The sequence below is a fragment of the Brevibacterium sp. LAARM2_SD2 genome (assembly GCF_057364785.1).
In genome coordinates, this window is sequence record NZ_JBNFOM010000001.1 from 56,849 (window position 1) to 172,191 (window position 115,343).

At 68.1% G+C, this 115,343-nt stretch carries 92 protein-coding genes, 1 tRNA gene and 7 pseudogenes (2 of these 100 running past the window's edge); 52 read left to right on the forward strand and 48 right to left on the reverse strand.

From position 1 onward, the window contains the following. The 3 genes from recF to dnaA form a co-directional block, all read right to left on the reverse strand. Positions 1–238 carry the beginning of a DNA replication/repair protein RecF gene (recF, locus tag AC2W7K_RS00270; RefSeq protein ID WP_198500090.1) on the reverse strand. It extends 917 nt beyond the left edge of the window, so the window shows 238 of its 1,155 coding nt (coding positions 1–238); its start codon is at positions 236–238; its stop codon lies off the left edge, out of view. After that, positions 239–1,378, reverse strand: a complete 1,140-nt coding sequence (dnaN, locus tag AC2W7K_RS00275) for a DNA polymerase III subunit beta (RefSeq protein WP_171006973.1) — start codon at positions 1,376–1,378, stop codon at positions 239–241. It lies immediately after the preceding gene. Between the two features lie 527 nt (positions 1,379–1,905). After that, positions 1,906–3,564 (reverse strand): chromosomal replication initiator protein DnaA, encoded by a 1,659-nt coding sequence (gene dnaA, locus AC2W7K_RS00280; RefSeq protein ID WP_198500089.1) that lies wholly within the window; start codon positions 3,562–3,564, stop codon positions 1,906–1,908. A gap of 405 nt (positions 3,565–3,969) precedes the next feature. Here dnaA and rpmH point away from each other — a divergent pair, with 405 nt between their 5' ends. The 9 genes from rpmH (at position 3,970) to AC2W7K_RS00325 (ending at position 11,150) form a co-directional block, all read left to right on the forward strand. Further along, on the forward strand, positions 3,970–4,107 hold the full coding sequence (rpmH, locus tag AC2W7K_RS00285; RefSeq protein ID WP_009376895.1) for a 50S ribosomal protein L34: 138 nt from the start codon (positions 3,970–3,972) through the stop codon (positions 4,105–4,107). A gap of 3 nt (positions 4,108–4,110) precedes the next feature. Beyond that, positions 4,111–4,488 (forward strand): ribonuclease P protein component, encoded by a 378-nt coding sequence (gene rnpA, locus AC2W7K_RS00290; protein ID WP_198500088.1) that lies wholly within the window; start codon positions 4,111–4,113, stop codon positions 4,486–4,488. Continuing rightward, a complete protein-coding gene (gene yidD / locus AC2W7K_RS00295; RefSeq protein WP_332839536.1) occupies positions 4,460–4,831 on the forward strand; it encodes a membrane protein insertion efficiency factor YidD in 372 nt (123 codons plus the stop codon). The genes rnpA and yidD overlap by 29 nt, the downstream gene beginning before the upstream one ends. A gap of 105 nt (positions 4,832–4,936) precedes the next feature. Beyond that, entirely contained in the window at positions 4,937–5,893 is a 957-nt protein-coding gene (gene yidC, locus AC2W7K_RS00300) for a membrane protein insertase YidC (RefSeq protein WP_198500087.1), read from the forward strand. An 8-nt stretch (positions 5,894–5,901) separates the two neighbouring features. After that, positions 5,902–6,423: a Jag family protein gene (locus AC2W7K_RS00305; RefSeq protein ID WP_198500086.1), complete on the forward strand. Its 522-nt coding sequence runs from the start codon at positions 5,902–5,904 to the stop codon at positions 6,421–6,423. Continuing rightward, entirely contained in the window at positions 6,416–7,054 is a 639-nt protein-coding gene (gene rsmG, locus AC2W7K_RS00310) for a 16S rRNA (guanine(527)-N(7))-methyltransferase RsmG (protein WP_198500085.1), read from the forward strand. The genes AC2W7K_RS00305 and rsmG overlap by 8 nt, the downstream gene beginning before the upstream one ends. 66 nt (positions 7,055–7,120) lie before the next feature. Beyond that, positions 7,121–8,017: a ParA family protein gene (locus AC2W7K_RS00315; protein ID WP_140955427.1), complete on the forward strand. Its 897-nt coding sequence runs from the start codon at positions 7,121–7,123 to the stop codon at positions 8,015–8,017. Further along, positions 8,010–9,788 (forward strand): ParB/RepB/Spo0J family partition protein, encoded by a 1,779-nt coding sequence (locus tag AC2W7K_RS00320; protein WP_332839535.1) that lies wholly within the window; start codon positions 8,010–8,012, stop codon positions 9,786–9,788. The genes AC2W7K_RS00315 and AC2W7K_RS00320 overlap by 8 nt, the downstream gene beginning before the upstream one ends. Before the next feature lie 363 nt (positions 9,789–10,151). After that, positions 10,152–11,150 (forward strand): IS481 family transposase, encoded by a 999-nt coding sequence (locus AC2W7K_RS00325; protein ID WP_344250248.1) that lies wholly within the window; start codon positions 10,152–10,154, stop codon positions 11,148–11,150. A 2,699-nt stretch (positions 11,151–13,849) separates the two neighbouring features. Here the strand turns inward: AC2W7K_RS00325 and AC2W7K_RS00330 are convergent. The 8 genes from AC2W7K_RS00330 to AC2W7K_RS00365 all read right to left on the reverse strand — a co-directional run bounded on the left by AC2W7K_RS00330 (position 13,850) and on the right by AC2W7K_RS00365 (position 23,649). Beyond that, a complete protein-coding gene (locus AC2W7K_RS00330) occupies positions 13,850–14,986 on the reverse strand; it encodes an N-acetylmuramoyl-L-alanine amidase (RefSeq protein WP_211978519.1) in 1,137 nt (378 codons plus the stop codon). Between the two features lie 93 nt (positions 14,987–15,079). Continuing rightward, positions 15,080–15,424 carry a thioredoxin gene (gene trxA, locus AC2W7K_RS00335; RefSeq protein ID WP_486005645.1) on the reverse strand — a complete coding sequence of 115 codons (345 nt, stop codon included), beginning with the start codon at positions 15,422–15,424 and terminating at the stop codon, positions 15,080–15,082. Between the two features lie 137 nt (positions 15,425–15,561). After that, positions 15,562–16,551 carry a thioredoxin-disulfide reductase gene (gene trxB, locus AC2W7K_RS00340; protein ID WP_211978520.1) on the reverse strand — a complete coding sequence of 330 codons (990 nt, stop codon included), beginning with the start codon at positions 16,549–16,551 and terminating at the stop codon, positions 15,562–15,564. A gap of 161 nt (positions 16,552–16,712) precedes the next feature. Continuing rightward, entirely contained in the window at positions 16,713–17,402 is a 690-nt protein-coding gene (locus AC2W7K_RS00345; RefSeq protein ID WP_486005646.1) for a hypothetical protein, read from the reverse strand. After that, the gene (locus tag AC2W7K_RS00350; RefSeq protein WP_486005647.1) at positions 17,338–19,170 is read right to left on the reverse strand and encodes a protein kinase family protein; all 1,833 of its coding nucleotides are present in this window, start codon (positions 19,168–19,170) and stop codon (positions 17,338–17,340) included. Before AC2W7K_RS00350 ends, AC2W7K_RS00345 begins: the two co-directional genes overlap by 65 nt. A 24-nt stretch (positions 19,171–19,194) precedes the next feature. Next, positions 19,195–20,808: a murein biosynthesis integral membrane protein MurJ gene (gene murJ, locus AC2W7K_RS00355; protein ID WP_211978521.1), complete on the reverse strand. Its 1,614-nt coding sequence runs from the start codon at positions 20,806–20,808 to the stop codon at positions 19,195–19,197. Beyond that, positions 20,809–23,118, reverse strand: a complete 2,310-nt coding sequence (locus tag AC2W7K_RS00360; protein ID WP_211978522.1) for a DUF6049 family protein — start codon at positions 23,116–23,118, stop codon at positions 20,809–20,811. 42 nt (positions 23,119–23,160) lie between these two features. Then, positions 23,161–23,649 (reverse strand): NUDIX domain-containing protein, encoded by a 489-nt coding sequence (locus AC2W7K_RS00365; protein ID WP_198500078.1) that lies wholly within the window; start codon positions 23,647–23,649, stop codon positions 23,161–23,163. A gap of 105 nt (positions 23,650–23,754) precedes the next feature. On the opposite strand from AC2W7K_RS00365, the gene AC2W7K_RS00370 reads away from it, so the two are divergent. From AC2W7K_RS00370 to AC2W7K_RS00410, 9 genes and pseudogenes are all read left to right on the forward strand, one after another. Next, entirely contained in the window at positions 23,755–25,236 is a 1,482-nt protein-coding gene (locus AC2W7K_RS00370; RefSeq protein WP_211978523.1) for a CCA tRNA nucleotidyltransferase, read from the forward strand. 119 nt (positions 25,237–25,355) lie between these two features. Continuing rightward, positions 25,356–27,061: pseudogene (locus AC2W7K_RS00375) on the forward strand (AMP-binding protein). 305 nt (positions 27,062–27,366) lie between these two features. Next, a complete protein-coding gene (locus AC2W7K_RS00380) occupies positions 27,367–29,808 on the forward strand; it encodes a transglycosylase domain-containing protein (RefSeq protein ID WP_249120968.1) in 2,442 nt (813 codons plus the stop codon). A 116-nt stretch (positions 29,809–29,924) separates the two neighbouring features. Then, positions 29,925–31,223, forward strand: a complete 1,299-nt coding sequence (locus AC2W7K_RS00385) for a hypothetical protein (RefSeq protein ID WP_486005648.1) — start codon at positions 29,925–29,927, stop codon at positions 31,221–31,223. A 137-nt stretch (positions 31,224–31,360) separates the two neighbouring features. Next, positions 31,361–31,651, forward strand: a complete 291-nt coding sequence (gene rpsF, locus AC2W7K_RS00390) for a 30S ribosomal protein S6 (RefSeq protein WP_137825555.1) — start codon at positions 31,361–31,363, stop codon at positions 31,649–31,651. Between the two features lie 32 nt (positions 31,652–31,683). Further along, positions 31,684–32,304, forward strand: a complete 621-nt coding sequence (locus tag AC2W7K_RS00395; protein ID WP_137825554.1) for a single-stranded DNA-binding protein — start codon at positions 31,684–31,686, stop codon at positions 32,302–32,304. A 35-nt stretch (positions 32,305–32,339) separates the two neighbouring features. Then, entirely contained in the window at positions 32,340–32,579 is a 240-nt protein-coding gene (gene rpsR, locus AC2W7K_RS00400; protein ID WP_009376853.1) for a 30S ribosomal protein S18, read from the forward strand. Positions 32,580–32,595: 16 nt separating this feature from the next. Continuing rightward, complete coding sequence (rplI, locus tag AC2W7K_RS00405; protein ID WP_137825553.1) at positions 32,596–33,054, forward strand: 50S ribosomal protein L9; 459 nt, start codon at positions 32,596–32,598, stop codon at positions 33,052–33,054. A gap of 233 nt (positions 33,055–33,287) precedes the next feature. Further along, positions 33,288–33,971, forward strand: a complete 684-nt coding sequence (locus AC2W7K_RS00410) for a hydrolase (RefSeq protein ID WP_211978526.1) — start codon at positions 33,288–33,290, stop codon at positions 33,969–33,971. Positions 33,972–34,135: 164 nt separating this feature from the next. Here AC2W7K_RS00410 and AC2W7K_RS00415 read toward each other — a convergent pair whose 3' ends face one another. Next, positions 34,136–34,471 carry a winged helix-turn-helix transcriptional regulator gene (locus AC2W7K_RS00415; protein ID WP_198500072.1) on the reverse strand — a complete coding sequence of 112 codons (336 nt, stop codon included), beginning with the start codon at positions 34,469–34,471 and terminating at the stop codon, positions 34,136–34,138. 212 nt (positions 34,472–34,683) lie between these two features. Between AC2W7K_RS00415 and AC2W7K_RS00420 the strand changes: the two genes are divergently transcribed. Next, positions 34,684–35,319: a DUF1345 domain-containing protein gene (locus AC2W7K_RS00420; protein WP_486005649.1), complete on the forward strand. Its 636-nt coding sequence runs from the start codon at positions 34,684–34,686 to the stop codon at positions 35,317–35,319. Between the two features lie 249 nt (positions 35,320–35,568). On the opposite strand, the gene AC2W7K_RS00425 is transcribed toward AC2W7K_RS00420, so the two are convergent. From AC2W7K_RS00425 to AC2W7K_RS00440, 4 genes are all read right to left on the reverse strand, one after another. Next, on the reverse strand, positions 35,569–36,330 hold the full coding sequence (locus tag AC2W7K_RS00425) for a class I SAM-dependent methyltransferase (RefSeq protein ID WP_211978528.1): 762 nt from the start codon (positions 36,328–36,330) through the stop codon (positions 35,569–35,571). 170 nt (positions 36,331–36,500) lie between these two features. After that, on the reverse strand, positions 36,501–37,148 hold the full coding sequence (locus AC2W7K_RS00430; protein ID WP_211978529.1) for a DUF488 domain-containing protein: 648 nt from the start codon (positions 37,146–37,148) through the stop codon (positions 36,501–36,503). Next, a complete protein-coding gene (locus tag AC2W7K_RS00435) occupies positions 37,145–37,363 on the reverse strand; it encodes a hypervirulence associated TUDOR domain-containing protein (protein WP_211978530.1) in 219 nt (72 codons plus the stop codon). The genes AC2W7K_RS00430 and AC2W7K_RS00435 overlap by 4 nt, the downstream gene beginning before the upstream one ends. A gap of 11 nt (positions 37,364–37,374) precedes the next feature. Further along, positions 37,375–37,521 (reverse strand): hypothetical protein, encoded by a 147-nt coding sequence (locus AC2W7K_RS00440; protein WP_211978531.1) that lies wholly within the window; start codon positions 37,519–37,521, stop codon positions 37,375–37,377. A 134-nt stretch (positions 37,522–37,655) separates the two neighbouring features. Here AC2W7K_RS00440 and AC2W7K_RS00445 point away from each other — a divergent pair, with 134 nt between their 5' ends. Beyond that, positions 37,656–38,954, forward strand: a complete 1,299-nt coding sequence (locus tag AC2W7K_RS00445; RefSeq protein WP_211978532.1) for a DUF445 domain-containing protein — start codon at positions 37,656–37,658, stop codon at positions 38,952–38,954. Between the two features lie 9 nt (positions 38,955–38,963). Here AC2W7K_RS00445 and AC2W7K_RS00450 read toward each other — a convergent pair whose 3' ends face one another. From AC2W7K_RS00450 to AC2W7K_RS00460, 3 genes are all read right to left on the reverse strand, one after another. Then, positions 38,964–40,025 carry an FUSC family protein gene (locus tag AC2W7K_RS00450; RefSeq protein WP_211978533.1) on the reverse strand — a complete coding sequence of 354 codons (1,062 nt, stop codon included), beginning with the start codon at positions 40,023–40,025 and terminating at the stop codon, positions 38,964–38,966. 74 nt (positions 40,026–40,099) lie between these two features. Beyond that, positions 40,100–40,489 (reverse strand): VOC family protein, encoded by a 390-nt coding sequence (locus AC2W7K_RS00455; protein WP_211978534.1) that lies wholly within the window; start codon positions 40,487–40,489, stop codon positions 40,100–40,102. Positions 40,490–40,501: 12 nt separating this feature from the next. After that, positions 40,502–40,831, reverse strand: coding sequence for an ArsR/SmtB family transcription factor (locus tag AC2W7K_RS00460; RefSeq protein ID WP_211978535.1), 330 nt, complete (start codon positions 40,829–40,831; stop codon positions 40,502–40,504). Positions 40,832–40,980: 149 nt separating this feature from the next. On the opposite strand from AC2W7K_RS00460, the gene AC2W7K_RS00465 reads away from it, so the two are divergent. The 5 genes and pseudogenes from AC2W7K_RS00465 to AC2W7K_RS00485 all read left to right on the forward strand — a co-directional run bounded on the left by AC2W7K_RS00465 (position 40,981) and on the right by AC2W7K_RS00485 (position 46,937). Next, a complete protein-coding gene (locus AC2W7K_RS00465) occupies positions 40,981–41,709 on the forward strand; it encodes an ABC transporter ATP-binding protein (protein ID WP_211978536.1) in 729 nt (242 codons plus the stop codon). Positions 41,710–41,717: 8 nt separating this feature from the next. Beyond that, positions 41,718–43,073 (forward strand): FtsX-like permease family protein, encoded by a 1,356-nt coding sequence (locus tag AC2W7K_RS00470; protein ID WP_486005650.1) that lies wholly within the window; start codon positions 41,718–41,720, stop codon positions 43,071–43,073. Positions 43,074–43,099: 26 nt separating this feature from the next. After that, positions 43,100–44,482, forward strand: a complete 1,383-nt coding sequence (locus AC2W7K_RS00475; protein WP_211978538.1) for an FtsX-like permease family protein — start codon at positions 43,100–43,102, stop codon at positions 44,480–44,482. Positions 44,483–44,628: 146 nt separating this feature from the next. Continuing rightward, on the forward strand, positions 44,629–45,966 hold the full coding sequence (gene dnaB, locus AC2W7K_RS00480; RefSeq protein ID WP_198500060.1) for a replicative DNA helicase: 1,338 nt from the start codon (positions 44,629–44,631) through the stop codon (positions 45,964–45,966). Positions 45,967–46,032: 66 nt separating this feature from the next. Then, positions 46,033–46,937, forward strand: a pseudogene (locus AC2W7K_RS00485) (LysR family transcriptional regulator). A 45-nt stretch (positions 46,938–46,982) separates the two neighbouring features. On the opposite strand, the gene AC2W7K_RS00490 reads toward AC2W7K_RS00485, so the two are convergent. From AC2W7K_RS00490 to AC2W7K_RS00505, 4 genes are all read right to left on the reverse strand, one after another. Further along, a complete protein-coding gene (locus AC2W7K_RS00490) occupies positions 46,983–47,903 on the reverse strand; it encodes an NAD-dependent epimerase/dehydratase family protein (RefSeq protein WP_198500058.1) in 921 nt (306 codons plus the stop codon). 26 nt (positions 47,904–47,929) lie between these two features. Then, positions 47,930–49,510: a succinic semialdehyde dehydrogenase gene (locus AC2W7K_RS00495; RefSeq protein WP_198500057.1), complete on the reverse strand. Its 1,581-nt coding sequence runs from the start codon at positions 49,508–49,510 to the stop codon at positions 47,930–47,932. 77 nt (positions 49,511–49,587) lie between these two features. After that, positions 49,588–50,499, reverse strand: coding sequence for an acetoacetate decarboxylase family protein (locus AC2W7K_RS00500; RefSeq protein WP_486005651.1), 912 nt, complete (start codon positions 50,497–50,499; stop codon positions 49,588–49,590). A gap of 136 nt (positions 50,500–50,635) precedes the next feature. Next, positions 50,636–51,211 (reverse strand): TetR/AcrR family transcriptional regulator, encoded by a 576-nt coding sequence (locus AC2W7K_RS00505; RefSeq protein ID WP_232623778.1) that lies wholly within the window; start codon positions 51,209–51,211, stop codon positions 50,636–50,638. Positions 51,212–51,312: 101 nt separating this feature from the next. Here AC2W7K_RS00505 and AC2W7K_RS00510 point away from each other — a divergent pair, with 101 nt between their 5' ends. The 3 genes from AC2W7K_RS00510 to AC2W7K_RS00520 are packed head-to-tail and all read left to right on the forward strand — an operon-like array spanning position 51,313 to position 53,280. Further along, on the forward strand, positions 51,313–52,041 hold the full coding sequence (locus AC2W7K_RS00510) for a type 1 glutamine amidotransferase domain-containing protein (protein WP_198500055.1): 729 nt from the start codon (positions 51,313–51,315) through the stop codon (positions 52,039–52,041). Beyond that, positions 52,038–52,817, forward strand: coding sequence for an SDR family NAD(P)-dependent oxidoreductase (locus tag AC2W7K_RS00515; protein ID WP_198500054.1), 780 nt, complete (start codon positions 52,038–52,040; stop codon positions 52,815–52,817). Before AC2W7K_RS00510 ends, AC2W7K_RS00515 begins: the two co-directional genes overlap by 4 nt. 28 nt (positions 52,818–52,845) lie before the next feature. After that, the gene (locus AC2W7K_RS00520; RefSeq protein ID WP_486005652.1) at positions 52,846–53,280 is read left to right on the forward strand and encodes a hypothetical protein; all 435 of its coding nucleotides are present in this window, start codon (positions 52,846–52,848) and stop codon (positions 53,278–53,280) included. Between the two features lie 9 nt (positions 53,281–53,289). Here AC2W7K_RS00520 and AC2W7K_RS00525 read toward each other — a convergent pair whose 3' ends face one another. From AC2W7K_RS00525 to AC2W7K_RS00555, 7 genes and pseudogenes are all read right to left on the reverse strand, one after another. Next, positions 53,290–53,964 (reverse strand): HAD family hydrolase, encoded by a 675-nt coding sequence (locus tag AC2W7K_RS00525; RefSeq protein ID WP_198500052.1) that lies wholly within the window; start codon positions 53,962–53,964, stop codon positions 53,290–53,292. Between the two features lie 47 nt (positions 53,965–54,011). Beyond that, positions 54,012–54,638: a nucleotidyltransferase family protein gene (locus tag AC2W7K_RS00530; protein WP_486005653.1), complete on the reverse strand. Its 627-nt coding sequence runs from the start codon at positions 54,636–54,638 to the stop codon at positions 54,012–54,014. 56 nt (positions 54,639–54,694) lie between these two features. Continuing rightward, complete coding sequence (locus AC2W7K_RS00535) at positions 54,695–57,565, reverse strand: molybdopterin-dependent oxidoreductase (protein ID WP_486005654.1); 2,871 nt, start codon at positions 57,563–57,565, stop codon at positions 54,695–54,697. Further along, positions 57,562–58,503, reverse strand: coding sequence for an FAD binding domain-containing protein (locus AC2W7K_RS00540; protein WP_211978539.1), 942 nt, complete (start codon positions 58,501–58,503; stop codon positions 57,562–57,564). The genes AC2W7K_RS00535 and AC2W7K_RS00540 overlap by 4 nt, the downstream gene beginning before the upstream one ends. Further along, positions 58,494–59,294 (reverse strand): XdhC family protein, encoded by an 801-nt coding sequence (locus AC2W7K_RS00545; RefSeq protein WP_486005655.1) that lies wholly within the window; start codon positions 59,292–59,294, stop codon positions 58,494–58,496. The genes AC2W7K_RS00540 and AC2W7K_RS00545 overlap by 10 nt, the downstream gene beginning before the upstream one ends. A gap of 367 nt (positions 59,295–59,661) precedes the next feature. Continuing rightward, a pseudogene (locus AC2W7K_RS00550) lies at positions 59,662–59,895 on the reverse strand (XdhC family protein); the annotation flags it as partial. A 209-nt stretch (positions 59,896–60,104) separates the two neighbouring features. Beyond that, positions 60,105–60,308 carry a cold-shock protein gene (locus tag AC2W7K_RS00555; RefSeq protein ID WP_137825906.1) on the reverse strand — a complete coding sequence of 68 codons (204 nt, stop codon included), beginning with the start codon at positions 60,306–60,308 and terminating at the stop codon, positions 60,105–60,107. A gap of 347 nt (positions 60,309–60,655) precedes the next feature. Between AC2W7K_RS00555 and AC2W7K_RS00560 the strand changes: the two genes are divergently transcribed. The 6 genes and pseudogenes from AC2W7K_RS00560 to nrfD all read left to right on the forward strand — a co-directional run bounded on the left by AC2W7K_RS00560 (position 60,656) and on the right by nrfD (position 68,833). Beyond that, a complete protein-coding gene (locus tag AC2W7K_RS00560) occupies positions 60,656–61,405 on the forward strand; it encodes an ABC transporter permease (protein ID WP_198500047.1) in 750 nt (249 codons plus the stop codon). Positions 61,406–61,502: 97 nt separating this feature from the next. After that, positions 61,503–61,913, forward strand: a complete 411-nt coding sequence (trxA, locus tag AC2W7K_RS00565; RefSeq protein ID WP_198500046.1) for a thioredoxin — start codon at positions 61,503–61,505, stop codon at positions 61,911–61,913. Further along, complete coding sequence (locus AC2W7K_RS00570) at positions 61,910–62,704, forward strand: class I SAM-dependent methyltransferase (protein ID WP_232623776.1); 795 nt, start codon at positions 61,910–61,912, stop codon at positions 62,702–62,704. Before trxA (AC2W7K_RS00565) ends, AC2W7K_RS00570 begins: the two co-directional genes overlap by 4 nt. 47 nt (positions 62,705–62,751) lie before the next feature. Then, positions 62,752–65,916, forward strand: a pseudogene (gene fdnG, locus AC2W7K_RS00575) (formate dehydrogenase-N subunit alpha); the annotation flags it as partial. A 446-nt stretch (positions 65,917–66,362) separates the two neighbouring features. After that, positions 66,363–67,460: a 4Fe-4S dicluster domain-containing protein gene (locus AC2W7K_RS00580; RefSeq protein ID WP_198500044.1), complete on the forward strand. Its 1,098-nt coding sequence runs from the start codon at positions 66,363–66,365 to the stop codon at positions 67,458–67,460. Beyond that, entirely contained in the window at positions 67,457–68,833 is a 1,377-nt protein-coding gene (nrfD, locus tag AC2W7K_RS00585; protein ID WP_211978541.1) for an NrfD/PsrC family molybdoenzyme membrane anchor subunit, read from the forward strand. The genes AC2W7K_RS00580 and nrfD overlap by 4 nt, the downstream gene beginning before the upstream one ends. A 531-nt stretch (positions 68,834–69,364) precedes the next feature. On the opposite strand, the gene AC2W7K_RS00590 is transcribed toward nrfD, so the two are convergent. Continuing rightward, positions 69,365–71,008 carry an amidohydrolase gene (locus AC2W7K_RS00590; RefSeq protein WP_211978542.1) on the reverse strand — a complete coding sequence of 548 codons (1,644 nt, stop codon included), beginning with the start codon at positions 71,006–71,008 and terminating at the stop codon, positions 69,365–69,367. Beyond that, the gene (locus AC2W7K_RS00595; protein WP_249120972.1) at positions 71,005–72,393 is read right to left on the reverse strand and encodes an MFS transporter; all 1,389 of its coding nucleotides are present in this window, start codon (positions 72,391–72,393) and stop codon (positions 71,005–71,007) included. Before AC2W7K_RS00595 ends, AC2W7K_RS00590 begins: the two co-directional genes overlap by 4 nt. Positions 72,394–72,572: 179 nt before the next feature. Between AC2W7K_RS00595 and AC2W7K_RS00600 the strand changes: the two genes are divergently transcribed. Beyond that, positions 72,573–73,175, forward strand: a complete 603-nt coding sequence (locus AC2W7K_RS00600) for a TetR/AcrR family transcriptional regulator (RefSeq protein ID WP_211978543.1) — start codon at positions 72,573–72,575, stop codon at positions 73,173–73,175. 6 nt (positions 73,176–73,181) lie between these two features. Here AC2W7K_RS00600 and selD read toward each other — a convergent pair whose 3' ends face one another. From selD to AC2W7K_RS00620, 4 genes and pseudogenes are all read right to left on the reverse strand, one after another. Beyond that, on the reverse strand, positions 73,182–74,186 hold the full coding sequence (gene selD, locus AC2W7K_RS00605; RefSeq protein WP_211978544.1) for a selenide, water dikinase SelD: 1,005 nt from the start codon (positions 74,184–74,186) through the stop codon (positions 73,182–73,184). A 22-nt stretch (positions 74,187–74,208) separates the two neighbouring features. Then, positions 74,209–76,008, reverse strand: coding sequence for an FAD-binding oxidoreductase (locus AC2W7K_RS00610; protein WP_211978545.1), 1,800 nt, complete (start codon positions 76,006–76,008; stop codon positions 74,209–74,211). 4 nt (positions 76,009–76,012) lie between these two features. Beyond that, positions 76,013–76,891, reverse strand: a complete 879-nt coding sequence (locus AC2W7K_RS00615) for a lysophospholipid acyltransferase family protein (protein ID WP_486005656.1) — start codon at positions 76,889–76,891, stop codon at positions 76,013–76,015. A gap of 142 nt (positions 76,892–77,033) precedes the next feature. After that, positions 77,034–77,817, reverse strand: a pseudogene (locus AC2W7K_RS00620) (SDR family NAD(P)-dependent oxidoreductase). A 134-nt stretch (positions 77,818–77,951) separates the two neighbouring features. Here AC2W7K_RS00620 and AC2W7K_RS00625 point away from each other — a divergent pair. The 3 genes from AC2W7K_RS00625 (at position 77,952) to AC2W7K_RS00635 (ending at position 81,877) form a co-directional block, all read left to right on the forward strand. Then, positions 77,952–80,189, forward strand: a complete 2,238-nt coding sequence (locus tag AC2W7K_RS00625; protein WP_211978548.1) for an HAD-IB family hydrolase — start codon at positions 77,952–77,954, stop codon at positions 80,187–80,189. Positions 80,190–80,406: 217 nt separating this feature from the next. After that, positions 80,407–81,102, forward strand: coding sequence for a hypothetical protein (locus tag AC2W7K_RS00630; protein WP_486005657.1), 696 nt, complete (start codon positions 80,407–80,409; stop codon positions 81,100–81,102). Then, complete coding sequence (locus tag AC2W7K_RS00635) at positions 81,092–81,877, forward strand: ferritin-like domain-containing protein (RefSeq protein WP_137825888.1); 786 nt, start codon at positions 81,092–81,094, stop codon at positions 81,875–81,877. Before AC2W7K_RS00630 ends, AC2W7K_RS00635 begins: the two co-directional genes overlap by 11 nt. A 103-nt stretch (positions 81,878–81,980) precedes the next feature. Here the strand turns inward: AC2W7K_RS00635 and AC2W7K_RS00640 are convergent, their stop codons facing one another. From AC2W7K_RS00640 to AC2W7K_RS00650, 3 genes are all read right to left on the reverse strand, one after another. Then, positions 81,981–82,703: a YczE/YyaS/YitT family protein gene (locus AC2W7K_RS00640; protein WP_211978550.1), complete on the reverse strand. Its 723-nt coding sequence runs from the start codon at positions 82,701–82,703 to the stop codon at positions 81,981–81,983. An 88-nt stretch (positions 82,704–82,791) separates the two neighbouring features. Continuing rightward, the gene (locus tag AC2W7K_RS00645; protein WP_211978551.1) at positions 82,792–83,844 is read right to left on the reverse strand and encodes a glucose 1-dehydrogenase; all 1,053 of its coding nucleotides are present in this window, start codon (positions 83,842–83,844) and stop codon (positions 82,792–82,794) included. A gap of 107 nt (positions 83,845–83,951) precedes the next feature. Next, entirely contained in the window at positions 83,952–84,923 is a 972-nt protein-coding gene (locus AC2W7K_RS00650) for an SMP-30/gluconolactonase/LRE family protein (protein ID WP_211978552.1), read from the reverse strand. A 210-nt stretch (positions 84,924–85,133) separates the two neighbouring features. Here AC2W7K_RS00650 and AC2W7K_RS00655 point away from each other — a divergent pair. From AC2W7K_RS00655 to selB, 3 genes and pseudogenes are all read left to right on the forward strand, one after another. Beyond that, positions 85,134–85,229, forward strand: a tRNA-Sec gene (locus AC2W7K_RS00655). Between the two features lie 53 nt (positions 85,230–85,282). After that, positions 85,283–86,673: pseudogene (selA, locus tag AC2W7K_RS00660) on the forward strand (L-seryl-tRNA(Sec) selenium transferase). Then, complete coding sequence (gene selB / locus AC2W7K_RS00665) at positions 86,673–88,547, forward strand: selenocysteine-specific translation elongation factor (protein WP_211978554.1); 1,875 nt, start codon at positions 86,673–86,675, stop codon at positions 88,545–88,547. Before selA ends, selB begins: the two are co-directional and overlap by 1 nt. Before the next feature lie 19 nt (positions 88,548–88,566). On the opposite strand, the gene AC2W7K_RS00670 is transcribed toward selB, so the two are convergent. The 3 genes from AC2W7K_RS00670 to AC2W7K_RS00680 all read right to left on the reverse strand — a co-directional run bounded on the left by AC2W7K_RS00670 (position 88,567) and on the right by AC2W7K_RS00680 (position 92,349). Continuing rightward, complete coding sequence (locus AC2W7K_RS00670) at positions 88,567–89,550, reverse strand: aldo/keto reductase (RefSeq protein ID WP_198500030.1); 984 nt, start codon at positions 89,548–89,550, stop codon at positions 88,567–88,569. Between the two features lie 149 nt (positions 89,551–89,699). Continuing rightward, entirely contained in the window at positions 89,700–90,986 is a 1,287-nt protein-coding gene (locus tag AC2W7K_RS00675) for a M20 family metallo-hydrolase (RefSeq protein ID WP_198500029.1), read from the reverse strand. 31 nt (positions 90,987–91,017) lie between these two features. After that, positions 91,018–92,349, reverse strand: a complete 1,332-nt coding sequence (locus AC2W7K_RS00680; RefSeq protein ID WP_211978555.1) for an MFS transporter — start codon at positions 92,347–92,349, stop codon at positions 91,018–91,020. A 190-nt stretch (positions 92,350–92,539) separates the two neighbouring features. Between AC2W7K_RS00680 and AC2W7K_RS00685 the strand changes: the two genes are divergently transcribed. Together AC2W7K_RS00685 and AC2W7K_RS00690 are read left to right on the forward strand one after the other, a co-directional pair. Further along, positions 92,540–93,802, forward strand: a complete 1,263-nt coding sequence (locus AC2W7K_RS00685; RefSeq protein WP_198500027.1) for an RsbRD N-terminal domain-containing protein — start codon at positions 92,540–92,542, stop codon at positions 93,800–93,802. A gap of 179 nt (positions 93,803–93,981) precedes the next feature. After that, positions 93,982–94,404, forward strand: coding sequence for a VOC family protein (locus AC2W7K_RS00690; RefSeq protein WP_198500026.1), 423 nt, complete (start codon positions 93,982–93,984; stop codon positions 94,402–94,404). On the opposite strand, the gene AC2W7K_RS00695 is transcribed toward AC2W7K_RS00690, so the two are convergent. Next, on the reverse strand, positions 94,380–95,525 hold the full coding sequence (locus tag AC2W7K_RS00695; RefSeq protein ID WP_232623773.1) for a DUF2332 domain-containing protein: 1,146 nt from the start codon (positions 95,523–95,525) through the stop codon (positions 94,380–94,382). The two genes, AC2W7K_RS00690 and AC2W7K_RS00695, sit on opposite strands and share 25 nt — an antisense overlap. A 386-nt stretch (positions 95,526–95,911) precedes the next feature. Between AC2W7K_RS00695 and AC2W7K_RS00700 the strand changes: the two genes are divergently transcribed. From AC2W7K_RS00700 to AC2W7K_RS00715, 4 genes and pseudogenes are all read left to right on the forward strand, one after another. Further along, complete coding sequence (locus AC2W7K_RS00700; RefSeq protein ID WP_232623772.1) at positions 95,912–97,357, forward strand: MFS transporter; 1,446 nt, start codon at positions 95,912–95,914, stop codon at positions 97,355–97,357. A 605-nt stretch (positions 97,358–97,962) separates the two neighbouring features. Further along, positions 97,963–98,267: pseudogene (locus AC2W7K_RS00705) on the forward strand (FAD-binding oxidoreductase); the annotation flags it as partial. Then, positions 98,268–99,191 (forward strand): FAD-binding oxidoreductase, encoded by a 924-nt coding sequence (locus AC2W7K_RS00710; protein WP_486005677.1) that lies wholly within the window; start codon positions 98,268–98,270, stop codon positions 99,189–99,191. Between the two features lie 374 nt (positions 99,192–99,565). Continuing rightward, positions 99,566–101,917 (forward strand): HNH endonuclease signature motif containing protein, encoded by a 2,352-nt coding sequence (locus AC2W7K_RS00715; protein WP_198500024.1) that lies wholly within the window; start codon positions 99,566–99,568, stop codon positions 101,915–101,917. Positions 101,918–102,077: 160 nt separating this feature from the next. Here AC2W7K_RS00715 and AC2W7K_RS00720 read toward each other — a convergent pair whose 3' ends face one another. After that, complete coding sequence (locus tag AC2W7K_RS00720) at positions 102,078–102,983, reverse strand: LysR family transcriptional regulator (protein ID WP_232623770.1); 906 nt, start codon at positions 102,981–102,983, stop codon at positions 102,078–102,080. 178 nt (positions 102,984–103,161) lie between these two features. Here AC2W7K_RS00720 and AC2W7K_RS00725 point away from each other — a divergent pair, with 178 nt between their 5' ends. Further along, on the forward strand, positions 103,162–104,076 hold the full coding sequence (locus tag AC2W7K_RS00725; RefSeq protein ID WP_344251457.1) for a DMT family transporter: 915 nt from the start codon (positions 103,162–103,164) through the stop codon (positions 104,074–104,076). On the opposite strand, the gene AC2W7K_RS00730 is transcribed toward AC2W7K_RS00725, so the two are convergent. Continuing rightward, positions 104,046–105,047, reverse strand: a complete 1,002-nt coding sequence (locus tag AC2W7K_RS00730) for a siderophore-interacting protein (RefSeq protein WP_232623769.1) — start codon at positions 105,045–105,047, stop codon at positions 104,046–104,048. The two genes, AC2W7K_RS00725 and AC2W7K_RS00730, sit on opposite strands and share 31 nt — an antisense overlap. Before the next feature lie 133 nt (positions 105,048–105,180). Here AC2W7K_RS00730 and AC2W7K_RS00735 point away from each other — a divergent pair, with 133 nt between their 5' ends. Next, positions 105,181–106,146, forward strand: coding sequence for an ABC transporter substrate-binding protein (locus AC2W7K_RS00735; RefSeq protein ID WP_198500020.1), 966 nt, complete (start codon positions 105,181–105,183; stop codon positions 106,144–106,146). A gap of 158 nt (positions 106,147–106,304) precedes the next feature. On the opposite strand, the gene AC2W7K_RS00740 is transcribed toward AC2W7K_RS00735, so the two are convergent. Beyond that, entirely contained in the window at positions 106,305–110,240 is a 3,936-nt protein-coding gene (locus AC2W7K_RS00740) for a hypothetical protein (protein WP_486005658.1), read from the reverse strand. 199 nt (positions 110,241–110,439) lie between these two features. Here AC2W7K_RS00740 and AC2W7K_RS00745 point away from each other — a divergent pair, with 199 nt between their 5' ends. Together AC2W7K_RS00745 and AC2W7K_RS00750 are read left to right on the forward strand one after the other, a co-directional pair. After that, on the forward strand, positions 110,440–111,531 hold the full coding sequence (locus AC2W7K_RS00745) for a hypothetical protein (RefSeq protein WP_232623767.1): 1,092 nt from the start codon (positions 110,440–110,442) through the stop codon (positions 111,529–111,531). Between the two features lie 59 nt (positions 111,532–111,590). Next, positions 111,591–112,442 carry a DUF6226 family protein gene (locus AC2W7K_RS00750; protein WP_486005659.1) on the forward strand — a complete coding sequence of 284 codons (852 nt, stop codon included), beginning with the start codon at positions 111,591–111,593 and terminating at the stop codon, positions 112,440–112,442. On the opposite strand, the gene AC2W7K_RS00755 is transcribed toward AC2W7K_RS00750, so the two are convergent. Together AC2W7K_RS00755 and AC2W7K_RS00760 are read right to left on the reverse strand one after the other, a co-directional pair. After that, complete coding sequence (locus AC2W7K_RS00755; protein WP_198500018.1) at positions 112,408–113,358, reverse strand: ornithine cyclodeaminase family protein; 951 nt, start codon at positions 113,356–113,358, stop codon at positions 112,408–112,410. The genes AC2W7K_RS00750 and AC2W7K_RS00755 overlap by 35 nt on opposite strands. 232 nt (positions 113,359–113,590) lie before the next feature. Continuing rightward, the gene (locus AC2W7K_RS00760) at positions 113,591–114,511 is read right to left on the reverse strand and encodes a LysR family transcriptional regulator (RefSeq protein WP_198500017.1); all 921 of its coding nucleotides are present in this window, start codon (positions 114,509–114,511) and stop codon (positions 113,591–113,593) included. A 265-nt stretch (positions 114,512–114,776) separates the two neighbouring features. Here AC2W7K_RS00760 and AC2W7K_RS00765 point away from each other — a divergent pair, with 265 nt between their 5' ends. Further along, a protein-coding gene (locus tag AC2W7K_RS00765) for an aromatic ring-hydroxylating oxygenase subunit alpha (protein WP_232623766.1) crosses the window boundary here: on the forward strand, positions 114,777–115,343 show its start. 843 nt of this gene lie beyond the right edge of the window; the window shows 567 of its 1,410 coding nt (coding positions 1–567); the start codon lies at positions 114,777–114,779; its stop codon lies beyond the right edge, outside the window.

The window sequence follows — 115,343 nt, forward strand, 5'->3', positions numbered from 1 at the left end:
GCCGCGTCCCGCGGTTGACGAGGGCGGAGACGGTGGCCGAGCTCGCCTCCTCGTGGACGAGTGGGGCGTCGAACGCCACCCGGTGGGAGCGCAGATGCGCGAGATACCCGATCGCCTCGACGATGTTCGTCTTGCCGGTGCCGTTGTCGGCGACGAAGGTGGTGACTCCGGGCCCGAACTCGAGGTCGAGCTCGGGATACGACCGGTAGTTACGCAGCGAGAGTCGGGATATCCACATTCAGATGCGCGTGGGCATGAGCAGGTAGCGATACGACTCATCGGCCGACGAGTCGAGGTCCTTCTGCCCGGAGATGATGACGGGCTTCATCGGCTGGGTGAAGGAGAAGTTGACGTAGGGGCTCTCGATCGCCGCGAGTCCCTCGGCGATGTAGTGCGGGTTGAAGCCCACGGTGATCGGCTCGCCCTGGAGCACGGCTTCGACGGCCTCGGAGGCCTGTGCGTCGTCGCCGGTGCCGGCGTGGAGGGTGAGCATGCCGTCACTGACCTCGAAGCGCAGCGGAGTGTTGCGCTCGGCGACGAGGGAGACGCGACGCACGGCTTCGCGCAGCACCGCGGTCTCGACGATCGCGTGGATCGGCACGGAGTCGGGGAAGAGCGAGCGGACCTTCGGGTACTCGCCCTCGACGAGCAGCGAGGTCGTCACCCGTCCCGCCGAGGTGAAGGAGATGAGGTCCTTGCCGGCATCCGTGCTCAGGCCGATCGTGACATCCCCGCCGAGGGACTTCGAGACATCGGAGAGCGTGCGGCCGCGCAGCAGGGCGACCGCGGAGACGTCGGGGCGACCCGGGTTCCACGTGAATTCGCGGACGGCGAGGCGGTAGCGGTCGGTGGCCAGCAGGGTGACCTTCTCGCCTTCGATCTCGACGCGGACGCTGGTGAGGATCGGCAGGGTGTCGTCCTTCGACGTGGCGATCGTGACCTGCGAGACGGCGTTCTGGAACTCCCCGGCGGAGACGGTGCCCGAATCGTCGGGGACCTGCGGCAGCGACGGGTATTCGGCCACGGGCATCGTCATCAGCGAGAAGCGCGAGGAACCGCACGTGACGTCGACCTTCGACCCGACCTGTTCGAGGGTGACCTCCTGGTTGGGCAGCGCCTTGGAGATGTCGGCGAGGAGTCGACCGGAGACGAGCACGGTGCCCGGGGAGACGACGTCGGCGGAGATCTCGACCCGGGAGGAGACTTCGTAGTCGAAGACGGCCAGGCGCACCGTGCCGCCGGTCTCGGCGGTGATGAGGATGCCGGTGAGGACGGGAGCGGAGGGCCGATTGGGGAGGGTCTTGGTCGCCCAGGTCACGGCGTCGGCGAGGACGTCACGATTGACTTTGAACTTCAGAGGGGTTGCTTCGGCGTTCACTTCACTCCTTCGGGAAATCACCCGATGTGCTCGCGACTGTGGCTTGACGGTGCTCGGAAAACTGTACACAGCCTAACCGATGATCCGATACCCGAGCGTGGTCGTCACGGCTGCCCGGACGATCGCCGAGGCGGTGCTCACCACCGCGGATCTCGGATCCGAGAATCATCGCCGAGGCGATGTTCGAATAGTCCTCAGCCTCCGGAGTGACCGCACGGTAGCCGAGCCGTCCGCCGAGCGCAGTCGATGGCGTCCGCCCTCCTATCCCCTTGAGTTGATACAGCAGAAGTATCAGCACCTGTGGAATCTGTGGACGACGGTCGGGGAGGTGCCGGAGATCAGGGGATCGCCGCCTCGGCGAGGGTGTGGATCGCCTGTGCACCGCAGGATGACCGGACGGGGAGGCCTGGGTAAGCACAGGCGTGTAGTTCACAGCGGTCCACGTGCTCGACGGCCTTCGTCCCCAGGGTTATCCCCATTGTGATCGGATTGTCCCCAGACTTATCCACAGGTGTGCATAGCGTCTTCTATAGGCGGTGCTGTTGTTTGATGCGGTTTGTGAGTTCGGTGACCTGGGTGTAGACGGCCCGTCGCTCGGCCATCTGCGTTCGAATCTTCTTGTTCGCATGCATGACCGTCGTGTGGTCGCGGCCGCCGAAGGCCTGGCCGATCTTCGGCAGCGACAGATCCGTGAGCTCCCGGCACAGGTACATCGCGATCTGCCGCGCCGTCGTCAGCGTCCGGGAGCGCGAGGTGCCGCAGAGGTCGTCGAGGGTGAGGCTGAAGTAGGCGGCCGTCTGGCCCATGATGTCGGCAGCGGTGATCGCCGGGGTGTCGTCCTGGGTGATGAAGTCCTTGAGCACCGTTTCGGCGAGCGAGACGTCGACCTGCTGATCATTGAGGTTGGCGAAGGCGGTGACGCGGATGAGGGCGCCCTCGAGTTCGCGGATGTTCGACGAGACCCGGGAGGCGATGTACTCGAGCACCTCGTCGGGGACGTCGAGCTGCTCGCCGGCGGCCTTGCGCCGCAGGATCGCGAAGCGGGTCTCCATGTCCGGGGGCTGGACGTCGGTGAGCAGGCCCCATTCGAAGCGAGAGCGCAGCCGCTCCTCGAAGCCCTTGAGCATCTTCGGCGGCTGGTCGGAGGTGATGACGACCTGCTTGGCCTCGTTGTGCAGGGCGTTGAAGGTGTGGAAGAACTCCTCGACGGTGGCGTCCTTGCCCTGGAGGAACTGGATGTCGTCGATCATGAGGATGTCGACCTCGCGGTACCGCCGCTGGAAGGCGGGACGGAGCGCGTTCGACGTCCGTGATGAGCCGATCGTGTTGATGAAGTCGTTGACGAACTCTTCGCTCGACACGTACTTGACGCGGATCTCGGGGAAGAGCTGCGTCGCGTAGAACCCGATCGCGTGGAGGAGATGGGTCTTGCCGAGTCCCGAGTCCCCGTAGATGAAGAGCGGGTTGTACGCCTTCGCCGGTGCCTCGGCGACGGCGAAGGCGGCGGCGTGGGCGAAGCGGTTCGAGGCGCCGATGACGAAGGTGTCGAACGTGTACTTCGGGTTGAGCTGGGCGACGCCGGGAACGTCGACGGGCGGAGCCGGGGCAGCGGTCGCCTCGGCGATCTCCGCTTCCCGCATCCCCGTCACGCCCGGCGCCGCCTCGGGGAGAGGGGCCGCGGTCTCCGGGCGGGGGGTGGCGGTCTCGGGTCGGTCCGCCGGGGTCGGGGCGGGCTCGGCCACCGGAGTCTCCACCGGGGCCGGGGCGGAGTGCTCGTGAGCAGGAGCCGTGGCGGTCTGGCCGGCGGGTGCCGAGGCGGTCGTCGATCCCTGGCCGGCCGGCGTCGTGCCGGTGGTCGGCGCGGAGGCGACGTAGTCGGTCTCGTCGATGAGCTCCTCGAAGCGGATCGGGACGTCGAGTTCGGGATCGACGACGAACCCGAAGGTCACGTCGAAGCCGATGACCCGAGAGAATTCCCTGGTCAGAGGTTCTCGGAGGCGGGTCTCGATGGTGCGTCGGGAATGCTCGTCGCGGACGGCGAGGAGGACGAGGGCATTGTCGACGATCGCCTTGGGCAGCGCGAGGTAGAGGAAGCTCTTCTGATGCTTCGTGAGGTCGGCGTCCTGATCCAGGTTGGAGACCACCGTTCGCCATTGGCTGATGAGCTCGTTCTTAGAATTCGACACCGTCGATCCTCTCTGTTGTCGTTCGCGGTCGTCCCACAGTCCACACCTGTGCATGACTTCCACACAGTTTTCCACAGTTTGTGGAGGACTGACGAGTCGACCGGGCAATCCTCCACACGGGTGGATAAGCGTGTGGAAAACTACATGATTGTGACTTGTGGAAGACGGCAGTCGACGCGGAGATGAACGTGAGTGAATGGGCCGAGACGGTGACGTGAAACATGATCGGCCGGTTTGACCGGCCTCTCCGGCCTTGGCTAAGATGGAGTGTCCTGTGTACCGGGCTGCATCCGATTCTGTTCTAGCTCTTATGCACAGGAGTGCTCGGCGGTCGAGACTCGCACCGCCGTTTTTTGTGAGAACGCGTCAGGCGTTCACCCGCAACCCAGAAATCGGAGACCTCAAGTGAGCAAGCGTACTTTCCAGCCGAACAACCGCAAGCGTGCCAAGAAGCACGGCTTCCGCCTGCGCATGCGGACCCGTGCCGGTCGCGCCATCCTGGCTTCGCGTCGTCGCAAGGGACGTTCCGAAGTCTCGGCCTGACCTTTGATCCCGGATGCGCACCGGCTCCGGCGCGGCGAGGACTTCAGACGAGTCTTCAGAGCCGGCGTTCGGGTGCGCTCGGACCACCTCATGGCGCACAGCCTGTCAGAGGCAGATGATTCCCACGCCCCGCGCGTGGGTTTCATCGTATCCAAGGCCGTCGGCAACGCGGTCAAGCGCAACAAGGTGAAGCGCCGGCTGCGGGAGATCATGCACCCGAGGCTGGCGGAGATGGAGACCGGCAGCCTGTTCGTCATCCGAGCACTGCCCAATGCCACCGAGGCGGCCTTCGCCGACCTCGAGACCGAAGTGGGCGTGCTCATCGAGAAGGCCCGGAAGAAGCAGCAGAATCGTGGACGCCGAACACGACCTCAGACATGAGTCGGAGGTGCCGCGCCGCCCGGCCGGATTCTGGCCGGGGGTGTGGTGGTTCCTGCGCATCGCGCCCCGGATGCCCTTCGTCTGGTTCATCCGGGCGTATCGGATCGTCGTCTCCCCGCTCTACGGACAAGTCTGCCGGTACTATCCGAGCTGCTCGATGTACGGGCTCGAGGCCTTCGAGATACACGGAGTTCTCAAGGGAATGGTGTTAACTGGATGGCGGATACTGCGGTGCAATCCGTTCTCCCACGGCGGGGTCGATCACGTTCCCGGCTCCGCTCGCGAAGCTCGGTCTGCGGCGATGAGGACCACCGGCTCCGGACACGGGCAGGAGCGCTCGTGATCGCCCGTCCCGCGCGGACGCACCGGTCCGCGCCCATGTCGCGACCGACTGACAACAATGGCACAATGAACGACGCGCACGAGTCGTTGTAACGAGGAGAACTGAATGGACTGGATCGACAGCTTGCTCTACCCCCTGCAGTGGGTAGTGGCATGGATCCTCGCGATCTTCCACGACATCTTCACCGCACTCGGACTCCCCGCCGCGAACGGCTGGACGTGGGTCCTCTCGATCGCCGGCCTCACCGTCGTCATCCGTGCTCTCCTCATTCCGCTCTTCGTCTACCAGATCCGCGCCCAGCGCAAGATGCAGCTCCTCCAGCCCGAGATCCAGCGGCTGCAGGCGAAGTACAAGGGCAAGAAGGACCAGTACTCCCGCCAGGCCATGGCCGAAGAGCAGATGAGCCTCTTCCGCGACAACAAGACGAGCCCGTGGGCGTCGTGTCTGCCGCTGCTCGTGCAGATGCCGATCTTCTTCTCGCTCTTCCGCGTCATCCACAACATGCAGGCCGTGGCCGAAGGCCGCATCGACGCGATCGGCGGTCTCACCCAGGAGCTCGCACAGCAGGCCGAGGAGTCCTCCGTCTTCGGCGTCTCGCTGTCGGCGACCTTCATGGATCCGGGCATCACCGTCAAGGTGCTCACCGCGGTCCTCATCATCATCATGGCTGCGACGATGTTCATCACGCAGAAGCAGATGATGGCGAAGAACATGTCGGAGGCCGCGATGGCCAACCCGATGATGCAGTCGCAGAAGATGCTCCTCTACATCATGCCGGTGGTCTTCGGCATCGGCGGCATCTACTTCCCGCTCGGTGTGCTCTTCTACTGGCTCGTGTCGAACACGTGGACGATGGTCCAGCAGCACATGGTCATCAGGAACATGCCCGCACCGGGGTCGAAGGCGGAGAAGGAGATGCTCGAGCGCAAGGCGCGCAAGGGCAAGACCGTTCCGCAGGCAGAGGTCAAAGGCGCCGCTGTCCCTGCCGAGGAGGCTCCGAAGTCGTCCGGGCAGCGTCAGCAGCCTGTGAGTAAGAACCGCAAGAAGAACAAGAAGCGCTGAGGTAGGACATGTCAGAAGAAGTCATCGACGACAAGGCTGCGAAGCCCACCCGTGCCGAGCTCCTCGAGGAAGAGGGCGAGATCGCGGCGGATTATCTCGAAGAGCTCATGGACATCGCCGACATCGACGGTGACATCGACATCGATGTCGCCGACGGGCGTGCGCAGCTGTCCATCGTGTGCGAGGACGAGGACGACTCGAACCTGCGCACTCTCGTGGGTCGCGACGGCAAGACGCTCGGCGCTCTGCAGGAGCTCTGCCGACTCGCTGTGCAGACGAGCACGGGTCAGCGTTCATGGCTCATGCTCGACATCGACGGCTACCGGTCGAACCGCCGTGATGAGCTCATCGACAAGGCCGAGGCCGCGATCGAACAGGTCAAGGAGTCCGGCGAGGAGTTCGCGTTCAAGGCGATGAACAGCTTCGAGCGCAAGATCATCCACGACCAGGTCGCCAAGGCCGGTCTGGTGTCGGAATCCGAAGGCGAAGGCGAGGGCCGCCACGTCGTCGTCCGCCCCGCAGATGACTGATCTCTCCGCGCTCGAGGTTCCCCCGGCGGGAACCGAGGAGTACTTCGGTGAGGCGTTCCCGCTGGCCCAGCGCTACGCGGAGCATCTGGCGACCACGGGCATCGAGTGGGGTCTCATCGGACCGCGGGAGATCGACCGACTGTGGACGCGGCACATCCTCAACTGTGCGGTCGTCGCTGAATTCGTGTCCTCCGACGACGTCGTCGGGGATGTGGGCAGCGGAGCCGGACTGCCCGGGATTCCGATCGCGCTCATGCGCCCGGAGGCGAAGGTCGTGCTCATCGAGCCCATGGAGCGCCGAGTCGAGTGGCTGAAGATGGTCGTCGACGATCTCGGTCTGAGCAACGTCCGGATCGTCAGGGCCCGAGTCGAGGACCTCGTCGACGAGGAGATGTTCAGCGTCGTCACTGCGCGGGCCGTCAAGGCGATGACGACACTCGTCGAGTGGACGCACGACGTCATCGGGCCCGAGGGCCGGATCCTCGCGCTTAAGGGTGAGTCGGTCGAGGGTGAGCTCGTCAAAGCGAAGAAGCTGCTCAAGCGCTACCGCTTCGGGCAGCCGACGATCCACGTCGTGGACGGCGGAATCCTCGAGGTTCCCAGTCGTGTCGTGGAAATAGCGAAGAAATAGAACGAACCAAATGTGGTCTAGGCTGTCAGTAGCTTTGTGAACCCGATGGATGATGGAGTGCGCCGAATGCCGATCATGGACGAGTCGTCTCCGATAGGTGCCGCGATCGCTCGCGACAATCGTCGTGCCGACCGCCTTGCGCAGGTCAGTTTTCCCAAGCCGGATTCCACTCGCATCTTCACGATCGCCAATCAGAAGGGCGGTGTGGGGAAGACGACGACGGCGGTGAATATCGCCGGAGCGCTCGCGAAGCAGAACCTCAACGTCCTCGTCATCGACATCGATCCGCAGGGCAACGCGAGCACGGCGCTCGGCATCGATCACTACTCCGATGTCACGAGCATCTACGATGTGCTCATCGATGATGTGCCGATGCGCGACGCCGTCGCGCAGGCGCCGGACTTCGACACTCTCGTCTGTGTGCCGGCGACGATCGATCTCGCCGGCGCGGAGATCGAACTCGTGTCCCTCGTCGCCCGTGAGCAGCGTCTGCAGCGTTCGCTCGGTCTCTACCTCGAGGAGCGGGCGGCTGCCGGTGATCGGGTCGACTACGTCATCATCGACTGCCCGCCGAGCCTCGGACTGCTCACCGTCAATGCCTTCGTCTCGGCCCGTGAGGTTCTCATCCCCATCCAGTGCGAGTACTACGCGCTCGAGGGGCTGAGCCAGCTGCTCAAGAACATCCAGCTCATCCAGAAGCATCTCAATCCGCAGCTGTCGGTCTCGACGATCCTGTTGACGATGTACGACGGTCGCACGAACCTCAGCGCCCAGGTGGCCGAGGATGTGCGGACCCACTTCCCGGAGCAGGTGCTCGGCACGGCGATTCCGCGGTCTGTGCGGATCTCTGAGGCACCGAGCTACGGTCAGACTGTCATCACCTATGATCCCCATTCCAGCGGCGCTCTGTCCTACCTGGAAGCTGCTGAAGAGATCGCGAACCGAGGAGTGGAACGTGGCTGAACGCAAGAAGCGCGGGTTGGGACGGGGTCTCGGCGCGCTCATCCCCGACGCTGCGACGAGTGATCGTCCCGTCGATGTCTTCTTCTCCGGCGGCAGTGCCGAGGAGCAGTCGCGCGGTTCAGCCCCGGCCGAGGACTCGAAGTCGACCCGGACCCGGCGGACCGACCCTGCGGCGTCGATGCAGTCGTCACGTCGTCGCAAGCCGAAGGCGGACGCCACGGAGACCTCTTCCGCGGGTGGATCCCGGAAGGGCGGCACCAAGGCGTCTGCGGCCACAACGAGCGCGGCGAAGGGCGCTGCGAAAGCTGGGACTGCGGCCGAATCGGGCACGGGCGCCACGGTCGGCACCTCTGCGAAATCAGGTGCAGCGAAGTCGGCGTCGAAGTCGAGCGGTGCGAAGACGGGCGGAGCGAAGACCGAGTCGACGGCGAAGTCCTCTTCGGCCAAGTCGTCGACCCGAAAGGCGTCGACAGCGAAATCATCGGGCGCCAAGACCGGCACTGCGAAGACTGCCACTCCGAAGACCGCGACCAGCAAGGTGCCGGCGTCCGCGGACAAGCGGACCGCGGTCAAGCCTGCTCCTGTCTCCGACTCCGCAAACGATGAATCGGCTGTAGTCGACGAGCAGACGACTGTACCGTCGGTCGCGCCTGACGATGTTGCCGGTTCGAGCGCGAGTTCTGCGTCGGTTGAGAGCTCTGCGTCCATCGGCGATTCTCGGTCGATCGACGACGTTGAGACGGCTGATGATGTCCGTGAGCAGCACCCCGGGGTCTACACCTCGAAGGGCGGTTCGCTCGACGATGACGACGCCGATGTGGACGCCACCGAACCGGTGGATGAGACCATTGACCAGAGTGAGAAGCAGGTCGAAGCCACTGACACTACTGAAGTAGTGAACTCCACGGGTGGCTCCTCGAACGACGGCCCCGAGTTCGACGACGGACCCGGTATGGATTCGATCCCCGACACCGCGTTCGGCGAGATCGAGGTTGAACTCATCGACCCGAACCCTCGTCAGCCGAGGACGGTCTTCGATGAGGATCAACTCGCTGAACTCGTTCACAGCATCCGTGAGATCGGCGTTCTCCAGCCGGTTGTCGTCCGACGCAAGCCGGGCGCTGACGAGCGTTACGAGCTCATCATGGGTGAGCGTCGCCTGCGAGCGACGAAGGAAGCCGGCCTCGCCACGATTCCCGCGATCGTCCGTTTCGTCGATGACACCGATCTGCTCCGTGATGCCCTGCTTGAGAACCTCCATCGCGCTGAACTCAATCCGCTTGAAGAGGCTGCAGCTTATGGACAGCTGCTCGAGGACTTCAACTGCACCCAGGAGGAGCTGTCGGAGCGTATCGGTCGGTCGCGTCCGCAGATCTCCAACACCCTGCGTCTGCTTCGTCTGCCCCCGCTCGTTCAGCGTCGCGTGGCGGCCGGCGTGATCTCCGCCGGCCACGCTCGGGCGATTCTCGGGCTCAAGGATCCCGAGCAGATGGAAGTCCTCGCGCAGCGCATCGTCGCAGAGGGACTGTCCGTTCGGGCGTCCGAGGAAGCCGTCGTCCTCCTCAATCGTGGGGACTCCGTGAATGTTTCACGTGCAACGTCACGAGTCGCGCCTGAGTTCATCGAGGTCGCCGAACGACTCGGCGACCGTCTCGACACGAAGGTCAACATCACGGTCGGCAAGCGCAAGGGCAAGCTGAGCGTCGAGTTCGCCAACCAGGAGGATCTCGATCGAATCCTGTCGCTGCTTGGCGTGAAGTCCACCGAGTAGTCGCCCGTTCTCTTCTCCGCTGACCTTCTCGTTGCCCCCTCCGCTGGTTGTGGGCATGCGATCGTGCATCCGCCCTGTTGTGAACGAGTCACATCAGTCGGAGCACCCAGAGCTGACTGAGTTGAGCTGATTTCCCCGTGTGGATAGGCGAATCCTTCGCAAGCTGGACGGTTTGAATGGCGCCATTCCCGCTGGTTTCACGTGAAACATCAGCAAACAGAGGTCGATTGGCCCGCTAGCTGTACTGCCCAGGCAGGTTGGTTGAATTCTTGCGACGACACGATCTGAATTGATGGGATGACGAAGGCCCCCTGATGTGGAGTGGAGCTGTCTAAGAAACCGCTTCACAAACAGGAGGCCTTCGTGTCCCACGCTAATGCAGCATTGACCCCAAAAGCACGTCTGAAGATTGCCCGTCTCATCGTCGACGAGGGCTGGAGTGTCTCCACCGCGGCGAAGCAGTACATGGTCTCCTGGCCCACGGCCAAACGATGGGCGGACCGTTACCGCGCCCACGGTGAGGACGGCATGGCCGACAAGCCCAGCCGGCCACGCTCGAGCCCGAACCGCACCCCGCAGGCCATGGTGAAGAAGATCGTGGCCTTGCGCTGGCGCAAGCGCATGGGCCCGGTCCAGATCGCCTTCCACCTGGGCCTGGCCGCCTCGACGGTGCATGCGGTGCTGGTGCGGTGCCGGATCAACCGGCTGCGCTACATCGACAGGATCACCGGCGAGCCGATCCGCCGCTATGAACACTCGTATCCCGGGGCGATGATCCACGTGGACGTCACCAAGTTCGGCAATGTCCCCGATGGCGGCGGACATCGGTTCCTGGGCCGGCAGGCCGGGGAACAGAACTCACGGGCGACGGCGAACCGCACCGGCCAGCGCACTTCCAGCGGGCATCCGAGGCTGGGTACCGCGTTCGTGCACACCGTGATCGATGACCACTCAAGGATCGCCTACGCGGAGATCCACAACGACGAGAAGGCCCTCACGGCCATCGCCGTGCTCGAGCGGGCCGTGGCCTGGTTCGCGGCCCGGGACGTGGAGGTGGAGCGCGTTTTGAGCGATAACGGCTCCGCCTATCGCTCGCACGCCTGGCGTGATGCCTGCACCGACCTGGGCATCAAGCACAAGCGGACCCGGCCCTACCGGCCCCAGACCAACGGCAAAATCGAGCGCTTCCACCGGACCTTGAACGACGGATGGGCCTACGCCAGGCTCTATGGCAGCGAGACCGCGCGCCGCGAGGCCCTACCGGCATGGATCCATGAGTACAATCATCATCGGCCCCACACCGCCATCGGGAACCAGCCACCCATCAGCCGCTTAACCAACGTCGCTGGGCAGTACAGCTAGCGGGGCCTTGGTGCGATTCGTGAGTGAAACGATACTGTTCAATCAATGAGTTCGTGTTCGGTTGCCGTCAGTTCGGGGTTGAAGTCGTCGTCGGGTATATCCAGAAGCTCTCCTTCGCCCGTTCGTCGAATGTGTCTGAACCGTTGCTGGTACGACGTCCCCAGACGATTCCGTTCGTCGTGGCTGCGGTCTGCAGGCTCGGTGGAATGGCTGAACTCCATGGAACGGCTGATCTCCGTGGGTGATCGGCCCTTATTTGATGGGTTCACGTGAAACGGAACGGCACCCGGCTTCTCGGCAGGTGTCTTTGCCGCACCCGGGGGACAGTCACCTCTATCGCGCCTTCTGAGTACCGCGTCCCCGTTGCACCCGTTGTTCAGCGGCCGCGCTGCCGGACAGTTCAGATAGCGTCAGGCCAACAATCGTTAGGTGAACGGTTGTGCAGTCTGCGATTCGACGGTGCTCCAGCATCATTTCCCCGTGACAGCGCCGTTTCGTTGTCGCTGCCGTCGCGTGATTCGCCAAGTTGCATGACCGTTGAAGGAATGGACAACTAGGGCTCCCCGCAATGCCGATCACAGATCGCTCGCAGAACGACTATCGGCTGGCCCCTACGCAAGCACAGACCGGCTCGAGCCAAGTTCGGCGCGGCGCCGTCTCTTGTCCATTCGCAGACCGGCCAATCGCACTTCAGGGGATGAGTATGTTTCACGCGAAACCAGGAAATTCTGGAACTTTCGCACGGTAGTTAGCGACGGACACCTACTGTTGCGATGACGTGCGTTCTGAGAATGACCATCCGGTGAGAATTCGTTGGAACGAAATGCCTGTGGTTTCATGTGAAACACCATCATCAGATTCAGCCAATCGGTGCTGAGAATCGTAGTCGGAGCGTCAGATTTGACCTCGCCCTGCAGCCACAATCTGGTCCGCGAGGATGGTTTCACATGAAACGGACGCGGTGGCGTTGGGATTCTCGTGATTCTAACGTGGAGGTTCGTGGTTCGTCGTGGTTACAGCCAGCCACACGCTGGCTGCTAAGTACGGTTTCACGTGAAACGGACGCGGTGGCGTAGGGATTCTCGTAGTTCCCACCTGCAAGCTCGTCGTTCGTCGTGGTTTTACAAGCTACGAGCCGGTTGGCGGGTATTGTTTCACGTGAAACAGACGTTTTTAGCGAAACGATTAGATTACCCTCAACCGGCACAGCTGCGGTTCGTCGTGGTCCGTATAGCGTAGACAGTGGTTGAGCATGTGCTTCTGTCTGATGTCCCGGGGCTGCCCTCCTCCTGTGCCCCCCTCGCGATCGTCCATAATGGTTGGGTTCTGTTCACTTCCTGGGGTTCGTGGCTATGTGGACGAATCAGATGGCGCGTCTGTGTCTTCGTGTTGCCGAGCGTCTGGAGCAGAATCGATCGTAGCGCTTGATCTGCTATCTCCGACAGCACTGGATCGATGAAGTCGAATCCGGGAGAGAGATGCCAGGGTGCGCCTGATTCACAGAATATTACCCCGCAGTTCGATAGAGCTCGGCGTTTCACGTGAAACAGGGCCACTCGGAGACCATTATTGCCGACGCAGCCGAGTCCCGTGTGAGGCATTGCCAGCATGGTTGAGAATGCGTAGGTGTTTCACGTGAAACGGCCTGCCCGGTCCTTCAAGGTTCAAGATGCAGTGTTGCAGGCGCTGTTGTCGACAGTCGTACTAGCCTCCCCAAAGGACCGTAGAGCATGACCTTCTGCCTCGCGTCGTCGCAGAATGGTCGATAGTGCATTGCGGATACAGCTATTCGGGGCGCTTGTCCGTCTGTTTAGCTGCCGGGCGTCAAATCTTCTTGCCTTCCCTCTGCATCGGGTGTTTCACGTGGAACACAGACGTGGGTGGTTCACGTGGAACGGTGAGTCGGTTGTTTCACGTGGAACGGATCGGGCGTTTGCTACCGTGACTACAGTGGATCGGCGCCTGAACAATCAAACTTCTCCGCGCCGCCTCATGAAGGCTCGGTCATTGCATCGTATTGAGGTTTCGGCCTTTCTGTAAAACGCGTAGGCCGTCGTCGCCGAGGCGAATTCATCCGTCAGTCGCCTGAAACTGGGCACTTTGCATGGTGGCCGCGGCGCTGGAAAAGCGTTCAATAGCGAGCCGATTCAAGTCGCGTCTCTCAATCTCGGAAGTCCCCGCCCGAAGGCGTCTCGACATGTTCCGAGTGAAGCGGTCGGTGTGTTTCACGGGGAACGGCTTTTCCGCGAATGAGTGACGGGCGAGCGTGCTAGTTCCCTTCTGCTAACCGCGCAATCGAGGGTTCGTCATTGTTTCACGTGAACCTCAGCCACGTCGTTATGCCGGTCCATCGCAGCGATCGCCGTACAGTCATTGGTGTCAGCGCTGGACGGTTGTGTATCCGCACTCAGTGGACGACCTCGTCGGCGAGCGGACCGTAAACCGTAAGGACTGAGCGCAGTATGTTTCGCGGCCGGTTTGGCAATTGGATAACTTGGGTCCGTCCCACGAGAATTCCAACTCAAAAGGCCGGTCGGTCTGATGAAGATCCTCGCCGGTCCTAACTTTTTCTGGCGAAGAATCGATGAGAGCTCTCAGGACCCGTCTCGGTAGCGGTTGTGCCAGCGAGTGAATGCATGCGCCAGCGTGTGTACGCATCGGCGTCGGCCGTAGGCTTTGATTGAGTGTGCGCCTCGGCGTCAGCCGTAGGCTTTGATCTCGGCGAGACTGAGCGTGCCGGTTGCCGGGTCGGCATCCTCTTTCACGTAAAGGCGCTGCAATGCCGCCGCGATGCCGTCGGCGATGGCGTCGCGCACCGCGGGGTCCTCGAGGTTGCGGCGATCGTCGGCGTTGGTGAGGTACCCCGTGACGACATGGACTTTGGGTGTCCGGAGTCGCTTGAGTGACGACCACGTGCGTCCGTGCGAGCGGCAGTCGAGCATACCCGTGCGCGCGGTGATCTCGCTCTGGATGAGAGAGGCCAGTCGCTTCCCGACAGGCGAGTTGAGATCCGGGTGCTCCTCATGCCCGAAGTAGAACGTCGCCAGACCGTTCGCCCCGGGCGAGCGGCTGACGTCGGCGGTGACGGTGATGACCGCTGAGGCACCGAGCTGATCTGCGGCGTTGATCTCTGCCGCGTCGCCGTCGAGCACGATGGCTCCGGCCCCGACCGCTTCGAGACGGCCGGCCAAACGTCCGGCTACATCTGTAGTGACATCGCGTTCGAGCTTCTTCTGCCACTCGTTCATCGGCAGCGTGACGAAATCGGTGGTCGTGGTGGCCGCTTCGATGACGAAGGTCCGACCGGCCAACGAGGTCCCGGATGCTGCGACGCGTGCCGTCTCCTCGAGCGCGTAGAGGTTCCCCGTCGTGTGCTTGCGGTCGACGGCGTCGAGTCCACGGAGAGTCTGCGGGCCGGCGATGCCGTCGACCTTCGCTCCCAGACCCATCTGCAGCTCCTTGACGGCCGCCTCGGTGGCAGCGCCGTACTCGGCGTCGATTCGGCCGGCATAGAAACCGAGACCCGAGAGACTGCGCTGGAGGGTGAGCACATCATCGCCTGTGAGGACCTTGACGGGGTCGAAACGGAGTACACGGTCACCGAGCTGGAAACGGGCACGATCAAGCTCTGTGAACGTCTCAGAGCCGAGCACACCGTCGCAGAGGATCCCCCGGGTCTGCTGGAACTGCCGAACGGCGAGTTCGAACGGCCGATCGAAGTCCTCGCCGCGGGGATCTCCGACATTGAGACCCAGACGCGCCATCTGCGATTTGATCGCCGGCAGGACCTCTGAAGCGTCTCCGCTTCTGAACTGCGGTCGTTCCTGGTGATTCAATGTCGTGCCAATCTGCTGTGCTGAGGATGTGAAACTGCGGGGATGTACGCCGAAGGCGCCTGTTGATATTACAACAGGCGCCTTGGAACTTGATCAGATGAAGTCTTTGAGCTCGTCTTCGAGGGCAGGCTTCGGGCGGGCGCCGATGATGGTCTTCGCGACCTCACCGTCCTTGAAGACGTAGAGAGCGGGAATCGAGGTGATTCCGTACTTGCTCGCGGTCTCGAGGTTCTCGTCGGTGTTGACCTTGACGACGGTGAGCTTGTCAGCGTTCTCGTCGGCGATCTGATCAACGATGGGGCTGACCATGCGGCAGGGCCCGCACCAGGGTGCCCAGAAGTCGACAAGCACGGGCTTGTCCGACTTGAGGACGGTGTCTTCGAATGTAGCGTCAGTGACGTCGTCGACATGATCTCCCTTTCTGCTGGTGAGTGTCATAAGCGGCAACAGCGTGCACGCGGGTTTCATTCCCCGAGGCCGCGGCCCGCTGGACCGAGGATTCTCGGATCCTCAGGGAATTCGGTCCCTTAGGGATTTCCGTCCTTCAGGCAAGTCGGCTCCTCAGGGAAACCGGCTCAGGCGTTCATCACCTCGACGGCGGCCTCGTGGTCACCCTCGGCCTCGAGGACATCGGAGGCGTCGAGATCCGCGAGATAGTTCTCCGCGTCGAGGGCCGCGGCGCAGCCGGACCCGGCAGCGGTGATCGCCTGACGGTAGACGGAGTCGATGACGTCGCCGGCGGCGAAGACGCCTTCGACAGCGGTCTTCGACGAGCGGCCCTCGACCTCGAGGTAGCCATCGGGACGCAGCGGCAGCTGCTCGGCGAACAGGCTCGTGCGCGGATCCGAGCCGATCGCGACGAACAGACCGGTCACCGGCAGCTCGGAGGTCTCTCCCGTCTCCGTGTTGCGCACGGTGATCCCGGTCAGCGCGTCCTCGCCGTGGATCGCCTCGACCTCGGTGTCGAGCATGTACTCGAGCTTCTCGTCGGCCTTCGCCCGATCCTGCATCGCCTGGGACGCACGCAGCTCCTGACGGCGGTGGATGAGCGTGACCTTCGAGGCGAAGCGGGTGAGGAACGTCGCCTCTTCCAACGCCGAGTCGCCGCCGCCGACGACGGCGATGTGCTGGTCACGGAAGAAGAAGCCGTCGCAGGTCGCGCACCAGCTCACACCGTGGCCCGACAGCTTCTTCTCGTTCGGCAGCCCCAGCTCGCGGTAGGCCGATCCCGTGGCGAGGATGACGGCCTTCGCGGTGTAGCGGGACCCGAGAGCGGTCTCGATCTGATGGGCACCGGGGTGCAGCTTGAGCGTCTCGACATCGTCGTAGACGACCTGCGCCCCGAACCGCTCCGCCTGCTCGCGCATGTTCTCCATGAGCTCGGGGCCCTGGATGCCGGCCGGGAAGCCGGGGTAGTTCTCGACGTCCGTGGTGTTCATGAGCTCGCCGCCGGCCGTCACCGAGCCCGCGATGACCACAGGAGACAGGTTGGCCCTGGCGGCGTAGATCGCGGCCGTGTACCCGGCCGGTCCCGACCCGATGATCACGAGTTGAGTGTCAGTCATGTGCGTTCCCTGTCCCTGTTGTGTGTTCTGTCATGTCGCGCCGCAGCGGCGCTGATTGGGTGCTCTCTAGGTAACCGAGCATACTCGGTGACTATTCCTCGCCGAGGCGGTCGATCGGTGCTGACCGCCCGACGGGGTTCGGTTGTCCTCCGACGGAGTGGCTAGGCGATGTCGACGGTGCTGATGACGGCCCGGTATCCGCCGTCGTCGCGGGGCAGCTCGGTGACCCAGAGGATGAGGCTGTCGGTGTCGACGCCCTCATCGAGGGTGACGGTGACGCCGCCCTTCGCATCGTCGAACTCCCCTTCGCCGACCTTCTTCGCCGACTCGGGGTCTGCGCCGCTGAGGATCTCGAACGCTCCGCCCGACGTCGACGAGACGACGGTGACCTCACTGACGGGTGCCGTCTTCTCGAACTCGAAGAGCAGGCCGACGCCGTCCTTGAGGTTGCCGAACTCCGCCGAGTTGTACCGGTCGGTGCGCCACGACCCCTTCTCGCCCTTGATGACGTCCTTGGCCTGATCGTCGTTCTCCGTGTCATCGCCCTGCGGGTCGAGCGCCGTGACCTTGTCGATCACCGGGGGCTCAGCCTGAGGCTCCTCCGTGGGCTGCTCTTCGGCCGGCTGACTCGGAGCCGTCGAGGCGGGTGTGGCGGTCGGCTCGTCCCCGCCCGAGTTGAGGTTGACGACGATGATGCCGATGATGACGGCGGCGATGACGAGGAGACCGAGGACGAGCAGTGCGAAGGGCTTGCGGGTGCGCGTCTTCGCCGCCTGCGGATCCTCATCAGCGCGACCGCCCGGGAGCTCGCCGCGGCGCCTCGCCGTTGCCGCCCCGCCCCCCGGCCGCACGTGACTGTGCGCCCGTGCCTCCGGGTGGCTGGGCACCGGCGCCGCCGGCACCTGCAGCGGCAGCACCTGCACCGGCCACTCCGGCACCCGCAGCCGCTCCGGCGACGGCAGTGCGACTGTTCGAAGGTGAACCGCCCGCGCCGGAGGCTCCCGCACCTGCGGCCGCTGCGGCACCCGAACCGCCGCCGGACCCGGAGCCGCCGCCGCCCGAGCCGGAACCGGCCCCGAGGCCGGCTGCCGTGGGGCGCTCGTCGACGGTCTCCGGCGAGAGCCGGCGCATCTGCTTCGGCGGAGTCGCGGCATTGGCCTCCTCCTGGCGGGCCGCCGAGGACGCCTCGAGCGCTGCCAGACGCCGGCGAGCCTCTTCCTCCTTGGCCTTCGAGATCCGGCGCTCACGCTCGTATTCGCGCAGCTGATGCTCGCGCTGCTGCTCCGAGGTCTCGAACATCCCCCCGAGGAACCACGAGCCGTCGTCCTCGTCGTCGATGATGACGCGGGTGTCGTTCTCGTCCTCCTCCTCGTCGATCGCGACGATGTCGAGGGCCTGAGTGTCCGGTTCGGGCTCGTCGCGGTTGAGGATCGGCGAGGTGAGGTTCTCGTCGTACTCGTGGGCCGAGTAGCCCGAGTACTCCGAGTAGGTCTGCTCCGGCTGCCACTCGTCCCAGTCCTTCGCGGCATTGTCGATCTGCTCGGCCCCGATCGGGAAGCTCGATGCCTTCCGCATCTGCATCCGATCGGCGTATCGTCCGGTGGTGCGACCGGAGACTCCGGCAGCGAGTCCCCTCGTCCCCGGCCGGGTGATGCCGATGCGCACGAGCGCGGCCTTGACCTGGTCCTCGCTCGCCGGTGTCGTCGCTCCGCCGATCGTCGGGGTCCCCGCCGTCGGCAGGCTCGTGGCCTCCTCGAAGCTCGCCGGTGAGGCGTCGAAGAGCTTGTCGTTCTCGGCCGCCGGGGTGCGGTTGACGTAGCGGAGCAGCTCGGCGTCCCACTCGTCGATGAAGCCGAGCACCTCGGCGACGGATCCCGGACCGGGGTCCTGCCCGGTGAGCACGCCGCTGATGAAGTCGTCGAGCTCTGCGGGCACCTCGGGGTTGAGCGCTTTCGCACGGGCGATCCGCGAGTTCTCCCGCGGTGCCGCGGGCACTCCGCTCATGCCCTCCTCGGCGGGCCAGTAGCCGGTCACCGCCGCATAGAAGAGCCGGATGAGGTCGAGGGCGTCCTGCCGGGAGGCCTTCGTCGGCGTGTAGTCGTCCGGGTCGATGACCCCGGTGCCCAGCGCCAGGGCCGCGTCGATGCCGATGCCGGAGACGAGGATGCCGCCCGACGAGGTGATCCCGACGACGCTCGGCCGGAGGAACATGTGGAAGAGTCCCCGCCGCGCCGAGGTGACGAGAACCGTGCCGATCTCCCCGATGAGCGCCTTCGCCGCGTCGACGGGCAACGGGGTCTTCGGCAGGATCTGTCCGAGCGCGGTGACGGCGATGCGCTGGGAGACGACGTAGTCGAGGCCGTTCGAATGCCCGACGTCGAGGGTCGGGGCGATGCGGGGGTCGCCGAGGATCGAGACGCGCTGGGCGGCTTCGAGGACGTCGGAGGAGGCCTCGGCGTCGGCGACGTGGATGAGGACGGGTTCATCGAGGATCGCATCGAGAGCCGTGCACACCGTGCCGACAGCGGGCTTGTCCTCGAGCCAGGGGCGGTCGACCGTTGATACGACATAGCGACCGGCTACGACCATGCCGGGTTCGATATCGATCAGGGGGATCACCTCCGGGGGCGGGGATTGGGCAGGCTATCTCTTCAGTTTTCCAGCTGCGAGCCCAATAATCGAATGCAACTCTCTGACACGGAGCAGAAAACAGGCGCCGATGTAGACAAGGAGCATGACCGATCCGACGACAGCCGTGGTGACGAAGGCCTGCCATCGGCCGGCCAGGGCGAAGTCGGGGAAGAGCAGGAGCATTCCGAATCCGGCGAGGCCGGCCGCGAGCGCCGCGATGAGGAACTTCACATGCGCCTTCGCGATCGCTCTGATGTCGATGTCGCCGAGGCGGCGGCGCAGGATCGCGAACGAGAGGATCATCGCGAACAGGTACCCGAGGCTCATGACGAGGCCGATGATCGCCACCGTCACGGACTTCGGGAAGATCGACGCCGAGAGCACCGCAAGGGACTGGAAGATGATCTGGGGCAGCTGGATGAAGAACGGGGTGCGCGCGTCCTCGTAGGCGTAGAAGACGCGCTGGGCGAGATAGTTCGCACTGAACGGGATGAGTCCGAAGACCATCGTGATGATGACGAGTCCGACCGCCGTCGCCTGTTCCCGGCCGGAGCCGGCGATGATCATCGCCACGGGCGAGGCGAGGACGACGAGGGCGGCGACGGCGAAGGAGTTGATGAGCCCGACGGTGCGCACGCCCATTGAGAAGTCCGACTTCACCGCTGCCGTGTCGTGGTCGGCGGCGTTCCTGCTCAGCGACGTGAAGAGGGCGGTGGCCAGGGAGACCGCGATGAGCGAGTGCGGAAGCATGAAGACGAGGTAGGCATTGGTGTACGCCGCGTTCGACGCGTTCCCTTCCCCCGGCACCGAGGCGCCGGCGGCGACCCGGGAGATGATGAGGAATCCGAGCTGTCCGACGAGCATCGCCGCGAACGTCCAGAACGCGACCTTGCCGGCGGTGCCGAGGCCGACTCCGCGGAATCCGAAGGTCGGCCGGTATGAGAACCCGATGCGCTTGAGCGGCCAGATGAGGATGAGCGCCTGCGCCGCGACGCCGAGCGTTGCCGACCCGCCGAGGAGGGCGATCTTGTCCGGCGTCCACGTGTCGAGGGTGTGCGGGGAGGCGGTGTTCGTGCCGAAGACGACGATGAAGATGAGCAGGCCGATGATCGCGACGACGTTGTTGAGCACCGGGGCCCACATGTAGGGACCGAACGACGACTTCGAGTTGAGCACCTGGCCGAGCAGCGTGTAGAGCCCGTAGAAGAAGACCTGCGGCAGACACCAGTAGGCGAAGGCCGTGGCCAGTGCCAGCTGTTCGGGGCTCCATCCCGAGGAGTAGAGCCACACGAGGATCGGCGCGGCGAGCGTCGCGATGACGGTGACGATCGTCAGCAGGAGGAACGAGAGGGTGAGGAGGCGGTTCGTGTAGTCCTGGCCGCCGTCGTCGCGCTTGGCCGCACGGACGAGCTGCGGGACGAGGACGGCGTTGACGACACCGCCGGCGAGCAGCATGTAGAGCGTGTTCGGGACCTTGTTCGCGACGTCGAAGGCGTCGGCCTGCACTGCGGTGATGCCGATCGCGGTCGCGAGCAGGGAGGCCTTGACGAGGCCGAGGATCCGCGAGGTCAGGGTGCCTGCCGTCATGATCGCCGACGAGCGGGCGAGCGAGGAGAATGACGCCACTTACTGTCCCTTCCTCTCGGGGTTGTCGTTCTTCGCCCGGGCGACCGCTGCGGCCAGCTGCTGCTCCGGGATCTTCCTGCGTCCGCGGCGCACGGACTTGACCAAGCCGATCACGAACACCGCCGCGAGCGCCAATCCGACGACCGCGGTGCCGATGTTCTCCCAGTCCGCGCGCACCCGCACGAGCAGGGAGGTGCTCTGCGGGAGGACGACCCCGGATTCGGAGATCATCTCGATGCGCGTGGGCACGTCGGCATTGGCGAGCCCCTCGACGGGCACGTCGACGCGCATCGTCTCCGCCGGGGGCACGACGACGGTCTCCGTCGTCTGCGCCCGCAGCTGCGGAGTCTGCGGTTTCATCGAGAGCTTGAGCGTCGCCTCGGCGCCGGAGTCGTTGACGATCGTCACGGGGATCGTCGTCTTCTCCCCGGTGACGAGGAGCACCGACGATCCCTTCTCGAGGTAGAGGCTGTCGAGCTGGGCCTGGCTCGTCTGCTGCGCCTGGTCGAGGCACGTCGCGGAGTCCCCGCCGAGCGTCCACGCCACCGAGGTGCAGCCGAGCAGCGCACGATCGGTGCGGCGATTCGCGGCGTCAGGATCGGTGAAGACGCTGTTGAACTGCGTCTGCCGGGCACGGATGTCGGCGAGCCCTTCGAGCGTGCTCGTGGCGATCCGCTCGGGATCCTGCGCCTTCTGGAGCAGTCCGCGCGGCTCGATGTCGCTGCTGAGCAGGCTGTCGAGGTTGGCGGCGTCGACCCACGGGGAGCCGGCGACCGTGGAGACGACCTGCTCCCACTGCGCCGAGGCGGTCGTCCGCGGCAACGGGACGAGGAGGTGGCGGGACCGGTTGGGGGCCTCGGACTGGATCGCCGCGGTCGTCGCGACGAGCTCGCTCATCGCCGCGGCCGGCCGGTCGGCGGCGATGACGTCGGCACTGGCGGCAGTGAGAGCGGAGTCGCTGATGAGCGTTTCGACCATCGCGCTGCCGTCGGAGTTCGTCCGCGTCTGCGAGTGCGCGCTCTCCCGGATGCCCGACAGCGGCGGCTGCTGGACGTCGTCGAGGATGATCGTCTTGTTGCCGGCCGCCGAGAGCGCGGCGAGATCGGCGCGGGTCGCCGTCCCGGCGATCGGCCATCCGATGTCGGTCCGCGCCTTCGGCAGGACGTCCTTGACGAGCCGCTTCTCCTCCTGCGCGAACCGGCCGAGGTCGTCGAGCTCCCTGCCGGCCAGCGAGGCCTGATCGGGATCGCCGAAGGGCAGCGCGATGACGGTGTGGGAGCCGGCGGTTGCGAGGAAGTCCCGGTACCACGTGTCGAGCCGCTGTCGACGCTCTTCTGCCGCCCTCTCCTCTTCCGGGCTCTGCGCGCCCGGATCGTCCTCGGGCGGCGCGGTGCCGGCGTCCGTCGCCGGAGCCGAGGGCTCCTCGGTGGCAGCGGGGTCTCCGTCGTCGCCGGGCGGCGGCGGTTCGGCGACGGCAGCCTCGAACGAGGCGATGATCCGCGGGTCGAGGGCGATCGCGACGCCGGGGGTCTGGAGGACTCCGTTGACCGCGGTGAGCGGGCCGTCGGCGGCGATGGCCCGATCGAGCTCCTCGGCGCTGATGAGTCCGTCGCCGGTGTAGCCGGGCAGCGTCACCGGGGCGAGGAAGCTGATCCGGGTCTGATCGAACTTCGGATCCGGGTACCACGTCGTGAATGCGACGCCGGTCGCCAGCGCCCCCGAGGTGTCGCTGAGCTGGACGCTGAGACCGCGCGGGCCCCACGAGGTGTTCGGCGAGGACCGGGGCAGGCCGAGCTGGTCGGCGGGCACGGTCATCGTGAATTCGCCGGTGGCGCCCGGGCTGAGCCGGTCGGCGAACGTCGCATCGACGGCGGTGACCGGGTCGCTGTCGGCGGAGCTGCGGTTCCGCGCATCGGGTCCGTTGTCGTCGAGATCGGCGATGACCCGGTGCATCGACGGGTCGGTCTTCCACGCCTCGATGCGGTATTCGGCGTCGAGGTTGCGCGTCGACATGCCCAACCGCAGAGTGGGGTCGGAGATCGCGGCATCCGTCGAGTTCGTCACCGTCCCGCGGACCGTGAGCGTGCCGCTGCCGTTGAGCCAGGGGGTCACCTCGGTGAGGGCGATCGAGACGCCGGTTCCCGATTCCCCGCCGTCGGTGTCACCGCCGTCGGCGGCCCCGCTGCCGCTCGAGCGCGTCGGTGAGGCGGTGCCCGACTGGCTCGCCGAGGCGGTCAGCGGGTAGGCGAAGACCGACCCTGCCAGCAGCAGGGTCGCACTCAGCAGCGCGAAGAGAAAGCGCGTGATCACAGGTCCTCTGACTTCATCCGGCGGTCCACCGGGACACCGCTCTCACAGCTCCCACCTGCGCACCATGGGACGAGCAGCGGCGACGATGCGGCGCTCGTTGGCGAACGACAGCTTCGATCGCAGGTCGTCGAACGGCACCCAGGCGGCGTCGACGGCCTCCTGATCGGGATCGTTGTCGACGGTGAGCGTGCCCGACCTTGCGCGCAGGAGGAAATGGTGGACGAGCTTGTGGATCCGGATGCCGGTGACGGTGAACCAGTAGTCGACGGTGCCGAGCGGGCAGATGACCTGGCCGGAGATCCCGGTCTCCTCCTCGACCTCACGGCGGGCCGCCTCGGCGGCGGTCTCCGCTCCCTCGAGATGGCCCTTGGGCAGGCACCATTCGAGTCTGCCCGCCCGATTGAGCCGGGCGATGACGGCCACACTGAGATCATCGCTGGCGAAGTCGACGACGATGCCCCCGGCGGAAGTCTCCTCGACCGTCGTGCGGCGGGATGCCCGGGGTCCAGGTTTGGGCATCGGTGTGGTCATTCTCCTACCTTAATGGTCGATTCTTGGAAGTTTCGTCCGACGCGCTCCCGGTAGGCTGGAGGTTGCCTCCGGCAGGGAACCTGACGATCGAGAAGAAGGAGTTCGGTGGATCCGCAGAGCGCGCACGTCCGGCTGTACGACAGGCTCGACGACCTCGATGACATCCTCGAGCCCCTCGGCCGCCGCTTCGCTGACGCCGGCTTCGAACTCGCCCTCGTCGGCGGGTCCGTGCGTGACGCACTTCTCGGTCGGCCGATGCCCGATCTCGACTTCACCACCGACGCCCGGCCCGACGACATCCTCGCCCTCATCTCCGACTGGGCCGACGCCCACTGGGACATCGGTCGCGACTTCGGCACGATCGGAGCGATGAAGTCCGGCGTCCAGATCGAGATCACCACCTACCGAGCCGAGGCGTACGAGCCCGAATCGCGCAAACCCGTCGTCCGGTTCGGCGACAGCCTCGACGACGACCTCGTCCGCCGCGACTTCACGATCGGGGCGATGGCCGTCCGCCTGCCCGAGAAGACCTTCGTCGACCCCCACCAGGGCTTCGACGACCTCCTCGCCGGGCGCATCCGCACCCCCGGGGCGGCCGAGGACTCGTTCTCCGACGACCCGCTGCGGATGATGCGGGCGGCCCGGTTCACCTCCCAGCTCGGCCTCGACCCGGACCCCGAGGTCGAAGCGGCGATGGAGGCGATGGCGGGACGGATCGCGATCATCTCCGCCGAGCGCATCCAGGTCGAACTCGTCAAGCTCATCACCGGCACGGACCCGGCCGCCGGCATCGATCTCCTCGTGCGCACCGGGCTCGCCGACCATGTGCTCCCCGAGGTCTCCGGCCTGCGGCTCGAGACCGACGAGCACCACCGGCACAAGGACGTCTACCAGCACAGCCTCACCGTGCTCCGGCAGGCCGTCGACCTCGAAGCAGAGTACGCGGCGCGGCAGCGACGCGCGGACATGAGCGCCGACGACCCGCAGCACCTGCCCGAACCCGACTTCGTCGTCCGGTTCGCCGCGCTCATGCACGATGTCGGCAAACCCGCGACGCGCAACTTCGTCAACGGCGGGGCCGTGACCTTCTACCATCACGATGTCGTCGGCGCGAAGCTCACCGCGAAGCGGATGAAGGCCCTGCGCTTCGACAAGGACACGACGAAGGCCGTGGCCCGCCTCGTCGAACTCCACCTGCGCTTCTACGGCTACGGCGACGCCGGCTGGACCGATGCCGCGGTGCGCCGCTACGTCACCGATGCCGGGTCCCTGCTCACCCGCCTCCACATCCTCACCCGCGCCGACGTCACGACGCGGAACCGGAAGAAGGCCGACCGGCTCGCCTTCGCCTACGACGATCTCGAGCACCGGATCTCCGCGCTCGCCGCACAGGAGGAGCTCGCTGCGATCCGCCCCGACCTCGACGGGCGGCAGATCATGGAGATCCTCGGCATCGAACCCTCCCCGCTCGTCGGGAAGGCGTACAAGCACCTCCTCGAGCTGCGTCTCGAGCACGGGCCGTTGGGGACTGAGCGCGCCGAGGCGGAGCTGCGGGCCTGGTGGGCGGAGAACGCTCCCGCGGAATGAGAGCGCAGGTCACCCCACCCCTGCCGGTGTCGCAGCGGGAGGGCACCTGGTAACTTCGGTCTCGAGACCATGTGTCCGTCGTCACAGGCGACGGTGAGCGAGCACGCGAGGAGACCGTGATGACCGTGACCGACGAGTTCCGCAGCGCCAGGGACCGGCTGATCGACCTGCGCACCGACTACGAGGCCGCGCGGGCCGACTTCGCGTGGCCGCAGTTCACGCACTTCAACTTCGGCATCGACTGGTTCGACCAGATCGCCGTCGACAACGACAACCCCGCGCTGTGGATCGTCGAACAGGACGGCACGGAGGGCAAGTGGAGCTTCGCCGAGCTCGCGGCCCGCTCGAACCAGGTGGCGAACTTCCTCCGGCGGGCAGGCGTCAAGCGCGGCGACCACGTCATGGTCATGCTCGGCAATCAGGTCGAGCTCTGGGAGACGATGCTCGCCGGCATCAAGCTCGGCGCCGTGCTCATGCCGACGACCACGCAGCTCGGACCGATCGACCTCGACGACCGGGTCGAGCGCGGGCAGGCGGAGTTCGTCGTCGCCGGCCCCGAGGACGCGGCGAAGTTCGACGACGTCGACGCCGAGGTCATCCGCATCGTCGTCGGCGGCGAGCCGACCAGGCAGCAGGACTACGACTACGCCGACGCCGATGAGGAGAGCACCGAGTTCGACCCGCACGGCCGCTCCCGGGCCGACGACCTGCTCCTCCTCTACTTCACCTCGGGGACGACGTCGAAGGCGAAGATGGTCGCCCACACCCACGTCTCCTACCCCGTCGGCCACCTCTCGACGATGTACTGGATGGGCCTGACCCCCGGCGACGTCCATCTCAACGTCGCCTCGCCCGGCTGGGCCAAGCACGCGTGGTCGAACATCTTCACCCCGTGGATCGCCGAATCGTGCGTGTTCCTCTACAACTACTCCCGCTTCGACGCCAACGCCCTCATGGAGACCATGGACCGGGTGGGCGTGACGAGCTTCTGCGCCCCGCCGACCGTGTGGCGGATGCTCATCCAGGCCGACCTCACCCAGCTGAAGACCCCGCCGACGAAGGCGCTCGGGGCCGGCGAACCCCTCAATCCCGAGGTCATCGACCGGGTGAAGAGCGACTGGGGCGTGCTCATCCGCGACGGCTACGGACAGACCGAGACGACCCTGCAGATCGGCAACTCGCCGGACCAGCCGCTCAAGTCCGGGTCGATGGGCAAGGTCCTGCCCGGGTACGACGTCGTCCTCATCGATCCCGCGACCGGCGAGGAGGGCAGCGAGGGCGAGATCTGCCTGCTCCTCGATCCTCCGCCCCTGGGGCTGACGGCCGGATACTGGAACAATCCGGAGAAGACCGCCGAGGCGTTCGCCGGCGGCGTCTACCACACCGGTGACGTCGCGGAGCGGGACGAGGACGGCTACATCACCTACGTCGGCGCGCCGACGACGTGTTCAAGGCCAGCGACTACCGGCTCTCCCCGTTCGAACTCGAGAGCGTGCTCATCGAGCACGACGCCGTCGCCGAGGCGGCCGTCGTCCCCTCCCCGGATCCGGTGCGGCTCAACGTGCCGAAGGCCTACGTGGTGCTCACCGGCGGATACGAGGCGAACGCGGAGACCGCGCGGGACATCCTCGCGTACTGCCGCGCCAACCTCGCCCCGTACAAGCGGATCCGCCGCCTCGAGTTCGCCGAGCTGCCCAAGACGATCTCCGGCAAGATCCGCCGCGTCGAGCTGCGGGCACGGGAGGATCAGCTCCACCCCTTCAGCGGCGAACCGGTCGTCGAGGGGACCGAATACGCCGACACGGACTTCGACCTCAAGGGGTGAGCGGATCGCGGATTCGGCGGCACCGGGGACGACCCCATAGGATGGGCACCGAGGTGCCGCTCTGCCTGAATGTGAGGAATCACGCAGTCTGAGTGTTTGCTTTACGCAAACGCAGGTATAACCCCAGGTGAACAGGGGTGCGGTACGCTGTCTGCTCTACCGCAGAGTAGTTGAATGCGCGCGTAATCCCGCATTTTTCACGGTGTTCCAATGAACGCGTGCGAAACTGAAACCCATTTGTGACCCTTTTTCCACCCCCGTCGCGACTCCGCTGCGGCGCACGGAGAAGACCTGGAGGACTGTGGATGGCCAAGGCTGAGAATCCCACGAACACCAAAGGCAGGACGGCGAAGAATCTGCTCAACTACCCGCGTGCGGGCGTGAGCGGCTGGACGCGCTTCCTGCCGAGTCTTCGCATCCTCGTCGTCGGCGGCCTCAGCGCCGTCATCCTCGGATGCATCGCGTTCGCCATCGGCTATGCGACGACCGACATCCCCGAGCCGAACCTCGAGGCCACCGGGCAGACGTCGACGATCTACTACGCCGACGGCGAGACGCCGATCGGCCACTACAAGATCGAGGACCGCAAGTCGGTGCCGATCGACGAGATCTCCGAGCCGATGCAGAAGGCGGCGATCGCCGCGGAGGACACCTCCTTCTATGAGAACCGCGGCATCTCGGTCAAGGGTCTCTCCCGCGCCGTCGTCGGCGTCGCGACGAACCAGTACGCGGGCGGCGGGTCGACGATCACCCAGCAGTACGTGAAGAACTTCTACCTCACGAACGAGCACTCCCTCGACCGCAAGGTCAAGGAGATGTTCATCGCGCTCAAGATCGACCAGCAGCAGAGCAAGGACGAGATCCTCGCGAACTACCTCAACACGATCTACCTCGGCCGCCGCTCGTACGGCATCGAGGTCGCCAGCCAGAACTACTTCGGCAAGTCGGCGAAGGACCTCGACGTCAGCGAGTCAGCGCTGCTCGCCGCGATGATCCAGCGCCCCGGCGCCGCGGACCCCGCAGAGGATCCGGGTGCCTACGAGGACCGCTTCAACTACGTCATCAAGTCGATGGTCGACGAGGGCTTCATCACCCAGGAGCAGGCCGACCAGGTCGAGATGCCCGAGGTCCAGCCTCCGAGCAAGGAGGACTCCCTGAGCGGCCAGAAGGGCTACATGTGGGAGTACGTCCGCAAGGAGGCGATGGCCAAGCTCAACATCGATGAGTCGCAGCTCGACCGCGGCGGCTACAACATCGTCACGACCTTCGACGAAGACCGGATGAAGGAAGCCGAGAAGGCCATCGAGTCGCTGCCGAGCAACCAGCCGAAGGGACTCCAGGCCGGACTCGTCTCGATCGACCCGAAGACCGGTGGCATCGAGGCGTTCTACGGCGGCAAGAACTACCTCGACCAGGCGTTCAACACCTCGACCCAGGGTCACGCGCAGGCGGGCTCGACGTTCAAGCCGTTCGCTCTCGTGGCCGGCTTCGAGAACGGCGTGCGCCTGTCCGACCGCTATCCCGGCAGCCCGACGACGCTGAACAACGACGGCACGCCGTGGGAGGTCAGCAACTTCGGCAACTCGAGCTACGGTCCGGTGACGCTGCTCAAGGCCACACAGTCCTCGATCAACACCGCGTACGCCGCGCTCAACGTCCAGGTCGGTCCCGACAAGACCGTCGACGTCGCGCAGCGGGCGGGTCTGAGCCCCAACTGCACGAAGGAGCAGATGGCTTCAGGCGATACAGCCAGCTGCACGATCGACCTCACGCCGAACGCCGCGAACGTGCTCGGCACCCCGAGCGTCAAGGTCGTCGACATGGCGACGGCATACGCGACGTTCGCGTCGAACGGCGTCCGCCACGAGACCCACTCGATCGAGTCGATCTCGAAGGACGGCGAAGAGGTCTACAAGGCCGACACCGAGGGCGAGCGGGTCTTCGACAAGGCCGTCGCCGCGGAGACCACCTACGCGCTCAGCCAGGTCGTCAACGGCGGTTCGGGCAGCTACGCGCAGAACCTCGGCCGTCCCGCCGCCGGCAAGACCGGTACGTCGACGTCGAACAAGTCCGCCTGGTTCTCCGGCTACACCCCGCAGCTGGCGACCTCGGTCGTCCTCTACCGTGAGGTCGACGGCAAGTCGGTTCCGATCGGACCCTACGGCGGTCGCGGCGAGGTCACGGGCGGATCGTTCCCGATCCAGGTGTGGACCGACTACATGAAGGCCGCCCTCGAGGGCACCGAGGTCGAGAAGTTCCCGAAGCGCGGAACCCTGCCCGAGGTGAAGAAGCCCGTCAACACGAACGCTCCTCCGGCCCCGCGTCCGCAGCCGAAGGACGACGGTGAGGACACGAAGAAGAAGGCGCCGGTCGACGAACCGACGAAGAAGCCTGCCGACGACGAGAACAAGGACTCGGAGAAGGACAAGGAGAAGGACGCCGATTCGTCGTCCGACTCCAACGAGTCCGCCGACGGGTCGAAGGACAGCGAAGGCTCGAAGGACACCGGAGACACCGGAAACGACACCGGGTCGTCGACCGGCGGCGGTAACCAGGGCAACGAAGACGGCGGTGGCACGAGCACCGGCGGAGGCGGCTCCCGCGACGGCGGAGGCTCCGGTGGCGGTGGAGGCTCCGGTGACGGCGGAGGCGGCGGTTCCGGTGGCGACACCGGCGGCGGCAACGGCTCCAGCGGCGGGAGCGGAAACGGCGGCTCCACTCGCGCGCCGGTCGCACCGGGCGGATGATTCCGCTCGGGGAAGCCGTGACCGGTAACCTCTGAATATGCCTTCGAACCACGCCACCCGGATCGCCGAGCCCCTGCTCGGCGTCGGACGGCATTCACCGCGGTGTCGCCTCGGCGGTGTACCGGCGCACTCAGGCCTATGTCCTCGCCGGCGTCCTCGGGGTGACGACGTTCCTCGCGCTCGCCCTCCAGGCGCCGTGCCTGAGCTCGGGCTACCAGCAGCCGAGCGCCGCGGCGAGGATGTGCGCCGGTCCCCTCTCCGCATCGTTCCTCGGTCAGCTCAACCCGCAGGCGGTGGGCCGGGCCGACGGCGGACTCGCCGACCTCTCCGTCATCGACGCCCGCCTCGTCGGTCTCTTCCGGCTCGTCACCGACGACGTCTCCGTGTTCATGACGTTCGTCCTCCTCATCAACGTGTTCGCCGTCGCAGCGAGCGGTGTCGCCCTCCTCATCCTCGCCCGGCAGCGGGCCTGGCTCGTCGCGGTCTTCGCCTCACCGGCGATCCTCTTCACCCTCGGCTCGACGCTCGACCCGCTCGCCCTGGCGCTCAGCCTCTGGGCGGTCGTCCTCGTCGTCGCCCCCGCACCGGTGACACCGCAGCCGTGGTTGGCGGGGATCCTGCTCGGCATCGCCACGTTCATCAACCCGCTCGCCCTCCTCGTCCTCGCCGCCCTCACCCTCTCCGGGCTCCACCCGGCCGGGCGGCTCGCCCCGCGCAGCCCGCTGATGATGATCGCAACCGCGACGATCACCTCGGCGCTCCTCCTCATCGCCGACGGCACCGCGCTCAGCCGGATCGTCCACTGGACGACCGACGCGATCGACGGCGGCTCGTTCGCCTCGATCCTGCTCATGGCCCGCATCGGGAACGCGGAGACGTGGGCGATGGTGTGGATCGTCGTCAGCGGACTCGCGGTCCTCGCCGTCGGCGCGGCGATGGTCGTCGTCGCCCGGCGCGGCATCGATCCCGCGGTGGCCGCGTGCCTGCTCATCGGTTCGGCGCTCGTGTTCGCCCCCGGGCTCATGCCGTGGGATTCGCTGTGGATCCTGCCGTTCCTCGCCCTCGCCGTCTCCCGCTGGTGGGTGCTCATCGCCTGGGCGCTCGTCGAGGCGGTCTTCGCCGTCGCGATCCAGCTCGGCGACATCGCCGCGAGCGAGCCGGACAAAGCCCTCGAACCCTCGTTCATCGCGCTCTTCGCCCTGCTCCGGCTCTTCGTCCTCATCATGGTCATCGTCTTCGCCGGGGAGAACCTCCACCGGCGGCGCATCCGCGGGCGGCTGCGCGACCCTCAGCCGCCTCGGCGCAGCGACGCGAACGATCCCCGGCCGGAGCCCGCGGTCGCCGGGAACGGGGAGCCGCCTCGGCGCGGAGATCAACCGGCAGAGCGTAAGCCAGGGCACGGACCATCGACATGACAGCCTGCGGGGACGTCCCGTAGAATAGTGAGGTCTGTTCTCATTTCGCACACCGGTGCGAAGGCGGAACGGCAACGCATTTACCCTCCTGCCATGGACCGACCATGGCCGCTGAGACCAGAGGAGGTGGGTGACACATGCGTCATTACGAGCTCATGCTCATTCTCGACAACGACCTCGAAGAGCGGACGTTGGCTGACACCGTGAACAACCTGATCAAGGTTGTCCCGGCCGAGAAGGGAACCGTCGACAACGTGGACATCTGGGGACGTCGGCGCTTCGCCTACGAGATCCAGAAGAAGTCCGAGGGCTACTACGTCGTGGTTGATTTCCACGCGGAGCCGGCCACGACCAAGGAACTCGATCGCCAGCTCGGACTCAACGAGTCCGTTCTGCGCACCAAGATCCTCCGCCCGGACGCCAAGTAAGCGTCACGCGACCTCGCTGACAGGAGCATTCAATGGCAGGCGAAACAGTCATCACGGTCGTCGGGAACCTGACAAGCGATCCCGAACTGCGCTTCACACCCAACGGTGCTGCAGTCGCGAACTTCACCGTGGCCTCGACGCCGCGCATCTTCGATCGTCAGTCCAACGAGTTCAAGGACGGGGAGACCCTGTTCCTGCGCTGCTCGGTCTGGCGTGAAATGGGAGAGAACGTCGCCGAATCGCTGCAGCGGGGCACACGGGTCATCGTGCAGGGCCGACTGAAGTCGCGCTCGTTCGAGACCAAGGAAGGCGAGAAGCGCACGGTCATGGAGCTGGACGTCGACGAAGTCGGCCCCAGCCTGCGCCGTGCCACCGCCCAGGTCTCGAAGAACGAACGCGGCGGAGGCGGATTCTCCGGTGGTGGCGGCTACGGCGGCAACCAGCAGGGTGGCGGCCAGCAGGGCGGCTACCAGCAGCAGTCGTCGGGCTGGGGCAACAACCCGCAGCAGGGCAACCAGCAGCAGGGTGGCCAGCGCCAGGGCGGCTACAACCAGGGGAACAACGGTCCGGGCAACGACCCGTGGGCATCATCGAGTCCGCAGAACGACAACGGCGGCTGGGGCAACCCCGGCGCCGACGAACCGCCGTTCTGATCCACGCACAGACATTTCTCACACAGGAGATACTCATGGCAAAGCCAGAGATCCGGAAGCCTATCAAGAAGAAGGCGAATCCGCTCAAAAAGGGCGAAGCGGCGAACATCAACTACAAGGACACCGCAACGCTCCGCAAGTTCATTTCTGACCGTGGCAAGATCCGTGCACGTCGCGTCACCGGCGTGACCGTGCAGGAACAGCGCGTCATCGCGAAGGCCGTGAAGAACGCCCGCGAGATGGCACTCCTGCCCTACTCGAGCTCTGCTCGCTGATCGGAGGAGAACAGACATGCCTAACCGCAAAGTGATTCTCACCCAGGAAGTCGACGGCCTCGGTGCCGCCGGCGACATCGTCGACGTGCGCGCCGGTTACGCGCGCAACCTGCTCGTTCCCCGCGGCTGGGCCACCCCGTGGACCCAGGGTGCGGAGAAGCAGATCGTCGCCCTCCGCAAGGCCCGCCAGGCCAAGCAGATCGCCGATCACGACGAAGCTGTCCGCGTCAAGGAGCAGCTCGAGACGACGAGCGCCCGCATCGAGCTCAAGGCCGGAAAGAACGGTCGCCTCTTCGGCGCCGTCACCCCCGCCCTGGTCGCCGAGGCGCTCCAGACCGCAACCGGACACGACTTCGATCGTCGTCAGGTCGCGCTCACCGGTCATGTCAAGACGCCCGGCAGCTACACCGCTGTCGTGCGCGTCAACGACGACATCACCGCGAACGCCAAGTTCGACGTCATCGGCAAGGCCTGACCGACCGCGGCTGAGTCCGCTGCCGGCGGTCCGCGCTCGCTGTGTGCGGGTCGGACCGCTGGTGTCGGGTGATTCTGCTCCGGGTCAGCTGAGTCCTGACACGACGAGCGCCGGGTGCTCCCGTAAGGGGGCACCCGGCGTTCGCGCATTCACGGGCAGGGAATATTCTCGGGCGATCATGGTTTCAATCTATAACGGGGTGACAAAAAGTAACCCCAGGAGAAAGGAACACCATGACCGACATCGGTCCCGCGAACTTCAACGGCGCTCGTCCCGTCATCGATCCCGAGAATGCCGTCCTGCTCATGATCGACCATCAGAGCGGACTCTTCCAGACGGTCAAGGACATGCCCATGACTACCTTGCGCCGTCATGCGGCCGCGCTGGCGAAGATCGCCTCGCTCGCTGACATCCCGGTCATCACGACCGCCTCGGTGCCGCAGGGCCCCAACGGTCCGCTGATCCCGGAGATCCACGAGAACGCACCCCATGCGCAGTACGTCGGGCGCAAGGGCGAGATCAACGCGTGGGAGAACCCGGACTTCGTCGCGGCCGTCAAGGCCACGGGCAGGAAGCAGCTCATCATCGCCGGCACCATCACCAGTGTGTGCATGGCCTTCCCGGCGATCAGCGCCGTCGCCGACGGCTTCCAGGTCTTCGCGGTCGTCGACACCTCGGGCACCTACTCGAAGATGGCGGAGGAGATCACCCTGGCGCGCATCGTCCAGGCCGGCGTCGTGCCGATCGATGTCGCGGCCGTGGCGTCCGAGCTGCAGCACACGTGGAATCGTGAGGACAGCGGCGAATGGGCACAGGCCTACACGCAGATCTTCCCCGAGTACCAGCTGCTCATCGAAAGCTACGCGAAGGCCCAGGAGGTCGAGCGCACGCAGGAGACTGCTGACTCCATGAAGTGAGGAAGGTGCGATCTGTCGCCCTGAAGCAAGGGTTGGCTCGCTGACGTGAGGGAGCGGCCGGTCGGATGACCAGCCGCTCCGTCATCTTCGGGGTGCTCCGTCGTCGTGAGGTCTGGACCGTCGTGAGGTCTCGACCGTGGACTGGCGCTGAGGGCGCTGAGCCCTCAGGGCTCGTCGGGATCGGCGTCCATCTCCTGCGCCCAGGTGCGGAGGGCATCGAAGGCCGGGCGCAAACGGAGTCCGCGCGGCGTGAGCGCGTAGGTCACGGTGATCGGGGGGCCGGTGTCGACTTGGCGTTCGACGAGTCCGAGGGCTTCGAGCTCGCGCAGCCGTTCGCCGAGGACCTTGTTCGACAGGCCCTCGACGCCGCGCTCCAACTCGCTGAAGCGGGCGGGACCCTGGAGGAGCAGGTCGATGATGAGCCCGCTCCAGCGCTTTCCCAGCACCCTCCACGCACGGTCGGTCGAGGTGCAGAGGTCGGTACCCAGCACATCAGCCATGCGACCAGAATACCAAGGCGGCCGATCGTCGATTCCGGGCCGGTGCGCGGCTGAGTCCGGGGCCGTCACTGCCGTCGGCCCGACGAATTGGCTGGCTGTGAGACGGGTGAGATCCGGCTGTGTTGTGGCAGAGTGTTCTCGTAAGCCGCATTGCCTCAACCGGCATTATCGGACCGTCCCTCTGCGACCTCACTCGAACGGAGCACCCACCGATGAAGCAGTTCCTCATCAGCGCGACGGGTCGTCTCATCGCGTCCATCGTCATCGGCGTCGTCGTGGGCTGGATCGTCGGCGCCTTCACCACCACGGGCGACGGCTTCCTCGTCGGCATCTCCACGGCGACGACGTTCTTCGTGCTCGTCGGGACCGCCGCCCTGTGGCCGATGTCGTCGGAGGAGACGAAGTCGAACGCGAGCCGCGAGGACTTCAACCCCGTCCTCGACGAGGTGGTCATCACGATCGCCCAGCTCTGCGGCCTCGGCGGCATCGTCCTTCTCCAGGTCGTCGGCGGATCGCAGGCCGGCAACTGGGAAGCCGCGATCGCCCTCCTCGGCGTCTTCATGTCGTGGGCCGGCCCGCAGATCCTCTACAGCGCCCGCTACGCCTACATGTACTTCGGGGACGGCACTCCCGGCGGCATCGACTTCAACTCCGACCGCGTGCCCAACTACAAGGACTTCCTCTACTTCGGCTACGCGGTGGGCATGACCTTCGGCGTCACCGACACCTCGGTCTCCGATACGCAGATCCGCGCCGTCGTCCTGCGCCACAGCCTCCTGTCCTACGTCTTCAACGCCGTCATCCTCGCCACGGCGATCAACCTCGTCGTCGGGGTCTTCTCGAACTGAGAGCGCGACCGCGGTCGGCAGGGCTGCGGTGCGGACGCATGGCCGGGGTGCGCACGGCCGGAGCCACGGGGTCGTCGGTTCAGACTGCGCGCGCTGACTGTGGCTGGGCTTCCGGAGGTGGATCCCGCTCGATTTCCGGCTCGATCTCGAGCGGGATCCACCTGGCAAGCAGGGCCAAGGGTTGTGTGTGCCGCCCAGGGGTGTCTCATCGCTCCGGGTAGGTGATGCGGTTGTCAGTGGAAGTCGCGGTCACCGAGGGCTAGGGGAAGCCAGCAAAAGCAGCGCGCGATTGCGCGTCTGCAGATCGGCGGTTCCGACGGCCTCGGCCAGCGCGCGCCGCATTTCACATCGACTTTCCTGCGACATGGTCAGCTGGTCAGAGTGTGTGGAGACCATCGAGAGCCACTCGTGAGCCGCATACCACCGCGGTTCGTCGCAAGTGATCTCGCGGACCTCGAAGTCGTGAGCCTCGAGCCGGGCGACATCTGGATGAGAGGCATCGTCTGGTTCTGGTTCCGGAACGGCACGGGGAAGGAATTGTTCGTAGACGCCGGCAATCTCCGCTGCGCGGCCGTCAACGGGCTCGATTCGATTCCACATCAGGGCGAGTCGACCTTCCGGACGGAGAATCTGTCGGATTTTCGGCAACGCGGTTGCCGGATCCACCCAATGGAACGATTGCCCGAACGTGACAAGATCGAACGTCCTGTCGCCAGCGTCCCAGGACTCGAATGTGGAGACTTCGACCTGGCACCCTTTGCTTCGGGCGACCTCCGCCATCTCGGGGTCGGGTTCGACCGCAGTCACCTCACAACCCGAAGCTGTGAGCTGTGCTGAGAATATTCCAGTGCCTGCTCCGACATCGAGCACACGCGTCGGCCGGACGTCAGCAGGGAATTCGCCGAGCACCTCAGTGAGGAGAGCGCCCGGATACCGCGGACGGACGCGATCATAGGTCTCGGCGACCGAACCGAAGGATTCGGCCCGTGCACGGTTCTCGAAAGGCTCCATCTGCGCATCTTAGCCGCGCGATCAACCCGCAATGCCGGTTCGGACAGCCGCCGCGTTTTGAGTGCGGACGGATTTCCGGAGGTGGATCCCGCTCGATTTCCGGCACGATCTCGAGCGGGATCCACCTCGCAAGCGGGGTCAAGGGTTGTGTGCGGAGGTGCGGGGGTGTCTCACTGCTCCGGGTAGGTGATGCGGACGTCGGCGGAGTCCCCGCGATCATCCGCGGGCATGGATCCGGCGCTGCCACCGGGCTCGCCCTCGATGACGGCACCGGAACTGAGCTCCGCCTCGGCGGTCTGACCGGGACCGAGGACATGGAGAACCTCACGGTCATGCGCGAGCAGATAGTCGGCGATGATGCGCCGATGACAGCGCCACCACACGGCTTCCGAGCACATCACCGCGCACCGCCGCTCATCGCCCCAGTCCAGCAGCACGGCGATGTCGGCGGCGAACTCCGCGCCGAGGGCGTGATCGGCATAGTTGTGGAAGCTGCGGTTCTCCCACCACGCGTTGACCTCAAACGGCACGTCCCGGCTGACGGGTCGCCGCCCGGTGAGACCGTCGAGCCGGCGCAGCTCGATGCCGACCGCGGCCAGCGCATCGCCGAGCACATCCTCGTTGAACTGCGGATTCGCGTTCGACCCGGGCAGCTTGCGGACGTCGACGACCACCTCGGCGCCGGAGTCGCGGAGCAGGTCGATGAACTCCTTCAGGGAGCGGTTCGAATGGCCGATCGTGAGGAAGTCCGGCACCGAGGCGGGCCCGCCGCGGGCGGGCTGGTGGGCGATCTCCCGGTCCGGCTCGTCGGCGGTCATTCGTCGTCGATGAGGCGGAGCGCGCTGCCCTTGTGCGCGGCGATGTGATCGGTCCTGTCGCTCCTGATCTCGTACTGCGGGTCGGCCTCCGAGGCGCGGTGGGTGTGGCCCTTGTAGTCGAAGTCCGAGGTGTGGACCCTGATGATGTGGCCGGAGACCTCGCCGGCCTCGGAGTTCCACCCGACGTGATCGCCGACGGAGAATTCGTGTGCCATGTCGATCTCCTTCAGAAGCCGATGCGCTCAGCCGGGGGGAACCGGGTGCAGACGACGCTTTCGTTGAGCGGGGCCGGCTCGAGGCAACTCGGAACGCCCTCGTCGAAGACGAGGAGGAGCGCTGTGTCCCTCTCGAGGTCGGTCAGTGCTCGGATCATGCCTCCACGGTACTCCGGCCGGCCGCAGCACTCACAGGGGCTGCACGCGGCAGGGCGCGTTCCCAGGCGCAGTCCAGCCGGTCGGCATCGAACCTGCGCCGAGGTTCGCTAAAGTCAGTGCCCAGGGGGTAACAATGACGATCGAGAGAACCGAGCCGGTGCCGCGCTTCGACGGCCCGAACGAACTCACACCCGAGGACCGGGAACGGGCCAGGGGCCTGCGGAAGATGCGCACGCTGGCGCTCTCACTGCTCATCCTCGCGACCCTCATCTTCCTCGCCACGAACCTCTTCACCGATCTGTCCGGCGTCTGGGGATTCGTCGCCCGCGGCGCCGAGGCCGCGATGATCGGCGCGATCGCCGACTGGTTCGCCGTCACCGCCCTCTTCCGGCATCCCCTGGGCCTGCCGATCCCGCACACCGCGATCATCCCCCGGAAGAAGGACGCTCTGGGAGCGAGCCTCTCCGCCTTCGTCGCAGCGAACTTCCTCCACGCCGAGGCGGTGTCGACGAAGATCCGCTCCGCCCACGTCGCACAGCGCGCCGGCGAGTGGCTGAGCAAGGCCGCCAACCGCGACCTCGTCGTCGACCGGGCCGCCGCCGGTCTCGAATACGTCCTCTCCCGCATCGACGACAAGTCGATCGTCGCCCTGACGAAGAACGTCATCCTCCCGCGCCTCATCGCCACCCGGAAGTCTCCGGTGCTCGGCAAGCTGCTGCGCCAGATCGTCCTCGACGGCGCCCACCACAAGCTCGTCGACCTCGTCGTCGCCGAGGCGTACACATGGCTGAGCGACAACCCGCAGGTCATCGACGAGATCGTCCACAACCGCGCCCCGTCGTGGGTGCCCGACTTCGTCAACGAACAGCTCGCGAACCGCCTGCAGCGCGAGATCCTCGGCTGGCTCGTCGACGTCCGCGACAACCCTTACCACAAGGCCCGCCAGGCCCTCGACGCGTGGCTCGTCGACCTCTCCACCGACCTGTCGACCGACACCCCGCTGGCCGACAAGGCCGAGGACATCATCAACGACCTCCTCACCCAGGACGGCGTCGTCGACTCCGTCCTCGAGATCTGGACCTCGCTCAAGCAGCTCCTGCGCGAGGCGATCATCGAACCCGACGGTGAAGTGCGCGGCCGCATCGCCGACCTCATCGGAGAATTCGCCCAGCGCCTCCAGACGGACACGGAGTTCGCTGAGACGATCGACGACCGCGTGGCCACGACCGCCGGCGACCTCGCCGAGAGCTTCGGACCCGAGATCGCCAGCGTCATCTCCGACACCATCGAACGCTGGGACGCGAAGGAGGCCGCCGACCGCATCGAGCTCTACGTCGGCCGCGACCTCCAGTACATCCGCATCAACGGCACCGTCATCGGCGCCCTCGTCGGCATCCTCCTCCACACGGTCATCGTCCTCATACCCGGGTGAGGGGTCACCTCACGCCTCGGCGCGGCCGCCCGTGTCACCGCGCGTCCGCGCCCGGCGCCTGCCGACGTACCCGACGACGAGGACGACGGCGATGCCGACGACGGCCCCGAGCAGCGTCTCGACCCCGCGGTCGATGATGAGCGTCGACCGCGGGATCGGATGCGCGAGCTGCGTCATGAGTAGGATCATCGGTGTGAAGAACGTCAGCGCGAACCCGTAGTTGCGCATCATCAGGTACTCGGTGGGGAACTGCAGGAGGATGACCGGGATCGCCAGCCACAGCGGTGACGGGTCCGGCCAGAGGATGAGCGCGGTGACGATGAGCCCGGAGAACGTCCCGAGCACCCGGTGCACGCCGCGGGCGATGCGGCCCGGCAGCTCCGCGGCGGCCAGGGGCACCGCTGCCGACGCCATCGCCCAGTACGCATGGTCGAGACCGATGAGCACCCCGATGAGACCCGCCGAGGCGACCGCCACCGCATACGTGGCCGCATGCCTGAGCATGGCGAGAGCGTGGGGACCGCGGAACGGGGTGATCATCCGTCGGGACCCCGCCCGCCACGTCCGCGTGCGGAACCATCCGAGGAAGCCCAGGGTGATCGCGAAGGCCGCCGCGAGGACGCTGATCCCGATGGGGATCCACGGCGGTGCGAGCGGTTCGACCGAGGCGCACGCCCCGAGGGCGAAGATGCCGAAGAACGGTCCCCCCGGACGCATCCGCGCGCGGTCGGCGATGATCGACCCGACGGCGGCGAAGAACGCCTCGATCGCGATGAGGGCGAAGACCGGGGTGTCGAGCATCGCGAGCATGACGCCGATGACGACACCCGAGAGCAGCAGCACTGCGGCCTGCAGCTGGTGGATGAGGCGCAGCTGGTGCGCCTCACCGCGACCGTACATCCCGCAGAACGCCCCGAAGACCGCGTAGATGATGAACTGCTCGTACCCGAGGAGAAGGAGGACGAGGGAGGGAATCGCCACGCCGAGACCGACCCTGAGCGGTGCCCGCCGATCGTCGTCGGTGGGTTCGAGACGCAGGGTCCCGCGGATGTACTCGGCGATCCTCTTCATGGCCGTGCAGCGGTCGGCGCGACCACCGCGCCTGCCCGGGTCGTCGGGCCGGCGCCGGGCACGCGGAACCGCGGTCAGTCCTCCTGGTGAATGAGCTGAACGAGATTGCCCACCGTGTCGTTGAGAACCGCGGTGGTGATCGGTCCCATCGACAAGGGCTTCTGTGTGAACTCTACTCCGAGGGCGCTGAGGCGCTGGTATTCGGCCTCGACGTCGTCGACGGCGAACTGGTTGATCGGGATCCCGTCGGCCATGAGCGCTGCCGTGTAGTCCCCGGCCGCCGGATGACCCTTCGGTTCGAGGACGATCTCCACTCCCTCCGGATCCTCGGGCGAGACGACGGTGAGCCACCGCGCGTCTCCGACGGGAACGTCGAACTTCAGCCGGAATCCGAGCTTGTCGGTGTAGAAGTCGAGCGCGCGCGCCTGGTCGTCAACGGGAATGCTGATCCACTGGGCCTTCATGACGGTGTCTCCTTACTCAGGCGGTGCCTGGGGTGATGCGGGTGGGTCGGTGTCCGGTGGTCGGGCGTCTCGCGTCCCGCCGGTCCAGCGATCGAACGCTGTGCGCAGCGGCGCGGGATCGAGTGTGTGGTACTTGTAGCGCCCCTCGCGGCGGGTGACGACGAGACCGGCGGATTCGAGCACCTCGAGGTGTTGGGACACCGCTTGGCGTGAGAGCCCGAGACCATGCCGATTGGCCAGACGCGAGCAGATCTCGAAGAGAGTCTGATCATCGCGTTCGGCGAGTTCGTCGAGGATCGTCCGCCTGGTCGGGTCGGCGATCGCCTTGAAGAGGTCGGCCACACCGACACCATAGGCAAGTACTGACTTGCATGTCAATGGACGCAGGTCACATTCGGTCGCGATTTCCCTCCGCGACTCTCGGGTTTTCCTCGCGCCAGTCGTGGGAGGACTGCATGGCCGCTGGCAGCGGCCTGCGAAAGCATTGAGTCATGACCACAACACACATGCCTGCGATCATCACGGCCTCCTCTGTCACCAAGCACTACAACCAGACCTACGCCCTTGCCGGCGTCGACCTCACGATCGGCCTCGGCGAGTCCCTGGCGATCATGGGACCCTCCGGTTCCGGCAAGACGACCCTGCTCCACTGCCTCGCCGGCATCCTCCGTCCCGACGAGGGCCACATCCGTCTCCTGCCCACCGACCGCAGCGCCGCCGCGGACATCACCTCGCTCAAGGAGGCCGGCCGCACCGCGCTGCGCCGGGAGGTCTTCGGGTTCGTCTTCCAACAGGGTCTGCTCCTGCCCGAGCTCTCCGCCGAGGACAACGTCGCGCTCGCCGCGATGCTCGCCGGAATGAACCGCGCCGAGGCGACGAGGCACGCTCGTGCGTGGCTCCAGCGCCTCGGCCTCGCCGAGCACCTCACCAAGCGCATCGGCCAGCTCTCCGGCGGACAGGCCCAGCGCGTGGCCATCGCCCGCTCGCAGGTCACCCAGCCCGTCGTCACCTTCGCCGACGAGCCGACCGGCGCGCTCGACTCCCGCACCTCGACCGAGGTCCTCTCCGAACTGCTCGCCTCGACGACCGGGCGCGGTTCGACGCTCGTCGTCGTCACCCACGACGAGAACGTCGCCGCCCGCTGCTCCCGCGTCGTCCGCCTCGCCGACGGCCGCATCGTCTCCGACTCCGCCGCGCAGTATGCGGCGAACAACGGGTGAGGCCGATCATGAAGGTCCTCCCACTCGTCCTGTCGAAGCAGACGTTCACGTCCCCGACCGCGCGCCTCGTCGCGATCGCGTTCTTCGCCTGCTCCACCCTCTTCCTCACCGTCGCCGCCGGTGCGTGGGCGTTCAACGACCGCCCCGATGTGCCCCGCTACGCCGAGGTGGTCGACCTCTACCGGATGCTCGCGATCCTCGCCACGGTCTTCCTCGTCGTGCCGGCGATCAGCCTCGGCGTCGCCTCGGCGAAGCTCAGCGCCCGACGCCAGGATGAGCGCCTCTCCACGCTCTCCCTCCTCGGCGCCTCGAAGGGCACCGTCCGGCTCGTCGCGGTCGCCGAACCCTTCATCCCCGCTGCCGCCGGGATCCTCGCCGGCATCGTCGGATACCTCGCTCTCGCCTACCCGCTGAGCCTCATCGTCTTCACCGGCGTGCCGCTGGGCTACTCCGCCCTCCTCATGCCCCTCTGGCTGCTCGCCGGGGTCGTCGCCGCTCTCCTCCTCATCTGCCTCCTCGCCGCACTGGTCGGTCTGCGGAAGGTCATCGTCTCGCCCCTCGGCGTGCGGACGCGGTCGCTCGGGCGGAAGTTCCCCCTCCTGCGCATCATCGCCGTCGTCGTCCTCGCCATCGGCATGGTCGCCGCCCTCGTCTTCTCCCTCCAGGACGGACAGTCGCAGCGCACCGCGATCATCGCGAGCATCCTCACGATCGGCGTCGCCCTCCTCCTCATCAACGTCCTCGGCGTCCTCGTCATGCGGGTCCACGCCTGGATGAGCGGCAAGACGGCGCGGCGCCCGGCCGGCATGCTCTCCGCGGCGATGATCGCCGACGCCCCCGCACAGTACTGGCGGAGGGTCGCCGGGCTCGCCCTCATCACGTTCATCGCCGTCGTCGGCGGCACCGGGGCGGCGATGATGCGCGGCAGCGGCGACGAGATGAGCGCGGCCGAACGCGAGCTCATGGGACCGCTGCAGTACACCGGCGACGACGTCTTCACCGGCCTCATCCTCACCCTGGCGATCGCCTTCGTCCTCATCGTCGTGTCCGGGACGATCAATCAGGCCGCGGACATCCTCGACCGCGCCTCGACCTACCGGGAGCTCCACGCCGCCGGCATGTCACCGGCGATGATGCACGGGGTCACCGTGCGCGCCGTGATGTCCCCGATCGTGCTTGTCACCCTCGTCTCGCTCGTCCTCGGCGGACTTCTCGCGATCGCCATGGCCTCGGCGAACGACCTCGGTGATCCGATGACCATCGCCGTCGTCGCCTCCGTCCTCCTCGGCGGCATCGCGATGGTGTGGCTGGGACTGCAGTTCACCCGTCCGCTCGTCCGGCGCGTCACCGCGGTGACCGCCTGAGGCCCCGCCTCGATCAGGAGTCAGTGATGTCCGCACCCGCCAGCATCGTCCCCCTCGTCCTCGGTCGCAAGACCGTGACGGCACCGAGCTCGCTGCTCGTCATGAGCTCGTTCTTCGCCTGCGCGACGCTGTTCCTCACCGTCGCCGCCGGGGCTTGGATGTTCTTCCAGATCCCGCCGAGCACCGATCCGAACACCCAAGGACTCGATGTCGCCTACAAGTTCTTCGCGGGACTTGCCACGATCCTCCTCGTCATCCCCGCGAGCACCCTGGCCTCCGCCTCGGCGACGCTGTCGGCCAGGCGGCAGGACGAGCGGCTCTCGACGATGTCCCTGCTCGGCGCCCAGCGCTCGTCGATCATCGCGATCGCCGTGGCCGAACCGCTCGTGCCCGCCGTCATCGGCATCGTCGCAGGCGTCCTCGGCTACCTGGGGCTCGCGTGGCCGGTGAGTCACATCCACTTCCTCGGGCAGCCGATCGGGTACGCGAACATGCTCATGCCCCCGCTCCTGCTCGCCGCGGTCGTCGTCTTCCTCATCCTCGTCTGCGTCGTCTCGGCGCTGCTGGGGCTGCGGAAGGTCGCGATCTCCCCGCTGGGAGTCCGGACGAAGTCGCTCGAGCGGAAGTTCCCCGTCGCCCGGGTCATCGCGGTCATCGTCGCGATCCTCGTCCTCCCGGTCGTCGTCAGCCTGTCGAAGTCGGCGAGCCTGGGGATGGGGGTGATGATCTCGGCGATGCTCGCGGTCTTCGTCATCGGCCTCATCGTCGTCGACCTCCTCGGCGGGCTCTTCGTCCGCTGGTTCGCCCACCTGGCGGGCAAGCGCGCGCTGACGCCGGCCCGGCTCATCGCCGCCCGGCTCGTCTCCGATGAGCCGAAGCGGTTCTGGCGCCGCGTCTCCGGGGTCGCGATGACGGCGTTCGTCGCGGCCGTCGGCGGCACGGGCATCGCGCTCATGCAGTTCGCCACGGACATCTCCGACGACCCGAGCGTCGACATGCCGCAGGAGCACCTCACCCTCTACCAGGACCTGTTCACCGGCGTGCTGCTCGTCATGGGGATCTCGATCGTCCTCATCGCGGTCTCCGCGCTCATCAACCAGGTCGCCGACGTCTACGACCGGGCCGACACCTTCTCCGACCTCTATGCCGCAGGCATGGACGTCGACACGATGCACGCGGGGATGGTGCGCGCGGTCCTCGGTCCCGTCATCTGGGTGTCGCTGCTCGCCGGCGGTCTGGGACTCGTCCTCGTGCTCCCGCTGGCCGGGGCGGCCCTGGTGATGAAGCCCGTCACGTTCCTCACGATCCTCGTGTCAGTGGTCGTCGGTATCGTCGTCATCAGGCAGGGACTCCAGGTGGCGAAGCCGATTCTCGCCGCGGTCGCCACCGCCGGCCGGGCACGGCTGTGACGCTGGGCCGCTGCGCCGCCTCGGCGAGATCGGGGCGGCACCGGCGGTGACGTGAATCGCTGTCGGGTCCGCGCGCGGCACGGGTAAAGTGGGATGGCACTGCACCCGGGCCGGGCAGGCGTAGGCACAGAGGAGGAGACGTGGGAGTGAGCAGCGATCTGGGGTACGACGGACTCAGAACTCCTCCGCAGGATATCGAAGCCGAGGAGAGCGTCCTGGGTGCCATGCTCCTGTCGAAGGACGCCATCGCCGACTGCGTCGAATCGATGTCGCGTGATGACTTCTACAAGCCCGCGCACGAGACGATCTACGAGGCGATCCTAGACCTCTACTCCCGCGGCGAACCCGCCGACTCGGTCACGGTCGCGAACTACCTGACGAAGTCCGGCGATCTCTCCCGGATCGGCGGACCTGCCTACCTCCACACGCTCATCTCCTCGGTCCCCACCGCCGCGAACGCCGGATACTATGCGACGATCGTCCGCGAGCGCGCGGTGCTGCGCCGCCTCGTCGAGGCCGGCACCCGGATCGTGCAGATGGGCTACGACGCCGAGGGCGACACCGACGCCGTCGTCAACAACGCGCAGGCCGAGATCTATCAGGTCACGGAGAAGCACACGACGGAGGATTACGTCATCCTCGCCGACATCCTCGGCGAGGTGGCAGCCGAGATCGAGCGCAACGGCGACACCGACGGGCAGACCGCCGGGGTGCCGACCGGGTTCACGGAGTTCGATCAGCTGACCAACGGCCTCCACCCGGGGCAGATGATCGTCATCGCCGCCCGACCCGGTGTCGGCAAGTCGACGCTCGCCCTCGACTTCATCCGCTCGGCAGCGATCCATCACAAGCAGGCCGCGGTCTTCTTCTCCCTCGAGATGGGCAAGAACGAGCTCGTCATGAGGCTCCTCTCCGCAGAGTCGGAGATCCCGCTGCAGAACCTGCGCCGCGGTGAGCTCAGCCCCCACGACTGGACGAACCTCGCCGCCACCGAGGCGCGCATCAACGACTCGCCGCTCTTCGTCGACGATTCGCCGAACATGGCGCTCACGGAGATCCGCGCGAAGTGCCGCCGGCTCAAACAGCAGCACGACCTCAAGATGGTCTGCGTCGACTACCTCCAGCTCATGAGCTCGGGCAAGCGCGTCGAATCCCGCCAGCAGGAGGTCTCGGAGTTCTCCCGCTCGCTCAAGCTGCTGGCCAAAGAGCTCGAGGTGCCCGTCATCGCGCTCTCCCAGCTCAACCGCGGCAGCGAGCAGCGCACCGACAAGCGACCGATGATCTCCGATCTCCGCGAATCCGGATCGATCGAGCAGGACGCCGACATGGTCCTCCTCATCCACCGTGAGGACATGTACGACAAGGAGCACGAACGCGCCGGCGAGGCCGACATCATCGTCGCCAAGCACCGAGCCGGACCGACCGGTGACATCGCCGTGGCCTTCCAGGGCGCGAAGTCCCGGTTCGTCAACATGCCGCAGTAGGTTTCCCGCCACAGGAGCGAGCCTGCCCGGATCGGTGCCCTCACGTCGCTTTGTACGATGGCAGGCATGGACACGACCCCGAACGATCTGCTCGTGCTGCTCGCGGTCTCCCGCTCGGCGAAGTTCGCGACGGCGGCCCATGCGCTCGGGGTCAACCACACGACGATCTCACGACGGATCGCGGCCTTGGAGAAGGCACTCGGCGGCCGGGTGCTCGCCCGGTCCGGCAGCGGATGGGAGCTCACGGAGCTCGGCGCCGAGGCGGTGCGCGTCGCCGAGCAGGTCGAGCTCGCGGTCGGCAGCCTCGGTGAGTCGGGCGAGACTCCCGATCCCGTCAGCGGTGTCGTGCGGATGTCGGCGACGGACGGATTCAGCGCCTATGTGGCCTCACCGGCCGTCGCGGCGCTGCGGCGGACCCATCCAGGTCTGAGCGTCGAGATCATCACGGTGACACGGCAGGCCCTGCAGCAGCGGTCCGGCCTCGACATCGAAGTCGTCGTCGGCAAACCGCAGGTCCATCGCGCCGAGGCGGTCCACCTCGGCGACTATGCGCTGGGAATGTACGCCGCGCGGGACTACCTCGCCGACCACGGCACCCCGACGACGGTTGACGCGCTCATGGAGCACCAGCTCGTGTACTTCGTCGACTCGATGCTCCAGGTCGACGACCTTGACGCACCCCGGCGCCTCGTCCCGTCGATGAAAGACGGTGTGACCTCGACGAATGTCTTCGTCCATGTCGAAGCCACGCGTGCGGCGCCGGCATCGGGTTCCTGCCCTGTTTCATGGCCGACCGGCATGCCGACCTCGTCAGACTTCTCCCGGACGACCTCACCGAACACCTCCCGTACTGGATGGTGCTGCGGCCCGACTCCATGCGCCGTCCCGCCGTCGCCGCGGTCGCCAGAGCGCTCAAGCACCAGACGGCGGCGTGCTACGACGCCCTCATGGGGAAGGAAGAGAGGGTCTGATCGACGTACGGCGCCCGCACCGCGTACGGTGCGGCGCCGCGGGACTCACTGGCCGAGGATGTCGGCGATGCCCTGCCGGTAGGTCGTCACAGCGAAGTCAGGGAAGCGGGAGGCGAACTTCGACGTGTCGAAGATGTTGTCCCCGCGGTACCGGGGAAGGAGTTCGGCCGCCTCGGCGAGCATCGGATTGAACCGGCTGCCCAACTTGAACACCCACAGCGGGAGCACGGTGTAGCCGATCTTCCGCCCGGTGATCTCGGAGGCGATCGCGATGAGCTCACGGTACGTGCGGCGATGCTCGTCGATCGGCAGATGCCAGGTCTGCCCGTACGCGTCGGGGGTGTTGCCGAGCAGCGCCAGCGCCCGACTGGCATCCGGCGTCCAGATCAGCGATCGCTTCGTCGTCGCACTCACCGGCACGAGCGGACGCTTGCCCGCCCTGATCCGGTCGAATACGAGCATGTTCGACCAGCTCTTCGTCTTCCCCGGCCCGTAGAACTCCGGGGCCCGACCGATGAGCGCGTCGATCTGACCGGCGGCCATCGCATCGAGGAGCATCGTGACGATCTCCGCCCGCACCCGCCCCTTGCGGCCACCGGGGGCGAATCCCGTCGACTCGATCTGCGGGGTCGGGGTGCCCGGATACATGTACGTGTTGTCGAAGAAGACGAGCTTCGTCCCATGGGCCATGCACGCATCGATGACATTGCGCATCATCGTCGGGAACTTCTCCTCCCACAGGGCCGAATCCATCGGCAGACCCACCGTGAGATAGGCGATCGCGCTGCCCGCGACAGCACGCTCGGTCGACGCCGGGTCCATGAGGTCGGCGGCGACCAGCTCATCCGTGCCGTTGACCTGCTTCGGGTGCCGGCTGACGAGCCGGATGTCCTGAGTGAAGTCGCGATGGAGGGCGCGGGCGAGTTCGTCGGCGATCGGCCCACCTGCACCGAGAATGGTCTGCATTCCGTCTCTGCGTTCGCTGGTCGGGTTCACTTCACACCCGGTATCCGCTTGAGCACGCGCAGCGCGCCGGTGACGATGCGCGCGTAACGCGCAGGATCGACGTTGTCCGGCACACCGACGGGCAACAGCCGCGAGGCGGCGATCGTCTGCGACTCGGTGTACTTGAGGATGCCGTGCTCCCCGTGCCGCCGGCCGAGGCCGGAGGCCTTCATGCCGCCCATCGGGGCATCCATCGACCCCCACGCCGCGGCGTACGCGTCGTTGACGTTGACGGTGCCGGCCTCGAGCCGGGAGGCGACGCGGACTCCGCGGTCCTCGTCGGAGGTCCACACGCTGAAGTTGAGGCCGTAGTCGCTGTCATTGGCTCTCGCGATCGCCTCCTCCTCGTCGGCGACCCGGTAGAGGCTGACGACCGGACCGAAGGTCTCGTGCGCGTAGACCTCCATCGACTCGTCGACATCGGTGAGGATCGTCGGCTCGTAGAAGTAGGGGCCGAGCTCGGGACGGCGCCGACCGCCGGCGAGCACCGTGGCGCCCTTGTCCCGCGCATCATCGACATGGCGCATCACCGTCTCGAGCTGCTTCTGCGAGACGAGCGAGCCCATGTCCGCGGAGTAGTCGATCCCGGCGGTCAGCGTCATCGCCCGGGCAGCGGCGGCGAACTTCGCAGTGAAGTCGTCCCAGAGGACGTCGGGGACATAGATGCGCTCCATCGAGATGCACAGCTGCCCGGTGTTGGAGAAGCTCGCCCGGATCGCCCCGGACACGGCCTTGTCGACGTCGGCATCGTCGAGGACGAGCAGGGCGTTCTTCCCGCCGAGCTCCATCGACGCATCGATGAGGTTCTCCCCGGCCTGGGCGGCCACCGTCCGTCCCACAGCGGTCGACCCGGTGAACATGAGGAAGTCGGAGTTCTCGATGATCGGCAGACCGAGTTCGGCGCCAGACCCGGTGACGACCTCGACGAGACCGGGCTGCATGCCCGCCCGCTCGAGCATCTCCACGGCCCACAGTGCAGCGAACGGCGTCTGCGCATCCGGCTTCGTGACCACCGCATTGCCGGCGATGATCGCCGGCAGGGCATCGCTGATGCCGAGCGTCAGCGGATAGTTCCACGGCGAGATGATGCCGACGACGCCCTTCGGATGATGGAGCTCCCACACCTTCGTCAGCGCCAGCTGCGCACCCTGACGGCGCTTGGGTCGCAGGTACCTCTCCGCCGTGTGCGCGTAGTAGCGGGCGTTCAACGCGACATCCATGATCTCCTCGAACGCATGCCGGCGGGCCTTGCCGTTCTCCAGCTGGATGAGGTCGAGGACTTCGTCCTGGTGGCGCAGCACGAGGTCGTGGAAGCGCATGAGCACCTCCGCCCGTTCCCGAATCGGACGGGCGGCCCACTCCTTCTGGACGCTGCGGGCCCGTGCGGCCGCGGCGACGACATCGGCCGGGGTGGCGTGCGGAACAGTGCCGAGCACCTCACCGGTCATCGCATTGGTGACGTCCTGCGTGGCGTCGGGGTCGGCGACCCGCACGCGGCGGCTCAGCGCCGCGAGTCGGTCGGCGGTGATCCTCGGAGTGATCCGCGCATCCGCGGTCAATGTGGACACGATGGTCTGCCCTTCTGTGGTCGTGTGTCGGGAATGGAGCGATTGGCTGGGAGTGTAGGTCAGTGACATGAACGTCGTCAGTCGAGCGAGATGACGCGCGGCATGTGGAGAGCCGCCTGACCGTGGGTCATGACATCGAACATCAGGGTCCGCGTCGGACGCAGCGAGCGGATGTCATCGGAGATCCGTCCCTCGCCGAGGCGGGTCTCGACATGGCGCGGGAACAGCGCGGTTCCCGAGACGAGGGCGTTCGTCTGGTTGAACGTCGCATGCCATCCTCCGTCGAAATGCGTATACGACGTCAGGGAGGACACCGCGGTGCCCGACCGGTGCCGCTTCTGCCGGGGAGTCAGGGCCCGGAGTTCGAAATCGGTGCCGCCGGAGTCGTTGAGCACCCGTCCGGTCACGGACTGCGCGGTGATGTCGACATCGATGTCGGTCACCCACTTGGGGAAACCGTAGCCGTCGTGCCCGCGGACCTGGGCGATCTCGGTGTTGACGGGCAGGGAGAGCACATAGGAGTCGAGGTGGTTGTTCTTCAGCGCCGCGAGCAGGTCGATCGCCCCCAGCGGACCGTGGTGGGGCGGTTTGACCGCGATGCCGACGGCCGCCTCGGTGTAGAAGTCGATGTCGGCGACGTCGTAGCGGAACAGCAGCACCGAGGCGAGACCGAAGCCGGGAACGGCTTCGAGCGGATCGAGCGGTGCGGGCAGCCGGTCGCGCAGCGCGCTCATCGGCGCGAGCATCGTCAGGCGCGCGCTCGACATCGCGTAGTAGAAGTTCGGGGTGAACGTGCGCCCGATGCGCGACTCCACCTCGACCTTGGGCTGATTGCGGAAGAAGTCGACGCTGGTCACGCGGGGGTCGCGGGCGACCTCGTCGAGGTCGGGCTGCGTGCGATAGCGGTCGAAGAGACCGCCCGCGGGCACCTGGAGGGTGCGCGAGCCCAAGGTGACTTCGGTGGTCGGGGCGGTGTTCGTCTCGGTCATGTTTCTCACTCCACATCTGATTCCGGACTCTCGAACTGAGAGTAGGCTGACGAAGTTAACAGTGTCAACATGGCGATGCGGGGATTCATTCCCGACCTCCGGGTGTGTTCCCGGTCTCAGCGGCGCTGCGTGGGTCTCAGTCGGTGAGCAGGGCGGCGAAGGCGGCGCGGACGCGGGTGTCGAAGTCGACGTCGTCGTTGGCCCCGAGGGTGCCGTCGATGTGGAGGGTCGCCAGTCCGTGGGCGAGTGCCCAGCCGGCGGTGGCGAGTCCGTGCGGGTCCCGCTGCGGGTGGGTGGCGATCGCGACCTCCTGGATGCGGGCGAAGACGGCCGCGCAGGCGACCCTGACCTCGTCGACGGTGCTGAGCTCCTGGCCGAACATCAGTGCGTAGAGGGCGGGATGCGCCTCGGCGAAGTGGATGTAGGTGAGCGCGAGCTCGACGAGCGGGGTGTCGCCCTCCCCGTGCTCGCCGACGACGGCTTCGAGTGAGGTCTGGAGCTCGGCGAAGCCGTCGGCGGCCATCGCGGCTTCGAGGTCCTGCTTGCTTTCGAAGTGGCGATACGGCGCGGCCTGGGAGACGCCGACCCGGCGGGCCACGGCGCGCAGGGAGAAGGCCTCGCCCGTCTCGAGCATCTCGACGCCGGCGGTGATGAGCGCGTGGCGCAGGTTGCCATGATGATGCCGCGGCTTCTCCGCGGACGCTGTTGACACAGTCGATCCTCCCCCGTACTTTTTCAGTGTGGACACTGTTAACTTTAGCAATCGAAGCGTCCTCCCCACAGCGTCCTCGTCGTTCTAGGAAAGGTCCCCTCATGACATCGGTTCTCTTCGTCATCACCGCCGCCACCGGATGGACGCTTGAGGACGGTACCGTCCATCCCACCGGCTACTGGGCCGAGGAGGTCGCCGAACCCTACCGTCTCTTCTCCGAGGCCGGGTGGGACATCACCGTGGCCACGCCCGGGGGAGTGCCTCCGACGCTCGACGAGCTCAGCCTCGGCATCGCCGGGGGTCGACCGAAGAAGCGCCGGGAGATCCGCGCCTACCTCGACTCGATCAAGGACGCCCTCGACCATCCCGTCGCCCTCGACACCGTCGACGAGGCCGACTACGACGTCGTCTTCTACCCCGGAGGGCACGGCCCGATGGAGGACCTCGCGGTCGATCCGGTCTCCGGCGCACTCCTTAAGCGGCGCCTCGACTCCGGCAGGCCGCTCGCCCTCCTCTGCCATGCGCCGGTCGCCGTGCTCGCGGCGAAGAACGAGGACGGGTCGAACGCCTTCGCCGGACGGACGATGACGGGACTGTCCAACGTCGAGGAACGTCTCAACGCCTTCGCGTGGAAGGCCAAGTGGCTCCTCGAGGACGCCGTCAAGGACGCCGGGATCCACTACGAGAAGGGCGTGGTTCCGCTGCGTCCCCACATCGTCGTCGACGGCAGCCTCTACTCGGGGCAGAATCCCGCGTCCGCCGAGGCGCTCGCCTCCCGGATCATCGCCGACGTCGACGGCCGACGCGCGGCACCGGGGCCGACGGCGTGAGTCGGCACGCACTCGACGTCCGCGGCACCACCGTCCTCATCACCGGCGCGAGCTCGGGCCTCGGGGCGGAGTTCGCCCGACAGTTCGCCGCCCGCGGTGCCGATCTCGTCCTCGTCGCCCGCCGCCGTGACCGGCTCGAGGAGCTCGCCCGAGAGCTCGAGACCGCCCACCGCATCACCGCCCATGTTCTCGTCCATGATCTCGCCGAGGCGGCAGGGGTCGACGGGCTCCTCTCGGATCTCACCACCGGGGGCATCGCGGTCGACTCGCTCGTCAACAACGCCGGGTTCGGCATCGCCGAACCCTTCGCCGACACCGCCCCCGAGCGGATCGATGAGATGCTCGCCGTCAACGTCGTGGCACTGACCCGGCTGACCCGCGCGCTGCTGCCGCAGCTGACCGGGGTGCTCGTCAACATCGCGAGCACCGCGGCCTACCAGCCCACGCCCGGGATGGCCGCGTACGGTGCGACGAAGGCCTACGTCCTCTCCCTCACCGAGGCGATCGCCGAGGAGACGCGGTCGGTTCCGCTGAGGGTGCTGGCGCTCAGCCCCGGTCCGACGAACACGGAGTTCTTCGCCGTGGCCGGCAGCGACTTCGCCGGCACGGGACGCTTCGACACCCCCGAACAGGTCGTCGCGGTCGCCTTCGCCGCACTCGAGCACCGTCAGCCGCGCAGCGTCATCTCGGGGTTCGGCAACAAGGTGCTCGCCGCCGGTGCCGGTCTGCTGCCCCGGAGGATCGCGCTCAAGGCCGCCCGGAAGGCACTGGAGTGAACCTGTTCACCGCAGGTACGGTGGGGACATGACGATCGAGACGACCGAGATCACCGCCTACCTCGATGAGTACGCGCGCTCGCTGAGCGAATTCGACGCCGAGGCGGCGAGCCGTCCGTGGTCGATGCCGGGAATGATCGTCGACGATGCGTTCTCCGGGGTGCTCGAATCGCGGGAGGCGATGGCCGCGGGGCTCGAGCAGTCCTACCCGCTCTACCGGCAGCTCGGGCTCGCCTCGGTCGGGTACGACCTCCTCGGCGAGGATCATCTCACCCCTGACCTCGTCATGGTCCAGGTGCGCTGGGACTTCGTCGACGACGCGGGGGAGCCGCTCACCGACAGTGTCGCGCACTACCTGCTGCGACGCGAGAGCGAAGGGCTGCGGGCGACGGTGTGCGTGCAGACCGACGACCGCGAGAAGCTCCAGGCGCTCGCGACGGCGAAGGGCGTCGACCTTGGATAGCCGGTCGACTCACGTGCTGCTGCGGGCGCCGAGGAGGCCGAGCCGCTCGAGGTCGGCCCGCAGGTCCTGAGCACCGGTGAAGACGATGCCGATGAGCCCGAGGCCGCGCGCCGCCTCGACATTGGCCGCGAGGTCGTCGACGAACACCGTGCGCGCAGGATCGAGGTCGAAGCGGTCGAGGAGGAGGCGGAAGATCGCGGGGTCGGGTTTGATGAGCTTCTCCCGCCCGGAGACGACGATGTCCTCGAGCTCGCTGATCGCCGGTGCCGCGACGGGCGCGAAGTGGACGGTCTCGGCCGACCAGTTCGACAGGCCGAGGAGCCGCACGCCTTCGGCTCCCAGGTCGGCGACGATCTCGGCCATGCCGGGGATCGGACCGGTCAGCGACCGGTCGAACCGCTCGTAGTACGTCGCGACGATCTCCCCGTGGCGGGGATCGGTCGCGCTCGCCCGCTCCACCACCTCGGCGATCGTCGCCCCGTTGTCGGCGGAGACGTTGAGGGCGGCGAAGTCGGCTTCGGCGGCGAAGGCGTCCCATTCGGCCCGGCTCATCCGGTCGGCCAGCGGCCCGGACTGGTCCCATCCGACGAGGACCTGACCGAGGTCGAAGACGACGGTCGTGGGAACGGCGACCCCGGTCCCGCTGTCACCGGCGGGGATCGGGTCGTGGGAAGCTTCGGTCATCGGCGCACCGCCTCGGCGTTGGTGGGTGGATGGTCTGGTCTCCCACGCTACCGGTTCGTCGGCTCCCGTTCCCGCCATGCCCGCAGATCGTCGGGGGTGTCGATGTCGGAGGCGTCCCCGAGGTCCGAGCACTCGACGAGGTCGACGAGGTGGGCGTGCCCCCGCAGCCACGCCCGTCCCGCTTCGTCGCCGCACGCTCGCCGGACGGCGGCCCGCGCATGGTCGAGCGGCAGGAGCACGGGGTGGCCGGGGAACCCCAACCAGGCCGCGCGGGCGATGCGCCCGGGATCGAACGCGCCGATCAGTCGGTCGAGGACCGCCCGACCGATCCCGGGCTGGTCGACGAGCATGACGAGGACCGGGGTCGCCGTGGTGGTCCCCGGCTCCCGACCGATCGCCGCGATCCCGGCCCGCCACGATGCGGACATCCCCACCTCGGCGTCGGGCACGTCGATGACGGCGACGTCCCCGAGCCCCGCCTCGGCGAGGTGGGCTTCGATCTCTCCGCGACCGGGACCGGCGGTGACGACGGGCCTCAGCCCGGCGGCGACGGCCACCTTCACGGCCCGGACGACGAGGACCGAGTCCTCCCACGGCAGCAGCGCCTTCGGGCCGAGCCCGAGCCGGTGCCCGGACCCGGCGGCGAGGATGAGGGCCACACCCCGGCCCGTCATCGCCGACCTCCCGGAACCCGACGTCGTGGGCCTGCGCGCGTGCGGCACGGTCGCGCTCATCGCTGCAGCACCCCCGCCTCGGCGAGTCCCGCATAGATGGCATCCCTCGTCAGAGGGGTCGTCGTGAAGTGGACGCCGGTGGCATGGCGGATCGCGTTGGCGAGTGCGGGAGCGACCGGATTGAACGGGGACTCGCTCATCGACTTCGCCCCCTGCGGTCCGACGGCGTCATGGGTGTCGGCGAAGTGGACCTCGGTGCGGGGGATGTCGGCGAAGTTCGGGGCCTTGTACTGGCGGAGGATGTCGGTGACGGGCCTGCCGGTCTCCTCGTCGACGATGATGCGCTCGTAGAGGGCGGCCCCGATCGCCTGGGCGACCCCGCCCTCGACCTGTCCGCGGCACTGGTGGGGGTTCATCACGACGCCCGCGTCGGCGGCGTGGACGGACTGGAGGATCCGGACCTCACCGGTGCTCATGTTCACCGCGACCCGGAACCCGTGGACGTTGAACGCCACCGACCGCGGCTCCCCGCCCCAGTAGCCCGACCCCGTCGGGGCCTCCCCGGTGGTCGCAAGCGACTCGCGCAGGAGCTCATCGAGGTGGACCGCGCGCCTGCCGCCGGCGGGTCCGACGACCTGGGCGAAGCGGGCATTGAGGTCGGCCGGGACGCGCACGCACGCAAAGTCACCGGCGATCTCGACCTCCTCGGGCCGGGCGCCGAGGTGGGGCGCCGCCAGTGCCTGCAGGCGCGCGATGAGGTCCTTCGTCGCGAGATCGTTGGCCTTCCCGGCGATCGTCGTGCCCGTCGACCCGAAGGCCCCCGTGTCGTGTTCGACGACATCGGAGTCGGACTGCCGGAGCGTGATCCGGTCCGTCGTCGTGCCGAGCAGGGTCGAGGCGAGCTGCGCGTGGACGGTCGAGGTGCCGTTGCCGAACTCCGCGGTGCCCACCCGCAGCTCGTACGTTCCGCCCTCACCGAGGGTGATGTGAGCGTGGGCGATGTGGCCGCGCGGTGGGGCGGTGGCGATCATCGCGATCGCGTGCCCTTCGCCGATGTTCCACTCCTCGCCGAGGTCCTCCCCGTGCCCGGCGGCGACGTGCTCGGCCCAGCGGGTGCGGCCCCGGTCGAGGGCGGAGCTGACGAGGTCGATGCACTGGTCGAGACCGTAGCTGCCGATGAGGAGGTCCTCCTCGGGTTCGTCGTCGGCGCTGAGCATGGGGTCGGCGGGTCCGATGATGTTCTTCCGGCGCATCTCGAGTTCGTCGATGCCGAGCTTGTCGGCCAAGGCGGTGATCGTCGACTCGACGGCGAAGATCATCTGGCTCAGCCCGTAGCCGCGGAACGCTCCCGAGGGCATCGTGTTCGTGTAGAGGACCATCGCGTCGACCTTCTTGTGCGGTGCGTTGTAGACGGCCACCGACTCCCCGACCCCGTGGAAGAGGACGCCGGGACCGTGATTGCCGTAGGCGCCGGTGTTCGACCGGACGTCGACGGCGAGTGCTGTCAGCGTCCCGGTCTCGTCGGCGCCGGCGCGCATCCGCATCCGGAAGGGATGGCGGACGGTGGTGGCGGTGAAGACCTCCTTGCGGGAGAGCTCGAGGCGCACGGGCCGACCGGTGGCCATCGATGCGAGCAGGGCGACGTCCTCGCAGAGCACCTCCTGCTTCCCGCCGAATCCGCCGCCCACGCGCTCGCAGTAGACCCGCACCCGATCCGGGTCGAGGTCGAAGATCTCGCTCAGCGCCCGGCGGACGAGGAACGGCACCTGCGTGCTGCTGCGGACGACGAATCGGCCTTCGTCGTCGGTCCACGCGATCGCCCCGTGGGTCTCGAGCGCCATGTGCGAGAGGCGCTGGGTGCGGTACGTCGCCTCGTGGGTGACCGCCGAGGCGGCGAGTGCGGCCTCGACGTCGCCGATCTCGTGGTGGACCTCGGCGAGGACGTTGTCACCGGGGCGGGCGATGCCCGCGTCCGGTCCGGCGTCGGGGTGGATCGCCGGGGCGTCGGGGGCGTCGGCGAGTTCGACGTCGAAGACCGCCGGCAGGTCCTCGTATTCGATGTCGACGAGGCGGACCCCGCGTTCGGCCGCCCGTTGGGTCTCGGCGACGACGACGGCGACGCGCTGTCCGTAGTACCGGACGACGTCGTCGAAGACGCGGGTGTCCTTGGGGTCGTCCTCGACGATCTCGTGCTGTGCGGTCGAGAACCGTTTGGCCGGGGCATCCTCGTGGGTGAGGACGGCGATGACGCCCGGTTCGGCGAGCGCCCGCGCCGTGTCGATGGCGAGGATCCGCGCGTGCGCCCGGGTCGCGTGGACGAGCGCGCCGTGGAGCAGGGGTGCGGGCAGCTCGTCGGGCTGCATGTCCATCGTGTACCGGACGGTGCCGGTGACGACGCCGGGGCCGGCGAGCGCCCCGGTGTTCGCCCCGATGCCGCGGAATCCGGGGTCGACGTTGCGGTGGCCGGCCACGGCATCCTCGATCGTCCGGTAGCCGGTGCACCGGCACACGTTGCCCTTGAGACTGCGCGGCAGGTCCTTCTTGTCGGCCTCGGTCATCGCGGCGACGGTGCAGATCATTCCCGCGGTGCAGAACCCGCACTGGAAGCCGCCGGCGGCGAGGAAGTTCTCCTGCACCGGGTGCAGGTCCTCCGGGGTGCCGAGTCCCTGGATCGTCGTCACCGACTTCCCGGCGATCCGGTGGGCGGGATAGAGGCACGAGTGGATCGCCTCGTCGTCGACGATGACGGTGCACGCTCCGCAGTCGCCGCCGTCGCAGCCCTTCTTCACCCCGGTCGACCCCTGCTCCCGCAGCCATGTGCGCAGGCACTGGCCGGGTTCGGGTGAGACGGCGACGGTGCGTCCGTCGACGGTGGCCGACGGCCTCTTTGGCGCGGTGGCGGGTGGGGTGTGTGCGGTCGTCGTCATCGCGTGCTCCTCGTCATCGTGATGTCTCCGGTCGTGCGCGCGGCGAAGCGCGGGTGCGGTTCGGCAGGGTCGAGCAGTTCGGTGAGGATCTCCGCGCCGAGGCGGTGCGTCATCGCCTCCCGCCACTGCGGGGTGCCGTGGATGTCGTCGTGCCAGACCCCGGCGACCGCCTCGTCGATCGCCGCTTGCAGTCCCTCATGCGTCGCCGCATGCGCGGCGTCCGGGCCGAGGTCGATGATGTGCGGGCGACGGGTCGACCCGGTGATCGCCAAGCGCAGGGCTCCCGCGCCGAGGCGGCGGCCGATGATCAGTGCCGCGGTGCGTCCGCGTTCGGTCAGGGAGATGCGGCGGAACGCGCACGGCTGCGTGAGCGCCGCGATCGGGATGTGGAAGCTGCGGATGAGCTCCCCGGGCTCGAGCGTCGTCTGCGCCTCCCCGACGACGAGTTCGGCCACGGGCAGGGCCCGCAGCGACCCGCGCGGACCCCACAGGAGGGCGACGGCGTCGAGGCCGGAGAGGAGGGAGATCATCGGGCCGGCGGGCAGTCCCGTGGCGACGTTGCCGCCGATCGTCGAGGCGTTCCAGATCTTCCACGATGCGACGAAGGAGTCGCACGCCGGGGCGAAGAGATCGAGGCCGGGCAGCGCCCGATCGCCGTGGCCGGGCACGCGCGGACCGCTCGTGCGGAACTCGAAGATGTCCTTGATCAGGCAGGTCGCGGCGATCTCGAGCTCGACGGGCTCACCGGCGGCGTCGCAGCGCCACAGCGTCGGCGTCCAGCCGGACTCGGTGATGTCGAGCAGGCGCCGCGGCGGGCCCTGGGTGATGTCGGTGCCGTAGGAGAAGAGCACGGTGCCCCCGGCCAGCCAGCTGTCACCGGGCTGCCACCGTTCGGGATCGGCGCAGGTGAGCACCTCGTCGACGCAGCTCATATCCATGAGATCATCGCCTCCCCTCGGGTGAGCGCAGTGCCGAGGCGGTGCAGGGGATGCGGGGGTGCCGCGGGTTCCTCCCGTGGGGGTGTCGTGGGGTCGGGGCCGGGTGCTGGTGGGCCGGCGCTGGGTGCCCCGTGGTCGGAGTTGGGTGCAGCACTGTCGCTGCCGCGGGACCCGTGGATCGGTCCGCTCGTGTGGCGCAGTTCGGGGATGCCCGCCGAGGTGGCCCGGCCCGTCGTCACGGCGATGAGTTCGGCGAGGACGGCGACGGCGACCTCCTGCGGGGTGCGGGCGCCGATGTCGAGGCCGATCGGGGAGTGGAGCGCGTCGAACGCGGTCTGCGGCAGGCCCCCGTGGACGAGTTCCTGCGCTCGCCTCTCGTGGGTCGTCCGCGACCCCATCGCCCCGACGTAGGCGAGATCCATCCGCAGGGCGCGGTCGAGGACCGGCAGGTCGAAGCGCGGGTCGTGGGTGAGCACGATGACCGCGGTGCGCGAGTCGACGCGGCCGGCCGCGCACTCGCGGGCGAAGTGCTCGCCGGGACGGTCGACGACGACCTCGTGCGCGCCGGGGTGGCGGGCCCGGGTCGCGAAGACGGGACGGGCGTCGCAGACCGTGACGTGGAGGCCGAGGAAGGAGGCGGCCTGGGCGATCGCGGTCGAGAAGTCGTTGGCGCCGTAGATGAGGACGCGGGCGCGGGGGCGGCGGGATTCGACGAAGAGCCGGCGCACGGTCGGGCAGTCGGGTCGGGTCTCGTCGCGGACCGCGACGATCCCGCAGCCGCCGCGGCGCACGATCTCCGCGACGGGGGCAGCGGCGGTGCCGACCGCCTCGGGCGAAGGCCTGGGGCGAGGGAGCGCCGGGGCCGAGCGTCACGGGTGGCAGCGGCGCGCGGACCGCCCGCGGCTCGGGTGCGACGAGTTCGCCGCCGCGCATCGCGACGTCGAGGGGGATCTCGCGGATGAGGGCACCGGCGTCGTCGCGGTCGGAGTCGATGAGACTGGTGACCGCCTCGGCGAGGGAGGTGAGCGGTTCGATGAGGACGCTGATGTCGCCGCCGCACATGAGGCCGACGGAGAGTCCGGACTCGTCGCTGAAGCCGAACTCGCAGACCAGCGACCGCTGGCCGGTGATCGCGGTGAGGGCGGCGTCGACGATCGCCGATTCGACGCAGCCGCCGGAGATCGATCCGATGGTCAGGGTGTCGTCGCGGACGGCCATCGACGTGCCGATGGGGCGGGGGACGGACCCGGAGACGGCGATGACGGTGGCAACGGCCCACCGGTCGGGAGATTCCACGGTCGACGAATAGGCGTTGAGGCGATCCAACACGGGGCTACCAGTCCTTTCTGCAGCGCCCGGTAGATAGCCCAAGTTCGACCTTGAACTCGCCATAGGCAAGTACGAAGAATCTTAGATCACAGTTTTTCCGCCTGGCAATAGGATGTTTCCACTTTGTGAGAAGCGCGGCGGCTCACGTACCCGGATGAATGCGAAGCGGCCGGTGACAGTGGTCATCACTGTCACCGGCCGCTGCCGATCAGTTCACCGCCGTCGACGCCAGTGCGGCGTCAGTCGCGGTGAGAAGTCTCTGGGCTCTGAGCTCAGAGGGGGCGAACGCTCGTGGCCTGGAGGCCCTTCTGTCCCATCTCGGACTCGAATTCGACGTTCTGGCCCTCGGTGAGCTCGCGGTAACCGGTCGATTCGATGGCGGAGAAGTGCGTGAACACATCGGCCGAACCGTCGTCAGGCTGGATGAATCCGTAGCCCTTTTCCGCGTTGAACCATTTCACGGTACCTGTGGTCATATTCCTTGTTTCCTTATTCAGCTGCGACCGCCGGAGCGGTCTTGATGGTCGGATCCGACGTGGATCCGGCTTGTCACACACAGTCGGCCGCTCTGCGAACGGCGGGGGCCGATCGCTCGGTGGCCCAAAGGTGTGATCTTCCCGTCGGAGCACAGGCGAGTGCGCTGCGGAACCGACGAAAACCTGGGGGACGCGTCGACACAGGACGCGAACGAAATGAAGAGGGAGGGAGTTGAAGCGATGGTGCCAGTCTATCAGAGATTCGTCCCGGTCCGGCGTCGAATCGGATGCAATGATCCCTGCCCGAATTCGGCCGTGGGGTCTCGCCTCAGCCCTACACTGAGACGGTGACGCTCCCCGAGGTTCTCCCCTTCCTGGCCGGCATCGCCGTTCTCGTCGTCCTCACGGTCACGATCCTCCGCATCGCCGAGGTGGGGCTCGGCTGGCTGCCCGTCGTCGCGATCGTGCGCGCCGTCGTCCAGCTCGCCCTCGTCGCCCTCCTCCTCTCCGGTGCGCTCACCGCGTGGTGGGCGGTCGCGGCGTTCATCGGCCTCATGCTCACGACCGCCTCGCTGACCTCGCTGCGCCGGGCCCGCGAAGTTCCGCGCGGGCCGCTCGGAGCCGTCGTCGGCGTCGTCGTCGGCACCCTCGTCACGCTCGGACTCGTCCTCGCCCTCGGTCTCGTCGATCTCCAGTTCGAGCGGGTCATCGCGATCGCCGGCATCGTCTCCGGCAATGCGATGACGGCGGCCACGCTCGCGATGCGCCGCTACGACGGCGAACTGCGCGGCGGCTGGGGTGAGGTCGAAGCGTGGCTGGCCGTGGGAGCGCATCCGCGCCGGGCGACGAAGCGCCTGCGGCAGATCGCGGTCCGCGAGGCCCTCCTGCCCAACCTCGACCAGACGAAGAACACCGGCCTCGTCACCCTGCCCGGCGCCTTCGTCGGCGCGCTCTTCGGCGGCGCCTCCCCGCTCGAGGCCGCCCAGTTCCAGATCGTCGTCCTCGCCTCCCTCATGCTCGCCGGCGCGCTCACCGCCGTCCTCGCCACGCAGATCGCCTCGGGCACGGCCCTCAGACCCGTCGACCCCGCCGGATAGGCGGCAGCGCTGCGCCGCGGAGGACCCTGGGTCCCGCTGCGCGGGACGACAGGGAAACATGCAGGCAAAGTGGAGGAATCGTCGTTAGACTGCCCGAATGTCTACGATCGAGATCACCCAGGACAACTTCGAGCAGACCATCACCGACAACTCCGTCGTCCTGCTGGACTTCTGGGCAGAATGGTGCGGCCCGTGCCGCCAGTTCGCCCCGGTCTTCGAGCAGGCCTCGACCCAGTATCCCGACATCGCCTTCGGCAAGATCGACACCGAGGACCAGCAGCAGCTCGCCGGCCTCTTCAACGTCACCTCGATTCCCACCCTCGTCGCGTTCCGCGACGGCATCGTCGTCTTCGCTCAGCCCGGTGCGCTCGCCGCCCCGCAGCTCGAGCAGGTCATCACCGCCGTCAACGACCTCGACATGGACGAGGTCCGCGCCGAGATCGCCAAGCGCGAAGCCGGCGACGGTGCCGACTCCACCGCCGAGGGCGCGCCCGGTCAGGGACAGTGACCGAGCACCACAGCCGCACCGACCGGCCCGGGCCAGATGCCCGGGCCGCGTCCGTGTCCGCCCCCGACACGGCACCCGAGTCCGGGCATGCACCTGAGACCGGGCAGGCATCCGAGTCCGGTCAGGTGCCCGGTTCCGTCGAGGAGTGGGAGAACCGCTACTCCGGCGCCGAGGCGGTCTGGTCGGGCCGTCCCAACGTCGCCCTCGTCGACGTCGTCACCGACCTCGACCTCACCCCAGGTCGCAGTCTCGACGTCGGCTCCGGTGAGGGCGCCGACGCCATCTGGCTCGCCGGTCGAGGCTGGCAGGCCGCCGGCATCGACCTCTCCCCGACCGCGATCACCCGCTCCCGGGTCGCCGCGGAGACGGCAGGAGCGGACGCGGACTTCGCCGTCGCCAACCTCGTCGACTGGGCCGCCGCAGACGACCACCGCGGCGCCTACGACCTCGTCACCGGGTGCTTCCTCCACACCCGCCTGCCCGACACCCGTGCGGACCTCATGCGCCACCTCGGCGAGCTGGTCAGTCCCGGCGAGACGCTCATCCTCATCTCCCACGCCACGGTTCCGCCCTGGGCAGCCCGCGAGGATTCAGAGCATGGGGAAGCAGGGCACGAGCACGGGCTCGACGGCGACTTCAGCACTCCCGAGGAGGACTTCACACTGCTGACCGCCGGCGGAAGTCGACCATGGGAGTGTGTTCTCGCCGAGACGCGGAATCGGCCTGTGACCGGGCCTGATGGCACGGAAACCGAGCTCGACGACGGCATTCTCGTGGCAAGGAAAGTTTAGGCATTCTTCACTACACGCCGTAGAGAGTGCGGGGGTATGATGACGCCATGGCACGGTTCAGCTTTCTCGAGTGGCCGGTGCTGCGGCAGTTCCGTTCGTCCGATCCGACCGGACGCGGCGAGTCCGTGGTGTCAGAGCACACGCGCAACATGGTCCCGCGGACGACGACGTCCGACAAGGTCGTCCAGTCCGTCTGCCCGTACTGCGCCGTCGGCTGCGGACAGCGGATCTTCGTCAAGGACGACAAGGTCGTCGGCATCGAGGGAGACCCCGACTCGCCGATCTCACGCGGGCGCCTCTGCCCGAAGGGCGCGGCGAGCGAACAGCTCGTCAACAACCCCTCCCGGCAGACCGAGGTCCTCTACCGCGCCCCGAAGGCCAAGGACTGGCAGAAGCTCGACCTGAACACGGCGATCGACATGGTCGCCGACCGGTTCCTCGAAGCCCGCCGCAACCACTGGGAGGACTTCGACGACCAAGGCCACCCCCTGCGGCGCACGATGGGCATCGCCAGCCTCGGCGGGGCGACCATCGACAACGAGGAGAACTACTTCGCGAAGAAGCTCTTCACCGCCGCCGGCGCGATACAGATCGAGAACCAGGCCCGCATATGACACTCCGCCACGGTTCCCAGTCTGGGAACCTCGTTCGGGCGCGGCGGCGCCACACAACCCGTCCAGGACATGGCGAATGCCGACTGCATCGTCATCCAGGGGTCGAACATGGCCGAATGCCACCCGGTGGGCTTCCAATGGGTGACTGAGGCCAAGGCCCGCGGTGCCCGGATCATCCACGTCGATCCGCGGTTCACCCGGACCACGGCGGTGGCCGACAAGCACGTCCCGATCCGGGCGGGCTCGGACATCGTCCTCCTCGGCGCGCTCATCAACCGGGTGCTGACCGACGGCCTCTACTTCGAGGAGTACGTCCGGTCGTACACGAACGCGACGAACCTCATCAGCGACAACTACCTCGACCCCGAGGACCTCGACGGACTGTTCTCCGGCTACGATCCGGCGACGAACTCGTATGACAACTCGACGTGGTCGTACCAGACCGATGAGGCCGGCGTCGCCCTGCGCGACCCCAACCTCACCGACCCGCGCAGCGTCTTCCAGATACTCAAGCGCCACTACTCGCGCTACACCGCGGAGATGGTCGCCGAATCGTGCGGGATCTCGGAGTCGGACTTCGAATACCTCCTCGAATCGATCACGACGAACTCCGGTCGCGAACGGACCACGTGCTTCGCCTACGCGGTCGGGTGGACGCAGCACAGCCTCGGCGCGCAATTCATCCGCACCGCCTCGATCCTCCAGCTCCTGCTCGGCAACATGGGTCGCCCCGGCGGCGGCATCATGGCGCTGCGCGGACACGCGACGATCCAGGGATCGACGGACATCCCGACGCTGTTCAACCTCCTGCCCGGGTACCTGCCGATGCCGAGCGCCGGCGTCCACGACACGTTCGACGACTACGTCGCCGCCGTCGGCACGCCCGAGACCCACAAGGGCTACTGGGCCAACGGCCGCAGCTACGCGACGAACCTGCTCAAGGCCTGGTGGGGTGACGCGGCGACGCGGGAGAACGACTTCGCGTTCGACTACCTGCCGCGGATCAACGGCGCCCACGGCACCTACCAGACGCAGGTGCGGATGCTCAACGACGGCGTCGACGGGTACTTCCTCCTCGGCCAGAACCCGGCCGTGGGGTCGGCGAACGGGCGCATGCAGCGGATGGCGATGAGCCACCTCAAATGGCTCGTCGTCCGCGACTTCAGCCTCATCGAATCCGCCACCTGGTGGAAGGACGGCCCGGAGATCGAGACCGGTGAGCTGCGCACCGAGGACATCGACACCGAGGTCTTCTTCATGCCCGCGGCCAACCACACGGAGAAGGCGGGCACGTTCACCCAGACGCAGCGCCTCGTCCAGTGGCGGCACAAGGCGGTCAACCCGCCGGGTGAGGCGCAGAGCGAACTCGAGTTCTTCTACGAGCTCGGCAAGCGCATCCGCGCGAAGCTCGCCGACTCCGACGATCCGCGCGATCGCCCGCTCCTCGACCTGACGTGGGACTACCCGCTCGACGAGGACGGCGAGGTCGATCCCGAAGCGGTCCTCGCCGAAGTCAACGGCTACTACGTCGGCGGGGAGAAGGACGGGCAGCCGCTCGACGTCTACACCCAGATGCGCGATGACGGCACGACCGCCGGCGGCTGCTGGATCTACACCGGCATCTACTCCGGCGGCGTCAACATGGCCGCCCGGCGCAAACCGCGCACCGAGCAGGACGAGATCGCCTCCGAATGGGCATGGGCGTGGCCGGCGAACCGCCGGATCCTCTACAACCGCGCCTCGGCCGACCCCGAGGGCAAGCCGTGGTCGGAGCGGAAGAAGCTCGTGTGGTGGGACACGGACAAGGCCCGCTGGGTCGGCGCCGACGAACCCGACTTCCCCGTCGAGCTCAACCCCGAAGCACACTCCGATGTGCCCTTCGGCGGTCCGAGCCAACTCGACGGCGACGACCCGTTCATCATGCAGGCCGACGGCAAGGGCTGGCTCTTCGCCCCCGGCGGCATGGTCGACGGACCCCTGCCCACGCACTACGAACCGCAGGAATCGACGATCGGCAACCCGCTCTACACGCAGCAGAACAATCCGCTGCGCAAGATCATGCGCCGGGAGGACAACCTGTCGGCCCCGGGTGCCGGGTTCCCCGGTTCCGAGGTCTACCCGTACGTGTTCACGACCTACCGGCTCACCGAGCACCACACGGCCGGCGGCATGTCCCGCTGGCTGTCCTACCTCTCGGAGCTCCAACCCGAGATGTTCTGCGAGGTCTCACCGGAGCTCGCCGAAGAGGTCGGACTCGAACCCTACGGCTGGGCGACCCTCGTCTCCCCCCGGGCGGCGATCGAGGCCCGCGTCCTCATCACCGAGCGGATGACGCCTTTGAAGATCGGCGGCAAGTGGGTCCACCAGATCGGCCTGCCCTACCACTGGGGCGTCGGCGGCAAGGGCGCGTGGGTCGACGGCGATTCGGCCAACGACCTCCTCGGCGTGACGATGGACCCCAACGTCTTCATCCAGAACGGCAAGTACGTCGCCGGCACCGCCCTGCCGGGCAGGCGGCCGCGCGGGCCCGAGCTCGTCGACTTCGTCGAGAAGTACCAGCGCGAGGCCGGTCTCACCCCCGAGTCGGGCAACGAACTCGTCACGGTCCCGCCCGAGGTCGTCGACCGCGCCGCCGAGGCGAGCTCCCCGGCGCACACGGGCGGGCACAACGAGCGCGGAGGCGACTCCGCGGTCGGTGTCACCCCCGGTCGCACGTACGGAGCCGACGAATCCCAGGACTCCGGAACCGCCTCGGCGAAGGGCTACAGCGCACCCACGGATTCCGGGGACTCCGCAGGCAGCGGAGCCGGCGACAGCGGCGCGCCCGAGGATGCCGGCGATCGCGAGTCCGGCGGCGAGCAGCCGGACAAGCGGGTCGACGCGAACTACGCCGTCGACGGGGACCCGACCGACGGCGACCCGCACTTCGGCTACGACGCCGACGGCAAGCCGTACCAGCCGGTCGATCCCGAACAGCCCGCGAACGCGTGGGAGTACGAGAAGAACGCGCGCAGGAGAGCAGAAGAGGAAGAGGAGGAGAACTGATGTCGGCACCGACGCTGGATTCCGGCACCGTCGCGGACGGCCATTGGCATGACACGACGCAGAATCGCAAGGGATTCTTCACCGATACCTCGATCTGCATCGGCTGCAAGGCCTGCGAGGTCGCGTGCAAGGAGTGGAACCACAACCCGCAGGACGGGAACTTCGAGATCCTCGGGATGTCGTATGACAACACCGGTGAGCTCGGCGCGAACACGTGGCGCCACGTCGCGTTCGTCGAACAGGGCAAGGAGCAGATCGAAGCGGCCAGGGAGTCCGGGCGCAAGCTCGTCAACCTCGGCATGCCCTCGATCCGGCCGCGCACCGACGAGACCGCGGGTCCGCAGCCGGTGGGCGGCGGACTGCCGTCGTCACCGCAGCTCGACGTCGACCTCCTCGCCCCCGGCGCGCTCGACCCCGTCGACTTCGACGGTGTCGACACGACCCCGCCGGACACCGCGGACTTCCGCTGGCTGATGTCCTCCGACGTGTGCAAGCACTGCACGCACGCCGGCTGCCTCGACGTGTGCCCGACCGGTGCGCTCTTCCGCACCGAGTTCGACACCGTCGTCGTCCAGGCCGATGTCTGCAACGGCTGCGGCACGTGCGTGGCCGGCTGCCCGTTCGGCGTCATCGAACGCCGTGACGACGGCACGATCCGACCGCCCACGGATCGCGGCGGAGAGGAGTACCCGCTCGACACCGCGGACATCCCGAACATGCACACGGCGAACAAGTGCACGCTCTGCTACGACCGCCTCGTCGAGGGCCAGACCCCGGCCTGCGCGCAGACGTGCCCGACGACGTCGATCAAGTTCGGCGACCGCGAGGACATGGTCGCCCAGGCCCATGAGCGGGTCGCCGATCTCCACGCGAAGGGACTCACCGAGGCGCGCCTCTACGGGGCGAACCCGAACGACGGGGTCGGCGGCACCGGCTCGGTCTTCCTCCTCCTCGACGAACCCGAGGTCTACGGCCTGCCGCCGGATCCCCGGGTCGCGACGAAGGACCTGCCCGCGATGTTCGCCACCGCCGGCATCGCCGCCCTCGGCATGATCGCCGCGGCCGGCCTGTCCTTCCTCGGGAGCAAGCGTTCATGAGCTCATCCGTTTACGATTCGTACCGTCCCCCCGAGCCAGAAGGCGGGCGGAAGAAGCGTCGCCGAGGCGGTCGCGGGGGATCCGGGTCCGGCTCCGGTGGCTCCGGAGGTCGGGGCTCCGGTGGCTCCGGCGGGGGCTGGCAGAACCGCGGTGCCGACGGCGGACGCGAGATGCCGATGGTCGAGGACGTCGAGTTCACCTCGTACTACGGTCGCCCGATCGTCAAGCCGCCGCCATGGGGTCATGAGATCTCGCTCTACCTCTTCCTCGGCGGGCTCGCCGGCGGGTCGACGCTGCTCGGCCTCGGCGCTCAGCTGAGCGACCGGCCCGGCATGCGCACGGCCACCCGTCTCACCGCGATCGGCGCGACGGCCCTCGGCGGCGCGGCGCTCGTCAAGGACCTCGGTCGCCCCGAGCGCTTCATCAACATGATGCGCGTGGTCAAGGTGTCCTCCCCGATGAGCCTCGGCACGTGGATCCTCTCGGGCTTCGGCGTCGGTGCCGGCGTCACCTCGGTCATCGAGGTCGACCGGCTGACGAAGGAGATCCTGCCGCTGGGACCGCTGCGCAAGGTCCTCCACGCACTCGAGCTGCCCGCGGCCCTCGAGTCCGCTCTCTTCGCGACTCCGCTGGCCGCGTACACGGCGGTCCTCCTCGGCGACACGGCGGTGCCGACGTGGAATGCCGCGGGCCGCAACGGGCTGCCGTTCGTCTTCGTGTCCTCGGCGTCGCTGGCCGCCGGCGGTGCCGCGATGGCGCTCTCACCCGTGCGCGAAGCCGAACCGGCGCGTCTGCTCGCGCTCATGGGCTCGGCCGGCGACCTCTATGCGATGTCGCGGATGAAGAAGGGCATGCACCCCGTCGAGGTCGAGCCGATGGAGGAGGGCGAACCCGGCCACAAGCTCCACCGTGCCGAGAAGCTCCTCATCGCCGGAGCGATCGGCGCGGCCGTCGTCGAGGTGGGGGCGCGGATCTTCGCGAAGAAGCTCGGCTCCCGCACCGGCGACAAGGCGCTGCGCGGGGTCAAGGGCGTCGCGAAGACGGCGGCCACCGGCGTCGCCGGTCTCACGGCATCGGGTGCCGCGCAGGCCGTGGCCAAGGGCGTCGCCGGACGTGCGGTCGCCTCCGGCGCTGCCACCGTCGCGGCGAACAAGGCGGGACGCAGCTGGAAGACCCGCGCGCTGCTGCGGACATTGTCCGTGGTCAGCGGCACGGCACTGGCGGCAGCCTCGGCGTACACCCGCTTCGGGATGCTCGAAGCCGGCATCGATTCGACGAAGGACCCGCGCTACGTCATCGAACCGCAGCGCGCCCGCCTCGAGGAGCGCCGCGCCCAGGGCATCACCGACGACTCGATCACCACCGGCTGGTAGCCGGCCGCGGGGCGGTGCGCCGCCCCGCAGGGTGTCGGTGCGTGCAGCCGACTTGAAGGTCTCCAGGCCGCGTGCCCGGTGTCTGCGTCAACTTTCTGTCCTGCTCAGGTGCGCCGCATCCGAGACCGCTGGGCGCGCCGTCCCTTGCCGCGAACACTACCCGCAGCCGCAGCTGCTACGCGGAGGGCGACACCCACCTCGGCGCGCGATTTCCTCCACGCGGCTGCGTACGCACAACCCTCGGCTCCACACACCACCCGTGCACGCGGTGTGTGTGAAGCTCCGCGTGCGGGGTTGCCGTCGGGCGCGCAGTCTCTGGGCGCGAACACTACCCGCAGCCGCTGTTCCTACGTGGAAGGCGACTCCCACCTCGGGGCGTGAGTTCCTCCGCGGAGCTGCGTACGCACAACCCTCGGCTCCACACACCACCCATGCACGCGGTGTGTGTGCAGCTCCGGGTGCGGGGTTGCCGCCGGGTGCTCTGTGCCTGCGACGCCGGGCGTGCTGCGGAGGCTGCGCGCCCTTCGAGAGCTACTCGCGCGTCGACGCCGCGCTGCCGGCGACGAGTTCTCCGTCGACGTAGGTCCGCAGGACCGTCGCCCCGAGGAGGTCGTCCGGGTCGCCGGTGAACGGGTTGACGTCGAGGACGACGAGATTCGCGCGCCCACCGGACACGATCCGCCCGATCCCGTCACCGAACTCGCCCGCCAGCGCTCCCGCGAAGGTCAGCCCCTCAAGGGCCTGACCTGGGGTGAACGCCCGCTCAGGGTGATAGGCGGCAGGTCCCGGGCTGAGCGCCGACCGTGTCGTCAGCGCGATGAAGAGATTGTGCGCCGCCTCGAGGGGAGCGGTGGGCGCATCGGTGCCGAGCGCGATCCGCACCCCCGCGTCGCGGAACTTCTGCCAGGGGAAGCCCGACTCCGCGCGGTCGTCGCCGAGCATCGTCATCCAGTTGTCCATGATCGCCGGGTCGCAATGGACCGGCTGGAGCGACGCGACGACGCCGAGCGCGGCCATGCGGCGGATCGTGTCATCCGTGACGGACTCGAGATGCTCGATGCGCGGACTGCGCAGTCGCGGACCGTTCGCCCGCACGCATTCCTCGACGAGGTCGAGCGCGATCTCGCTCGCATGGTCGCCGATCGCGTGCATCGCCAGCTGCAGGCCGGCGGCATCGGCGGCCACGGCCACCGGTGCGGCGGTCTGAAACGACCAGATCGCCTCGGCGTTCGTCCCGTTCGCATACGGTGCCCGCATCGCCGCGGTGCACGCATCGATGACGCCGTCGAGGATGAACTTCACCCCGGCCAGGCGGAACCACTCGGAGCCGTCCAGCGACGCCACCTGGTCGCGCACCTCGACCGCTCGCGCGACCTGGGCGAGATCCCGCTCGGGATCGCCAGTGGGGCGGAGGAGCCAATGGGCAGTGACGGGGAACGGCAGGCGGCCGTCGCGCTCGAGCAGGCGGACGACGGCGGCGAGCTCAGGCTCGCCGAGCGCCATGTCGGTCGCCGCGGTCACCCCGTTGGCCAGGTACGCCGCGAACGCCGTGTCGAGGAACCGATCACGATCCGCGGCCGTCGTGATCTCATCGAGGTAGGACCACACGTACTCGATCGCCGCGGTCTCGAGCATGAACCCCGTCGCCTGCCCGTCGGCGTCGCGGACGATCTCCCCACCGGGCGGATTCGGCGTCTCCGCCGTGATGCCCATCGCCTCGAGCGCCGCAGTGTTGACCCAGGAGGAATGGACGTCGTTCGAGTCGAGGATGACGGGAATGTCGGCGATGACCTCGTCGATCATCGCCGCCGTCGGCTGACCACCGGGAACGGCGTCGAACATCCAACTCGCGCCGAGGAGGTACGCCGCCTCCGGCTGCGCGCTGCGGGCCGCACGCAGCCGCTCCTGGATCTCACTCAGACTCCCGGCGTCGCGCAGCTGCACCTTGTCCAGGGTCTGCCCGAGCATCGCCAGATGCGTATGCGCCTCGACGAACCCCGGGGACACGAGCGCACCGTCGAGGTCGACCACCTCGGCGCCCTCACCGGCGATCGCACGGACGGTGTCCGCGTCACCGACGGCGAGGATCCGTCCCGCCTCAAAGGCGACGGCCTCGTGGAGCGGGGCGTCCGCGATGCCGGTGAAGACTGTGGCGTTGGTGAGGACGGTGGTCATGATGTCCTTTCGGTGGAGTCGGTAGGGGAGTCGTCGGTGACGGAGTCCCGTCCGCCAGTGGAACCGGCAAGGGAGTCCGTCGCGGTGTCGGAGGCGTCAGCGGCGGTAGAGGAGTCGGTCGTGGTGGCGGTCGCCTCGGTGGGGGTGCCCGAGGTCGACGGATCCGCGGGCGGTGTCGGTGAATCCTCGCCGAGGTGGGTCAGGGTGCGTTCGACGCTCGTCGAGACGCGGGCGATGAGCACCGTGGGGATGACGACGACGAAGCTGACGATGCCCATGATGAGCCCGAAGGCGGGGATGCCGACAGTGTCGATGACCCATGCGCCCAGGAGGGGAGCGAAGCTCGACCCGACGATGTAGGCCCCGACGAGGGGACCCGACCAGTAGCCGCGGGCGTCGAGACCGGCGGCGGTGGCGATGAAGAGGACGAACGCGAACGCGTAGATCGTGTTGACGACGACGATGAGCACGGCCAGGGTCTGCGGATCGGTCGTCATGCCGATCCAGATCTTCGCCACCCCGCCGAGGATGAGCGCGACGGCCAGCGGCACCGCCCGTCCGATCCGGGTGCCGAGGAGCATGACGATGAGCATCGCCGCGGCCCCGCACCCGGCGGCGGCGCTGAGGGCGAAGCCGAGAGACTGCTCGCTCAGCCCGACGGAGTCGCCGAGGACCGGAGCGAGCGTCCACACGGAGTCCTCGCTCGTGCCCCAGAGGGGGAAGACGATGAGGATGCCGATGCCGGCGAGCACGACCTTGCGGGGCGCACGGGTGCCGGCGGGGGACTCGGCGGCGATGACCGCCGAGGAGTAGTCGGGGGTGGCCGGCAGCCAGATCGTCACGGCGAGGCTGAGGGCCGACAGCAGCGCGAGCGCCCCGAACACCGTGATCTGGGCGAGGCCGATCGCGGGGATGACCCCGAGGACGACCATGACGAGGAGGCGATTGACGACGCCGCTCGTCGCGCTCACCCGGTTGGGGTTCTCGATCGCCGCGATCGCAGCCCCCGAGGTCGAGATCGCCGCGCCCACTCCGGCGCCACCGGCGATGAGTCCGGCGACGATGATCGTGGGACTGCCGATGAACGCCGCGGCGAGGAACCCGATGATGGCGATGACGAGTCCGACCACGGCGATCGTGCGGCGGTGGCGTCCGGCCGCCGGGCGCGAGGTGCCCAGGCCGACGAGCGCCGAGGCGAGCAGTGCCCACGTGAGGATGTTGCCGGAGGCGATGACGTCGAAGCCCACATCTTCGAGCACAGCCATGACGAGCGGGGCGAGGTTGGCGAGCATGAGTCCGGCGAGGGCGACGAGGAAGACCGCCGCGCCGTTGCGCAGTCCGAGCGGGACGCGGGGATCGTCAGCGGGTGCGGGTGCAGTGCTCATGTGGTGGCCCCTTTGCCGGAGTCGGAGTGCGGGGAACGGCACTCATTGACTAAACGAAAAGTTTTCGGTTACCTAGAATGGTGCCTGCCGGTTCGAGAGCTTGTCAATCGCATCGCGGCAGGACATAGAAGTCCCCGAGGTGAGAAGTCGCAGAGTCGCGAGAAGGAGGAGCGTGCGTCATGGCCCGACCGACGTCCCCGCTGCTGAGCCGGGAGAAGATCGCGCTCGCCGCCATCGAGATGCTCGATGCCGGTGAGGAGCTGAGGATCCAGCCGCTCGCGAAGCGCCTCGGCGTCTCCCTCTCCTCGCTCTACCACCACGTCGACGGACGCGACGGGATCGTCCATGCGATGCGCGAGGTCCTCAACGGCGACTACGACCTCGTCACCCTCGCCGATGCGGGGTGGCAGGACTCGCTGCGAGCCGGCGTCGGATCCCTCTGGCGCCTCTACGCCGACCATCCGCGCGTGATGATCCATCTCCTCGGCGTGACGATCGACGAACCCGAGACCCTGCGACTCTATGAGGCGCTCCTTGAGATCCTCCGCCGCGCCGGCCTGCCCGAGGACGAGCTGCTCACCACGCTCGAAGTCCTCGATGCGTTCGCGTTCGGGGTCGCCCTCGACGCCCTGTCCCCGAATCAGATCTTCGCGCCCGGAGACCCGGATTCCCCGCTCGCCGCACTCGCCGCCCGCCATCCGACCGGCACGGAGCGCAACCGACTCGTCTACGATCGCGGGCTCGATCTCCTCATCGCGGGCATCGAGGCGCGGGTGAGCTGAACAGGTTCAGCGGATGCGGATGCCGGACCCGGCGACGGTCTCCCCGATCACCGGGTGACCCGGCAGCTCCCCGACGACGAGGAGGCCGCCGGAGGTCTGCGCATCCGCGAGCAGGAGGAGGTCCGCCTCGGTGACGGTGTCATCAGTGGTCAGGTGCGGCCGCACCCAGTCGAGGTTGCGCCGGGTGCCGCCGGAGACGAATCCTGCGGCGATCGACTCGTCGACCCCGCCGAGGCGGGGCACCGCAGCCGCGTCGATGACCGCACCGACCCCGGAGGCCCGGCCCATCTTGAACAGGTGGCCGAGCAGTCCGAAGCCGGTGACGTCGGTGGCCGCACGGATGCCGGCGGCCACGGCCGCCCGCGAGGCGTCCGCATTGAGCTGCGTCATCGTCGCGATCGCCTCGTCGAAGACCTCCCCGGTCTGCTTGTGACGATTGTTGAGAACCCCCACCCCGATCGGCTTGGTCAGAGTGATCGGCAGTCCCGCCTCGGCGGCGTCGTTGCGCATGATCGCATCGGGATGGGCGATGCCGGTCACGGCCATCCCGTACTTCGGTTCGGGATCGTCGATCGAATGACCGCCGGCGACGGGGCAGTTCGCCTGCCCGGCGACGTCGAGACCGCCGCGCAGCACCTCGGTGAGCAGCTCCATGGGCAGCGTCTCCCGCGGCCACCCGACGAGGTTGATCGCCGTGACCGGGGTCCCGCCCATCGCGTAGATGTCGGAGAGCGCGTTGGCCGCCGCGATCCGCCCCCAGTCGTAGGCGTCGTCGACGACGGGGGTGAAGAAGTCCGCGGTGGAGAGGACCGCGAGATCCTCGCGGATGCGCACCGCCGAGGCGTCGTCGCCGTCATCGAGACCGACGATGACCTCGGGGTGCGTCTGCCCGGTCAGTCCGCGGACCGCGTCCTCGAGCTCACCGGGCGGGATCTTGCACGCACAGCCGCCGCCGTGGGCGAACCCGGTGAGGCGGTACTGTGCGGTCTCGAGCGTCTCCGAGGTGTCCATGTGCGCGAGCCTAGCACTGGCCTCACGGCGTCGGATCGGTGCTCCGGTCACGCTGGACAGCGGGAACCGCGCCGTCATCCACCGGGGACGAAACACCGGCCGGGGACTCGACGTCCGCCTCGGCGACGATCTTGCCGGGGTTGAGATTCCGACCGGGATCGGTCGCGCGGAAGAGGGAGTCGACGATGAACGCCCCGGCGGGGGTGATGTCGTCGACGATCCACGGCCGGTGCTCGGTGCCGACCCCGTGATGGTGGGAGAGCCCGCCGCCGGAGTCGATGAACTCCTGCTGCACGGCGTCCTTGACGAACTGGTACTCCGTCAGCGCGGTGTCCTCGCGGGTGTAGGGGACGGCGAACGTGAAGTAGAGGCACGCCCCGCCGTGGTAGCTGTGGGACATGTGGCAGAACATGAAGCCCGGCCCGCCCTGCGCCCGGCGCACCTGTTCGAAGCGCTCGTGGACGCGGGCGTGCATCGTCTTGAGGTTCGCCCAGCTCACCCCGGTCTCGCAGACATCGCCGAAGACCCTGTAGTTGAGGAGGAAATCGCGCAGGTAGGGGGTGTCGAACTTCTTCTGGTCGTAGATCGCTCCCGGTCCGGTGCCGAGGCTGATCCCGCCGCGACCCGAGACGATCCGCTTGACCTCGGCCCGCTCACGCGCGACGTGCTCCTTCGACCCCTCGAAGCAGACGTAGGACAGGCACATCCCCTCCGTCGTGTCCCAGCCGCGGGCGCGCAGATACGCGAACAGGGCATCCTGACCACGGGCGCTGACCTTGGACTTCACCGAGGTCGGCTGCGAGACCATGGCGAGGCTGAAGCGCGTCTCGGGCCCGTCGGAGAGCCGGGTGAAAGTGGGGCTGACCTCGGAGCGCGCGATGTCGTGCATCGCCTCGACGCCTGACGCCCAATCCGGGTAGAGGTACGCGACGACCTCCCTGACCTCGGGCCGGCGGTGGATCTGGACCGTGCATTCGGTGATGACGCCGAGGCGGCCCTCACTGCCGAGGATCATCTCGTGGACCGACGGGCCGGAGTCCCGACCGGGGATCGGCTTGCTCACGACGACTCCGCGGGGATGGACGACGCGCATCCCCCGCACGATGTCCTCGATGTCGCCGTACCTGTCCGACTGCATCCCCGACGACCGGGTCGCCGCCCAGCCGCCGAGGGTCGAATAGCTGAACGAGTCGGGGAAGTGCCCCATCGTCCAACCGCGGAGGTTGAGCTGCTCTTCGAGGTCGGGACCGTAGGCGCCGGCCTCGACCCGGGCCAGCCCCGAGTACTCGTCGACGTCGAGGACCCGGCGCATCCGTCCGAGGTTGAGCGAGACGATGGGGCGGGTCTCCGCCGGATCCGGGGTGACCGATCCGGAGATGCACGACCCGCCGCCGTAGGGGATGAGGACGAGGTCGTGAGCGAGGACGATGTCGAGGACGGCTGTGACCTCGTCCTCGCTGCCGGGGTGGACGACGACATCGGTGAGCCGCGGCATGATCCCGTTCCGCACCCGGTAGAGGTCGGGCAGGGAGCGACCGAACGAGTGGACGATGCGCAGCCCGTCATCGGTGCTGACGTTGTCGGCTCCGACCGCCTTGGCGAGGGAGGCGAGGAGGTCAGCGGGCATCCGGGACGCGGGCGCGTCGACGTCGGCGAGGTCCGGAGTGCGCGGGCGCGGGGCGTTCCACAGGTCGAGCCCGACCTTCTCCTTCGCGATCGCCGCGAACGCCGGCTTCGTCTCCCAGCGGAACTCGACGCCGTCGGCGCCCCAGCCCCACCAGCGATGCCGCCTGACGTCCTCCGCTCTGACCGGTGTGCTCAATTCCTCATCCTCTCATCCGTGCTTTCGCCGAGGCGCCCCGAGCCTGTGGCCGATGACGGCGGGGGCTCGGGGCGGTCGTCCAATGGTGCTGCGTGGTCTGCTTGTCCGGCTCCGGGGCATGGGTGGGAGTGCGCGGCTCCTCACCGGGGGCGAGCTTCTCATGCCGGTGCGCGAGGCGGGGCACCCCGATCGCGTCGGCTCCGGAGTCGAAGAGCTCCTCGACGAGGCTCTGGACGCGGGCGGTGAGCGCCGGCAGGGATTCCCCGGGCCGGGGGATGACGGGCTCGCCGAAGACGATGCGCACCGGCGGCCTGCCCGGCACCGGCCAGTTCGCTCCCTTGGGCATCGCCTCGAACCCGCCGACGACGGCGGCCGGAACGATCGGGACACCGGCATCGACGGCGAGCTTGACGGCACCGACCTTGAAATCGGCGATGACGCGGCCCTGCTGCCGACCGCCCTCGGGGAAGAGGAGGACGGGGACGCCGGCGCGCAGCAGCGCCCGCGGCACCTCGGAGCTGCCGCGCGAGCCCTCCCGGTAGACCGGGAAGGCGTTGAAGAGGCTGCGGACGAAGAGCCGCTTGTGCCAGGCGGTGAAGAAGTAGTCGTAGGCGACGCCGGTGGAGAGGAAGCGCGCCTGCCGGTGGGGCAGGCTCTGGGCGATGAGCGGAGCGTCGAGATGCGAGGTGTGGTTCGCGATGACGAGGAAGCCCTCGGTCAGCCCCCGGACCCGCGGCTCGATCCGCACCGTCGGAGAGATCGTCGAGACGACGAGGGCGCGGAAGAGGACGCGCTGGAGGAGAGCGCGCAGCAGCGCACGGAGTCGGGAGCGGTGCTTCGCCGTCGACACCGGCGTGCGAGGTGGTGACGTTTCGGAGGTCATCACCCGCTGTTCGGAGCCGACCGCGGTTCTGGATGCCGCCTCGGCGGGAGAATTCCTCCGGTCCCCCGACGGCGGCCCCGGCGACTGCGGTCCCGGACCCGACTGCGGCTCCTGACCCGACGGATCCCGCCGGCTCATGCCCTCATTCCTCCTCATTCCGCCGCGAGGTGAGCAGGGCGGAGAGCCGGTGGATGACGGGACGAGGAGCCGCGCGCAGCGCTGCGACGATGACCTTCCACCGCAGCTGGGGGACGCTCACGGTGCGGCCGCGGGCGACATCGCGCAGACACTCCTCGACGAGGTCGTCGGCATCGAGCCAGAGGAGATCGGGGATCGAGGTGCCGGCGATGCCGGCGCGCGCATGGAATTCGGTGCGCACCCATCCGGGCACGAGAGCGGTGACGGTCACTCCCGTCCCGGCCGTCTGCACCGACAGCGACTCGGAGTAGTTCTGCGTCCACGCCTTGATCGCGGTGTAGTTGTTCTGGGTGAGCCCGGCGCTCACCGAGCACACGTTGATGATCCAGCCGCGCCCGCGCAGCGCCATCGCCCGGGCGGCCGCACCGCCGAGGACGAGCACCGCCCGCTGCATGACCTCGAAGCCCCCGATCATGCTGCCGCAGGTCGGGGTCGAGCAGGCTCGAGCGGACGGAGAACCCGGCATTGCTGACGAGGATGTCGATCGGCGGCCGCGACCCCGGGGCCTCGATGCGCGCGGCGACCTCGGCCTGCGCCTCCCGGTCGGAGAGGTCGGCGACGATGGTCTCGACGGCGACCCCGGTGCCGGCGCGCAGATCCGCGGCGAACTCCTCGAGCCGGTCGCGATTCCGGGCGACGAGCACGAGGTCGACCCCGCGAGCGGCGAATGCGCGCGCGAACGCGGCGCCGATGCCGGCGGTGCCTCCGGTGATGAGAGCAACATGCATACTTGTCACGATACAGTGACGCGGGTCATACTCGCTGGTGACTGCGCGATGACTTCGCCCGTGGTCCCATCCGATTCGGCCGCGACTCCGAATCAGACTCCGATACCGTTTCCTCACACCCCGATAGGCAGCACATGACACCGAGCCGCATTCTCCTCACCGGTGCGACCGGATTCCTCGGTCAGGCGGTCCTCCAGGCTCTCCTCGAGAGCCGACCGGAGGACACCGTCACCGTCCTCGTCCGTCCCCGCGGGACGCAGACGGGCCGGGACCGGGTGGAGAGGCTGCTGACCAAGCCCGTCTTCGCCGAGTGGAGCGCCAGGGTCGGGGACGATGTCGTCGCCGAGGCGGTGCGGACGAGAGTCGAGGTCCTCGAGGGTGACCTCACCGACCTGCCGTCGCTGCCGGAGCCGATCGACATCGTCATCCACTCCGCCTCGAGCGTGTCCTTCGACGCGCCCATCGACGAGGCGTTCCGGACGAACGTCGGCGGGGTCGAGAACCTCTACCGGGCGCTGCTCGACTCCGGTCAGGACCCGCACGTCATCCACGTCTCCACCGCGTACGTCGGCGGGATCTCGAAGGGCGTGGCCCAGGAGCGCCGACTCAGCCACGCCGTCGACCACCGCGCCGAGTCCGCGGCCGCCGAGCTCGCGCGCGAGCGCGTCGATGCCGAATCGCGGACCCCGGAGAGCCTGCGCGGATTCCTCCGGCAGGCCCGCGCACAGAGCTCGCGGATGGGACCGAAGGCCGTCGCCGCCGCCGCGGAGGCCGCGCGCGAGGCCCACGTCGCCAGCCGCCTCGTCGACTTCGGCCGCACCCGCGCCGAGTCGCTGGGGTGGACCGACGTCTACACGTTCACGAAGGCGATGGCCGAACGGGTCGCCGAGGAGGAGTGGGCCGACACCGGCCATCGCGTCTCCTTCGTCCGACCCTCGATCATCGAATCGGCGCTGCGGCACCCGCATCCCGGGTGGATCGACGGCTTCAAGGTCGCCGACCCGCTCATCATGGCCTACGCGAACGGCAGTCTCTCCGAGTTCCCCGGTCACGCGGACTCCGTGCTCGACATCATCCCCGTCGACTTCGTCGTCAACGTCATCCTCGCTCTCGTCGACCGGGATGGTGACCCCGGTGACGCGGATGCCGCTCACGGTGACGGACTCGCACGGGAACCGGAGTACTTCCACGTCGTGTCCGGGACGAGCAATCCGCTCCCGTTCCACCAGATGGTGCGCACGGTGCGCGAGTACTTCCTCGACCGTCCGCTGCCCGATCCCGACGGCGAGCCCACCCCGGTGCCGGAGTGGAGCTTCCCGAACTCCGAGCTCATCGAGCAGCGGATCCGCCTGAAGGAACTGAGCTCCCGGGCGGGTCGCAGCATCGTCGACCGCCTCCCGTCATCCCGCCGGACCCGGCAGTGGGCGGCGCGACTGAGCCGCATCGACTCCGGGCTGCGCTCGCTGCGCCAGTTCGCCGACCTCTACCGCCAGTACACGAAGACGGAGATGGTCTTCGACGACGCCGCGACCCGTGCCCTGCAGGCGGCGCTGCCGCCCGGTCACGCCAGGAGCTTCGACGTCACCGAGATCGACTGGGACCGGTACTTCAAGGACATCCACCTGCCCGCGGTCACGGAGCTCACCCGCAGCTATGCCCGCAAGCGCGGGCGCACCACCGCCCGGCAGGCGAGTCCGGCCCCGATCGCCCCGGCCTCGGACGCCCTCGCCGTCTTCGACCTCGACGGCACGGTGATCTCGACGAACATCGTCCGGCAGTACGCGGCCGTGGTCCGCGCGACCCAGCCGCCCCACCGCTGGCCGGCCGCGCTCGCCGGCATCGCGGGGATCGTTCCGGGCCTGCTGCGGGCGGAGTCCCGCGACCGCTCGGAGCTCATCCGCATGGTCAACCGCCGCTACAAGGGGTTCCGCATCGAGCAGCTGCGCGAGGTCATCGCCGGCGGTCTCGGGGAGCGCATCCGCAGCTCGATCCGTCCGCAGGCGCGCACCCTCATCGATGAGCATCGCGCGGCCGGGCACCGCACCGTGCTCGTCACCGGGGCCCTCGAGGTCCTCGTCGAACCGCTGGCCGATCTCTTCGACGAGGTCGTCGCCACCCGCATGGACGTCACCGACGCCGGGGTCCTCTCCGGCTACCTCGCGACGCCGCCGCTCGTCGACGAGGCCCGCGCGAACTGGCTGCGCAAGTACGCGAGCGGGATCGGCGCCGACCTCGGGAAGTCGACCGGCTACGGGGACTCGCTCGCCGATGCGGCGTGGCTCGAACTCGTCGGCGAACCGATCGCCGTCACCCCTGACCTGGGCCTCTACGGACTGGCCCTGAAGAAGCGATGGAAGGTGCTCGAATGGTGACCAGCGACCATCCGCCGGGCCACGTCAACGGTCGGCTGTTCTCCGACGCCGCGCATCCGACGGTCCTCGTCACCGACTTCGACTCCCGGGCTACCTCGCGGCGGCTCGTGGTCGGATCGCGGTCGATGCCGCGCATCTCGACCTGCCCGCCGAGGCGGCCCGTGACCTCGGGTTCCTCTGGCGCCTGGAGAACTCCGCGCTGGCCGAGACGCGGGCGATGCTCGCCTCGTGGACGGCCAACGAGGCGCGGATCACCGCCTTCGTCACCGCGTGGGGCTACGAGCGGTACTGGCTGGCCCGGGCGCTGCGCGAGATCCTCGACGCCGCAGACGCTCGCCGTTCGCCGCGCACCCCGCGCTCCCTGTCGTCGACGCTGCGCGGCATCTGGGTCGAACGTGCCCTGCCGATCGTCGCGCCCGTCCTCGGCGGAGCCGTCAAGGAGCCCATCACCGCCGGTCACATGGCCCGGCTGGCCATCCAGGAGGGTGCGCTGCAGGCCGCGGAGCGGGCACTGCTGCCGCGCCTGACGGGGGAGGCCGCCCGGGTCCTCGCCGAGGTGGTCGACCGGCGGGATGAGATCGTGCGGTTCTTCCGCACCGAGGCGATCGCCCGCATCACCCGGTCCCGTGCCGAAGCGCTCACCGCGCGTCTCCACGTCGCCAGGCCGTGGGCGCCGCTGCGGATCGTCGGCGTGCCCGACCCCGACGAGGCGGTCGCCCTGTCGAGTCTGTTCACCGGCAGCTTAGCCCGGCAGGAGCTCAGCGATTCCGATGCCGTCATCGGCCGGCTGCTGCCCGGGGACCCGCAGCCGTCGGTGACCCAGGTGCGGGCGGCCCTGCGCACCGCGCGGCGAGCGGACGGTCCGAGCGCCTCGGCGCCGATATCTCGAGTGAGGAGTGAGCATGGCGTTTGACTTCGACAACTACGCCGAGACGTCCGAGGCGGTCAAGTGGTCCGACCTCGATCTCGATGTGTTCGACGAGATGCCGCTGGACCGCGACACGCTGCGGTCGGTGCGCTACATGTGCGATGTCGAGTACCACACGACGTGCTTCGTCCGGGAGCTGCTCGTCACTCCCTCCCATCGGGAGGACGCACCGGCGGCGTTCATGACGATGTGGAACCGGGAGGAGTTCTGGCACGGTGAGGCGCTCGCCGCCGTGCTCGAGAAGCACGGCATCCACGTCGACTACGACGAGATCAAGGCCAAGCGCGCAGGACTCGGCTGGAAGCTCGCGCTCGGCCCGGCGAAGCAGTCGCTGCTGGCGAACATGGTCGGCTCCGACTTCATCGCCGTCCACATGGCGTGGGGCGCGGCCAATGAGCTGTCGGCGACAGCCGGCTACCGGCGGATGGCGGCGATGCAGGACCACCCCGTGCTCTCACCGCTGCTCGAGCGCATCGCCAAGCAGGAGACGCGGCACGTCGCCTTCTACTCGACCCAGGCCCGGGAGCGCCTCGAGGACAACCCGCGGGCGCAGCGGATCGTGCAGCTTGCGCTGGGGAAGCTGTGGAAGCCGGTGGGCTCGGGCATGATGGACGACGCCGAGGTCAAGCACGTGATGTCCTATCTCTTCCGCGGCCAGAGCGAAGAGGTCGACAAGCTCGACAAGCGCGTGCAGAAGCTGCCGGGCCTCGGCGATCTCACGATCTTCCGCAACGCCTTCGCCCGCCTCGGCATCGAATAGGGGCTGCCTCGGCATCGAGTGAGGGCCACCCCGGCCTCGCAACGGGGACTCACCCGTCCGTGACTGCCGGACCCGGCGGGGACCAGGCCCCGCCTCGGCGAGGTCACAGCAGTTTCGTCGGGTCTCCCGGAGCCCCGGCCTCGGGGTGGGAGTCGGTGCGCCCGAGCCCCCGCGTCAGCCGGTCGACGAGGGGTTCGTTGACGTGGGCGGAGAAGAACGCGATGAGCGGGCCGACGAAGAACGCCGTCATGATCGTCCCCACGCCCACGGGCCCGGAGACGAGAAGGGCACCGACGAGGACGATGAGGTCCTGGGGGACGCGCACGCGCTGGTACTTCCAGCCGGTGCGGTCGACGATGATCGGCGCTATCGCATCGTAGGGTGCGGTGCCGACCCCTGCGGAGATGTACCCGCTGGCCCCGAACGCGAAGACGATGATCCCGATCGCGAAGAACAGGGCGGCCATCGCGTGATCGTCGGGGGCGACGGCGAGCGGGTCGAGCAGGCTCGCGAACACCTGGATGAAGAACCCGGTGAGCGTCATGTTGATGAGCGTGCCGACGCCGATGTACCTGCGCGCGAAGATGAGGACGGGGATGAAGAGGATCGCGTTGCTCAGCAGCTGGTACGCCCCGAGGCTCCACCCGATCCTCTCGCTGATCCCGATGTTGAGGGCGGTGTAGGGGTCGACGCCGACCCCGCCGGTCTGCAGGATCGCGGCCCCGAGACCGATGAGGACGACGCCGATGAGCGCGTAGAGCGCCCGGATGACTCGACAGCGCAGCGACCAGTTCTTCGTCGCATCCGACGACGCCGAGGTGTTCATGGGCTGATCTCCCAAGGTGCGGGTGAGGGGATGGCTGCTGGTGCGCCGGTGGTAAGGCGGTGCGCCGGTGGGGTGGGGCGCGTTCGGTTCAGCTCTGCAGGTCGATGACGACCTTGATGTCCCCGGGTTCGTGGTCGAAGGCGTCGAGGGCGCGGGTCAGCGGCACGGTCCGGGTGATGAGCGCGGACAGCCACTGCGGATCGGCCGCCGCCAGCGCCTCGGCGGCCTGCCGCCAGTGCTCGACGTTGGCGTTGACGGACCCGACGATCGCGACATTGTCGAGGACGATCTGCTTGCCGATCGTCGCGAGGTCGAGCTCGGTCGCGCCCTGCGGATCGTGCATCCCGAGCAGGCAGATGACCTGGTAGGGGGTGACGGCATCGAGGATGTCGGCGAGCGTCCGGGAGTCGCCCGTGGTGTCGAGGACGATGTCGGGCTGCACCTCGGCGAGGATCTGCGGCAAGTCGCCGACGTGGAAGTGCCCGCCGAGCTCCCGCACGAGCTTCTCCTTGTTCGGCTTCTGCGAGGAGTTGACGACATGGACCTCGAGCCCGCGCTGACGCCCGAGGAGGGCGGTCAGGAGACCGATCGTGCCCCCGCCGATGATGACCGCGGTCTGCGGATCGAAGAACGCGCGCCCGCCGACCTCGTAGACCTCGTCCCAGGCCTTCGCGACGACCGAGGTCGGCTCCATGAGGACACCGGTCTGTCCGAGCGCGGGGTCGAGGCGGATCGCGAAGTCCTCTTTGACGACCCACTGCTCGGACCCGAAGCCGTTGAGCTCCTTGATGCCGCGTTCGGTGTACTCGCCGTTGCGGCACATGTCGAACTCGCCGTGCGCGCACGCCGGGCACGGCACCGGATCGGGACGGCGGACGACCCCGGCGATGAGGTCGCCGACGGCGAAGTCGGAGCCGTCGGGCACGGCCTCGACCCGGCCGAGGGACTCATGGCCGATGATGAGCCGCTCCTGACCGGGCGGCGCCCACCCGTACTGCCCGCCGTTGAGCTCCCGGTCGGTGCCGCAGACCCCGATCGCCAGGCCGGTGACGAGGAGTTCGTCGGCCGCAGGCTCCGGAAGAGCCGCCTCGGTGACGGCGAGGGAATCGGCCGTGCCCGGTTCGACGCTCAGTGCTCTCATCATGGTCCTCTCAGGTGGGTGTCCGTGCTGGTCAGTTCGGTGGGATGGGGGCGCCGAGGTGGTGGGGTGCTGTTCCCGTCCGTGGGCTCGCGCCGGGGGCGGTGGGCTCAGCCGTCGAAGGGTGCCACCGGCACTCCCGTGGCCCCGGGGGTCGCGGCGAAGACGGCTCCGGCCTCGGGCTGGGCGCCCGGGGTCAGCCCCTCCTGGCTCGTCGTGATGAAGAGGGTGCGCAGGTCGGGACCGCCGAAGGTGCACGCCGTGACGTTGGTGACGGGCAGCTCGATGACCTCGAGGAGTGTGCCGGTCGCGTCGCGGCATTCGACGCGGGAACCGCCGTAGATCGCCGTCCACACATTGTCCTCGGCGTCGAGGCAGAGTCCGTCGGGACCGCCCGCCGGGTCGTCGGAGTCGAGGGTGAAGAGGCGGCGGGGGTTCGTCAGCCCCGACTCCTCATCCCAGTCGAGGACCCACGTGCTGCGGGTGGGGGTGTCGTTGTAGTAGGCGCGGTCACCGGATGAGGCCCAGGCGATGCCGTTGGAGATCGTCACGTCGTCGAAGACGGTGGACACGGCGCCGTCGCCGCTGATCTGGAAGAGGGTCGCCCCGCCGTCTCCTTGGTCGTAGCGCATCGTGCCGGCGAGGAACCGTCCCGTCGGGTCGCAGCCGCCTTCGTTGAGGCGGACCTCGGGGTCGGAGACGAGTTCGGCGACCGTCGTCCAGTCGCCGCCGGTCGGGTCGTCGGAGACGCTGAGTCCGTGCTCGGTGAGCACCGCGATGCCGCCGGACATTCGGGGGCGCAGGCATGCGGCGACGGGTCCGGGCACATCGAGGACGGTCACCTCGTCACTCGTCGTCCCGCCGTTCGGGGCGCCGGCGGACGCGCTGCTGCCCGCGGTACCGCTCGGGCTGCCGCTGCCGGTCTGGCTGCGGGTGCCGGGTGCGCCGTGCGCGGTGAGGACCCGCCCGGCGAGCATATCGACGTAGCGCAGGGAATTCGCCGCCTGGGACCCGTCGTCGGGCCACCACACGGGTCCCTCGGCATGAAAGGCGATGGGCGGGACGAACAGTTCGGCGCGCATGGGACCTGCCTTCAGCAGCGGTTGTCGGTTCCGGGACACCGCCGCGTCAGCGGCGTCATCCGTGGTGACCACGCTATGCGGGGTCGTCCCGTGCGTCAACGGCAAGGCACGTGGTAGTCCGACCGCCGTGCGGGGTGCCTCCGAGGTCACCGCCGCAGGGGTGCGAGGGCGCGGTCAGCGGTGTCCGGAGCACAGGGTAGAGTTCGATCCGGAGGCGTCTGGCGTCCTGGTGGGCCCCCCGGTCTTCAAAACCGGTGAGACCGAGCATCTCGGTCTGGCGGGTTCGATTCCCGTCCGCCTCCGCCACACGCCCGCACCGGCCCGAGCACGGTCGTGCACGCACCGAGGAGGAGGCAGCCATGGTCGAGCCCGACCCCCGCCGGAGCATTCCGCGCACCGACCGTCTCCTCGCCCTTCCCGAGGTCGAGGCCGCCCGCGACCGCCTCGGCGAATCGGTCATCCGCGCGGTCATCGCCGATGCCCAGTCCCGCGCGCGCAGCGGGGAGCTCCCGTCGCCGAGGTGACCCCCACCGTCATCGCGGCCGTGACCGACCAGGGTGCCTCCTCGCTCACCCCGGTGCTCAACGCCACGGGCATCATCGTCCACACGAACCTCGGCCGCGCACCGCTCTCACCAGGAGCGCAACAGGCGATCGCCGATGCCGCAGGCTATGTCGACGTCGAACTCGACCTCGAGTCCGGCAAGCGGAGCAAACGCGGCGTCGGCGCGAAGCAGGCCCTGCTGCGGGCCTGCCCGGCCGCCGAGGACGCCCTCGTCGTCAACAACGGCGCCGCCGCCCTCCTCCTCGCCGTCACGGCCCTGCGGGGAAGCGACTCGGCCGAACCGGGAAGCCATTCGACTGAACGGCGGAGCGGCACGGCCGCGGCCGCCCGACCCGTCACGCCTGATGAGATCGTCGTCAGCCGCGGCGAGCTCGTCGAGATCGGTGCCGGCTTCCGCCTCCCCGACCTCATGGTCACCACCGGCATGCGGCTGCGCGAGGTCGGCACGACGAACCGCACCCACCTCGCCGACTACGCTGCCGCGCTCACCCCGGCGACGGCGAGCCTGCTCAAGGTCCATACGAGCAACTTCCGTCTCACCGGATTCACCGCCGAGGCGACCCTGCCGCAGCTGCGCACGCTCGCCGACGAGCACGACCTCCCGCTCATCGCTGACCTCGGCAGCGGGCTGCTCACCCCCGATCCGGCACTGCCCGACGAACCCGACATCGACACGGCCCTGCGCGCCGGCGCCGACGTCGTCATCGTCTCCGGCGACAAGCTCCTCGGCGGGCCGCAGGCCGGGATCCTCCTCGGGTCCACCGCGGCCATCGAGCGCATCGCCACCCACCCGCTGGCCCGCGCGATGCGCACCGACAAGCTCACGCTCGCCGCGCTCGAGGCGACGATCGCCGGGCGCGGCAACCCCGTCCACGATGCCCTCCACATCGACCTCGACCGGCTGCGGGAGCGCACGGAGACCCTCGCCGAGGCGGTCGGCGGATCCGTCGTCGCCCTCGACGGTCGCGTCGGCGGCGGGGGAGCCCCCGGGGTGCCCCTGCCCGGATGGGCGCTCGAGATGCCCGAGGCACTCGCCGCCCCCCTGCGCGCAGGCGATCCCGCCGTCGTCGCCCGGGTCCACCAGGGCGTGTGCCTCATCGACCTGCGGTGCGTGCCGGAAGCCGCCGACGACGCAGTCGCCGCGGCGATCAGGACTGCGTCGGACCGCCTCGGCGAGGGTTCCTGATGTTCGTCGTCGCCACCGCCGGGCACGTCGATCACGGAAAGTCGACCCTGGTCAAAGCGCTGACCGGGATGGAACCGGACCGGTGGGAAGAAGAGCGCAGGCGCGGGCTGACGATCGATCTCGGGTTCGCGTGGACGACGCTGCCCTCGGGCCGGGAGGTCGCGTTCGTCGACGTTCCCGGGCATGAGCGGTTCCTGTCCAACATGCTCGCCGGGGTCGGGCCCGCGCCGATCGTCTGCTTCGTCATCGCCGCGGACAAGGGGTGGCAGGCCCAGTCGAGCGATCACCGGGATGCGATCACGGCGCTCGGGATCGACCGCGGCCTCGTCGTCATCACCCGCGCGGACCTCGCGCCTGACACCATAGCTGCGACGGAAGCCCAGGTGAGGACCCAGCTGCAGGGCACACCGCTCGCCGAGGCGCCGATCGTCACGGTCTCGGCGACGACGGGGGAGGGGATGGACGACCTCGTCGCCCGCCTCGACGAGGTGACCGCAGCGGCCCCGGCCCCCGACCCCGCTGCGCGCGTGCGGCTGTGGCTCGACCGCGCGTTCTCGATCACCGGGGCGGGCACCGTCGTCACCGGCACGCTGACCGCGGGAACCCTGCGGGTGGGGCAGCGCATGGAGCTCGTCGGGGCGTCGACGTCGGCCCGCACGGGGATCCGCGGGATGCAGAGCCGGGAGTCCTCCGCCGAGGTCGTCACCCCGGCCGCCCGCGTCGCCGTCAACCTCCGAGACGTCTCCGCCGACGACATCCACCGCGGTGACGCCCTCATCACGCCCGATGCGTGGCCGATCGTCACGGTCGTCGACGTCCGCCGCACGATGGGTGAGCCCCTCGACGACGGCGTCCATGAGCTCATGCTCCACATCGGCACCGCGGCCGTGCCCGTGCGCCTGCGGCCCTTCGACGCCGACCACGCCCGGCTCACCCTCGACCGGCCCCTGCCGCTCGAGCTCGGCGACCGGGTCGTGCTGCGCAATCCCGGCAGCCGCAACGTCTTCGCCGGCGTCGTCGTCCTCGACGTCGATCCGCCTGAGCTGGGACGACGCGGCGACGGGGTGCGTCGGGCCGCTGAGCTCGCCGACCGGCCGGTGACCGGGGATGTCCTCGCCGAGGTGGCCCGCCGGGGAGCCGTCGAGCGCGCGGTGCTCGCACGGTTCGGGGTGGTGGGTGCGGGGTCGGCCTCGTCCATCGATGCGAGCGGTGTGGCCGGTGCGGCCGACGCGGGCGGTGGCGCCGGTGCGACCCTGCCGGCCGGTGTCGAGGCCCTGGACGGGTGGCTCGTCCACACTCCAACACTCGAGGCGTGGGTGACGGCGGCACGCGAGACTGTGTCGAGACAGCTGGCCGCGCAGCCGATGGCGGCGGGCGTGCCGGTCAAGGTCGTCATCGAGGCGCTGCGACGCACGGATCCGCCGCTGCCGGACGGCGGTGGAGCGCTCGTGGCGACGACCATCGGGCGGGCCGGTCTCGAGACCGCTGACGGTATGGTGCGCCCACCGGGTCACACAGCCGATCTCGGTCCCGCCGAGGCCGGGGTCGCCGCACTCGAACGTCGCCTCGCGGCCGATCCGTTCGATGCGCCGGAGGCGGACGATCTGCGGGCGCTGCGCCTGGGAGCGCGGGAGCTCGCGGTCGCAGAGAAGGCGGGGAGGGTGCTCCGCCTCGGCGATGGTGTCGTCGTCTCACCGCGCACCCCGGCGCAGGCGATGCGTCTGCTCGCCGGTCTCGCTCAGCCGTTCACGACGAGTCAGGCTAGGCAGGCGCTCGGCACGACGCGGCGGGTCGTCATCCCGCTCCTCGAGCACCTCGATGGCCGCGGCTGGACGAGGCGCCTCGACGGCTCGCATCGTGAGGTCGTGCGGTAGGGAAGGCCCCTGCGGCCGCTCACACTCCTGCGCCCCCGTCTCGGTAGCGCGCGCCGGCGGCGGTGAGCCCGTCGAGGATGGTGAGGTCCCCCGGTGGGAGATCGAGCGCGAACGCTCCGAGGTTCTCATCGAGTCGATGCGGCTTGCTCGTTCCCGGGATCGGCACGACGTCGTCGCCGCGGCGCAGGAGCCAGGCGAGTGCGACCTGGGCCGGGGTCGCGCGGTTGCGGGCGGCGATTCCCCGGATCGTGTCGACGAGCTGCGCGTTGTGCTCGCGGTTCCTTCGCGACCACCGCGGCAGGAAGCGGCGGAAGTCGAGCAGCCCCGGTTTGAGCGCGGCCGCGTCGCCGGAGAGCATGCCCCGGCTGATCGGCGAGTACGCGACGATCCCGATGCCGAGCTCCCTCGCCACCGGCACGACATCGTCCTCGAGTTCGCGGGAGACGATCGACCACTCCATCTCGATCGCGGCGATCGGATGCGTGGCATGCGCTGTGCGCAGATCGGCCGCCCCGACCTCCGAGAGCCCGATCTCGCGCACGAGACCGCGGTCGACGAGCTCGGCCATCGCCCCCACCGACTCCGCGATGGGGACGGTCGGATCGATGCGGTGGAGATAGTAGAGGTCGATGACGTCGGTGCCGAGACGACGCAGAGACGCCTCGGCGCTGGTGCGGATGTAGGCCGGGTCGCCCTTGACCCCGCGAGGCAGGCCGACGACCGGCAGCGTCGTGATCCCGCACTTCGTCGCGATGATCGCCTCATCGCGACGCCCGGCGATCGCGCGGGCCACGAGCTCTTCGTTCGCGCCGTTCGCGTACATGTCGGCGGTGTCGAGCAGGGTGACGCCCCGGTCGAGGGCATGCCGGATCGTCGCGACCCCGCCGGCGGGATCGCCGCGGCCGTAGACCATCGTCATGCCCATGCAGCCGAGCCCCATCCGAGGGACGTCGAGCGCGCCGAGGCGGGTGTGCGGAAGGCCGGTCTGCGGGCGGTCGGTCATGGCCTCAGGCTAATCGGTCGAGTGAACCGGAAGCTGAGGGGAAGATGAACGCTCGGCGAGGCGACACGCGCCGTCGTGTCTGCCGAAAGTCGACATGCGCTCAACTAGTCGAGGACATATCGACTTTTTGCAGACGAATGCACGGCCCCTTACCCCGCGAGCGCCCCCGACGCCAACCGCCGGACCACCTCGGTGAGGTGATGGAGGCCGGAGAGAAGGTCCTCGTCCTTCGTGAATTCCTCGAGGCTGTGGGAGACCCCGCCGACGCTGGGGACGAAGAGCATGACGGTGGGCACGGTGTCTTTCATATTCGTCGAGTCGTGGCCGGCCACCGTCATCACCGGCGCCGAGGTGAGCCCGAGGTCATCGGCGACCGCGCGGGCGAGCTCGACGCCCTCGGCCGGGTACGGGTTCTGATCCCAGCTGTGCTCCGCGGTGATCTCGATGTCGACGCCGACCTCCTCGGCGACCGTCGCGACAGTGGACATGAGCGAGGCATGGGCGGCGGCGATCACCTCGGCGCTGGGGGAGCGCAGGTCGATGAGCAGCTCGACGTCGCTCGCGACGACGACCGGGGAGTTCGGGTAGACGGTGAGCTCGCCGCACGCGGTGTGCAGCGCACCGGGCTCGAACTCGTCGACGAGGTCGCGGGCGGCGACGACGAGCCGGGCCGCACCGAGCAGGGCATCCCGGCGATCGGCCATGAGCGTCGAGCCGCTGTGCGCCTGCGCGCCGTGGACCCGGAATTCGAACTTGTGGGCGGCCCACGTCGCGCCCACGAGCCCGATCGTCACGCCGTCCTCCTCCATGCTGCGGCCCTGTTGGACGTGGATCTCGGCATAGGACGCGATCGGCGGGGCCGTGAAGCCGCCGCGTTCGCCGAGGGCATCGAGCGCCTCGGCGACGGTGATGCCCTGCGGGTCGGTCGTCGTCAGCGCCGCCTCGAGGTCGGCCTTGCCGGTGAAGACGTTGCTGCCCATCATCGACGGTTTGAAGCGGGAGCCCTCCTCGTTGAACCAGTTGACGACGGCGAGGTTGAACCGCGCCCGGCTCGGGTCGGCGCGCAGCTCCTCGGCGACGGCGAAGGCGGCGTGCGCGCTCGCCATCACCCCGTACGCCCCGTCGAAGCGCCCGGCTGTCGGCTGCGAATCGAGGTGGGAGCCGGTGAGGACGTAGGGGGCGCCGGGCACGAGTTCGAGCAGCCCGAACTGATTGCCGATCGCGTCCCGCTCGACGACGAACCCGTGTTCCTGAAGCAGCCGCGCGAACCATGCGCGCTGCTCGCCGTCGGCGGGGCTCGCCGCCTGCCGGTCGACACCGTTCGTGCCTGGCACGGCTCCGAAGCGGGAGTGGACGGCCCAGTCGGCGAGGAAGTCGGCGTCGCGGTCGGCCCGGTCAGGCAGGTTCTCCGGCGCCGAGGTGGTCGTGTCGTTCATCGAGGGGTCCTTCTGTGCGCGTGGGGTGTGGTCAGTGCTTGAAGCCGGGGAGGGCGACGCTCAGCCGCGGCGCGATGGCTCCGGCGAACGCGGTGAAGAGGGAGAGGAAGACGAGCATCGCCGCCGCCGGCCACCAGTGGTCGCCGGCCGAGGCGACGAAGCCGGTGGCGAGCAGCGGGATGAAGCCCGAGAGCATGCCCGCCGCATTCTGCGCCATGCCCACTCCCGTGTAGCGGGTGGTCGCGGGGAAGAGGCCGGTGAGCACGGTGCCCGAGGCGGCGTAAGGGAACGAGAGCGCGCCGACGGCGACGGTCATCGCGATGACGATGAGCACCGGCTGGCCGGAGGAGAACATGAGGAACGCGGGCACCGCGACGACCGCGGAGAGGATGCCGCCCCAGAGGATGACGCGGCTGGCGCCGAACTTCGCCCCGAGCATTCCGCCCCAGATGAGGATGAAGATCTCGACGAACGCGGCGACCATGCTGCCGAGCAGGAGAAGCGAATCGTCGTAGCCGAGGATGGTGACGCCGTAGTACACGCAGAACGCGGTGACGAGGTAGAACCCGCCGACGCCGAGGAGCGCGGCGGCCATGCCGACGATGATCTGCTTCCAGCTGTTCTTCAGCGTCGTGCTGATCGGGCTCTTCTCGACCTCACCGGTCTCCTCGAGCTGGCGGAAGACCGGGGACTCCTCGAGGCGGCTGCGGATGTAGACGGCGACGAGGAGGAGCGGGATCGCGACGAGGAACGGGATGCGCCAGCCCCACGAGTTGAAGTTCTCCTGCGAGAGCAGCAGCGTCATGACGAAGAACCCGCCGGAGGAGAGGATCGTGCCGATCGGCGAACCGATCTGCGGGATCGCGGCGTAGCGGGCGCGCAGGTGGAGCGGGGCGTTCTCGACGACGAGCGTCATCGCCCCCGACCATTCACCGCCGACGAAGAGACCCTGGGCGATGCGCAGGAGGACGAGGAGGACCGGGGCGGCGAACCCGATCGCCGCGTAGGTCGGCAGCATGCCGATGAGTCCGGTGACGATGCCGATGCCGACGATCGTGATCATCAGCACCCGCCGCCGCCCGATCCTGTCGCCCATCCGACCGAAGATGATTCCGCCGATCGGACGCGCGGCAAGGCCCACACCGAAGGTGGCGAACGACGCGAGCGCGGCGGCCGTGGCGTTCTCGGAGGTGAAGTACTGGACGTTGAAGATCAGCGCGGCGGCGGCGCTGAAGAGGAAGAAGTCATACCATTCGAGCGCCGTGCCGATGAGCGCGCCGACGGCGACCTTGTTGGCGTCCTTGACGCTGAGTTCCTGGGTCGCGTCGTATTCGATCGCCGAGGTGGTGGGCTTGCTGCTCATGCGTGATCTCCGTCGGGTGCGCCGGTCGGGTGCGACCGGTGGGTCGCGGCTATCGCGGGTGGCGCCGCGATGACGTTCCTGTGACTCACGACACTACCGAGGGAGAACGCTGAGTTTCCACGAGGAAATGCCGCCGTTTCACCGCCGCGGATTGTGCATCTGCACAGTCTCGCGTGTCTAAACTGGGGCGATGAGTGCGACGCACACCCTTCACGATCGCCCGCTGCCCGGGGATGAGGCCCGGTGGGGCGAACTTCTCGACGCCCTCGACCTCGACGAGCTCACCGAATCCTTCGTCGCCAGGGTCGCCGCCGTGCCGGGCTACGATCCGGCTCCGCTGCCGCTGTCCGAGCTGCGGCGGACCGGGCGGAATTCGTTCGCCACGCTCATCGACGGACTGCGCGCCGGCGGATTCACCGGTGCCGTGGCCGTCTCGACCGATGTCGGCGTCTCCCGCGCCCGGGCCGGGATCCCGCTCGAAGCGCTGATGACCGCGATCCGACTCGACTTCACCGTGCTCTGGGAGGCTCTCACCAGGGTCGCCGCACCGAGTGACGCCGAACTCGTCATCCGCCACACCGGGGACGTCCTCAGCACCGTCGATGACTACATCGTCCAAGTCCAGCAGGCGTACACGGCGGAGCAGGCGCGGATGCGCGCCGAGGAGTCCTCGGTCCGCCAGGGCGTCATCGCGGGACTCTTCCAGGACGCCGACCCGACCGCCGAACGGCTCGCAACGATCGCCTCGGCGCTGGGCCTCGAGGTCGACGACGCGCTCATCGTCGCTGCCGCCGGTGCCGAGGACACCCCCGCCCTGCGCGTCATCGTCTCCGCGCACGAACGCGCCGGGGGGACGATGTTCACCCACCACCTCGGCGATGTGCTCATCGCGTTCACCCGGGCCCAGGGAGTGCGACCCGGCGGGGCGGCCGGGCGGGGCGAGAGCCGGGTGGAGAGCGGTCGGGCTGAGAGCGGTCGGACCGGTGGCGGCGATGAGTCGCGGACGGGTGGGAGCGGCCTGCGGGCGGACGAGATCGAGGACCGCCTCGCCGAGGCGCGCGTCGGGGTGGTCGCGGCAGCGGGACTCGGGTCGCTGCGCCGGTCGGCGCTGACCGCGCGTGACCTCGCCCAGGTCTTCGAGCCGGGCGAGACCGGGGCGATGACCTGGAGCAGAGGCTGGGCCCGGCTGGCCGGCCGGGCCCTCAACGCCACCGGCAAGTCGGTCGTCGCCGACGTCGACGACGCGCTCGCCGGGTGCGGCATCGCCGAACGCGAACGTCTCGTCGAGGCCGTGCGCGCCTACCTGGACTCCGGAAGCATCGGTCGGACCGCAGACGTCCTCTACTGTCACCGCAACACCGTGGCCAACCGTCTGCGCCGCTTCGCCGAGGTGACCGGCGTCGACCCGACGATCCCGGTGCAGGCGGCGCGCCTCGTCGTCGCGTGGGCGTGAGGGGTCGAGGGTGCCGGGTTCGGTGTGCCGGGTCGGCGGTGCCGGGTTCGGTGCGCCGGGTCGCGCGCATCGAGTGACTGTGTCAGTGGTCGAGCGCATACTGGAGGCATCGCGCAGGGCAGTGTCGCCCACGCGGTGGCACGGCAGGTTCGATCACTCATCATGCGAGGTGGATAGCAATGCCAGTCATTCCCCATGTCTTCATCAGCGGCGGTCAGTGCGCTGCCGCGTTCGAGCGGTACCGCGACATCTTCGGCGGTGAGCTGACGCTCACACGGTCGAAGGATGCGCCGCCGGAGGCGCGCATGCCCGGCGCGAGCGAGGATTCGGTCATGCACGCCGAACTGTCCTTCGGCGACTCGCGCATCATGGGCGCCGACGATCCGACCGGTGACGGCGGCGCGATGACCGGAGTCGCGCTCAATTTCGTCGCGCCCGATGTCGACGCGGCGACGGAGGTCTTCGAGGCGCTCTCGGCGGGCGGGCAGGTGCAGATGCCGCTCGGGCCGACGTTCTGGTCCCCGGGTTTCGGCGCCTGCGTCGACCAGTTCGGTGTCCCGTGGATGGTCGACACGAGTCAGGGAGACGGCAGCGCCTCGTAGCTCTGACCGTGAGGGCCGGTGAGGGCTGTGGCGACGCCGTCGACGGCGAGGACGAAGCGTCCGTCCGCACCGTCGACGCCGTGGTCGGCCAGCTGTGCGCCGATGTCCGGCAGCACGTGCTCGCCCTCGTTGCTCAGCCACACGACGTCGGGGTGGGCCCGCATGATCGCGACGAACTCGTCCCGGCTCTCCGGGTCGACGTAGGCGAGGACTGCGCTGTGGAACACGACGACCTGTGATTCCGCGGGTGCCTCGGCGATGAGTCCCGCGACGGTCGTCGTGAGGTCGCCGGTGACGAGTCTCGGCGGGTCCGCGGCGGCGATGGCCGCAGCGGCCTCGAGCCGGTCGCGCCGCACGGTGTGCTCGGGCCAGATGAGGGAACGCAGCCAGGCCCGCTCATCGAGGTCGGTGATGTCGAGCGGATTGAGATCGATGCCCGCGCGCCAGATGACCTCGGGAAGCCGGGTCGGCGGCAGAACCCCCGCGATGTCACAGGTCAGGTCGACGGTGCTCGGCCCGTCGACGGGATCGAGGTGGGTGACAGCGGGTTCCGCGGCCGTGGATTCCCCAGCGGCGACTGTCCGGGCCTCGCCGTCCCTGGGATCGTCCTGCGCGGCGCCAGAAGGCTCGCGCGCGTTCTGCGCGGCGTCGGAGTCGGCGCCGGAGGGTTCGCGCTCGTCCGGGCGCGGACTGGCACCCGTGCGGTAGGTGTAGCTGTAGCGGTCCGGGTAGAGGCACAGCCCGGCCGAAGCACCGACTTCGATGAGCGAGAGCGGGCCGCTGATCTGCGCGAGCGCCGGCAGCAGCACGGCACAGCGCCCGGCCTCGTTCGTCTGGGTCGAGCGGGCGAGCATGAGCGCGCGGGTCTCGTCCCAGTGGTCGAGCAGCCACCGCCGCAGCTCGGCATAGTCGCCCTCGCCGGAGCCGAGATGCCTGGCCGCGCCGAAGAGCAGATTCGCCTGACGTTTCGGCCGCGGGAGATCAAGGAGGAGGGCGAGAATCCGGTCATCGTCGGCGACCCCTGCCGCCCACGCCGTGTAGATCGGTGAGGTCCCGGCCGCCTCGATGCGGGAGAAGTTGCGGTAGTACTCGCGCAATGTCTCGGTGTCGAGGTCAGTCATCGGTCGCATGCCATCTCACCTGCTTCTTCTCCGGCGGTGGTCGTTGGGTTCATCGTAGGCGGCGGCGACTTGGAATCGGGCAGCAGGGTGGGATTCACCGTCGGGCAGTCGGGTGACGACTCACCTCCGGGTGGCGGTGTGAGGACTCACGGCCGCCTGCCCTCTGTAGCCGGCCGTGTCCCGGTAATCGGCACCACATCGGCGAAACCCTAGGCGCGAGACCGGTCCGGGCGTAATGTGATCCCACATTCCGGAGTGCGTCACGGATCGATGTCTCCAATGTGGGTGTCGCGGCGACGATGACGTGCGCAACCGCGCGGGCGATGGGACTCTCCGGCTCGTGAACACCGCGCACCAGCCGGCAACGCCTGATCAGAGGAGATCACATGGCAACCGATGCGAACCAGCCCGGAACCGGGGACGGTGCGGCCGCGCACCCGGGCCCCACCTCGGCGAACGATCCTGGTCACCGGAGAAACCCGGGCCCCACCTCGGCGAACGCTTCCCCCACCACCGCCGAGGCCGCGCTGGAGAAGCGGACGATGCGCAAGGTCATCGTCCGACTCATCCCGTTCATCATCGCGATGTACTTCATCAACTACCTCGACCGTACGAACATCGGCATCGCCGGCCCCGGCGGCATGACCGAGGACCTCGCCCTCAGCGCCACGCAGTTCGGATTCGCCGCGGGCATCTTCTTCTTCGGCTACCTCCTGCTCGAGGTGCCCTCGAATCTCGCGCTCCACCGCTTCGGGGCCCGGCGATGGCTCGCGCGCATCCTCATCAGCTGGGGTCTCGTCGCCGCGCTCATGGCGTTCGTACCCAATGCGTTCTGGCTCTACGCGCTGCGGTTCCTCCTCGGCGTCGCCGAGGCGGGATTCTTCCCCGGCATCATCCTCTACCTCACGTACTGGTTCCCGACGACGATGCGGGCGCGGGCGACGGCACTGTTCATGCTCGCGATCCCGCTCTCCTCGGTCGTCGGCTCCCCGCTCTCGTCGTGGCTGATCTCGAGCGGCAATGCGCTGTTCGAGGACTTCGCCGGGTGGCGGTTCATGTTCATCATCGAGGGGGTGCCCGCGATCATCCTCGGCATCGTGTGCCTCTTCTACCTCACCGACCGACCGCGGGATGCGCAGTGGCTCGAACCGGAGGAGCGGGAATGGCTGCAGGCGCGGATGGACTCCGAGGAGAACAGCAAGGCCGAGACCTTCCACTACCCGGTCCGCCGCTCGCTGCTCCAGCCGCGCGTGTGGGCGCTGTCATTCGTCTACTTCGGCATGGTCTACGGTCTCTACGCGCTCAGCTTCTTCCTTCCGACGATCATCGCCGGCTTCCAGGAGACCTTCGGCACCGAGTACTCGATCGTCGAGATCGGCTTCATCACCGCCATCCCCTACGTCTTCGGGGCGCTGTCGATGTTCTTCTGGTCCCGGCACGGCGATCGCACGGGCGAGCGGGTGTGGCACGTCGCGATCCCGCTCTTCATCGGCGGCATCTCGATCCCCATCGCCCTCTACCTCAGCTCCCCGTTCACGACGATGATCGCGGTCACCGTCACGGCGATGTCGATCTGCGCGGCGCTGCCGACGTTCTGGCCGCTGCCGCAGACGTTCCTCGCGGGCGCGGGAGCGGCCGCCGGGCTCGCGCTCATCAATTCGCTCGGCAATTCGGCCGGATTCTTCGCCCCGTACATCACCGGCTGGCTCGCCGAGCTCACCGGCGCCCAGAACGCCGGAATGTGGGTCGTCGGCGCGGCGATGGTCGCCGCCGGAATCGTCACCCTCGTCCTCAGGGCAGCACCGGTGCCCGATAGGGTGAGCGGACCATAGCTCGCCGAGGCGGCTCCTCAGAACCCCGGTGACTTCCGGTGGCGACGGAGGCGACCTGTGGTGGTGGCGGGGTAGCCTCTGTGACGACGAGGTCTGCCTGCGGTGACGACGCGATGCCCTCCGGTGACGAGGTGGGTGGGACGGGGTCGCCTCTGACAATGGAATGGCTCGTGGTTATGGCGCGATGCCCTCCGGTGACGACAGAGCCGTACTTGCCGTCGGACCACCTCGGCGAGATGACGGCCGATGATGCGACGATGACGGGGAAGACGGGCGGCGCCGGCCGCCATCCGCGTGAAGGGACCGAGACGATGACCGAGCAGAATTCAGCGACGCCAGTGGCCGGAAGCACGGGTGCGGGGGAGCCCACGATGGGAACGGCAGGCGCTGCGGTCGGGGATGCCGACGGGAATGCCTCGGCGGGTGATTCCCGCAGGGTCGCTGTCCCGCCCCTGGCCGAGCTCGCGTCCCGCCTCGGCGAAGGGGTGCTCACGACGGACCCCGACATCATCGCCGCCCACGCCCGGGACGAAGCCCTGTTCTGCCCGGCCGAGGGCGCGATCGCCCTGGTCAGGGCCACCTCGGCGAGCGACGTCCAAGAGGTCATGCGGTTCGCCACCGAACATCGGATTCCGGTCGTCCCGCAGGGGGCGCGCTCGGGGATCTCGGGCGGCGCGAACGCCTCACCGGGGGCGATCCTGCTCAGCGTGGCGCGGATGAATGACGTCGTCGCCGTCAGCGAGGCGGAGCGGACGGTCACCGTGCAGCCGGGGATCATCAACCAGGACCTCAAGGACCACCTCGCGCCGTTCGGGCTGTCGTACCCGCGGATCCGGGGTCGGTGGGGATCTCGTCGATCGGCGGGAACATCGCGACGAACGCGGGTGGCCTGTGCTGCGTGAAGTACGGCGTGACCAGGGATTATGTCCGCAGTCTCACGGTGGTCCTCGCCGATGGGACGCTGAGCGTGCTCGGTCCGCAGACCGCGAAGGGCGTCGCGGGGCTCGATATGCGGCAGCTCTTCATCGGGTCCGAGGGCACGCTCGGCGTCATCGTCGAGGCGACCCTGCGGCTCGTGCCCGCCCTGCCCGACCCGTTCACCGCGGTCGCGACGTTCCCCGATGAGCGCAGCGGCCTGCAGACGGTCGCCGACTTCATGGCCGGCGGCGGAGTGCCGAGCCTGTTCGAGTTCCTCGACGGTTCGAGCCTGACCATGCTCAATGCATACGGCGACTTCGGCCTCGACGGGGAGGCCGGGTCGATGCTCATCATGCAGGTCGATCTCGCGGCGGCTGAGTCGGAGGCGATGATGGCGAATTTCGCCGAGGTGGCCCACGCGTGCGGTGCCCTCGACGTTGCGTACTCCGATGATCCCGCCGATTCCGCCGACCTCATCGCCGCACGGCGGATGATCCAGCCGGCGTACGAGAAGTTCGCCGGTGCGCATGGCGGGGGCCAGCTGCTCGACGACGTGTGTCTGCCGCGGGCGGCGATGCCGGAGTTCTGCGACCGACTCGACGCGCTGCGGGAGTCGTCGGGGCTGACGATCTCGCTCGTCGCGCATGCGGGAGACGGGAACACGCACCCGTCGGTGTTCTTCGATGCCGCCGACGAGGCGGAGACCGCGAAGGCGCTCGAGGTCTTCGGGGAGATCATGCGCATCGGCCTCGAGCTCGGTGGGACGATCACCGGCGAGCACGGCGTCGGATACCTGAAGAGGGACTGGCTGGGCGAGGAGCTCGACGCTGGGGCGCAGAGGATGCAGCTCGCGGTGAAGAACGCGCTCGATCCGCTCGGGATCCTCAATCCGGGGAAGATGCTCGGCGGTCTCTGAGCGGAGGCGGGGGACTGGTGGGTTGGGTGCCCGCGTGGAGGTCTGCGTGCCGGATGCAGAAGATGAGCCTGTGATGCACACGTACTTCGGCTTTGGGCACTGCAGGGTCGTCTACGGTATGTGCGCGAGTACTCGGGTCGTGTCAGCAGCGGCCTGTAGCGTTGACCCACCCTGGAACACATACGAACCCAACCCGACACCGATGTCGGGACACGCATCGGCACGTAGACAACACAACTTGCGCTATGAATCGAAGAACCTAGAACACTTGGAAAATAGTCGAACAAAAAAACAAAGAAACATCTTGACACGCACCGCAACGGTGTATAATAGGTCACACGACATGGACAATGGCGAATGGACCCCTGGACACCATGACTCTCACCCCGAACCGCAAGCACCCCACCCCCGGCAACGACGCCGCAGGTGCGCACACGGGCGAGTCCTCGACGCCGGAATCCTCCCCATCCACTGGTGACACCCCGGATACCGAATCCCTGTTCGATCAGCTCACCAACGCCGGCATCGACCTCACCGGAAACCCCCTCGCCGACACCTTCACCGCCCTCACCCCCACCCCACCCGCCGAAGACCACAGCCCCGAGCCGGAGAGCACCTACTTCGACACCGTCGACGACGATGCCGCACACGAGTCAGCCAGCCCCCACACCACTGATGCCGCCAGTGATCCATCGACACCCTCGGGTGAGGAACACGATTCCGTCGACGACGAGATCGCTGAGATCGCTGCGGCCGCTGCCGCGTTGGACGGGGACACCGACGTGCCCGCCTGGGTGAGCAGGCACCCTCTCTTCACCGGCACCGCGTGGGCGGACCTGTCCGCGTTCGCCCCGGAAGTCACCACCGGCATCACCACGCTCATGGCTCTCGATGCCCAACTGCGGTCCTTCGACAAACCCATGGGCCCCGACGAGGCACTCCTCCTCGTCGACGGTGCCGAAGCCCTTTCTCGGGTCTCGGAAGCTCTGTCGATTCTCGCCCTGTCCGTCTATGACCGGGTGGGGACACCGGCGGAGACGGGGGCGAAGGACACGAAGTCCCTCATCCAGGACCGACTCAACCTCACCCGGACAGAAGCCCATCGGCGGGCCGAGATGGCCAAGAACCTCGGTGGGCGGGTGGATCTGGCCGGGCAGGCGCTGAAACCCTTGTGTCCCGAAGTCTCCGAAGCCCTCCACGCGGGTGCGTTGTCGGCAGGGCAGGCGAAGACCATTGATGACTGCCTGGCCGCCCTCCCCGACTGGGTGAGCCCGGAGCAGCGGGCGGATGTGGAAAAACGTCTCGTCGGCTATGCTCCGACGGTTCGAGTCACTGATATTCGTGCGATCTTTAACCGGATGCTGGGGTATATCGACCCGGATGGGAAGAAACCGGTCGAGGAGACACCGCGCAGTGACTATGCGGTGACGATGCGACCCAAACGCAATGGTGACTGGGTGCTCAATGGTCTCCTCGACCCCGTGGCGGGGGCGGCGTTGAACGGGTTGCTGACCTCACGGATCAAATCCGCGACCGAATCCACCCCAGACCAGGACACCAGCCCCACCGTCAGTGACAGTAATGCCTTCGGAGTACCCACCGGCGCCGACGCCGATGGTTCGGATGCCTGCGGGAATCCTGGTGATGGTGTCTTCGATGCGGCCGCCGATGGCGGTGGAGTTCACGCTGGGAATGACACCGTGATTGACGGTCAGGAGTCTCTGTTCGACGTTGTCGATTCCGTGTTGCGTGGTGACCGGTTCGACGCACCGCTACCGACGGTTGGCCAGGTAGCCGCCGGGCACGGTTCGGGCCCCAACGGCACTGCCGACCCCAACGGTTCGCGCGTCAACGGAATGACGAACCCTGACGGCTCATCTGATGCCAACGGCGCTGGCGGTCCGCAGAACACTAACTTCGACGGCAGCACCACCACTTCTACCGGCGCAGCCGGCACTAGCAACACTAGTCCCGGTGAGATTCCGGGTACGCCGGAGGACAGTGAGTTCCTTGTGGGTGTCGGGGTGCGTGCTGACGGGTCCCGGGTCGATCTGACTGCTGAGCAGCCCACGGCGAGGGCGTGGATCTATGAACGGTTCGCGACTCTGGTCTCGCGGATCAGCATGGACCAGGCCGGGGCCGGGACCCCCTACGCGCTCGTCGTAACTGCGACGGCTGAGGACCTGGCCCACGGCACCGGGGAGGGCACCACCGGTGTTGAGACGCCGATCCCGATCAGTGAACTGCAGACCCGCGGGTTGAACGGGCAGGTGTTCTTCCATCTGGTGTCACAGAAGGCGAAGACGGTGCAGGTACTCACGGAGAAGAGGTTTGCCAACAAGCAGCAGATCGCAGTGGTCACGGCCCGTGACAAGGGGTGTACGTTCCCGGGCTGTGATGCCCCTCCGGGGTGGTGTGATGCCAATCATGTGATCCCGCATGCCCGGGGAGGGCGCACGGAGATCAATAATCTGGCACTGGCGTGCAGTGCTCATCATCATCTGATGGACCGGTCGGAGTGGGAGATGCGGATGATGACCAATGGGCGCCCGGCGTGGGTGCCACCGGCATCGGTCGATCCTGCCCGGGAACCGATCTTCCATCCCCGGTTCCTTGCCGAGGACATCATGAGCACTCTCTTCGACGACCTCGCCGACACGGGCGGCCTTGATGATGCCGGTGGGGGCGGGTCGGGTGCGAACGGGTCGAGTCGACCACCGTGCTGACCGGGCCAGGGGACCACTCTGCCTTCACACAGTCGATTGCGGTGGAATCGCAACTCGAGGGGCCGAGCGACTCAGATCAGTCCGGGTACCGGCGTTTCGGATGATTGAACCGGCCTCGATCAGACCATTCATCTGTGAACATTCATTCATCTGTGACTATTCATCTGCGGCTTTCCGGCACCAGTTCTGCGTCGTCGCTGGCCAGATCGCGCAGAGCCGCGATGGCATCGGCGAGAAGGGCCTGCTGAGGATGCCCGGGATCGCTGATGGCATGGATATAACGAGTCGGAACGGGATCGGCCAAGGGAACGACCGCCACCCCGGCGGGCAGCGGATCAATTCCGAGGCGGGGAAGAACCGTCACACCCAGTCCGCGGCTGACCATATGCAGAGCCGTGGGGAAACTGTGGGCCTCGTGCTTGAAGTGGACCGGGACCCCTGCTCGCGCGCATGCGTCGAAGAGGATCGTCCGGCATGGGCCGCCCCCGGTGTCGTTGTCGATCCATGGCAGCTGGGCGAGGTCGCTGAGGGAAATCGAGTCTGCTGCGGCCATTGGGTGGTCTTCGGGTACTGCTGCAACGTACGGATCTTCGATGAGGAAGCTGCTGTCGACCCCGGAGGGAAGGCTGAGCTCCGGGGATTCGGCGATCATGACCTGGATGTCGGATTCGAGTTCGGTCCATGGTCCTTCGGCGAGGTTGAGCTGAACGGCAGTATGGGGATAACGGTGCTCGAGGTAGGCGACAAGCTCGGGAAGCCAACGAGTGCCTGCCGAAGCGAAGTATGCGATCGAGAGCCGATCGACGCGGCTCTCCTGCAGCTCAGAGATTCGCTGCTGCAAACGGCTCGTCGATTCGAGCACGGCGTCAATGTCAGCGAGGATGGCCGAACCGGTATCCGTCAAGCCCAGTCTGCGCCCACGTCTCGTGAAGAGAGTGAGGCCGGTCTGCTTCTCGAGAAGCTTGAGATGATGGCTGACGGCAGACGGCGACAGGCCGAGGTGCTGAGCGGCCGACCGCACTGAACCCGTGACCGCGACGGACTTGAATGACTGGAGATGCGACACCGAGTGCATTCTCGGATCGTATTGAGAGCGCGCACAGTTGTGCAATAGTGTGCGCTTTTCATGGACAGTCGCAGACGGAATGATCGAGGTTATGAGACACAATCCTGACGCCGACCGTCCAACAGAGCGAATGAATCGAATTGAACGGCGACCGTCCCTGAGTGACAGGATTCCTGCGTTGCCGTGGATCGCCGCATTGCTCACCATGGTGTTCTGGGCGTCGTCATTCGTCGTCATCCGCGATGCCGCTGCTCATTTCAGCCCGGGCGCGATGGCGCTGCTGCGCTGCATCGCGGCAGCCGTGGTCCTCTCACTCTGGATGGTCTTCCGCAGGCCCCGCATCCCCTCGTCGCCGAGAGTATGGTTCATCGTCGCACTCTGGGGAGTGGCGTGGTTCGCCGCCTACGTCGTCGTCCTCAATGCCGCTGAGCATTCGATCGATGCTGGGACCGCCTCGATGATCGTCAACATCGCCCCGCTCATCATCGAGGTTTTCGCCGGCATCGTCCTCGGTGAGGGGCTGCCGTGGCGTCTGCTCGTCGGCATCTTCGTCTCCCTGGCGGGAATCGTGCTCATCACGGTCGCGAGCTTCACCGGAGTCTTCACCATCGGCGGTCTTGTGCTGAGCCTTTCAGCGGCGCTCCTCTACGCCGCGTGCGTGCTCCTGCAGAAGCACTTCCTCTCCGGCGAGGATTCGGTGACCGTGACGTGGTTGGGCATTCTCGCCGGCACCCTCGCCTGCCTGATCTTCACCCCGAGCCTCCTCACCGAGGTCGCCGCAGCCCCCATCGACATCACTCTCCAAGTGATCTACCTGGGCATTGTGCCCACGGCCATCGCGTTCAACCTGTGGGGTTATGCGATCCGCGTGCTCCCTGCCGGCCTGCTGAGTTCGTCGAGTCTGCTCGTGCCGGCGATCGTCGTCGTCCTTGCCTGGATTGTTCTCGCCGAGGTTCCGCCGCCCCTGGCAGCAGTCGGCGGCGTCCTCTGCCTGGTCGGCGCCGGCTGCGCTATCGGTCCGCAGATTCTCAGATCGGTGCAGTCGGTCCGGTCGCCGGGTGCTCAGCCCTCGGCCTTGCCCTGTCGCCAGTAGCCCATGAACGCGACCTGTTTGCGGTCGACGCCGACCTCCTGCACAAGGTAGCGGCGCAGTCGTTTGACCGGTCCGGCCTCGCCGGCGATCCACGCATAGAACGGGCGGGAGCCGCGCTCGGTGTCACTCGAACTGCTCTGCGCAGCCTGTGTGAGCCGGGTAGGCGTGTCCCAGAGGATCTCCTCGTCGATGTCGACATCCTCGAGTTCGACTCCGCCTCCTGCGGACACCGACGCCCCCACCTCGGCGAGGGCCTTGTTCTCTGCACGCACGGCCTCCCGCACTGCCGGCTCGAGAAGCGCGCCGAAGTCCGCGTCGCCGCGCGGCAGCCATTCGACCTCGAAGCCCTCGGGCGCCGTGAGATCGAGAATGTCGTCAGCGCTCGGAACCTCGATGACAGCCCTGCCGCTGACGGTCGCGTCCTTGAGGGAATCCAGGATCGAGGCGATGGCCGGGACAGCGGTCTCGTCACCGGCGAGCAGGATCTGATCGGCGTCGCCGCAGTCGAACTCGATGCCGCCGTACGCGCCCTGGTGGTGACGGGACGGCCCGATGATGTGCAGTCGGTGGCCGATCTCAGCGTTCTTGGCCCAGGTCGCCGCCGGACCCGAATGGCCGTCGTCATCGATGTGGAGCACCATGTCGACGACGAGTTCTCGGGCATCGCTGCGCCACTCGCGGACGGTGTACGTGCGCATCGCTCCGCGGACATCCTCATCGACCTGCAGCCACGCCTGGTACCACGGGTTCCCGGCCTCGACCTGCTCGGCGAAGAAACCGAGGAGGTCGAACTCCGGAGCGCTCAGTCCGCCCGGCGGGATGATGAGCTTGAACCGCAGATCACGCGGGTGCCCGTCGGTGCCGAAATCCGCCAAGTCGTCGCCGCCGAAGGTGATGCGGCGGAATGAGGGGCTCAGGTCCTCGATGCCGATGACGGTGGCCTCGAAAGCGCCGATGGATGCTCGTGACACGTGTTCTCCTCTGCCTCCTGCACAGGCAGGAGCGATCCGGCTGGTACTCGACGAGCATAACATCTTTGTTAGGTTAGCCTCTCCACAATGATGCTACGGTGATCTCGTTCCCGTTCCCTCTCGAAAGGTCGTCATGCGCCGACGTCAGCTCCTGGCTCTCACCGCTCTCGCTCCGCTCGCCCTCGTCGCCTGCTCCACCGAGGCATCCGAGTCCGGGACCGCTCAATCGTCCGCCAAGAACTTCTCGTACTCGCCCGCCGGCTACGACGGCGTCACCGTCTCACTCGACAGACCAGCTGAGCGCATCGCGATGGACTTCTACTCCGCGGCCGCGCTCGCGCCGTACGGCATCACACCCGTCGCGGTCTTCGGATTCGGGCAGAACGAGTCCCCGGGGAAGTCGTTCGACACCACAGGCGTCGAGATCGTCGGCACCGACATGGAGCTCGACACCGAGGCGCTGGCCGCGACAAGGCCCGACATCGTCGTCGCCTACGGCAACGAGACCGGCGACGGCTGGACCTGGTGGGATGACAAGCTCAGGGAGCAGGTCACCTCGCTCGTCCCATTCGTCCCGATCAAGCTCCAGGACCAGACGCCCGACGACATGTTCGGCCAGTACGCCGCCGTCGCCCAGGCGATCGGTGCAGACACCGACTCCGCGGAGATCACCGCACAGCGCCGCGACTTCGATGCGGCACGGCAGCGCATCCGCGACGTCACCGCCGACAAGGACTGGCTCACGGTGCTCCTCGCGAACTTCAATGCCGACATCATCTACACCGCGAAGGACCTCGGCATCGCCCGGATGCTCGCCGACGACGGCGTGACCCTCGTGGGACCCGACCCCGGCGCCGACAGCTCGTGGGCCGAGGTCTCGTGGGAGAAGATCAGCGATTACTCCGCCGATGTCCTCCTCGTCCACGACGCCTCGGCCGACTTCGAGACGAATCCGATCTACCTCAGCCTGCCGACGGTCAAGGCCGGGCAGACCGGCACCTGGGATGACAAGCGCGCCTTCACCTACGACGGGTATGCGGCATGGCTCAACGATCTCGCCGAGGTGCTCGACCGAGCCGAGGACATCGACAAGAACTGATCCGGCTGAGCTCAGGACCGGAGCTGGCCGGGGCCGAGAACGATGAGAATCGGATGTGATCCCGACCGGAAGCGATCCCGACCGGTGTCATCGATGCGCTCCCTCCCGCAGCGACCGACCATGATGAGTGTCGAGCATTCCGGCAGCAACGAGTCGTCCTAGAAGTCGTAGCCGTCGCTGATGGTGATGACGACCTTTCCGTCGACGATCTCAGCGACGCCGTCGACGGAGAAGATCACCGTGTCATCGAATGCCCCGCCGTCGTCGAAGAACGAGTCGTAGCTGCCCGTCACCAGCGCCTCACCCTCGGAGACCGTCGTGATCGCCCACGACGGGCCGCCGTTGGGTCCGGCCCCCATTCCGCCGTCGTAGTAGTACGGATCGGACGACGGGTCGGACACCGTGACGGTCGGATACGACGAGATCGACCACTTGAGATCCGTGGCATCGAAGCTCTCGGCGCTGTACGAGCCGAACGGGCAGCCGTCGGGCTGAGCCACGGTCTTCTTCGCGCAGCTGTCGACGAGCGTCTTGACCTGCTTGTCGACCTCGCTGCGGAACGCGTCCGTCGGCTCCGGTGCGAGCAGCGCGGGATCGCCCCCATCGAGGTCCTGGTCCTCGACGCTGCCGCCGAAGAAGGTGCGGGCCTCGATCGGATCCGCAGAGACGAGATCGCTCTTCTCCGCCAACCCGACGGTGTAGAGGGCGGGGAACGCCGGCAGGGAGAGCGCCGAGTCGGTCGTGTCGACGTCGATCCCGTTGACCTTGACCGTGCTCAGCCCCGGCGTGTCCACCGTCAGGGGCGCGAGCTCCGGCGACTGCAGCGTCCACTCGTCGAAGAAGACCGCGGTCTTGCCCGACTTCACCAGCGAGAACTCGGTCGTGCTCTTGCTCCCGCCGAGGTCGAACGTCGCCGACACGAGCGCCTGATCATCGGCGACATCGGCATCGGCGACCGAGATGTCGGTCGGCAGTGCCTTGGCGCCGCCGAGGATGTCGTTCGTCAGCAGCTGCCGCTGCTCGGCGGGCACGTCGACATCGGCGATCTCGAGAGCACCTTCAGCGTCACCGTCGGCGAGGCGCTGCAGATACTTCTCGACGGTGGCCTCCGGGCCGAACATTCCGCCGTTGACCTGCGTGACGACGATCAGACCCGCCACGAGGACGAGGACCGCCGCGCCGCTGATCACTCCGACGAGCGTCGCCTTCCTGCGGTTGAAGGGCTTGGCCGGCGGGGCCGCGGGATATCCGGCCGGAGGAACGGACGGCGGGGCCGCACTGCTGTTCCACTGCTGGGCGGTCGGCTGCTGACTCGATGCCGACGCAGCGTTCCCTGTCGTATAGGGGCCCGCCGCTGCCGTGTAGGGCGCAGACGAGTAGGGCGCAGACGCGTCCTGTCCCACGGTGGGACGGCCGGGGGGAGGACCCTGCGATGGGGTGGGCAGGGGACTCCCCTGCCGGTTGTGATCCCGACGCCGAGGTGGTCGGCGCGGCGGACTGCGCATCTCCGGGATTGCTGCCACCGGACCCCGGGCCGCCCGCGGATCCGACGTATCCAGCCGATGCGACCGGGCCAGCAGATCCGGCGGAATCGGACGGGGCGACAGAACCGGAATGACCGGCTGGGCTGGACGTGCCGGCAGTTCCCGGGGAAGCCGCGCCCGACTGTCCGGGCGCACCCGCGTCACCGCCCGGCGCCGCGTACCCGGGTGCACCGGTGGCGGCGGGGGCGGAGTCGATCCGCCGGCGACGGCATCGGGGTGGATGAGCGGATAGCGCGGTTCGCTCATCCCGAGGGCGTGTCCCCAGTGCGGATGAATCGCGCGCCCGGCGAGGAACTTCGCGACTCCGGGCATCGTCAGCGCCAGCCTCGGCCCGAGGGTGCGCGAGACCACCTCGATGAGACCGCCCCAGAGAGCGAAGATGAGGAACGACCAGGCCAGCACGCCGATGCCGGCCTCAGCCGCGCCCATGCCGCCGAACACCTCCGTCGCCTGTGCCGAGCCCTGCACAGCCGCGCGCAGAGGCAGCGCGAGAACCGAGAGCAGCCCCCACACCACGGCGAATGCGAGGGGGATCCGCCATGCGGTGCTCCACTGCCGGGGATCGGGGCCCTGCGCGGTCCAGTACGGACGCCGCGTGACCGTGGCGACGAGGGAGGCCGCGAGCACCGCGAGGACGACCGCGATCAGCCCCAGCCACAGCTGCCCCGGCACATCGTCGCTGAAGATCGTCAGCGTCTCCGAGAAGCCTCCGGACTCCATGCCGAACACGCCGGTCATCGAGGCGGTGAGGCCGCCGAGGTGGACGAGCAGTGTGAGGACGAGGCCCATGTTGACGAAGGTCAGGGGGACGAGCTGCCCGGGAAGGTCGAGCCCGAGAGGCAGGACGAAGAGGGCGACGACGGACATGATCGCGACCATGACGATGAGGTGGATCCAGGCGACGAGCGCGGCGGGGACGACCCAGCGGAGGAATCGCGCTCCGACCGCCTCGGTGCCCTTGAAATGACCGGCGATGCGACCCCACATGCTCACGGCGATGACGACGAGGAGTGGAAGGAAGAACGATCGCGGGGTGACCGCGGAGAACTCGAGGGTGGCGCCCTGACTGCCTTCCATGAGCGAGTAGCGGGCGGCGAAGATGAGCTGGAGGACGAAGAGCACGGCGGTGAAGGCGAGGGCCGAGATGCCGATGCGGATCCAGGTCGACCCCCGATTGGGGGAGGGGGAACGCAGCTCGCTCCACCGGGTGAACCACCACAGCGTGCCGAGGACGACTGCGGTGATGATGAGCGGGGCGCCGGAGAGGATGATGTCTCCACTGGCCGCGGCGAATCCGTCGGATTGGAACTCGAACCGCACGGCCGCCGAGCCGAACAGTGCCAGGGCGAGGAGGACGAAGGGGAGCGCGTAGCCGATCTTGTCGGTGCTCATGCCCGTGTACTCGGTGAATGAGTCGAGGTCGGACATCGAACCGGCGATCGCGGCAAGGATGATCGCAACGACGATGCCCGCGGCGAGGGCGATTCCCGGCGGGAGGAGGATCGCCCGCCACGTCGCACCCTGGGAGAGCGGAGCGGTGTAGCGCGATGACGGTCTCGGAGCACCGAGGTGGCTCTGACCGGGATAGGGCGAGCCCTGCTGGGCGTACGGCAGGCCCGGCTGCGGAGAGGGCTGGCCCGGGTAGGGCGAGCCCTGGTTTGGGTACGGCGAGCCCTGCTGGGCAGCGGGCTGGTTCTGCTGGGCGTACGGCTGGCCCGGTTGCGGAGAGGGCTGGCCCGGGTAGGGCGATCCAGCCGGTGAGCTTGCTGAGTCCGCCGCAGTTGAGGCGCCGTCGGCTGCACCCGACACCGGAGGCTGTGTTCCGGGTCGCTGAGGCTGTGTGCCCGGTGTGGGAGCTTGCACTCCTGGCGTCGTCGACGGCGTGTCCGGTGACGCATAGGGATCGGCGGCCTGCTTCGTTGCAGCGCCGGAATCGGCTCCGGCTGCGGAGGCCGCCGCTGCGGCCTCCGGAGAGAAGCGCGGATACTGCGCCGTCGCCTCGGTGGAGTCAGGAGCGGAATTGGTCGGTGGAGCTCCCGGCTTCACAGGGACGTCCGCCTCGCCGCCGAGGTCATCGGTTCCGGAGGCCGTGTCAGTGTCCGCGGCATTCGGCGAGTCAGCGGCAGGCCTGGCAGTTGCATCAGGCGTGGCAGAGGCGCTCGCCCTGCCGCCCTCTGGTGACTGGGCGGCCGGGGCTTCGTTGGTCGACTTCGCTGTGCCCGTGCCATTGACCTGGCTGGCCGCCGTCGTGTCAGCAGTGCCCTTGACCCCGTCGGTCGGCTTCGCTGCCCTGTCGGCACTGACCTTGTCGGCCCATTTTGCCGCGCCGGTTCCCTTGGCACCTTTGGTCGACTTCGCCGGTTCTGTGTCCTTGGTGCCGTCGGCAGTCTTCTTCTCCCCGGTGCCCTTGACCTCGCCGGTTCCCTTGGCCCTCCCGGTGCCCTTGGCGGCAGAGGCGGAGCCGGGCTTGCTGTTCGAGTCCTCGGGGGTCGGGCGACGGTCGGACTCGTCGTCGTGCCCGGATGGGGGAGATGTGGGCGTTCTGCTCATGGGGAGTCCTCCGACTGCTCTCGCACACCGGTCGCTGCAGTGCGCTTGACGTGGCCGCTGGTCTGACTGCGGTTTCCCTGCAGATCGATGTTTCCACCGATCCATTCAGTTGTAGTGATGCCCTTATATTAGGCTGAGAATGGCGATTGAAGTTTCCGAGAAGAGAACTTTTCGACCGACAAGTGATCTGGAGCTGCCGATGAGCACGAAACCGCCCCAGGGCAACGGCGACGAATGGCCGCGCGATGATTCGGCGGGCAGCGCTCGAGCGGAGAATCCTCGTGCCGACAATGCGTGGAACCAGAACGGCGACTCGGGATGGGGTCGGCAGTCCGACACCGGCTGGGGTCACGGCGCCAACACCGGAAGCGCTGACGCCGGACGCACCGACATCGGTTGGGGCCAGAGCGCCGATACGGGCTGGGGCCGCGGCGGCGGGGAACCGAACACGCCCTACATCGCCGAGCAGAACCCCGCGCGGCCCCCGCGCTCGCAGTCCGCGGCGACCGGAACACCAGGAGCCCCGCCCGCGAACGCGGCAACGCCGCCGTCCAACGCTGCGGCCTGGCCCGGAACTCCACCCGGCGCAACATTCCCGCAGCCACCGCCGAGTCCACCGGGCCCGAACCAGCCGCCGCCCGGAAACATCCCCGCCGGCGCCGCACCCGCCGGTCAGCCGCCTCGGCGCAGCAAGGGACTCATCGCCGCCGTCGTCGTGCTCGCGGTCATCGCCGCGGCCGCGATCGGATTCGGCGCCATGATGTTCCTCAACCGGGACGGTGACGAGGACTCCACTGTCGCAGCGACGACGGCACCGGCCGGCGAGGACGCCTCGACGGCTCCGAGCGCCGGGCCGAGCGAGGACGCTGCACCGAGCGACGATCCGGAGTCGTCCCCCACGCTTCCCGCCGACCCGAAGCAGGCGCTCGACCAGATCGTCACCACGGATCGGAAGACCGTCATCGCCGACCTCGACGGCAAATGGGTGCCCCAGCTGAGCTCGAAGAAAGTCGGACTCGAAGCGGAGGGGAAGACGTGGGAGCCGAAGGACATTCTCGCCGAACACGAGCAGATGCGAAAGGAATATCCGCGCGTACAACTGGTGTGGTCGGGGGATTTCGCGAGTTTCAAAGAAGATGATTTCTGGGTGACGATCGTCGGCATCGGCTATGACGATCCCGAGGACGCGCTGTCGTGGTGTTCGTCCAACGGTCTCGGTCCCGACAACTGCTACGCGAAGCAGCTGAATACCTCAGGAGGGTATGAGGGCACGACGCGTCTGCAGGACTGAGGAACCACCTCGGCCGAGGCCCCGCCGGTCCGACGCGGAACCCGGACTAAGATCGGACCATGACTTTCTGGTGGCAAGAGCTGAGAACCAACCTTGCCCGATCCTTCGATGACCGCTCTGACCAGCGGTGGAACCATGCGATCGCGACGATGCCGGTGTCCGATCGGGCCGCTGAGATGTTCCGCGAGGTCGAGGACGAATTCCTCATCACCGGAGCCGACACGCCGAGGTGGGACGACCCTCACCGCAATCCCGACTTCGAATGGGGCAGGGTCAACGGCCCCGACGATCAGGCCGACGTCACCGACCACGCGAAGTTCGACATCGTCCACGCCCGGGCCCGCGCATGGATCAACGTCCTGCGCCGGCGGGGAGGCAGCGCACGGGAGACCGCCGACGTCGACTGGGCGACCGATGATCCGTTCCTCGCATCCGCCGATCACGCCGAGGTGCTCACCAGCGGAGTCCCCGACAACCCCGAACTCGTCATCGGCTTCAACGACTACGTCCCCGATGACCACGGCGTCGACCTCGTCGCGAACGTCGTCATCGCCCTCGGCGATCCCGCGGTGTCCCTGGCCCGCGTGCCCGACTGCGGCTGCGACTTCTGCGACTACGGCTCCGACGTCCTCCTCCAGCAGCTCGACAGCCTCATCTTCTCGATCGTCGACGGCTCCGTCGAGGCGCAGTCCGGCGGACAGTACTCCGGCTACCGCACCTCGTTCGACGCGGCCGGAGAGCTCTACCGCGAGCGCCGCGCACAACCCGCGAAGCACCGCGCGCCCGTCGGTTCGACGACTGGTCACCGCGTCCCATGCAGGACTGGGCCTGAGTTCGGGCTCACCCCGCCGAGGCGGTTCACCCCGCCGAGGCGGTTCACCCCGCCGAGGCGGCTGATGCCTCCTCGGTGAGCCTCGCGGCCACCGCGAGATCCTCCCACGACATCCCCGACCCCTTGAAGATCAGCGTCCGATCGTCGTCGACGACGACCTCGCCGGTGCTCAGCTGCTTCATCGTGATGAGAGTCTCCGCGTCGAGTGCGCCGTCGGTGATCGCGAGCACGACGTCCCCGCATTCGCGCAGCGCGGTGCCGACATCCTCGACGACGACCGCCGAGCGGGAGAACAGCGACGCCGGCAGCTCCCTGGCGTGCGGGTCGTGCGAACCGCACGCCATGACGATCGCACCCTCACGGACGAGGTCACCGTCGAAGAGCGGGCTGCTCGCCGTCGTCGCCGTGACGACGATGTCGGCCTCCCGCAGGGCGGCGTTCGCCTCGGCGGTGGTCGCTGCGATGACACGCCCGCGCTCACGGACCCCGGCGGTGACACGGTCGGGATGCCGGACGACGAACGCGACATCGGCGAGATCGACGTCGAGGACCTCGCGCAGGGTGTCGACGTGTCCGACGCCCTGCGGGCCCGCCCCGAAGACGACGACGCGCACGGGACCGGTGAACCGGGACAGCGCCGGTTCGACCGCCGCCACCGACACCGCCGGCGTGCGCAGGGTCGTCAGCGCCGCACCGTCGATGACCGTGCGCAGCTGCAGCGTTTCGGCCGCATACATGAGGTACTGCCCCTGGATGCGCGGCAGGCCGTGGTCGGGATTGTCGACCGAGACGCCGACGAGCTTGACCCCGACCCATGCGCCGAGCTCGGAGGGCATGAAGATCATGTTGCCGGCGCTGATGTCGGCGATCGTGCGCGGAATGTCATCGGCCGGATCGAAATCCCCGGCCAGTGCCTCGCGGAGGGCGGCGACCGCCTCGGCGGGGGTGAGGGCCGCGACCACCGCGTCGGCGTCGAGGTAGGTCACATCGTTCATCGTCACGTCCTTCCTCACTGCGGACCCCTCGCGCTGCGACGGTGCTGCGGGCCATCGGGTGTGCGGACATCCGACGGAGCGGAGCACCGGGTGGCAGGGGCGGTCACCACCAGGCTAGGTGATGCCGACCACAGGGCGAAGCACTGTCCGTGAGTCGGGCCGCACTGTCGTGCCGGCCGCCATCGCAGAGTCGCACCCCGGGTGCCGCGCGTGAGCATTGAGCGATGGATCCTCACGTCGTGCGTCGGGCGACGGCGTCAGCCGCCTCGGTGAGGACAGTGAGCGCTGCGGCGATGAGCGGCTGCCCCGCCGACCCGCTGCGGATCCCGGTGAGGATCTTCCGGGCCGGGACGGGATCCCCGCGCAGCGGCACGCGCACGGCGTCATAGCCCTCGGGCAGGTGAGCGAGGCGGGGGACGAGCGCGACGCCGAGCGAGGCCGAGACGAGCGCGGCGCCCGTCTCCCATTCATGGGACTCATGGGCGACCTCGGGGACGAAGCCCGCGGCGGCGCAGGCGGTGCGCACGAGGCGGTGGTAGGGCGTGCCGGGCCGATCGAGGATCCACTTCTCCTCGGCCGCCTCGCCGAGAGCCACCGACTCGCGTCCGGCGAGGCGATGATGGCCGGGGACGAGGAGATCGAGACGGTCGGTGAAGAGCGCGGACTGCTCGAACCGGGCATCGCTGCGCGGCGGCAGCGGATCGGTCGCGACGACGACGGCGATGTCGGCCTGGTCGGCGAGGAGCAGGTCGAAGCACTCCTGCGGATCGGCTTCGATGATCCGCGCCCCGGCACCGGGATGCGACGCCATGATGCGCTCGGCGGTGAGCGGCAGCAGGCTCGCCGCGGCCGTCGAGAAGCCGCACAGCCGCAGGACCCGCTGGCTGACGGCGTGCCCTGCCTCAGAGAGCTCCCCGCGGATCTCCTCCCACCGGGTGAACAGCTCCTGCGTGCGCTCGAGGAGCAGGTGACCGGCCGGCGTGAGCACGAGGGTGCGGCCGTGCTGTTCGAGCACGGTGACTCCGAGGTCCTTCGACAGGGTTCTCAGCTGGTGCGAGATCGCCGAGGGAGTGAAGCCGAGGCGCTCGGCGGCAGCCGTGACGGTGCCGACCTCGGCGAGGACGCGGAGGACGTGGAGGCGACGATCGATCATGCAATATTCTTTCACGACCATCCGCGAAATGATTCGCTTTTCTTCGTCTTCTGCCGCCTCGACACTGGAGTCACAGCGAGATGTCGGATGCTCGGCAGACGCCTCACCGCCAGCCGCAGGGGGCCGCCGGCCGCATCCCCGGCGGTACAGGGGACGCCGACCGCTGAGGCGGCCGATCCCCGGTGTGGTGGAGCGTCGGCGGAGGCGATCACCCGACTGGCCGAGGCGAGCACGATGCGGCAGAAGGTGAAAGGCAGGTGCAGAGATGACGATGGCTCCGCGGACCCGGTCCGCAACGGCTGCCCCGACCGACCACGTCGCCGCGCCCGCCCACCCCGGTGGGCCAGGCCCCCACCCCGGAGGGCCGGCTGCCCAATTCAGCAGTTCGGTCTCCGACCTCAGCGCACCGCCCGCCGACCTCAGCGCACCGGGCGCGCTCGACCGGCTCATCGACGAGCGTCGCCCCGGCTGGTCCCTCGAGGCCCCGTTCTACACCAGCCCCGAGTTCTTCGCCCGCGACGTCGAAGCGATCTTCGCCTCGACGTGGATCTTCGTCGGCACCGTCGCCGAGGTGCCCGAACCCGGCGACTACGTGACGATCGACGTGGGCACGTACTCGGTCATCATCATCCGCGACGACGATGACGCGATCCGGGCCCACCACAATGTCTGCCGCCACCGCGGCACCCGGCTGCTCAACGACCTGTCCGGGTCGGTGGGCAACATCGTCTGCAGCTACCACCAGTGGACCTACACCCCCGGCGGCGAGCTCATCTCCGCCGGTGTGCAGGCACCGGGCTTCGACCCCGCGTGCTTCTCCCTGCGTCCGGTC

What these genes read in the sequence shown, in the direction of transcription:
- yidC (WP_198500087.1), top strand. Translation starts at nt 4,937, where the DNA reads ATGGACTGGATCGACAGCTTGCTCTACCCCCTGCAGTGGGTAGTGGCA.
- AC2W7K_RS00305 (WP_198500086.1), top strand. Translation starts at nt 5,902, where the DNA reads ATGTCAGAAGAAGTCATCGACGACAAGGCTGCGAAGCCCACCCGTGCC.
- rsmG (WP_198500085.1), top strand. Translation starts at nt 6,416, where the DNA reads ATGACTGATCTCTCCGCGCTCGAGGTTCCCCCGGCGGGAACCGAGGAG.
- AC2W7K_RS00315 (WP_140955427.1), top strand. Translation starts at nt 7,121, where the DNA reads ATGCCGATCATGGACGAGTCGTCTCCGATAGGTGCCGCGATCGCTCGC.
- trxA (WP_486005645.1), bottom strand. Translation starts at nt 15,424, where the DNA reads ATGACACTCACCAGCAGAAAGGGAGATCATGTCGACGACGTCACTGAC.
- trxB (WP_211978520.1), bottom strand. Translation starts at nt 16,551, where the DNA reads ATGACTGACACTCAACTCGTGATCATCGGGTCGGGACCGGCCGGGTAC.
- AC2W7K_RS00365 (WP_198500078.1), bottom strand. Translation starts at nt 23,649, where the DNA reads ATGACCACACCGATGCCCAAACCTGGACCCCGGGCATCCCGCCGCACG.
- AC2W7K_RS00380 (WP_249120968.1), top strand. Translation starts at nt 27,367, where the DNA reads ATGGCCAAGGCTGAGAATCCCACGAACACCAAAGGCAGGACGGCGAAG.
- rpsF (WP_137825555.1), top strand. Translation starts at nt 31,361, where the DNA reads ATGCGTCATTACGAGCTCATGCTCATTCTCGACAACGACCTCGAAGAG.
- AC2W7K_RS00395 (WP_137825554.1), top strand. Translation starts at nt 31,684, where the DNA reads ATGGCAGGCGAAACAGTCATCACGGTCGTCGGGAACCTGACAAGCGAT.
- rpsR (WP_009376853.1), top strand. Translation starts at nt 32,340, where the DNA reads ATGGCAAAGCCAGAGATCCGGAAGCCTATCAAGAAGAAGGCGAATCCG.
- rplI (WP_137825553.1), top strand. Translation starts at nt 32,596, where the DNA reads ATGCCTAACCGCAAAGTGATTCTCACCCAGGAAGTCGACGGCCTCGGT.
- AC2W7K_RS00410 (WP_211978526.1), top strand. Translation starts at nt 33,288, where the DNA reads ATGACCGACATCGGTCCCGCGAACTTCAACGGCGCTCGTCCCGTCATC.
- AC2W7K_RS00415 (WP_198500072.1), bottom strand. Translation starts at nt 34,471, where the DNA reads ATGGCTGATGTGCTGGGTACCGACCTCTGCACCTCGACCGACCGTGCG.
- AC2W7K_RS00420 (WP_486005649.1), top strand. Translation starts at nt 34,684, where the DNA reads ATGAAGCAGTTCCTCATCAGCGCGACGGGTCGTCTCATCGCGTCCATC.
- AC2W7K_RS00425 (WP_211978528.1), bottom strand. Translation starts at nt 36,330, where the DNA reads ATGGAGCCTTTCGAGAACCGTGCACGGGCCGAATCCTTCGGTTCGGTC.
- AC2W7K_RS00430 (WP_211978529.1), bottom strand. Translation starts at nt 37,148, where the DNA reads ATGACCGCCGACGAGCCGGACCGGGAGATCGCCCACCAGCCCGCCCGC.
- AC2W7K_RS00435 (WP_211978530.1), bottom strand. Translation starts at nt 37,363, where the DNA reads ATGGCACACGAATTCTCCGTCGGCGATCACGTCGGGTGGAACTCCGAG.
- AC2W7K_RS00440 (WP_211978531.1), bottom strand. Translation starts at nt 37,521, where the DNA reads ATGATCCGAGCACTGACCGACCTCGAGAGGGACACAGCGCTCCTCCTC.
- AC2W7K_RS00445 (WP_211978532.1), top strand. Translation starts at nt 37,656, where the DNA reads ATGACGATCGAGAGAACCGAGCCGGTGCCGCGCTTCGACGGCCCGAAC.
- AC2W7K_RS00450 (WP_211978533.1), bottom strand. Translation starts at nt 40,025, where the DNA reads ATGAAGAGGATCGCCGAGTACATCCGCGGGACCCTGCGTCTCGAACCC.
- AC2W7K_RS00455 (WP_211978534.1), bottom strand. Translation starts at nt 40,489, where the DNA reads ATGAAGGCCCAGTGGATCAGCATTCCCGTTGACGACCAGGCGCGCGCG.
- AC2W7K_RS00465 (WP_211978536.1), top strand. Translation starts at nt 40,981, where the DNA reads ATGACCACAACACACATGCCTGCGATCATCACGGCCTCCTCTGTCACC.
- AC2W7K_RS00470 (WP_486005650.1), top strand. Translation starts at nt 41,718, where the DNA reads ATGAAGGTCCTCCCACTCGTCCTGTCGAAGCAGACGTTCACGTCCCCG.
- AC2W7K_RS00475 (WP_211978538.1), top strand. Translation starts at nt 43,100, where the DNA reads ATGTCCGCACCCGCCAGCATCGTCCCCCTCGTCCTCGGTCGCAAGACC.
- AC2W7K_RS00490 (WP_198500058.1), bottom strand. Translation starts at nt 47,903, where the DNA reads ATGCAGACCATTCTCGGTGCAGGTGGGCCGATCGCCGACGAACTCGCC.
- AC2W7K_RS00500 (WP_486005651.1), bottom strand. Translation starts at nt 50,499, where the DNA reads ATGACCGAGACGAACACCGCCCCGACCACCGAAGTCACCTTGGGCTCG.
- AC2W7K_RS00510 (WP_198500055.1), top strand. Translation starts at nt 51,313, where the DNA reads ATGACATCGGTTCTCTTCGTCATCACCGCCGCCACCGGATGGACGCTT.
- AC2W7K_RS00520 (WP_486005652.1), top strand. Translation starts at nt 52,846, where the DNA reads ATGACGATCGAGACGACCGAGATCACCGCCTACCTCGATGAGTACGCG.
- AC2W7K_RS00525 (WP_198500052.1), bottom strand. Translation starts at nt 53,964, where the DNA reads ATGACCGAAGCTTCCCACGACCCGATCCCCGCCGGTGACAGCGGGACC.
- AC2W7K_RS00530 (WP_486005653.1), bottom strand. Translation starts at nt 54,638, where the DNA reads ATGACGGGCCGGGGTGTGGCCCTCATCCTCGCCGCCGGGTCCGGGCAC.
- AC2W7K_RS00535 (WP_486005654.1), bottom strand. Translation starts at nt 57,565, where the DNA reads ATGACGACGACCGCACACACCCCACCCGCCACCGCGCCAAAGAGGCCG.
- AC2W7K_RS00540 (WP_211978539.1), bottom strand. Translation starts at nt 58,503, where the DNA reads ATGGATATGAGCTGCGTCGACGAGGTGCTCACCTGCGCCGATCCCGAA.
- AC2W7K_RS00555 (WP_137825906.1), bottom strand. Translation starts at nt 60,308, where the DNA reads ATGACCACAGGTACCGTGAAATGGTTCAACGCGGAAAAGGGCTACGGA.
- trxA (WP_198500046.1), top strand. Translation starts at nt 61,503, where the DNA reads ATGTCTACGATCGAGATCACCCAGGACAACTTCGAGCAGACCATCACC.
- AC2W7K_RS00580 (WP_198500044.1), top strand. Translation starts at nt 66,363, where the DNA reads ATGTCGGCACCGACGCTGGATTCCGGCACCGTCGCGGACGGCCATTGG.
- nrfD (WP_211978541.1), top strand. Translation starts at nt 67,457, where the DNA reads ATGAGCTCATCCGTTTACGATTCGTACCGTCCCCCCGAGCCAGAAGGC.
- AC2W7K_RS00590 (WP_211978542.1), bottom strand. Translation starts at nt 71,008, where the DNA reads ATGACCACCGTCCTCACCAACGCCACAGTCTTCACCGGCATCGCGGAC.
- AC2W7K_RS00595 (WP_249120972.1), bottom strand. Translation starts at nt 72,393, where the DNA reads ATGAGCACTGCACCCGCACCCGCTGACGATCCCCGCGTCCCGCTCGGA.
- AC2W7K_RS00600 (WP_211978543.1), top strand. Translation starts at nt 72,573, where the DNA reads ATGGCCCGACCGACGTCCCCGCTGCTGAGCCGGGAGAAGATCGCGCTC.
- selD (WP_211978544.1), bottom strand. Translation starts at nt 74,186, where the DNA reads ATGGACACCTCGGAGACGCTCGAGACCGCACAGTACCGCCTCACCGGG.
- AC2W7K_RS00615 (WP_486005656.1), bottom strand. Translation starts at nt 76,891, where the DNA reads ATGACCTCCGAAACGTCACCACCTCGCACGCCGGTGTCGACGGCGAAG.
- AC2W7K_RS00625 (WP_211978548.1), top strand. Translation starts at nt 77,952, where the DNA reads ATGACACCGAGCCGCATTCTCCTCACCGGTGCGACCGGATTCCTCGGT.
- AC2W7K_RS00630 (WP_486005657.1), top strand. Translation starts at nt 80,407, where the DNA reads ATGCTCGCCTCGTGGACGGCCAACGAGGCGCGGATCACCGCCTTCGTC.
- AC2W7K_RS00635 (WP_137825888.1), top strand. Translation starts at nt 81,092, where the DNA reads ATGGCGTTTGACTTCGACAACTACGCCGAGACGTCCGAGGCGGTCAAG.
- AC2W7K_RS00640 (WP_211978550.1), bottom strand. Translation starts at nt 82,703, where the DNA reads ATGAACACCTCGGCGTCGTCGGATGCGACGAAGAACTGGTCGCTGCGC.
- AC2W7K_RS00645 (WP_211978551.1), bottom strand. Translation starts at nt 83,844, where the DNA reads ATGAGAGCACTGAGCGTCGAACCGGGCACGGCCGATTCCCTCGCCGTC.
- AC2W7K_RS00650 (WP_211978552.1), bottom strand. Translation starts at nt 84,923, where the DNA reads ATGCGCGCCGAACTGTTCGTCCCGCCCATCGCCTTTCATGCCGAGGGA.
- selB (WP_211978554.1), top strand. Translation starts at nt 86,673, where the DNA reads ATGTTCGTCGTCGCCACCGCCGGGCACGTCGATCACGGAAAGTCGACC.
- AC2W7K_RS00670 (WP_198500030.1), bottom strand. Translation starts at nt 89,550, where the DNA reads ATGACCGACCGCCCGCAGACCGGCCTTCCGCACACCCGCCTCGGCGCG.
- AC2W7K_RS00675 (WP_198500029.1), bottom strand. Translation starts at nt 90,986, where the DNA reads ATGAACGACACGACCACCTCGGCGCCGGAGAACCTGCCTGACCGGGCC.
- AC2W7K_RS00680 (WP_211978555.1), bottom strand. Translation starts at nt 92,349, where the DNA reads ATGAGCAGCAAGCCCACCACCTCGGCGATCGAATACGACGCGACCCAG.
- AC2W7K_RS00685 (WP_198500027.1), top strand. Translation starts at nt 92,540, where the DNA reads ATGAGTGCGACGCACACCCTTCACGATCGCCCGCTGCCCGGGGATGAG.
- AC2W7K_RS00690 (WP_198500026.1), top strand. Translation starts at nt 93,982, where the DNA reads ATGCCAGTCATTCCCCATGTCTTCATCAGCGGCGGTCAGTGCGCTGCC.
- AC2W7K_RS00695 (WP_232623773.1), bottom strand. Translation starts at nt 95,525, where the DNA reads ATGACTGACCTCGACACCGAGACATTGCGCGAGTACTACCGCAACTTC.
- AC2W7K_RS00700 (WP_232623772.1), top strand. Translation starts at nt 95,912, where the DNA reads ATGGCAACCGATGCGAACCAGCCCGGAACCGGGGACGGTGCGGCCGCG.
- AC2W7K_RS00715 (WP_198500024.1), top strand. Translation starts at nt 99,566, where the DNA reads ATGACTCTCACCCCGAACCGCAAGCACCCCACCCCCGGCAACGACGCC.
- AC2W7K_RS00735 (WP_198500020.1), top strand. Translation starts at nt 105,181, where the DNA reads ATGCGCCGACGTCAGCTCCTGGCTCTCACCGCTCTCGCTCCGCTCGCC.
- AC2W7K_RS00740 (WP_486005658.1), bottom strand. Translation starts at nt 110,240, where the DNA reads ATGAGCAGAACGCCCACATCTCCCCCATCCGGGCACGACGACGAGTCC.
- AC2W7K_RS00745 (WP_232623767.1), top strand. Translation starts at nt 110,440, where the DNA reads ATGAGCACGAAACCGCCCCAGGGCAACGGCGACGAATGGCCGCGCGAT.
- AC2W7K_RS00750 (WP_486005659.1), top strand. Translation starts at nt 111,591, where the DNA reads ATGACTTTCTGGTGGCAAGAGCTGAGAACCAACCTTGCCCGATCCTTC.
- AC2W7K_RS00755 (WP_198500018.1), bottom strand. Translation starts at nt 113,358, where the DNA reads ATGAACGATGTGACCTACCTCGACGCCGACGCGGTGGTCGCGGCCCTC.
- AC2W7K_RS00760 (WP_198500017.1), bottom strand. Translation starts at nt 114,511, where the DNA reads ATGATCGATCGTCGCCTCCACGTCCTCCGCGTCCTCGCCGAGGTCGGC.